The sequence below is a fragment of the Marinobacterium sp. xm-d-564 genome, from assembly GCF_013283345.1.
In the GTDB taxonomy this organism is placed as follows: Bacteria; Pseudomonadota; Gammaproteobacteria; order Pseudomonadales; family Balneatricaceae; genus Marinobacterium_E.
The window spans coordinates 114861-211158 of record NZ_WBYO01000004.1 but is presented as its reverse complement, the minus strand read 5'-3'; the positions used below and the strand labels follow the sequence as shown (position 1 = coordinate 211158).

Below are 96298 nucleotides of genomic sequence, written 5' to 3'. Positions count from 1 at the left end.
GGCGAGATCATTACAATAAAGTAAGACCACATAGTGCACTTGGCTATGTGCCACCAGAGGAATTCGCTAAGCGTGCTGCTTAGCAAAATCTCATCGAAGAAGTGGTACTAACTAAGGGGAAAGGTCACATGGTGACTAATATGGATTTGATTTGTTTGTCAGTAAATGCCCCAAAACGTGACTCTTTCACTGTGACTTTTAAGCCTTGCGCTGGAGATTCAACTAAAACTTTCATCTCCTCACACAAATATGAAGTAAAGAGCATCACCAAAAGCTTTAAGTGCTCTTTAACAGTCTTATCAGAAACATAGTCTTCAACAGGAACATTTTTGAGATGTAGAACCTCTTCGAGCTGCATGCTTCTGTATGGAAACTTATTACGGACTGGAAGAGTCGCTATTCTTTTCAGACAATCCTGAAGATCTCTAACTGAATACTGATTGACCGGCTTATTACCCAGATAGAATTCAATATTTCTGAACATTTGGTTCGCAGTTGAAAGTCGTTTTTCTTTCCAATTCTTACTTTTTAATAATGAATACCAGCTGTCCTTAAGTAATGGGTATGAACTATCAGGCGAGGTTCTAGCCGAATATCGCAATCGTTCTAATTCAGAGACTAATTTCTTATAGTGAACTGTGACTTGATCAGGTGCCAAAGAGGACTTAACTGCTTCGACACACCGCCACAATGGAGCAACCCTTTCAATGGCAAGGGTGTATGAAGAAGTGTGTAGGGAAAGTTTGAATTGTTTTGGTGCGCCAAGAATCAAATTTCTATGTGCTTTCGGGACAACATATCGAAAATAATATGTGCCCCGAAATTGATAGATATAACGAACACCTACATTTTTAAAAGTTGAGGTGTTTAGATCGGACTTTTGTACCAGCTTTTGTACCATATAAAATCTCACACATTAAAATCACATGCGAAGGATCAATAGATACAAGCTTTCAAGCCAATCACTGAAATTGGGTGAGTCTTTCGATAAGCCGGGTTCTGTCGTGGACAGTCATTCATCTAGGATTAGGATCACTCCTAACCTCCAGCGACCTACCCGGACCTAGCGTGGGCCACGCCTAACAGGTCCCTATTTGGTCTTGCTCCGAGTGGGGTTTACCATCGCCGTGGAGTGTTGCCACCCACGCGGTGCGCTCTTACCGCACCTTTTCAACCTTACCGGCGCCGAAGCGCTTAGGCGGTATACTTTCTGCTGCACTTTCCGTCGGCTCACGCCGCCCAGACGTTATCTGGCACTTTGCCCTATGGAGCCCGGACTTTCCTCCCCTCTGCAAGCAGAGCGGCGACTGTCTAAAAGACTCAGAGTGAAGCATAGCACGCTTCGAAACGGCCCCCTAGGAAATTAGCTGCTGATAGAGCTCTTTTTTTCCAACACCCGTGATCTCAGAAGTGATGGCAGCGGCCTTTTTGGGAGGCAGTTCAGCAGCCAATAAATTGAGTACGCGAAGAGTCTCTTCATTCAAAGAGCCCTCCTCTTTGACAGCCCCTTCAACCATCACAACGAACTCACCACGTTGCTGGTTAGCGTCAGCCAACATCCACTCAATCAGCTCTGCAATGGGTGCTGAGTGGATAGTCTCAAACGTCTTTGTGATCTCTCGAGCTACGCCCACCATTCGCTGATCACCAAAGACGCTCTGCATATCTTTTAGGGAGTCGACGATGCGGTGGGTCGATTCATAAAAAATCAGCGTCTCTTCACGATCAGACAACTGCTCTAACGCTTTGACTCGAGCACCCGTTTTAGCTGGTAGAAAGCCGATAAATGAGAAGCGATCAGAAGGCATGCCAGAGGCACTTAAAGCGGCAACAAAGGCACAACACCCAGGAATCGGTGAGACGGCATAACCAGCCTCCTTAACGGCCCGCACCAGAACAAAGCCGGGATCCGAAATGAGCGGAGTTCCCGCATCAGACACTAGAGCAACACTCTTTCCAGCCGCCAACTGATCAATAATCAATCCCGCGCGTTGGCGCTCATTGTGATCATGTACTGATATCAAGTTCGCTTTAATGTTAAAGTGCTGCAGAAGCTTTCCTGTATGGCGAGTATCCTCAGCCGCAACAAGGTCGACATCGGTTAACACTTGCTGCGCACGAGGCGTAAAGTCCGCAAGATTTCCAATGGGCGTTGCCACAACATACAGGGTAGGCAAAGACATATGATATCCATCCGATTTGAGTTACAGGGTGTGGACTATAACATGAGCAACGCATTGAAGTTGTTAGGAAGAAGCGCAATATTAGCTTTACTAGTGGCAGGCTGTACTCCGCAACTAGAAAAACCAACCGTCGTCGATAAAACACCGGATTCGCCAAAGCAGGCAAGCACGGCCGCAGACATTTTGCTACAAGCGATCAATGCTCGTGGTGATCAAGCAGCGGTACTTCGCCTTAAAGCCGCTAACCTGCTATTTGATCAGCAACGTTACAAAGAGGCGGCGAACAGTCTGTCAGTCATCAACCTAGCAGGCATCAACAGTAATAACGCCTTCAACGTCGTTCAATTAGAGGCAAAAGCCTACCTTAAGCTGGGTGATAGTGGGTCAGCGCTGAACCGCTTAACGGATCAAAACCTTCCTACACTTAACAGCGAACAGCGTGTTGAGATCGCACTGCTCAAAGCAGACATTTTCGAACAGCAAAACAACCCGCTCAGTGCCGTTTTATCTCTGAGTGAACTTAACGAGCTTTCGCTCGATCAACAGCAGAGTATCAACGACCAAATCTGGGCACTGATTAACCAAGTCGATAATGAAACCTTGGTTGCGGCCAACTTCTCAAACTATGGATTTGTTACCCAAGGGTGGATTGAACTCGCACTGCAGCTTGCTCCAATAAACGATTTAACAGCCCAACGTGAAGTCGCCTCACAATGGCGAACACTCTGGGACAAGCACCCAGCAAGTAATACGCCACCCGCAGCTCTCGCGTCTCTTCTCGATGGTGATGTTATCTCTGCCAAACGTATCCTAATTGCCCTACCCTTCAGCGGCCCCTTGGCTGAGCCGGCTCGAATCATTTCAGAGGGCGTTATTGCTGCGCTTAAATCGCGCTCACAACGTGGGTTTGAGGCGCCTGAGTTAGTGAGCCTTGATACAGAGGGTGCCAGTGCTGAGAGCATCATCGCCTATACAATAGAGCAGCAAGCCGACCTAGTGATTGGGCCATTGCGCGGTAAATTGATTGATGAACTGGGAAATAACGGCAAGCTTCCAGTCCCTTTTATCACCTTTAACCGAACTGACCGTTTGACTGAGAACCTATTTCAACTCGATTTAGGTTCGGACCAAGAGATCAAACAGGTTGTCACCAGAGCCACTCTAGAAGGACACAAACGCTTTGCACTGATCACCCCAGCCGCGGCATGGGGCGCTCGTTTAGCGGATGATTTCAGACAGAACCTAGAATCTAGCGGCGCAGAAGCCGTTGCCGAATTGAGTTATGAGCTGAATGGCGATCTATCCAGTCAGGTCAGCCAACTGCTCAATACGGATCAAAGTACTGAGCGATACAACGCGATTAAAAAACTGTTAGGCGAGTCGCTGGAGTTTGATGAGCGTCCAAGACGCGATATTGATGCCATTCTGCTGGCCGCTCAACCACAGGATGCACGTCAACTGACTCCCATGCTCGCATTCCATTTTGCTGGTGATTACCCCATTTATGCGACTTCCCACCACTTTGAAGGCAACTTCAATGAGACAAGGGACGTCGACCTTAATCGCATCCAATTCCCAGACCAACCCTGGTTACTTCAGCCAACGACAGCTTTGAACCTCTCATTAGCACTCGAGAGACCCGACAGCGCGAGTCGACTTGGACGCCTCTACGCACTGGGTTCAGACGCGGTCAAAGTCTACCCCTTCCTAAGTCAGCTAAAGAGTTCACCAGAGCTAACGGTGCAAGGGGAGACAGGCCGATTAAGCTTAGACCCATCAGGACGATTTAATCGTCAGCTACTCTGGGCACAATTTGATCAAGGTATACCTGTTTTATTGGGCGAACCACAGATACCTGAAACCAAGCCCTTAAAGAGTGACCCTTTGGAGGAGCCTCAGCCAGAGACTATCAACATGCAGACTCAAGAGGTTCAGCTAAACTAAGTTCATAACCACTCAAGGATGAGACTATGAACCGCAAAACCATCGGCAACCAGGGCGAACAGATCGCTGAGCAGTATCTTCGTAAACAGGGTCTAAAATATCTAAACCGAAACGTGAATTACCGTTTTGGGGAGATTGATCTAGTGATGCTGGACTCCGATACCATCGTTTTTGTTGAAGTAAGAGTCCGATCCAATCCCCATTATGGGTCGGGCGCCGAGAGCGTCACGGCCAGCAAACAGCGCAAACTGATTAAAGCCGCACATCTCTGGATCGGCCAAAATAGACGTTATGCAAACTACAACTTTAGATTTGATGTCATTTCTCTCACTACAGGGGGCGAGATAAGCAACTGTCTATGGTATAAAGATGCCTTTAGACCCGATAGCTAGTAGTCATATGGAACTCGAAGAGAGAATCGTCAATCAGTTACACACCGCCTTAGGCATTAGCGCTCAAACCATTGAGCACTACTCGCCGGTGATCGCTGACGCCTCTGAACAGCTGCTAGCCTGTTTAATGTCAGAGCACAAAATCATCTGCGCCGGTAATGGCGCGAGTCAATCGATCGCTAACTACTTCACAACGACGCTTATGCAGCGATTTCGTGAAGAGCGCCCGGGCCTGCCTGCTATCGCTCTTGGGGCTGACTCCGGTGTCACTACCGGTACCGCAGAAGAGTCTGGCTATGTTCAGACCTATGCGCGCCAAATCCAGGCATTGGGTCAACCCGGAGATGTTTTAGTATTAATCTCATCTTCAGGTAATGATCGTAACCTCATTCAAGCAATTCAAGCGGCACACGACCGTGAAATGCAGGTGATCGCGATCACGGGTCGTGACGGCGGAAATATTACCGCACTAATGGAGCCAACAGAGATTGAGATCTGCGTAGCAGCAGAGGATGATCCATCGATCCACCTGGCACAGATGCTGACCCTTCAATGCCTTCTCGATCTTATTGAATATCAACTTTTTGGAGCTTAACTTGCCATGAAAAAAGTCCTAGCCACTCTTGTGATGACAACGACTCTAGTAACGGGTTGTTCTACCATCGTAAGCTCATCACGTGAGGAGCCAATTCGCGAAGACATTGGAAATCGCACACTGGGTAACATCATCGAAGATGAAGCCATTGAGCTAAAAGTCATGGTCAACCTAAGTAAAGGATCGGCACCACTGGCTCAGTCTCACATCAATGTGAAAAGCTTTAACGGCCAGGTGTTATTAACGGGTCAGGTGCCTAATGAGAATGTTCGCCAAGAGGCTGAGCAGATCGTTGGACAGACACGAGAAGTCAAACGCATCCACAACGAACTTGAGATTGCAGGACCAAGCTCAACGATTGTACGCAGTAACGACATCTACCTAACCAGCCGCGTTAAACTGAAACTCCTAAGTGACAAGTCAATTGAGGGGCTACGCGTTAAGGTTGTCACCGAAAATGGCATTGTCTACTTGATGGGCTTGGTTAGCCAGCGCGAAGCCGATCAAGCCGTAGCGATTGTGCGTGAAGTACCCGGTGTGCAGCGCATTGTTAAAGTATTTGAGTACGTGCCACTGCCATAAGCAGCTAACAGGCACAAAAAAGGGAGCTAATTGCTCCCTTTTTATTATCTCATCGCCTATTTAACGACACGCAAGCCAGGCCTTTTGGCAGCATCAGGTTTAGCAGCTGAGGCTTCTGCCGTCACTGCTTCAGTACTACCCGGCTCTGCATGCGCCTTCTCTAGCACAAGATTAAGTGCTTCGGCACCCGGCTCCATACCAAACCCCATCCCGACGCCGTTCTCGCGGGCAAAAATAGCGATCAGCGCCGCCATCGGTACATAGACTTGTCGAGGCGTTCCTGAAAAGCGAGCGTTGAAGCTGAGCGCCTCATTGTCCATGTAGAGATCACGTACAGCGCCGGGCGCTATATTGAGTGTGATCTGCCCATCTTTGACAAATTCTTGAGGAACATCGGTGCCTGGCACCAGAGCATCAACAGCAATATGGGGCGTTAGATCCATATCTAAGAGCCACTCATTGAGGGCTCTTAGTAGGTAACCACGCGAGGGGGTTAGTTCAGACACAGATTACTCGCGAATCTCGCGCTCTGCTTCTGATAGTGACTCTTGGAAAGATTCACGATCAAATAGGCGATCCATGTAAGCGATCAGCGGCTTACACTGAGCTTCTGGAAGCTCAATACCCATCGCAGGCAGACGCCATAGAATGGGAGCAATGACACAATCGACCAAGCTAAACTCTTCACTCATGAAGTACGGCTTCTCTTGGAAGATCGGCGAGATTGCCACTAGACTGTCACGCAGCTCTTTGCGTGCAGCATCGATCTCTTCTTCGCTACCCTTCTTGTTAAGAATGGTATCAGCGTAGCGACACCAGTCGCGTTGAATACGGTAGATGTAGAGTCGGCTCTCTGCACGCGCTACAGGATATACCGGCAACAATGGAGGGTGTGGAAAACGCTCATCCAAATACTCCATCATCACATTCGATTCGAACAGAACCAATTCGCGATCAAGCAGTGTTGGTAAGCTGTTGTATGGGTTAAGAGCAGCAACATCTTCTGGCAACTCATCATCTTGGCAGTCGACAATATCAACCGCTACACCTTTTTCCGCCAGAACAATGCGAACTCGATGGCTGTAATGATCAGCTCCATCAGAGAAAAAGGTCATTGAAGAACGTTTAGCTACCACGCCCATCTACTACTCCAAAAATTAACAGATATTAGAAACAAAAAATCTACGCACCCCGATGGAATACGTAGATTTTATAATTTAACAGAAATCGAACGTTTAGTGTATGTCTTTCCAGTACTCTTTCTTCAATGCAAACGCGATAAAGAAGAAGAAGAACAAGAAGATCAATACGTTCGTACCGATACGGTGCGAATCTGCTTTAGACGGTTCCGCCATGTAAGCCATGTAGTTAACAAGGTCGTAGATCACCTTATCGAACTCAGCAGGCTCAAGTGAACCAGTGCCATTATCGACCGTTAGACAGCCCGGTTTAGCAACACCTGTTAGCGGATCGATTTCAGACTCTAAACCACGGTGCAGCAGCTCTTCCTGTGAACAACGAAGTGTCACTGTACCTTGAAGATCTTCCAACACATTAGGCATACCCACATCTTTAAAGACGGCGTTGTTAACGCCCCATGGTCGAGACTCATCTTTGTAGAAGCTCTTAAGGTAGGTGTATACCCAATCTGGACCACGTAGACGTGTCTCTAGCGTTAGATCTGGTGGTGGATTACCGAAGAATGTCGCCGAATCAGAAGACTTCATAGCGATCGTCATCTGCTCACCGATCTTCTTGTCTCCGAAGATGAGGTGCTCCTCAACCAGATTCGCAGGGATGTTTAGATCCGTCGCTGAACGCTCGTAACGCTGGTACTGAGCTGAGTGACAGCCAAGACAACGGTTAACAAACGTCGCCATACCACGCTGCAAAGAGGCTTCGTTGGTACGATCCAGTTCAATATGTTCCAGTGGCATTTTTGCACCACCAGCAGCCAAAGCTACTGATGGGATAAGGGCCACTACTAGAGTAAGTAGAAACTTTTTCATTAGCCTGTCACCCTCTCTGGTACTGGTTTAGTGCTTTCCATGCGTGTGTACCATGGCATTAGGATAAAGAATGCAAAGTACAAAGCAGTACAGATCTGAGCAAGCAGAGTACGCTCTGGCGTTGCTGGAATCGCACCTAAAACACCCAGAATGACAAAACAGATCGCAAATACGAGCAACCAGATTTTAGACAACCAGCCTTTGTAGCGGATCGACTTAACTGGGCTGCGATCTAGCCAAGGCAGTACGAACAGGATCGCAATTGCAGCACCCATTGCAACGACACCCCAGAACTTAGCATCCAAGCCAAACAGTGGGAAAGTAATCGCACGCAGGATTGCATAGAAAGGTGTGAAGTACCAAACCGGTGCAATATGCTCAGGCGTTTTCAGCGGGTTCGCAGGCTCAAAGTTTGGCTTCTCTAGGAAGTAACCGCCACCCTCAGGGAAGAAGAATACAACCGTACAGAAAACAAACAGGAAGACGACAACGCCGACAATGTCTTTAACTGTGTAGTAAGGGTGGAAAGGGATACCGTCTAGAGGTACACCATTCTCATCTTTCTTCTCTTTGATCTCTACACCGTCTGGGTTGTTAGAGCCCACTTCGTGTAGTGCGATGATGTGAAGTACTACAAGCGCTAGAATGACGATTGGCAGCGCAATAACGTGAAGCGCGAAGAAGCGGTTCAGAGTGATGCCTGAGATCAAGAAGTCACCACGAATCCACTGCTGCAGATCAGCACCTACGACAGGAATAGCACCGAATAGCGATACAATTACCTGTGCACCCCAGTAAGACATCTGTCCCCAAGGAAGTAGGTAACCCATGAACGCTTCAGCCATCAGCGCTAGGTAGATGGTCATACCAAACAGCCACACAAGCTCACGAGGCTTACGGTAAGAGCCGTACATCATGCCACGGAACATATGTAGATAGACAACTACGAAGAAGGCCGATGCACCGGTAGAGTGCAAGTAGCGCAGCAACCAACCGTATTCAACATCACGCATGATGTATTCAACAGAGGCAAAGGCACCTTCAGCACTTGGGTTGTAGCTCATTGTTAGCCAGATACCCGTTAGGATCTGGTTAACTAGAACCAATAGAGCAAGAGAGCCAAAGAAGTACCAAAAGTTAAAGTTTTTTGGTGCGTAGTATTTTGCTAGGTGATCATCCCAAAGTGCTGTCGCTGGGAAACGATCATCGATCCAGCCCATGAAGCCTGGATTACCCTTATTGCGTGAACCAGCCATTATGCAGTCTCCGTATCGACACCGATAACAAGCGTATTGTCATCAAGGTAAGAGTGAGGAGGAATGACCAGGTTAGTCGGTGCAGGAACACCCGCATAAACACGACCAGACAGGTCAAAACGAGAACCGTGACATGGACAGAAGAAACCGCCCAACCACTCAGGACCCATATCATCTGGAGCCACTTCAGGGCGGTAAGTTGGTGAACAGCCCAAGTGTGTACAGATACCAACCATTACCATGATCTCTGGGCGCAAAGAGCGAGCAGAGGTTCCTGGAATGTATTCTGGCTGCTGAGGTTTCTCTGAACTTGGATCAGCCAACTGGCCGTTCAGTTTTTCTAGGTTCGCCAATGCTTCTTCAGTGCGTCGTACAACCCATACAGGCTTACCACGCCACTCAACAATCATCTGCTGACCTGGCTCTAGCTTGCTGATATCCGCCTTAACAGGTGCACCAGCGGCTTTCGCCTTGGCACTAGGATTCCAGGAAGCGACGAAAGGTACGGCTACTCCAATTGCGCCCACTGCACCCGCTGCAGATGTAGCACCAATTAGAAGTCGACGCCGGCCTTTATTTACGCCGTCATTGCTCATCAACTACTCTCCCTTAATTGGTCTAATCGAGGGATCACCTCAAATAGACGGAGCGAAACGAAAGATAAAATCCGTTTAACATGAGATCTCGAACTATCGGATTGAGACCTCTATCTGGCGCGAAATGGTAAAGAAAAGACCCTATTTTTTCAAGGTGACAGGTCAAGGAAAGGCCCGCCAATAGTCGTATTCAGGGGTGTTTAGAGAGACTAAATAATCATAAGGTTATAACGAAAAAAAACCCAAGCGATTGCTTGGGTTTTTTTGTGGCTGTAGAGCCGAAAACGAATTAACGTTTTGAGAACTGTGGTTTCTTACGTGCTTTACGTAGACCCACTTTCTTACGTTCAACTTCACGAGCGTCACGAGTAACGAAACCAGCTTGACGAAGTGTAGGACGTAGAGTCTCATCGTACTCCATAAGAGCGCGAGTGATACCGTGACGGATAGCACCAGCTTGGCCGAAACCGCCACCGCCAGTAACCGTTACGTATACGTCGAATTTCTCAGCAGTTTCAGTCAGTTGAAGTGGCTGCATCACGATCATACGTGCAGTTTCACGACCGAAGTACTGCTCAAGAGTACGGTTGTTGATAGAAACAGAACCAGTGCCTGGACGTAGGAAAACGCGGGCAGTGGAAGTTTTGCGACGGCCAGTGCCGTAGTACTGAGTAGTTGCCATTGTTCGTTTTCCCTTAGATGTTCAATTCTTTAGGCTGCTGAGCAGTGTGCGGATGTTCCGTACCTGCATATACTTTCAGCTTGCTGTACATCGCACGACCTAGAGGGCCTTTTGGCAGCATGCCTTTAACAGCAAGTTCAATCGTACGCTCAGGGAAAGTCTGGATCATCTTATTGAAGTTTGCTTCTTTAAGACCACCCGGGAAACCAGAGTGACGGTAGTACATTTTGTCGTTACGTTTGTTACCAGTAACGTGTACTTTTTCAGCGTTAACAACGACGATGTAATCGCCAGTATCAACGTGCGGAGTGTATTCCGCTTTATGCTTACCGCGTAGGCGGCGAGCGATTTCAGTTGCTAGACGACCAAGGGTTTTACCTTCTGCGTCAACAACGTACCAGTCGCGTTTTACTTCGGCTGGCTTAGCGCTAACAGTGTATGACATTGTATTTTCCTACTATAAGTCTCGAATCAAAATCGAGGATAGATCCCGACTTACCTTATAATTATTCGTTGTGTGGTAATCACAACCTTCCATTCCGCAATTACGCGGAGCGCGGATTATACAGGAATTTATGCTTATAAAACCAGTGTAAATTGAATTTTTTTTAGGTGGTTGGAAGCGTTGCTTTACGCTCTGGAAAACCGCCGATAGGGTCGTGTCAGGCTGAAGCCAGACACGGACAGGTTGTAGGTAGCACATTCGGTGACTGGCTTCAGCCTGTCACCCGCTTTCAACTTACGCTCTATGCTCTCTCGCCAGGTACTCATGCGACTGCATCTCAAGCAGTCGAGATTTGGTTCGTTCGATCTCAAACTCCAATCGACCCTCTGTGTAGATCTCATGAATGGGCTTTTCGGCTGAGATAATCAACTTCACACCGCTGTCATAAAACTCATCGACTAGGTTGATAAAGCGACGCGCTGCATCATCATTGGTACGCCCAAGCTGTGGAACATTACTTAGCAGTACAGCATGGTAGAGTTTCGCCAACTCAATGTAGTCGTTTTGTGAGCGCGCCCCTTCACACAGCGCACTGAAGTCAAACCAGATCACATCCTCACAAGCTTTACGAGCCGTTAACATGCGGTTGTTGATCTCAATCGACAGGTTCTCTTCTAACTCTTCAAGATCTGGTGCCAAACCATTAAAGCTCTTCTCAAGCGACTCATCAGCACCATCATCCAGTGGCCAGTGGTAGAGTTCAGCTTGCTCAAGTGTTCTTAAACGGTAATCGATGCCACTGTCGACGTTCACGACCTCGGTGTACTGATTAAGCAGCGCAATGGCTGGCATAAAGCGCGCACGTTGCAGACCATTCTCATAGAGACCATCAGGCACGATGTTGGAGGTCGCTACAAGAGAGACGCCGCGGGCAAATAGCTCTTCAAGCAAGCTACCCAGGATCATCGCGTCGGTGATATCAGAGACGAAAAACTCATCAAAACAGATAATCCGCGTCTCTCTCGAGTACTTTTCAGCGATGGTAACCAAAGGGTTTTTAGTGCCATCTAAAGCTTTCAGCTCAGCATGGACTCGCTGCATGAAACGGTGAAAGTGCGTACGCATCTTTCTCTCGAAGGGCAGCGTGTCATAGAAGGTATCCATCAAGTAGGTCTTACCACGACCCACACCACCCCAGAAATAGAGACCTTTAATCGGCTCCACCTTCTCTTTCACCACTTTTTGCTTAAGACGACCCAGAAGTCCTGGAGCCGGCGCATTCTCAGCTTCAATTAGCTGATCATGAAGTCGCTGCAAGTGTTCAACGGCCATCTCTTGAGTGGCGTCGTATGAAAAGTCGTCGCGCTGCAAATCCTTTTTGTAGCGCTCTAGTGGAGTACTCATTGGCAATAATGACCTATTAATCCTTCAATCTCGGCGCGAACTTTACTGCTGTTGCCTCTCTATTTCAAATTCAGCCGATAACAATTGGTAGTAGGAAGGCTGTTAATAGACCGGTCAATCCCATCGCCAAGCCAGCAAAAGCACCGGCTACTGCACCCACCTCCAACGCTACGGCCGTGCCAAAACCATGGGAGGTCAAACCCAATACGAAGCCTCGAACAGCCTGATCCTCAACTCGCATTCGCTTAAGAATGATCGGCACCAAAATACTACCCATCACCCCGGTCACTAACACCAAAGCAGCGGCCAAGGAGGGTAACCCTCCAATCTTCTCCGCAATACCCAAAGCGATAGGCGATGTAACTGACTTCGGTGCTACTGACATCATGGTTTCAGCTCGAGCATCAAATAGCCAAGCCACACCAACTGCAGAGAGTGAGGCCACCAGTGCACCCACTGCACTGGAGACTAATATCGGCAACCAGAGCCTACGAATCTCATCAAAATATTGGAACATCGGTACTGCCAGCGCCACCGTCGCAGGCCCGAGTAGGAAGTGAATAAACTGAGCACCTGAGAAATAGGTCTCATAAGGTGTTCCGGTCACCAACAACATAAGAATCAGGACAACCATGCTGATCAAGACAGGATGTAAGATGGGCGAACGATCTGCACGTTGATAGAGCAAATTCGCCAAGGTAAACACAGCCAAGGTCAACACAATCCATATCAGAGGTCGGGCAGCAAAGTAGACCCAAAAGTCGGTTCCTATAATCACTTCTCACCCCCTACCCGCTTCATTAACCACTGAAACAGAGCCGCCGTCACAATTGTCGCCAGAATGGTCGATATCAATAGAGCCAATAGAATGATCCACCACTCGCTGGCCAGTAGATCAAAGTGCAGCACCAATCCCACACCAGCAGGTATGAACAGAAGCGCTAAATTCGATAGCAATCCATCGCTGGTGATTTTAAGTGAATCTGGAATACGGCCGAGCCCTAACAGACCAAACAACAGCAGAACCAAACCGATGACAGGACCCGGTAGCGGCAACCCCAATACAACAACCAGCGACTCACCCAACAGCTGAAATGCCAGCAGTATTAAAAACCCTTGAATCATAATGCACCTCCAAATTTAAAGCGTATCACGATCGCTAATTCCGAATAACAAAATACATTTTACTTTGTAAAAATAGAGAGTTTGAAACAAAAAAACCCTGCAGTGCAGGGCTTTTATAAGTGAGTTCTCTTAACTTACAAAACCAAACGACGAATATCGCTTAGCAATCCGTTAAGATCTGTTAGGAATCGACCCGCATCGCCGCCGTTGATCGCACGGTGGTCATACGACAGGCAGAGTGGCAGCATCAAGCGAGGCTCAAACTCCTTACCATTCCAACGCGGCTTGATATCCGCTTTAGAGACACCCAGGATAGCTACTTCAGGCGCATTCACGATAGGGGTGAAACCTGTACCGCCGATACCACCAAGACTAGAGATTGTGAAACACGCTCCCTGCATCTCATTTGGCTTGAGCTTACGCTCCTTCGCTTTACCCGCCAGCTCAATCGCTTCATTAGAGAGCTCGTAGATACTCTTCTTGTCTGCATCCTTGATAACAGGAACCATCAGACCGTTAGGGGTATCAACCGCAATACCAATGTTTACAAACTTCTTGTAGACAATGTGCTCACCATCCGCATCCAGAGAAGCGTTAAACTTCTGATGACGCGTTAGGGCAATCGCAGCCGCTTTGATCAAGAAAGGAAGTGGTGTCAGTTTCACACCCTGCTTAGCCGCTTCATCCTTCATCTCCTTACGGAAGGCTTCAAGTTCGGTAATGTCAGCATCATCAAACTGAGTCACATGAGGGATGTTCAACCAGCAGCGAGACATATTGTCACGGGTGATCTTATCGATCTTGCTTAGCTTAACTTTCTCGATCTCACCAAACTTACTGTGATCTACCGCAGGAATTGCAGGTATACCACTTCCACCAGTCACCGCGGCAGCAGGAGCTGAATCCAACTTCTGTAGCGCACCTTTAACGTAGGCTTGAACATCCTGCTTAACAATACGACCCTTGCGGCCAGAACCCGTTACTTTGGAGAGATCCACACCATACTCACGCGCAATGGCGCGAACGGCAGGACCAGCATGAACTGAGCGATTACGCTTCTCTAGATCCACTAAATCCGTTGTTGATGCAACTGGAGCTGGTTTCTCAGGTGCTGCTGACTGCGCTGGAGCAGGCGCTGAAGCCGCTGGTGCAGGTGCAGGTGCAGAAACAGGAGCTGCTGCAGGAGCAGTGCCTACCACCTCAAGCTCTAATAGAAGATCACCTTCGTTAACTTTATCGCCTTCGCTGATCTTCATCGATTTAATGACACCAGCCGCTGGTGACGGAACTTCCATTGACGCTTTGTCGGTCTCAAGCGTAATCAGGCTATCGCCTTCAGCGACACTATCACCCTCTTTGACCAACACCTCGATCACATCGACATCCGATGCACCACTTAGATCTGGGATTAATACAGACTCAACGCCGCCTGTCGGTGCCGCTGCAACAGGCGCTGACACTTCAGCAGGTGCCGCAGCAGGTGAAGCTTCAACAGGTGCTGATACTGGCGCAGCTGCACCGGCTACTTCAAGCTCGATCAGTAGATCGCCTTCATTGACCTTGTCACCCTCGGCAATCGTTAGCGCTTTAACGACACCCGATGCTGGAGAGGGAACTTCCATAGAAGCCTTGTCTGTCTCTAGAGTGATTAGGCTATCACCTTCAGAGACCGTATCACCGACAGCGACCAACACCTCGATTACATCCACATCAGATGCACCGCTCAGGTCTGGAATTAGAACCTGTTCGATAGTCGACGCAGCCGCCACTGGAGCAGCCGACTCTACAGGCGCAGAGACTGGCTCAATCGATTCTGGCTCAGCAACGGCTGCTTCAGCCGGTGCAGACTCAGAAGAGGCAATCTCAATTTCCATTAACAGATCGCCCTCATTGACTGTGTCGCCTTCTGAAATTGCCATCGACACAATCTTACCTGCTTGCGGTGAAGGCACTTCCATAGAGGCTTTATCGGTCTCTAGTGTAATCAGGCTATCGCCCTCAGCGACCACATCCCCAGCAGCCACAAGTACTTCAATCACATCAACGTCAGTTGCGCCGCTGAGATCTGGAATGTTTACAGTAATAGTACTCACAGTTATCTCCTTACGAATTCTTCAAAGTTCTCAATCGACTTAAACCGTCCAAGGTGCTGGTTTATCCGGGTTGATGTTGAACTTCTGAATCGCGCTAGCGACAACTGAAGCTTCGATTTTGCCCTCTTCCTGAAGTGCTTTAAGCGCTGCTACAGCGACGTAGTAACGGTTAACTTCGAAGAAGCTACGCAGTTTGCTGCGTGTATCTGAACGACCGAAACCATCAGTACCCAGTACTTTGTAGCGACGTGGAATGTACTCACGCAGCTGATCAGCATACATACGCATGTAATCTGTAGAAGCGATAACAGGACCCTCGTGACCTTTCAAAGATTGCTCTAGGAAGGACTCACGTGGTTGCTCTTCTGGGTGAAGCATGTTCCAGCGATTCACTTCCATCGCATCGCGAGTCAGTTCGTTGATCGATGTTGTGCTCCAGACATCGGCCTCAACACCAAACTCCTCACGAAGGATGGTGGCACCTTCGCGCACTTCACGAAGGATTGAACCACAACCGAACAGCTGAACACGAAGATCAGCTTTCTTACCCTCTTCAAGCAGGTAGATACCCTTAACAATACCCTCTTCAGCTCCGACAGGCATCTCAGGATGCTGGTAGTTCTCATTAAGGGTAGTGATGTAGTAGAACTTATTCTCTTGCTCTTGATACAAACGACGCATGCCGTCTTGCACAATCACCGCAACTTCATAGCCGTAAGTTGGGTCGTAAGAGATACAGTTTGGAATCATCTGCGCCATCAGGTGTGAATGACCGTCCTGGTGTTGCAAACCTTCACCATTTAACGTCGTACGACCTGAGGTTGCACCAATCAAGAAACCGCGCGCTTGTGAGTCACCCGCCGCCCAAGTTAGATCCATAACACGTTGGAAACCGAACATTGAGTAGAAGATGTAGAACGGAATCAGCGTACAGTTACTATTCGAGTAAGCTGTTGCACAAGCCAGCCATGCAGAGAATGCACCCGACTCGTTGATACCCTCTTCAAGGATCTGACCTGACTTGCTCTCTTTGTAGAACATGATCTGGTCATGGTCATGCGGTACGTACTTCTGACCTTCAGAGGTGTAGATGCCCAACTGACGGAACATACCTTCCATACCAAAGGTACGTGCTTCATCAGGGACGATCGGCACGACTCGCTCACCAAGATTCTTATCTTTAACGATAGAACTTAGCACACGGTTAAATGCCATCTGTGTTGATAGCGAACGTTCGCCACTCGATTTAAGCTGACCTGCGAAGGTATCCAGAGCAGGCACTTCAAGCTGTTCAAACTCAGTACGACGAATTGGGTAGAAACCACCAAGTTTCTTACGCGCACCCAACATGTACTTCATCTCAGGTGAATCTGGACTTGGGCGGTAGTATGGCAGCTCTTTTAGCTGATCATCTTCAACTGGAATATTGAAGCGATCACGGAAATCTTTAAGATCATCCAGTGCCACTTTCTTCATCGAGTGAGTATCGTTTTTCGCTTCACCCGATTTACCAGTACCGTAACCTTTTACAGTTTGAGCCAAGATAACCGTTGGCTGACCTTTGTGCTCAACCGCAGCCTTGTAGGCAGCGTACACTTTGTATGGGTCATGACCGCCACGGTTAAGGTTCATGATATCGTCATCAGACATATCCTTAACCAGCTCAAGAAGCTCAGGGTATTTACCAAAGAAGTGCTCGCGTGTGTAAGCACCGCCGTTCGCCTTCATGTTCTGAAGTTCGCCGTCGACCACTTCGTCCATACGCTTCTGCAGTAGACCCGTCTTATCGCGCTCAAACAGCGGATCCCAGTGACGACCCCATAGACACTTGATGACGTTCCAACCCGCACCGCGGAAGACACTCTCTAGCTCTTGAACGATCTTACCGTTACCACGAACCGGACCATCCAAACGCTGCAAGTTACAGTTAACAACGAAGATAAGGTTCTCTAACTGCTCGCGACCAGCCAGTGAGATAGCACCCAAGGATTCTGGTTCATCACACTCACCATCACCTAGGAATGCCCAAACTTTACGATCACCACGTTTAACCAAATCACGTGCAGACATGTAACGCATCACGTGTGCCTGGTAAATGGCTTGGATTGGACCTAGACCCATAGAGACGGTTGGGAACTGCCAGAAATCAGGCATCAACCAAGGGTGTGGGTAAGACGATAGACCATTACCATCAACTTCACGACGGAAGTTGTCTAACTGCTCTTCAGTCAGACGGCCTTCAAGGTAAGCACGTGCATAGATGCCTGGTGAGATGTGGCCTTGGAAGAAGACCATATCAGCATCTTGCTCGCCTTCGTTACCACGGAAGAAGTGGTTAAAACCGATATCATAAAGTGTTGCTGAAGATGAAAATGAAGAGATGTGACCGCCAAGTCCCTCATCGTTGTCATTCGCTCGCATCACCATCGCCATCGCGTTCCAGCGGATGAAGGAACGGATGCGGCGCTCCATAAATAGATCACCAGGAAGAGGCGCTTCGTTCTGTGGCGCTATAGTGTTTTTATAGGGTGTGCTCAACTCTGAACAGTTTTCAACACCTAACTCAGCCGCTTTGGCACCCAATTTTCTAAGAAGGTAAGACGCTCGATCGCTGCCTTCATGTTGCGCAACTGACTCTAATGCCTGAAGCCACTCATCCGTTTCAATTGGGTCGATATCTTCAATGATTTCGTTCACAGTACTCTCCCTTTTGCGCCATTTCCGTTGACGCTTGGACCTTGTAAAAAAGGTACCTGGTTGATCGTTTGAAGCGCAGTCAATCTGCGTCTAGCTTTGATTTATGTAAAAACACTACACAGGCACTCGACTTTAGTCCAGAGATATTTCAGATTTTAGCGACAAGTGTAGCACTATTACGACAACACCCTCTTTTTGCTACGGATAATTGAAAGTTTTTACGCATATGCGAAATAAATAACCAATTTAATTCAATAGTAACGTTTTGTTATATGAAAAATTGAGTCTATTTGGAGTATCCTTTGCCATACTTATTTTTTTGATGTCAGGACTCTCAATGACAACCAGCGCCGATCTTTTATTACTGCTTGAGCGGGTCTTCTCAACCGTATTTCCAATCATTGCCATAGTCACTGCTGGCTACCTTTACGCAAGAAAGGCAAATCCCGACTTACAAGTCGCAAACCGCATCAACATGGATATCTTTTTGCCGGCGCTTATATTCAGTGTTATGGCTGGAAAGAGTTTTGATCTGTACGCACACTTAGATCTAGCGTTAGGGTCGATCGTCATGGTGCTAGGTGCAGGAATAGTGATGAAACCGGTTGCGAAGCTTCTGGGCATCTCTTCTAAAACCTTTGTTCCGCCAATGATGTTCAACAACTGTGGCAACCTAGGTCTGCCTCTAGCACTTCTGGCTTTTGGGGATGCCGGCCTTGCCGCTTTTGTGGTGATGTTCTTAGTGAGCAACCTGTTGCACTTCAGTCTGGGCATTCATATTGTTGATGAGAACGCCAAACTCACAGGGCTTTTTAAGAATCCGATTATCTTATCAACCTTTGCTGGATTAGCTTGGGCGCTATTCAAATTGCCATTGCCTACATGGCTGGCTACACCCATCGATATGTTGGGCCAGATATCGATTCCATTGATGCTGTTTGCATTAGGGGTAAGGATGATCAGTGTCGATCTAAGCCAGTGGAAGATCGGTGTCTATGGAGCCATTTTTTCACCATTAAGCAGCCTAGTATTCGCGATACCCTTTGCTTGGATTATGGGTCTCTCTAAAGAGTTCACCGCCTACATTGTGTTATTTAGCGTACTGCCACCGGCGGTTCTGAACTATATGTTTGCTGAGCGCTACAATCAGCAACCTGAGACGGTTGCTTCTATTGTACTGATCGGAAATTTAGCCAGCCTGGCATTCATTCCTCTCACACTCTTCTTCGTACTTTAATCAGGTTTAGGAGGCCCCTCTGGAGCCTCCTAAGCACTATTCGTTATTCACTCATAGGTTTAGCCGGTTCAAGAAGAATGTATTCCACATTTTTCTCAACGGTGGCGACACCTATTCCACGAACTGCTGTGAGCGCTTCAACAGAGTTAAACGGACCATTCGCATCACGGTAAGCAACAATCGCTTCAGCTTTAGATTGGCCAATCCCATCCAAAGCATCCGCCAGCTCAACGGCATCTGCTGAATTAATGTTAACCGGATAACCTGCCATCGCAGTCGATGAAAACAGTGTAAAGAAGAGTGGTGCTAGAACTCGTGTAGAGAGAGATTTGATGTTCATAGTGAACCTCCATGTCTTATTTGAAATGAGAGCAATCCTTACTCTCACTATTCACACTAGACCATGGATCAAAAAACACCAAAAAATATTTATATTTTTTCGCAGTAAGGTGTCTGGCTTCAGCCTGACACCACTTTAACAGCGGTTATCCAGTAATGAGTGTCATTTGAAAGAGGTGTCAGGCTAAAGGCCAGACACCTCAAAGTGTTTACCTTGAACCTAAAGCCAAATCTACTTCTGACTGCACCTCAATGGCCGCGGCTTTAGGATCTTCTGAACCGGTTATTGGACGCCCAACCACCAAATAGGTGCTACCTGCAGCGATTGCTTCAGCAGGTGTCATGATGCGACGCTGATCACCGACTACAGAACCCGCTGGGCGAATACCTGGAGTCACAAGCTGGAACTGATCGGAGGCTTGAGCTCTGATTGCAGCCGCCTCTTGTGCTGAACAGACCACGCCATCAAGTCCTGAACTCTCTGTCAATGTGGCTAAGCGCTTAACCTGATCAATGGGATCGATATCCAAACCCATCTCGGCCAGATCGCTGCGCTCCATACTCGTTAGCACGGTCACCGCAATCAAGGAGGTACGTTGCGGCCCCTGGCTACGCTTCTCAACCTCTTCACGAGCCGCTTCCATCATTCGACGGCCGCCACTGGCATGGACATTAACCATCCAGACCCCCAGCTCGGCTGCAACACCACAGGCTTTTGCAACGGTATTGGGGATGTCATGAAACTTAAGATCCAAGAAGACTTCAAAACCGAGAGCGTGCAGACGTTCAACCACATCAGGCCCACAACGAGTAAATAGCTCCTTACCCACTTTGACACGAGAGACCTCAGGATCTAACTGCTTAGCCATCGCAATGGCGCTATCAGCTTCTGGATAATCTAGGGCAACAATAACGCGTTTGTTATCTTCAATGGACACTCTATTCACCTTCTAAACCTTGGATTGGGCGGATACTACCCCATCGCTTACAACTTGGACACTGCCAAACTAAACTGCGTGCTGCATAACCACAATGACCACAGCGGTAGACCGGTTTTGACATCTCGAGCTGCTGCGTCAACGACCGCAAATTCAACAGACTCTCTCGTGCACTGGATGAGCCATGCTCAATATGCATATCAATTAGGCGGTTAAAACCTTTTACTGATGGGCGACTCTTCAACGCCTCAGTGATAAATAGGCCCGCAGCAAAAACCCCTTCCCTATCTCTTTTCAACTCAGCCAAGGCAAGCATCACGCTGGTTGAGGGGTACTGCTTCATTAAGTCATTTAGATACTGGCTCAAACCAAGCTCATCACCTAAAGCGTCAAAACATCGCCTGAGTGGATTGAGTGTTTCTGGTATAAACAGTGGGTCTTGATCGGCAATGCTTTGCAAGGCTCTAATCGCCGAACGCCATTGCGACTTCAACATGAATACTCGAGCTGAGATGAGATTGGCTCGAACACACTTTGCATCGGTAGACAACGCAAACTCTAACTCTTTAAGTGCAGGGTCTAATTCACCATTAGAGATGTGATTTTGGGCAAGCTCACAGTGATAGTGTGAGAGCTCATTAACAAGCTCTATACGGTTTTTCTTTGGCAAAATATCAGCACTTTGCAGCGCCCGATGCCACTCACCCTCTTGCTCATAGAGACGGATTAGCAGAACGATGGCGCGATATCTTAATTCTGGATAGTCGGTCTGTTTGGCTAGAGGTGCAGCAGCGTCTTCTGCACGATCTAGCAAGCCTAGAGCAAAAAAGTCTCGTGCTAAGGCCAATTTCACACGCTGACGATCATAAACTGAGAGATCTTTACGCTTTAACATGCGCTCATGAATTTGAACGGCACGATCGATATCGCCTTTACGCCTCAGCAGCTTGGCCAACGCAATGTGTGCCGGCAAATTGTCAGAATTAACCTCAAGGGCATGAATGAACGATTCGATCGCCTCTTCCGTTCGGTTATCAATGAGGTGATCAAGACCTGACAGATAGGCTGGTGGTAGTGCTTGATTGCGACGATCTTTTCTTTTCAGGCGTCGATTACCCAGGTACCAACCTATGGCAACGGCAATCAGTAGAAAGAGAAAAATTAGGTAGGGGGAGTTGGCACTCATTCTGCGCCTCGTTGAACCTCACGATTCAACGTCTCAATCTGTTGCTCAGCATTACGCAACTTACGAGCCGAATTGAGCAATTTAGCACGCAGTGTCAGCACTCGTGCACTGGTCAATAGAATACCGACTAACAGGCCGACAACCATTGAGATGATCAACCAGACCGATAGGCTTGCTTCGGGTAGCTTCACCCAGACCAAATCAATGACGACGGGTGTTGTATTATGAATGGTGAGAACAATGCCCGTTAAAAGAACCAACAGAGCAATCGCTGACGTGATAAGAAGTTTAATCGCTCTCAAACTTAATACTCATCTTTCAAGCTGGCATTCACTTGCTCGCGCAGCTCTTTGCCAGGCTTAAAGTGTGGTACATGCTTGGCCGGCAGAGAAACGGATTCACCCGTTTTTGGGTTGCGACCGACGCGGGGGGCACGATAGTGAAGTGAGAAGCTTCCGAATCCGCGAATCTCAATACGCTCGCCATCGGCTAAGGTATCAGCCATTTGAGTTAACATGATTTTCACTGCCAACTCGACATCTTTCACAGAGAGTTCCGGATGTTTGTCTATTAGGCGTTCGATCAGCTCAGACTTAGTCATACCCACTTCCTATCGATACTGAAAACAGGGTAATAAGCTCACCCTGTTTTCTATCACTCTTTCTTACCCATCTGCTCTTTGATGAGATCACCAATCGTCGTTGCGCCTACATCCATATCTTTTGGAGCAGACTGAACCGCTTTAAGTGCTTCTTGCTGCTCTTTGGCTTCAATCGCTTTAACTGACAAGAAGATAGAACGATTACGACGATCAACATTGATCACAATCGCTTCAACACTATCACCCACAGAGAGCTCTGCAGATAGATCTTCAGTTCGTTCACGGGCAAACTCAGCCACTTTCAAAATAGCGTTTAGACCTTCAGCCACTTCAATTTCAGCTTGACGAGCATCCACTGCTACAACCGTACCGGTAACTTTAGAGCCCTTACCGTTCGCTTCAGCAAAGCTGCTAAATGGATCAGAGGCAAGTGCTTTAATGCTCAGAGAGATACGTTCACGCTCTGCATCCACTTGCTGGATAACCGCTTCAACCGTATCGCCTTTATTGAAACGTTTAACGGCCTCTTCGCCAGACTCATCCCAAGAGATGTCAGACAGGTGAACTAGACCGTCTACACCACCATCTAAGCCGATGAAGATACCGAAGTCAGTGATTGAGCGGACAGTACCAGAAACTTTGTCACCCTTGTTCGTTGACGATGCAAAGGCATTCCAAGGATTTTCGCGGCACTGTTTAATACCTAGAGAGATACGGCGGCGCTGTTGGTCGATATCGAGAATCTGAACTTCAACCTCATCGCCAACCTGAACAACTTTAGATGGGTGGATATTGCGGTTAGTCCAATCCATCTCTGAGACGTGAACTAGACCCTCCACGCCCTCACCGATCTGTGCAAAACAGCCATAGTCAGCAAGCTTAGTCACCTTAGCAGTAACGCGCTGACCCACAGCATAGTTTTCGATAGCCGTAGTCCAAGGATCTGCAGCCAACTGCTTCATACCTAGGGATACGCGCTTACGCTCTTGATCGTAGCGAAGAACCTTAACGTCGATCTCATCACCAACATTAAGCATTTCACTTGGGTGTTTGATACGTTTCCAAGAGATATCGGTAATGTGAAGAAGACCATCGATACCGCCAAGGTCAATGAACGCGCCGTAATCAGTAAGGTTCTTAACAATACCTTTAAGCGTTGCGCCCTCTTCCATCTGCTCAAGCAGCTTCTCGCGCTCTTCGCTGTTGGCCTCTTCTAGAATCGCACGGCGTGACACAACAATGTTGTTGCTCTTCTCATCGAGTTTAACAATTTTAAGCTCTAGATCTTGATCATCAAGATGGCTGGTATCGCGCAGTGGGCGAGTATCTACCAAAGAACCCGGTAGGAAGGCGTTGATGCCGTTAACCATAACCGTTAGGCCGCCACGGACACGACCACTGATGCGACCAGTAACCGTCTCGCCAGCTTCATACGCTTTTGCAAGAACAGCCCATGCTTCTGCACGCTTGGCACGTTCACGCGAAAGTTTGGTTTCACCGAAGCCATCTTCTAGGGATTCAAGCGCCACTTGCACTTCATCACCAACAGCGACTTCAAGCTCACCTGCAGCGTTTTTAAACTGATCGATGGGAATAACCCCATCTGACTTAAGACCCGCTGTTACAACAACAAAGTCATTTTCAATACCTACTACGGTTCCAGTAATGATGGAACCTGGTGTCATATTGACCTGTTCAAGACTCTCTTCAAACAGATCTGCAAAGCTTTCGCTCATGGTCTAAGCCTCAGTTTACGGAGTGCTAACGCAACCCTTTGTGGCGTGCTTGTTCTAGCACAGTTTTCATAACTTCATCGATAGACATAGATGTACTATCGAGAATCACGGCATCATCGGCTGGGCGAAGTGGCGCAACCGAACGGTTCATGTCACGATCATCTCGCGCACGAATATCTTCTAATATAGTTTCAAGGCTAGCACTCAGCCCCTTATCTATCAACTGCTTATAACGACGATCCGCGCGAACCTCTGCGGAGGCATCCAAGTAGATCTTCAACGGTGCCTGAGGAAATACAACGGTTCCCATATCACGTCCATCGGCCACCAAGCCGGGGGATTGAGCAAAATCGCGTTGACGTTTCAACAGTGCAGAGCGCACTTCAGTAATAGCGGCCACTTTAGAGGCATCGTTACCTATCTGCTCCGCACGAATAGCATGAGTGACCTCTTCACCTTCAAGTAAAATAGTCACCTCATCGCCCTGTTCAGAGGCAACAAAGCGCACATCGAGATGCTCAGCCAACACCTGCAGTGCCTCTACATCACTAAGATCAACACCATGATGGTTCGCAGCCAAAGCCGTCAGGCGATACAAAGCCCCGCTATCCAACAAGCTCCAACCAAGCTCCTGCGACAGCAATCGACAGATCGTACCTTTACCTGAACCACTTGGCCCATCAACGGTAATGATAGGGCATGAATTTTCATTATTGAGTGGATCCATCCACTACTCCTCAATCAATTTAATACCGACCCTTCGCGCCTGATCAATCAGTTCAGGAAAGGCGGTACTGATTGCTCGACATCCGTTAATTCGGATGGAACGATCAAAACGTAAACTTAACATCAGTAGAGCGAGTGCAAGTGCTGGGTGATCTGCAGCTTCCAACTCACAGGGACGCCAATCTGAAACCGGCGAAATAGTGACATCAGTATGTGACATACTGATGTCGGCACCCGCTTTACTTAACTCATCCACTGTCGTCTTGAATAGGGCTCTCTGTCGTTCTGGAATTCGATCGATACCTAATATAGTCGAATCACTCTGAGCAGACGCCATCGCTAACAGCAGTAGAGGGAGATCATCCCCAACCGAGGCCAACTCAGATGAGAGGCACTCGATACCTGATAACAACGAGGCTTTTACCTCTAAATCAGCGACCGGCTCACCGCCCGCATGACGATTGTTATTCAGCGCAATGTGCGCACCCATGCGTTCAAGTAGACGCAAAGAGTGAAGTCGAGTGGGATTCGCACTGACATTTTCAATAACCAGACTCGACTCTTGTTGTAAAAGAGCACCCACCGCGAAGGCGAAGGCGAAACTCAGATCCGCTGGTACCTGAACCGAACAGGCTTTTAGCGAAACGCCCGACTCGATAAACAGTCGACGCCCCTCTCTCACCAATTGAACACCAAAGGCATCTAGGAGACGTTCAGTGTGATCACGCGTCGTATTCGGCTCATAAACCTCTAATTCAACACCCGCACTGATGGCCGCCAACAATAATGCACCTTTAATCTGAGCACTGGCATGACTTGGCGCATAAGTAATCGATTTAAAGCGCTGACCACCCTTAATAGTGATTGGCAGCGAGCCTGTATTACTGTCGATGGAGGCACCCATCTGTGTCAGTGGATCGATAATCTCTTGCAGCGAGATCTTGGATAACTGCTCACTGCCCGTTAACCTCACATCGAAGTCTTGAGCAGAGAGTAGACCTAACAACATTCTTAACGAGGTCATTGAGCTACCAAAATAGAGAGGCGCTGACGGCGCTTGCAGTCCATTTAGACCCACACCAAACACTCTTACTCTACCTTGGTGTGGACCTTCGATAACCACGCCCAGATCACGGAAGATCTGAATCGTTGCTAGAGTATCTTCACTCTCAATTAACCCCTCGATCTCGGAGACACCCTCGGCAATCGCTGCCAACATAATGGCGCGTTGCGAGATTGAACGATCGCCGGGCACTCGTAACTCACCGCTCAACTTAGCCGTGGGAGATGAGACCAGCGTATCAATGGCATCACCTCTGAGCTCAGCATAGCCAGCACGCTCTAATACCAAAGAGAAATGTTCACGGGAGGCTTTAGCACGGGTAAAAATGCCCAATAAGCGTTGACTGTCACCCTGATCAACAGCAGCTCTTAGATCTTGCACACCCGTCATAAAGCGATCTATCTGCTCTAGCAACTGCTCACGGTTGGCGAAACAGACGTCATGCCACATGGTCGGATCACTGGCTGCAATTCGGGTAAAGTCTCTAAAGCCACCGGCCGCATAACGAAAGATATCGGTACTCTCAGCTTCTGCTGCTAAGGTATCTGCGAGTGAAAAAGCTAAGAGATGAGGTAAATGGCTGGTCGCCGCTAAGACCTGATCATGACGCTTAGGCTCCATTTGAACCACTTCAGCACCAATTGCCTGCCAGACTCGGGCCAGAGTTAGCGTCGCTTCGCTAGAGGCCCCCTCAGGAGGCGTCAGAATCACTTTTTTATGATTGAAGAGATCCGTTTGCGATGCCGATACACCACTTTTCTCTGCGCCCGCTATCGGGTGGCCAGGTATAAATCCTGTTGGCAGACCCTCAGGCCAAATAGCTTTAGCCGCTTCAAGAATGTTCAGCTTTGTACTGCCAACGTCGGTTAAGATCGCCTCAGGCTTCAGCCAAGGAGCGATCTGCAGCATCACCTTCTCTATCGCTTTGACCGGAACAGCCAATAGAATGAGATCAGACTGTTTTACCGCTGTTTCAAGATCCGTTGCGATGCTATCAACCACATTGAGAGCCAACGCTAGGTCGCACTCCTCTTGATTGAGATCGAAACCGATCACATGCTGAACGCTAACCAACTCTTTTGCAGCACGCGCAAAAGAGCCGCCGATCAGACCCAGTCCAATGACTAATAGGCGTTCAGCTTTAAACGACATTAAGCAAGCGCCTCAGCTAGGGCTTTCAAGAAGCGAGCGTTTTCATGCTCAAGACCGATACTAACCCGAAGATGATTAGGCAGTCCGTAATTGCCAACTGGGCGCGTAATGACACCCTTCAATAACATGGATTGGTAGATCGGCATGGCAGGCTGCTGCAAATCGATCAAGACAAAGTTGCCCTGACTAGGAACATAGCTGACACCCAATTCATTGAGCCCTTCGGATATCTGTTTAAGGCCCTGCTGATTTACCTCTTGGCTTCTCTTCAGGTATTCAGAATCCGAAAGAACCGCTTGAGCTGCTGCCAATGCCGCAATACTGACATTAAATGGCTGACGAACACGGTTTAACAGATCGGTAACGGCGACTGAAGCATAAGCAAAACCACAACGAAGCCCTGCTAAGCCCCAGGCTTTGGAAAAGGTTCGAGTTACGATTAAATTATCGAACTCATCAGCCAGCAACAGTCCGTTCGGCATACGTTCGGCCGTTAAATATTCGGTGTAAGCCTCATCCAAAACCACTATAACCTGCTCAGACACACGAGCCATGAACGCGCGAAACTGGTCTTCAGAGAAGACCGTGCCGGTTGGGTTATTGGGGTTGGCTAAGAAGATAAGACGCGTCTTGTCAGTAATGGCATTAGCCATAGCGTCTAGATCGTGACCATACTCTTTGGCTGGGGTAACTACGGACACGGCACAGCAGGCCTGAGTCACCAGCGGATAGACAATGAAAGCGTATTCTGAGTAGATCACCTCATCGTCAGGACAAACAAACACCCTAGCGATCAGCTCTAGTAGATCATTGGATCCATTACCCAGGGTTAAACGATCCTCTGCTAGTCCATAATGAGCCTTCAAGGTGCGTTTTAGCTCTGTTCCCGACGCATCAGGGTAGAGCGTTGCATCTTGTAGACTATCAATAGCTGCTTTAAGTGCGATAGAGCTTGGGCCCAAAGGGTTTTCATTACTGGCCAGTTTGATCGACTCAGTAATCCCCAGCTCACGCTCAAGCTCTTCGATGGGCTTCCCTGGTTGGTAAGGTGTTAACTGTTGAACACCCGATACTGCTAAAGTTTTTTGATCTACAGACACGATTTTAGTTCCTAAAAAACCGCTTTGGGAAAAAGACCCAGGTAGTGAAAGTTAAGTTCTGGCCCCAACAAAGACTGAAGCTGTTCAATCGACCTAGCGCCATCAAGCTCCATGTAGGTTAGGGATCCATCGGTGATATTTCGCTTCGAATCAGTAACCACTGATTCGGCACTCTCAACAATCAATGCTGTTTTATCATCGCCCGATGCCGAAACCTCTTGATGCCCTAACACTAAAAAGGCCTCATCACCATGGAGAGTTACCTCACCAACAACGTTTAACTGATGAGTCACCAATAACGACAAGACCTCAGGCAATCTATTTACTGAAAGAACCGCGTAGTGCAACGCTCCCTGCGCTAAGCTCAGCAAGGTTTCCGATGCACTAGCGAATGCAATAGGCTCAACCGAGTGACCAAATTGTTTCAGAGCAGCTTGCTCAGTATCTAATTCAGAGGTTGAAACAAACCCAACATTCATACGGTGCTCATGCGCCAGACAGACCGACATCACCTCCCTGAACAGACGTGCAATCTCCTGATCAGGAAGTGGTCCCTGATTGCGCTGCATCGCTTTACGAAGCACCTGCGCTTCTCGCTCAGGTCGATAAAAAACCGGCGAATTCGCACCAAAGTTATGCTTAATATCAGCCACTCTTTGGGCACACTCAGCACGCTTGTTCAACAGAGCATGAATCTCTTGATCAATCTGATCGATCTCATCACGCACCTGTGTCAGCGCCTCATCTTGAGTCAGCCCCTGGTAGAGATTCTGCTGATCCATTGTTAGCCTCGGCGCTTTTCGAAATCAGCCATAAAATCGATCAGTGCATCAACCGCTGCTTCGGGCACAGCATTGTAGATGCTTGCACGCATACCACCGACAGAACGATGCCCCTTAAGATTCAACAACCCTGCCTCTTCAGATTCGGCCAGGAAGGCTTTATCCAGAGCAGAATCCGCCAGTGTGAACGGAACGTTCATGATCGAACGGTTTCGCACAGCAACTGGGTTGGCAAAAAAGTCACTTGCATCAATCGCAGCATAGAGTTTAGACGCTTTGCGATGATTCAATTCCGCCATTGCAGACAAACCACCCTGGCGCTTAATCCACTGAAATACTAAACCTGACAGATACCAGGCCAGTGTCGGCGGCGTATTGTGCATCGACCCTTCAGCAGCGTGAACCGCATAGTCGTACATAGTCGGCGCTGTACTTAAGGGATTGCCTAATAGATCTTTACGCGCGATCACAACCGTTAAGCCGGCAGGTCCGATATTCTTCTGAGCACCCGCATAGATCAAACCAAAGCGTGAGACATCAACAGGCGCAGAGAGTATGTCCGAAGACATATCAGCCACAAGCGGCACGTCACCCGCGTCTGGAATGTAATCAAACTGAACGCCGCCAATGGTTTCATTGGTGGTGTAGTGAAGGTAGTTAGCCGTCGAATCAATAGAGAGATCAGACTGCAGCGGCGCTTCACAAAAGTTTGATGACTCAGTTGAGGCAGCGATAGAGACATCTGCAAAACGCTTTGCCTCTTTGATCGCTTTTTTCGACCAAACACCCGTGTTGATGTACGAGACCTTGCCACCTTGTGACAGATTCATCGGCACCATACCAAACTGACTGGTCGCGCCCCCTTGAAGGAACATGACAGCGTAGTCGTCACTGATGTTCATCAGATCACGCAAATCCTGTTCAGCCCCTTCAGCAACGCTAACAAACTCAGCGCTACGGTGGCTCATCTCCATAATAGAGAGGCCTTTGCCATGCCAATCCAACATTTCAGATTGGGCGATTTCTAGTACTTCCGTTGGCAGCGCTGCAGGGCCAGCGCTGAAATTAAATAGACGATTCATTTAATAGGGGTTCCGAGCCTCAATTACTCTTCTTCGCTGCCGTCGGAATCATCAGACTCCTCTTGTGCAACTTGACTCTCTTCTGATGCATTAGTTTCTGTTGAGTTACCCTCTCCAGCTGCATCAGTCGCATCTTCATCCTCTTCCGGCTCTTCGATTCGAGCGATACCGATCAGAGTCTCATCATCCGCTACGCGAATGAGTCGGACACCCTGGGTATTTCGACCGAGTGAGGAGATCTCAGAAGTACGGGTACGAACCATGGTGCCAAGATCACTGATCAGCATGATGTCATCGCCATCAAATACCTGGACAGCACCGGCCAACGCACCGTTACGATCGGTGCACTGCATAGCAATGACACCCATACCGCCACGACCACGAATTGGGAACTCTGTGATCGCTGTCTTCTTACCATAGCCTTTCTCAGAAGCAGTCAGCACCTGACCACCCTCCTTAGGCACCATCAATGAGATCACTTTAGCGACATCATCCAACTTAACGCCACGCACACCGCGAGCGGTACGACCCATCTCACGAACATCTGTTTCATTGAAGCGAATCGCTTTACCCGCAGAGGTCACCAGCATCACATCGTCGCTACCGTTTGTCAGTGATGCACCGATTAGGCGGTCACCTTCAACGATATCCAATGCAATCAGACCTGTACTGCGTGGGCGAGAGAAGGCCGATAGACGGGTCTTCTTCACGGTACCATTGGCTGTCGCCATGAATACGCAACGCTCATCATCAAACTCTTTAACAGGAAGAATCGTGCTGATGCGCTCACCCTCTGCCAACGGCAGAATATTGACCATAGGTCGACCACGAGCGGTACGGCTTGCCTGAGGGATCTCAAACACGCGCAGCCAGTAGACCTTACCGAAGTTGGTGAAACACAGGATCGTATCGTGACTGTTAGTCACCAGCAGATGCTCGACAAAATCTTCATCTTTCATTGCTGTCGCAGACTTACCTTTACCGCCGCGACGTTGTGCTTGGTAGGCCTCAAGCGGCTGTGTCTTCGCATAACCACCGTGCGAGATAGTCACAACCATCTCCTCTTCGGTGATCAGATCAGCAATGGTTAGATCCTGCATAGACGCAGTGATCTCAGTGCGACGCTCATCTGCGTACTCTGCAACCAGCTCGTTCAACTCTTCAGTAATCACTTCCATCAAACGAACGTGTGAGCCAAGAATCTCTAAAAGCTCTGCAATACGCTCGATAAGATCGCGGTACTCTTCAATCAGCTTTTCGTGCTCTAGACCGGTTAGACGGTGTAGTCGCAATTCGAGAATCGCTTGCGCTTGAGCTGGCGATAGGTAGTAGCTGTTGTCACGCAGGCCGAACTGAGCTTCCAAACCTTCTGGACGACAGGCATCTTCACCTGCACGCTCTAGCATATCCAACACCTGACCAGGCGCCCAAGCGGTCGCAATCAGCGCCTCTTTTGCCTCCGCAGGGGTTGGGGATTTCTTAATCAGTTCAATGACAGGATCAATGTTTGCCAGTGCGATCGCCAAACCTTCCAAGATGTGGCCACGCTCTCGCGCTTTACGCAGTAGGTAAACCGTACGACGTGTGACAACTTCGCGACGGTGACGAACGAAACACTCAAGCGCCGTTTTCAGATCCAATAGACGCGGTTGACCATCAACCAACGCCACCATGTTAATACCAAACACGCTCTGCAGCTGTGTCTGCGCAAATAGGTTATTGATGATGACATCAGGCACTTCACCACGACGCAACTCAATAACGATACGCATACCATCTTTGTCTGACTCATCGCGAAGTTCGCTGATACCTTCGATCTTTTTCTCTTTGACCAGCTCAGCGATCTTTTCGATCAAGCGCGCTTTGTTGAGCTGGTAAGGAATCTCGGTGATAACCAGCATAGGACGACCGTTTTTCGGGTGCTCCTCAACGTGGTGTTTTGCACGAACATAGATACGGCCACGACCTGTTCGGTAGGCCTGCAAAATACCTGCACGGCCATTGATAATACCGCCCGTCGGGAAGTCTGGACCTGGGATAAACTCAAGCAGTTCATCGATAGTAATATCCGGGTTCTCGATCAGTGCCAAACAGCCTCGAACCACCTCACCTAAGTTGTGGGGCGGAATGTTCGTCGCCATACCTACCGCAATACCCGCTGAACCATTGACCAACAGGTTAGGCACACGAGTCGGAAGGACCGCTGGAATCTTTTCGGTACCGTCGTAGTTATCGACGTAATCGACCGTCTCTTTATCCAGATCCGAAAGAAGCTCGTGAGAGATCCTCTTCATTCGAATTTCGGTGTAACGCATTGCCGCAGCAGAGTCACCGTCCACCGAACCAAAGTTACCCTGACCGTCTACCAGCATGTAGCGCATAGAGAAGTCTTGCGCCATACGAACGATCGTATCGTAAACCGCACTGTCGCCGTGAGGGTGGTATTTACCGATTACATCACCAACCACACGAGCGGATTTTTTGTAGGGTTTATTCCAATCATTACCCAGCTCATTCATCGCAAACAGCACACGACGGTGAACCGGTTTTAGGCCGTCACGCGCATCAGGTAGTGCACGGCCGACGATCACGCTCATTGCGTAATCTAGGTAGGACTGCTTCAGTTCGTCTTCGATATTTACCGGAAGAACTTCTTTGGTTAGGTCACCCATTATCTGGCGTTCCTTTTAGTCTTCTGTTCGCACCGCCACCCGGTGCAAAAATAAAGTCCACATCATAACACAAACAATTGAATCAAATCAGCTTTTGGGCCTTATTCAAAGGGGTGATAAACTAGCGCCATTAACCGTTAATGAATTGCCACTTTGGTAGCCTAAATGACCGATCAAACAAACCTGAATATCGACCCACAAGAGATCTCTAAATTCGAAGAGCTTGCATCACGCTGGTGGGATAAAGAGAGTGAATTCAAACCCCTTCACGATATCAACCCACTGCGAGTTGGCTTCATTGATCGTCATGCTGATCTGGCCGGCAAAGAGGTATTAGATGTCGGCTGTGGCGGTGGCATTTTATCGGAAGCGATGGCGCACCGCTGCGCCTCAGTTAGCGGCATTGATATGGGTGAAGCGCCACTAAAAATCGCCAAACTGCACGGCCTAGAGTCTGGCGTTAAAGTCGATTACACCCGCACAACAGCGGAAGAGTTCGCTGAACAGAACCCAGAGCGCTTTGATGTCGTCACCTGCATGGAGATGCTAGAACACGTTCCAGACCCAGCTTCGGTCGTAAAAGCCTGTGCAGCCCTAACCAAACCAGGTGGACGCGTTTTTTTCTCGACTTTAAATCGCAACCCGAAAGCCTACCTGTTTGCCATTTTGGGTGCAGAGCGTCTGCTTAAACTGGTTCCCAACGGCACACACGACTTCAACAAGTTCATCCGCCCGGCTGAACTGGCCAACCACATGCGTGCTGCTGGACTGGAGGTGGATGACCTATGCGGTATGACCTACAACCCACTGACCAAAGTCTATGCACTGGATGCTAATGATGTCAGCGTGAACTATCTGGTTGCCGCGACCAAACCACTATGAGATCCGCACTCTTTGATCTAGACGGCACAATGCTGGATACAGCCCCGGACTTTTATCGCGTCATTTGCCAGCAGGCACAGAACCACGGCTACGCGGAGCCCGATTTTCAGCTAATTAGGGATAATGCATCGAACGGCGGAAAGCCAATGCTTAAGGCCGCTTTCCCAGAGCAGTTCATTGCCAATGAGACAGCACTTCACAATGAGTTTCTCTCTCTTTATAGAAGTAACCCGGTCGAGAGTGGCGGTCTATTTCCTGGCTTTAACGAAGCATTAACTTGGCTTGAGGAGCAGCAGATCGCCTGGGGCATTGTGACCAACAAACCTCGCGAATTGACGGATATCGTGCTTGAACAGCTGCAACTCACTGATCGCTGCAGTGTCTGCATCTGCCCAGAGGACGTTAGTCAATCAAAACCCGATCCAGAAGGGATTATCAAAGCGCTTAAAACGGTTGATGCAACAGCAGAGCACTCACTCTACTTTGGCGACCATATTCGCGACATTGTCGCTGGAAAAGCGGCAGGCACACCAACGGTAGCCTGCACCTTCGGTTACTTAGCGCAAGGCGAGGATTATAGGGAGTGGCAAGCAACTCATGCACTTCATCAGTCCGAGAACCTTCTCTCATTTCTTAGTGAACAATTTATTTAAAAGGTCTAAGCATGTTTACCTACGACGCTCCCGAGCAACTTCTTGAAGGACGCACTATTCTGGTCACTGGTGCCGGTGATGGAATAGGTAAAGCTTCAGCTATCGCCTACGCCAAAGCGGGCGCGACTGTCATACTAGCGGGCCGCACCGAGGAGAAGCTTGAAGCTGTCTACGATGAAATTGAAGCGCTAGGCTGTAAACAGCCTGCCATCGTGCCGATCGACTTCGACAAGGCAAGCGAACCCGACTACATTGAGCTGGCCAACTTGCTGGATGAGACCTTTGGCAAGCTAGATGGCATCCTGCACAACGCAGGCATACTTGGTCTAAGAACTTCGATTGAGAACTACGACCCGATCATCTGGGAACAGGTAATGCGCGTGAACGTCAACGCACCGTTCATCCTGACACAGACCCTAATGCCACTGCTTAGACAATCCGAAGACGCCTCAGTCATTTTTGTCACTTCGGGGGTTGCGACCAAGGGCCGTGCCTACTGGGGTGCCTACTGCGTCTCTAAATTCGCCACACTGGGACTGATGGAGACCTTAGCTGACGAGCTAGAGAATGACCCAAGCATCCGCATCAACGCCATCAATCCAGGCGGTACCGCCACTGCAATGCGTGCCTACGCATACCCTGCAGAGGACCCAAGCACCATTGCAACACCCGACGATATCCAACCTGCGTATCTATTCCTAATGGGACCTGATAGCAAAGGAGTCAACGGACAGAATATAGATGCACAAGGTGCAATGTCTGCTGCGGATTTTAGCTAGAGAGCGAATACCCAGCCTAAAGGCTGGCCATTACCAACGTTGGAGCGGTCTTAAAAAGGCCGCGATCTTAGTAGAGATGACTGGCCTTCAGCCTGTCATCCGCAGTTAGAATTTAATGCCTATCTGGAAAACACCGATAAAGCAGATGACAGGCTGAAGGCCCGTCACTATCAGCTAGAGAGAGGGATCAGACCGAAGGACAGCCCCCTCAATTGTCACCCTCGCTTGCCCACGACACGAACCTTACGCTTACGGCGATCCTGTCGTGCTGAATCACGGTTATGATCGGTGGTTTGACGTATCTTCTGGCGTTTGTATTCGCGCTCTTTACGATCAAGATCTTCGGGATTGATCGAAGGCACTTTACGACGCTCTAGCAGCAGCTCATCCGTTAGAATGTCGACCTCTTTCTGACCAAGCTCACGCCAAGTGCCTACCTTAACGTCACTGGGGAGGAATACCGGCCCGAAACGGACACGCTTTAGACGGTTAACTTGCAGCTCTTGCGACTCCCAAAGACGACGAACTTCACGGTTACGCCCCTCCATGACACAACAGTGGAACCATTTGTTGGCACCTTCACCATTGAAGTAACGAACGTCGGTAAACTTAGCCATGCCATCTTCAAGCAGAACACCGTCAGTTAGACGCTTGAGTACGGCATCACTGACATCACCTAGAACTCGAACCGCGTATTCACGGTCAATGTTGCTCGATGGGTGCATCATCTTGTTAGCAATTTCACCATCGGTAGTAAAAACCAAAAGACCCGATGTATTGATATCGAGACGACCGATCGCAACCCAACGCTCAGATTTAAGCTTCGGCAGATTATCAAAGACAGTTGGCCTGCCTTCAGGATCATGGCGAGTGCAGACTTCACCAATGGGTTTATTGTAGATAAGAACTCGAGCAGTTTGGCTACCCGCACTGTTCAGTTCAATAGATTTGCCATCGACCTTAATCTGGTCTTCAGCAGAAACACGATCACCAAGAGTCGCCAATTTGCCGTTTACTTCGACTCGACCCTCTTCGATCCAACGCTCCATCTCACGACGTGAGCCTACACCGGAGCGCGCCAACACTTTTTGCAGTTTTTCATCAGACATGCGGACGCAACCTCAAAACATAGAAACAAAAAGACCCTTCCGAGGAAGGGCCTTCACTCATAGAGCGATTATATATCAATCTATGGTTGGCAGTTGATCTTTTGTGATACCACGAGAAGCCATGTACTCTGCGAATACAGTTGGAGTGCGACCGCGACCTGTCCAGGCATGGGTTTGACCACTTGCATCGGTAATCTGGTACTTAGCTTTCACCTCTTTACGAGATTTAGGCGCCGATTCAGTGATACCAGTTAGCTCATCGAGCGCAATACCCGCTTCACGCATCTTCTGGCGAATCGCTTCAATCGCCTCCAGCTTTGCACGGTTCTGCTCTAGTAAAGCAGCTTCCTCAGCGCGACGCTCTTCAAGAATATCCGTTAGATCGGCAATCACTTTTTCGATCTCATCTGCACCAACCGATTGGCACTGTTTACGAAGAGAGTTTTTGCGCAAAAGAGTTTTAATAAAATCGCTCATCAAAAATTCCTAATACTATTAATAGTTGGCAAAGGGGATGCACAGTTTTAATTTAACGCCAACATAATATATAAAAATAAATAGTTTTCTCAATATAAAACTTTAAATAAATAAAAATATTTAAAAAACCTAAACCAAACAATTAAATTAAACCACGAATAAATCCATTTAAATAAATTTACAAAGTTCTAATTTTTAATAGCGACAGCGAATAAAAAGATGATTAGAATCACCTAGAAAATAACCATTCAAAGAAGCCATGTTTAAGTTTAGAGAATCGCCAAAACCGCTCATCTGGAGCTACACACTTATACTCGCGTTAGGCCTCGAGGCTGGGGCTTTAGTTTTTCAATACCTACTCGACTACGGTCCCTGTGCTCTCTGCGTACAGATTCGTGCCACACTCTTTGGCGCCCTTCTCTTGGCAGTATCCGGGAAGATCTTCTCAGCGCGTTCTATACAGACGCTGCTCGCCTTTTTACTTGTTCCACTGATGGCTTTTCTGCTTTACCAGAGCTACCAAGTTTTAGGGATCGAGCGCTACTGGTTTGAGAGCAGCTGCACATTGAGCGACCCTTTCCCAAACTGGTTTCCCCTTCACCTTTGGCTTCCGGCAATATTTGAACCTTGGGAGCTATGTGGCTACACGCCAGAGATCATTAAAGGGATCACTATGGCAGAGGTGCTTATTGTCACGGCAGCGGTCTCTTTAGCCTTATCAATTTGGCATTTAATCAATCAGCTAAAGAGTCAATAAGTTTGGAAGAGATTCTATTTCTTGCCGCTGCAGGTATTTTAGGTGGCATCGTAAACTCTCTTGCTGGCGGTGGAAGTTTTATCACATTCCCCGCTCTGATTGCTGTTGGGGTTCCCCCTGTCATCGCCAATGCCAGCAACACCTTTGCTGCAACAGCTGGCTATCTTTCGGGCACCTATGCGCTTCGACAAGAGATAAAAGATTCACCTAAAAAACTTCTGATCTTCTCTTTTATCTCTGCGATCGGCGGAATAATAGGTGCCTACCTGTTAACACAAACCTCTAACAGCGAATTTGAAAAAGCCGTGCCTTGGCTACTACTCTTCGCGACTCTGCTGTTTATTTTTGGCGGACAGTTTAATAAGACATTACAAAAGTGGAGCCAAAAACATCGCCATATCGATAAAGCACAAAACGGGTTATTTACCCTGCTTTTTATTGGCGTATCAATCTACGGTGGATTCTTTAATGCAGGACTGGGGATATTACTGCTGAGTTACTGCAGCTTAGCAGGCTATCGCTCTGTTAATGAGATGAATGCACTTAAACTGCTCTACTCATCGACCATTTCAGGTTGTGCCATTGTGCTATTCCTAATCAATGATCTGATTAGCTGGAACGAAACATTGATACTGCTGGTTGGCACACTGATTGGGGGCTATGCAGCAGGCATCATCTCCAAGAGGATTCCAAACAGCTGGGTTAGACTGGCCATCATTTTTGCCAGCACAGCCATCACCCTCTGGTTCTTTACCAGCATTTACCTACTGGACTAATTGACGGGAGTAACCAGGCTTCCTGATTCGATATAGGCTTTTACATTATCGACAACCAACTGGGCCATTGCCGTTCGGGTTTCAAACGTGGCACTACCAACGTGTGGCAATAGCAACACATTAGGCAGATCCATTAGCGCCTCTGGCACCTCTGGCTCTCTCTCAAAGACATCCAACGCCGCACCACCCAACTCACCGGACAGCAGAAGATCAACCAGTGCCTTTTGATCCACCACCGCACCGCGGGCGATATTGATCAGCGAACTTTGTGGTCCCAAGGCCTGTAACACCTCTCGATCGATCATCTGATAGGTCTCTGGCGTACTTGGACAGAGCAGAAGCAAGTAGTCGGACCATTTTGCCAGCTCAACAATCGACGCTTCATAAGCGTAGTCGACATCCTCCCGTGGATGACGATTGTGATAGCGAATCTGCATTGAAAACGCCTCGGCTCTCTTAGCAGTCTCCAATCCAATGCGTCCTAATCCGACAATACCCAGGCGCTTACCGCTGACTTTTTGCCCCATCGGTGGTGTTGGGTTGCTAAGCCATTCACCGCGACGAACAAAGCGTTCAGCCTCGCCCATACAGCGCGCTTGTGAGATCAGCATCCCAATCGCCATATCCGCCACACACTCGTTAAGCACGTCGGGTGTGTTGGTCACATACACATTGCGCGAAGTCGCAAACTCGACATCCACTTTGTCATAGCCAACGCCCCAGTTAAAGATCACTTTAAGATTGGGCAGCTGCTCCATCAATGCGTTTGCACAGCCTTTGCCGGCACTGGTGACCACCAATTCAAAATCGGCACCCTGATCCGCTAAAAACTGATTCGCATCACCCTGCTTATTTAGCGGAACCAGTTCAACCACCTCCGCCAACATACCTTTTAGCTCAGCACTAATGCCGGCAACAAGAAGCGCCTTGGGTTTATCCATTAGATGACCTTTTGTAGTCAGACAACCAACCCAAACCCTCTAAAGTCGTTGTTTTAGGTCGATATTCGCAACCAATGAATCCTTGATACCCTTTTTGATCGAGCCAGTTAAAGAGGTAGGAGTAGTTGATTTCGCCGCTGGATGGTTCATTGCGATCGGGCACGGATGCGATCTGCATATGATCAATCAGAGGCCAGTATCGCTCTAAACGGGTAATAAGATCCCCGCACATAATCTGAGCATGGTAGAGGTCAAACTGCATTTTTAAATTTGTGCGATTGGCCAACTCAATCACCTCTGCAGCTTGCTCAGGTGTCGTTAAAAAGTAGCCTGGCATATCACGACTGTTAATCGGCTCAATTAACACATTGATACCTGATAAGTTCAGTTGATCGGCCGCCCAGGTTAAATTATTCAGATAGGTTTCAAATGCCTTTGGATCGGAAAAATCGGCTAGCCCGGACATGATGTGCAGACGTCGATTGCCCAACACCTCGGCATAAGAGGCCGCCTGTTCAATCGAGGCTTTAAACTCAGATTCGCGACCGACCAGCGCCGCTAGCCCACGTTCACCCGCACCCCAATCACCGGCAGAGGCATTGAACAGCGCTTGCTCCAAACCAGACTCATTTAAAAGGTCTTTAATCTGTTCCGCAGGATAGTCGTACGGGAAAAGATACTCGACCGAATCAAAACCGGCTTTTTTTGCCGCAACGAAACGCTCTAAAAAGGGAAGGTCTGAAAATAGAAACGATAGGTTAGCAGCAAAATTTAACATCTATACTTCACTCTTAAACAGTTGCTCGACCTTGTTAAGTACCCGACGACAGAGTTCTGTCGCATCCTGTTCACTGTTCATCTCGACATAACAGCGCAGCTCTGGAGCATTACCAGAGGGACGAAGATGGACAATCGTATCAGTATCAAAGTCGACACGATAACCATCGGTCTGATCGACTGATCGAATACCACCCAAAGACCAAGGCATTAGCGATTCAAACTGCAGCTGCCCTTCATTCAGACGCTGTAACATCGATTGGCTCCACTCGGTCGCTATCCCTGGAATGCGATCCGATGCGGTGTATCGCTCTGGCAGCTCGGCCGACAGTTGACTGGCCTTAAGCTGATTCTGTTTGGCGAGGTAGATGACCGCCAGCATTGGCAGAACAGCATCACGCGTCGCCAACGTTGAAAGCGTTGACCCATTCAGTCCAACATCGCTACCTAACAAAAATCCACCGTTCGCTTCAAAACCGGCAACAACACCCTCTGCAACCGACTCCATTCCTGCAATCACATAGGGTGAGCCTATTCGTGTACGCAGCGTTTGATCAAACCAACCGCTTAATTCCAGTGCCGTATTACTGCTGACGGGAGTCACAACCGCTTCTGCACCGACCGCCTTTGCTGTGAGGACACCCAGAATATCACCGCGGAAAAAGGTCCCTGTCTCATCGGCGATGAGAGGACGGTCCGCATCACCATCGGTAGAGACCAAAAGATCAAATCCAACCTCAGACGCCCAACGCTTAGCCTGTTCAATATCCTCTGTACGCACCGCTTCAGTATCGATAGGCACAAACTGTTCTGTCCTGCCAAGGGCAATCACCTCTGCCCCCATCGCCTCGAACAGTTCACTTAACAGATCACGAGCAACACTTGAGTGCTGATAGATAGCGACCTTCAAGCCAGAACAAAGATCTTGACCGAAACAGTCAACATAGCGTGATAGGTAAGCCGACTTAGCACCAGCATCAATCGCAGGCAGTTCTGGACACTCAATAATTTGAGGCAGCACTACCTCGGCCGATGAGATCGACTCTTCATGTGCCTTATTGATCTCACCCTCGACGCTGTAAAACTTGATTCCGTTCCGATCGAACGGGATATGGCTGCCAGTCACCACAATCGCAGGCGCATGCATCTTAGACGCGTAGTAGGCGACGGCTGGTGTTGCCAATGCACCGACATAAATCACCTCGACACCTAAGTCTCTCATGGCCGCCATGCAGGCTCGGGTAATTTGCGGGCTGGAGGGTCGTAAGTCATGACCTATAACAACACGGGTCCCTTGACCTGCCGCTTGCCAAAACGCAGCAGCAAAGGCGTACGCGACCTCATTGGTTAGCTCACTGACCAAGCCTCGAACGCCACTGGTACCAAACTTAACGCCCGCTTCAGAAATTTTCATAATCAAATAGATCCTTTACTCATGGATGATTTGAGTGAAAGAATGCACAATTCATACCAACACTGACCCATATAAATATGAGTCCGATTGTCGCACAGATAAGCTTGCATCCATAGAGAGCAAAGGGAGGCTTTTGTTGTTTAGTCAGCCACTACTCGCTGCCGAGTTTCTAGGGACGGTTGTATTTGCTATCACCGGTGCCTTAGCCGCCACCGGTAAGCGCATCGACATCTTTGGCGTCATGGTATTAGCCGTCGTCACTGCGGTAGGTGGAGGGACTATTCGTGACCTAACCATCAACAACGGCCCCATCTTTTGGCTTGAAGAGACCTGGTATATATCAACGGCACTGATTGCGGGTCTCGTGACCTTTATCTTAGCGCGTTATCTTCGCTACCCGCGCCGACTGTTGCTGATATTCGATGCCGCCGGTATCTCACTTTTTGCAATCATCGGTGCGCAAAAGGCCCAGATGGCTGATCTATCGCCCCTACTGGTCGTCATGATGGCCTGTATCACAGCCGTTGCAGGCGGCCTTATCCGTGATGTGCTAACCAATGAAGACCCGATGATTCTTGGCGGTGGCGACGGCGAACTCTATGCCACCTGCACCATACTCGGTGCGATGGTATTTGTATCAGGTGAGGGTTACATCGATCCGATACTCCTCTCCTACTTGGCAATGTTAGTCATTTTTCTAACCCGACTGGCCGCCATATTTGGCAATTTGCGTCTGCCAAAATTTATTGATGCAGGCCATAGATTAGAGAGTCATGAAGAGGCCAGAAACCCCTCTAAGGATTCAGACCAGTGAGTGACACCCGGCTATTAAAACAGGGATTATTTGTTCGGTTCCTCACCAGCCAACTCACCTCCGGCATGGCGATTCAGATGATGCTGATCGGCTTGGGCTGGCAGGTCTACCTGATGACCGAAAGCGCTATGGCGCTTGGCTGGGTTGGTCTGGCGCGTTATGTACCTCAGATTCTGTTTACGCTGCACGCAGGCGACATGGCCGATCGATACGATCGTCATAAGGTGATGATTTGGAGTCGGGTGCTGCTGTTAATCACCATTGGTGCGCTCTCCTTAACCAGTTTCACTGAGACCATTACAGAAGGGATCATCTACATAGCCTGTTTCATGCTGGGCGTCTCTAGAACCTTCAGCATGCCTGCGGGGCAAGCGATGGTGCCGAATCTGGTGCCGCGCCAGCTTCTGACCCAAGCGATGACACTGACCGCTTCAGCTCGTGAGACCATTACAATTATTGGTCCGGCTTTAGGTGGCGTCATCTATATTTTTGGAGCCGGCACACTCTATGCCACTAGCATGCTGTTCGTCTTAATATCGATTGTGACGCTGTTTGGCATGAAAGATACAGCCATCAAACGGGACCGAAGCGAGCAGCGTCGCAAAGAGTTGTTTGAGGGCTTTGTCCACGTCTGGCGCAACAAACCGGTATGGGGATCGTTAATGCTCGATACGCTGGCGGTTCTAATCGGCAGCGTTACTGCTCTTCTACCGATGATTGCGCACGAAATATTACAGACCGATTCAGTCGGTTTAGGCCTGTTAAGAAGCGCACCAGCGGCGGGGGCCGTTGCGATGTCGTTCTTGCTTGCAAAATACCCGATTCAACGACACTCCGGGCGTTGGCTCTATGCGGCCGTCTGGGTCTTTGGCTTGGGCACTCTGGTCTTCGGTTTCTCTGAAGTGATGTGGGTATCGCTGACCGCTCTGTTTGTTCTTGGCGCCGCCGATATGATCAGTGTTGTGATTCGCTCAACACTGGTTCAGGTTGAAACACCCGATGAGATGCGCGGACGGGTCAGCGCGGTTAACTCACTCTTTATTGCAACCTCCAATCAACTGGGTGAATTTGAATCAGGTGCACTTGCCGCCTGGATTGGTGCGGTCCCCTCCATTCTATTTGGTGGCTTTGGCACCCTCGCCCTGGTAGCACTTTGGATTCCGCTCTACCCCACTCTTTGGAACCGAGATCATCTCGTCACACCCGAATCCGAAACTGAAAAATAGAAGCAGTGACAAATAAATAGGGGCCTAACAAGGCCCCTTTAATAGTGACTGCGATCTTATCGATCCAACAGTTCAATCCAGTGATTAACCGGTACCGGCGAAGCTGTCTCAATGTGTAACTGACACCCAATGTTCGCGGTAGCGATCTGTGTCGGTTTATCCCCTGTCAGTGCCTCAACCTTATTGGCTAGCAGCTTTTGACTGATCTTCGGCTGAAGAATCGAGTAGGTGCCCGCGGAACCACAACAGAGATGCTTATCCTTGGTCTTGGCCAGATCAAAGCCCACTTTCTCGAGTACTTTTTCTACGGAGCCGCTCTGTTTCATAGCGTGCTGCAAGGTACAAGGACAGTGGAACGCGATCTTTTCACCATCAGTATTGGGAGCAAGTGGTGACAGATCTTCAGCCAGCAGCACCTCACTGATATCTTTTGTCAGCTCACTCACACGCTTGGCCTTCTCCGCGTAGTCTGGGTCATCTCTTAATAGATGCCCGTACTCCTGAACCATGGCACCGCAACCAGACGCGGTCATCACAATGGCTTCACAACCCCCTTCAATCGCTGGCCACCAGGCGTCAATGTTCTTGCGCATCTCATTAAGACCCGCTTCGTGTGCCGACAGGTGGTAATTCACCGCTCCACAGCATCCAGCTTGTGGTGCTTCAACCAGAGTGATTCCTAGCTTATCCAGTACCCGAGCCGTTGCCGCATTGGTATTGGGTGCAGCACTGGGTTGAGCACAACCGGCAAGAGCCATCATAACTCGAGCATGACGTTTGGCTGGCCAAGGAGAGGCTTTACGTTTAGGCGGGACCTTCTTACCCAGAGCGCCAGGTAGAATCGGTTTAAACACCTGACCTACTTTTAGTAGCGGACCAAAGCGGTTAGCGTGAGGCAGAACCTGTTTCAATCCCCAGCGAACCACTTTTTCCGTAACAGGGCGATCCAATTTCTTCTCAACAATGCCACGACCTATATCAACTAGACGTCCATATTGAACGCCCGATGGACAGGTCGTCTCACATGAACGACAGGTCAGACAGCGATCTAGGTGTGTCCGAGTTTTTTCGGTCACCTCATCGGTCTCCAACAGCTGTTTGATCAGATAGATTCGACCACGCGGACCGTCTCGCTCATCATTCAACTCTTGGTAGGTTGGGCAAGTCGCTGTACAGAAACCACAGTGAACGCAGCTACGCAGAATCTCTTCCGCCTCTTGTCCTTCAGGCGTCGCTAGGAAGGTTTGAACTATATTCGTTTTCATTACACTGACTCCTACAACCAACCAAACGCACGGCCGGGATTGAACACCCCCTGCGGATCGACAGACGCTTTAATGCGTTGTTGCAGAGCCTGAATTGATGGATTAACCGGATGAAGTACCTCGTCAGTACGATCACCTCCGCGGTAGAGTGAAACCTGTCCACCAGCACTCTCTGCTAGCTCCACCATACGATCGAAACTGTGATCACCGGCATACCAGCGCTCAGCGCCACCCCAGTTGATTAATGAATCCCCTTCGATGGGTAGGACATCCGCACTGCCCTTAACGGAGAAGCGCCAGACTTTTTCCGCATTGAATAGGGTTGGTTTCTGATCTTGCAGATCCGCCCAAAGAGCCAAGGCAACCTCTGGAGCCAGTTCATCACCACCCCAAATTTTTGCAGTCGCATCAACTGCTGAGGCTGCACCTGCCAGACGAACAAACAATTCTCCGTTGTGCCAATAAGCCGCTGTAATCGGCTTTGGCTGACCTGACATGGAGTTCATGCGCTGTATCGCTTCGGCTTGATCCATTGAAAACTTCAACGTGCGGGTAGTCGCTGGTTTAGGCAGTACTTTTAGAGAGATCTCGGTCATTAGGCCTAATCCACCCATCGCACCCGCTTGCAGACGCGAAAGATCGTAACCGGCGACATTCTTCATCACCTGACCACCAAACCGAAGTTGTTCTGCTTCGCCATTGATCAACCTGACGCCTAGTACATGATCACGAATGGATCCGTACCAAGGGCGTCCCGGACCAGAAACGTTTGTTGCTAAAGTACCACCTAGGGTTGCTTTGCCACCGAAACGTGGCGGCTCACAAGCCAGCATCTGATTGTGTTCAGATAGGGCTGACTCAATCTCTGCAAGCGTGGTACCGGCACGTGCGGTCATAACGAGCTCAACCGGTTGGTAGCTAACAATGCCCGTGTGACCACTGACATCGATCTTACGATCCGTCTCGATCTGACGTCCCACAAAGGCTTTACTGCCACCCGCTGAAATAGCCAGCGTCTCTTTAGCTTCAACCGCATCACGGACTTGGCTAATCAATTCATTGGTTAAATCAGACACGGAACTCTCCTGCATCAGTATTGCTATTGGCGCTAACCTGAGCATTGGGCGTTAGATCAAGATCCAACGAACGGTACTCCTGACAACTTCTCAAGGTCGGTATACCTTTACCGGGATTAAGAAGCTCTTTGGCATCAAAGGCACGCTTCACTTTGTGGAACTGCTCGATCTCTGAATCACTGAACTGAGCCGGCATTTGACGGAGTTTTTCATAGCCTACACCGTGCTCGCCCGTGATACAGCCGCCCACCTCAACACAGAGTTCAAGAATCTTGCCACCGAACTCTTCGGTGCGCTCCAGCTCACCTGGTACGTTCGCATCAAAGAGAATCAGTGGGTGCAAGTTGCCATCGCCGGCATGGAAAACGTTGGCCACACGCAGACCGTAGTGCTCTGACATCTTCTGCATCTCGAGCAGCACATGCGTTAGCTGACCACGCGGAATGGTACCGTCCATGCAGTAGTAGTCTGGTGAAATACGTCCAACGGCTGGGAAGGCGGATTTTCGCCCAGCCCATAGACGCGCTCGCTCCTCTTCACTTTGAGATGTGCGAACCGAGGTGGCTCCCAGTTCACGAAACAGCGTTTCAACCGCTTCGATATGCTCAGCCACCTCTTCATCGGTGCCATCGACCTCACACAACAACAATGCTTGAGCATCGACTGGGTAGCCCGCTTTGGCAAAATCTTCAGCCGCTTTAATGGCAAAGCCATCCATCATCTCAAGACCGCCAGGGATGATACCCTTAGCAATGATCTCACCGACGGCATCACCCGCTTTGGGTACCGAGTCGAATCCTGCAACCACTACCTGAGCACGCTCAGGTTTTGGCAGCAGCTTCACTCGCACTTCGGTGACCACACCCAATAGCCCTTCTGAACCGGTGAACAACGCCATCAGATCCATACCACAGCTATCAAGACCTTCTGAGCCGATGGTTAGCAGCTCACCTTCCATCGTCAGGAACTGAACACTTAACAGGTTATGCACGGTCAAACCGTATTTAAGGCAGTGGACACCCCCTGAGTTTTCAGCCACGTTACCACCAATGGTGCAGGCTATTTGCGAGGAAGGGTCTGGGCCATAATAGAGGTTGTAGTCACCTGCCGCCTCACTAATCGCTAGGTTGCGAACACCCGGTTGAACGCGAGCCGCTCTAGCGTCAGTATCGATCTCGAGGATCTTATTGAACTTCGCCATCGATAAGACCACGCCATCACCATGAGGCATAGCACCGGCACACAAACCGGTACCTGCACCACGAGCTACCACAGGGATGTTCTCTTCGTGACAAATTTTAAGAACCTTCTGTGCCTGCTCTACCGTTGATGGCAAAACAACGATCAACGCCTCTTCGCAATAGGCTGAAAGGCCGTCACACTCATAAGGCTTTAACGTTTCGCTGTCACTGATGACGTAGTGCGAATCAATGAACTCATTAAATCGCTGAGCAATGCGTTGACGCTTAGCAACACGATCCGGGCTAGCCACTGCACTCTGCATACTGATCTCCGACCCCACTCTGGGTACTTTTTATTGTTGAGTCTGCTGTTGCCAGTACTCTATACCAGCTTGAGCACACTCCATATCCTGCATTGGTGTACCAGAACTCAATCCGATGCCACCAACTACTTGTCCATTTGACTCCACGGGATAACCGCCGCCCACAACACACAGACGTCCACCCATCGAGGTGTGAATACCAAACACCAACGAGCCGGGTGTACATGCAGCGTTGTACTCGTGCGTCGCTTTGCGAGCAGCCGCTGCGGTGTAGGCTTTGTCTTGAGCGATGGTTACACTGGTGGTTTTACCGCCATCCATACGTTCAAAAGCGATCAAATTCCCTGACTCATCTGTTATCGCGATACACATAGGTACACCAATCTCATTAGCTCGGTTTCGAGCCCCTTCGATTAACAGACGAGCATCTTCAATATCTAAGCGTTTCAGTTCGAGCATAAGTTCAACCTCTTAAATTGGAGTAGTAGACAGACCAATAGAGCGATGCTGTCACAAAAACTTACGCAGCTGTCTACTGGTATGACCACTTGAAATCAAACCACTGATTTGATGGTCACTCACTCGATGAAACGTTTATGCATTCAAACCCAGATGGGGCTTGCGTTTCAATTGATGGCGTGGAAAACTGGTCTGACCAATCCATACCGAGATGCGAAATAGATGAGCCAATCTGCAAGCAGCGCTGTTAATGAAGTCACTCAATATCTGCAAAAATTGATTGCTGATGGTGAGTTAGGACCGGAGAGCAAGATCCCGTCTGAACGATCCCTCTCTGCACGTCTAGGTGTGTCGCGTACCATTGTTCGAGAGGCACTGCATATACTCTCGGGTAAAGGGATCATTGAAACGCACCACGGTAGAGGATCATTTGTCTCCTGCGCGGTCACCAGTTCAGAAAACAAGTCCGCTCTGATCAATCTTTTTGGTCAGGATCCCAAGGCTGTACTGGAAATTCTTGAGGTCCGTGAACAGCTGGAGGGGCAAGCTTGCTTTCTAGCCGCACAACGAGCGACCGCTCGCGATCAGTATCGCATTCGTGAGGCGTTCAAGAAGATGGAGTCGGTAGCCCCCGATTGGGATGCTAACTTGGACCATGAGTTTCATAGACGCGTGATCGAGGCATCCCACAACTCGGTATTGATACACACCTTGTCAAGTTTGAAGGATCTGACGCTGATTAGCATTCAAGAGGCTGTTAGAAACTTCAACCAGAAAGGGGGCTTTAAGCAGGTGGTCGATAAACACCACAGCGAAATCTACCAGGCAGTAACCACAGGACAATCGGCCTGGGCTCGATCGGCTGCGATGGACCACGTTCGACATGTGCGAGAGGCCTTAAAAGTGCTGTTTGATGTCGAAATGAAGCGGCTAAACGATTTTCAAAACTCCACCTCTGGCAAGTAACGCCCAATATGCGCCTAATATTCATCTCTCTTCTGGCTCTATTCATGAGCCTGATGCTTGTAGCGTCTGGCAATGCCTATTTGATGTCGCTGATTGGCGTTCGTTTGGGTATGGCGAATACACCGCCAACCGAGATTGGTTGGATCATGACCTTCTACTCTATCGGGTTTGTGATTGGCTCAATCTTTGCTCAACGGCTGCTGATCAGAGTGGGACACATTCGGGCATTCTCGACACTGGCCAGTCTTGCCGCGATGGCCGCTCTGCTCTACCCCTTCGCTGAGGATTTTTGGGTTTGGAGTCTACTCAGGATTATCGGCGGGTTCAGCGTTGCTGGTCTATTCATTGCGATAGAGAGTTGGTTTAGCGCCGTGGCTAGCGACAACAACCGCGCTACCCTATTCTCTCTGTACACCATTGCAGCCTATTCAGCGGCAGCATCAGGGCAGGTCATTCTCGGCCACTCCTCTGGCCTGCAAATATCCACAGCCTTCATCATTGCGGGGCTTCTACTGATCGCAGCCGTCATCCCTCTCTCTGCGTCACGCCTTCAATCACCGCCCCTAGAGACTGCAGAGTTCATGTCACTGCAGCGACTCTGGCGTAAATCGGCGCTGGGGCTTTTTTCAGCATTTTGTGGCGGGCTGTTGATCGGTTCGTTCTACGCACTGGTTCCGCTCTATGCCACATTGAGCGACATTGCAACGGATCAAATTTCTACCTTGATGTCGATATCGGTTATGAGCGCGATGCTGTTCGCTTGGCCCATCGGTTGGCTGTGTGACCGAATCACACGAAGCAAAGTGTTAACGGCAACCGCCCTCGTCGCAGCTCTAGCAGCTCTGGGAGCATCACTGTTTGGTTCTGATCAGTTTGTGCTGCTGATTCTTTCGACCTCACTGTTCATGGCGATGATTGCGGCGATCTACTCAATAGCGGTAGCGATTACCAACGACTTGATTCGCAGTGAGGAGCGTGTTGCCGCCTCCTCGACACTGATGCTGAGCTATGGCCTTGGCAGTATTGCAGGGCCACTGTTAGGCTCAATGCTACTGGGCTCTTTTGCACCCGGTTCGTTGTTCTTGGGATTCGTGGTTATTCTGCTGATGCTGGTCGTGTTTACACTATTCAGACAGGTACAAAAACCACCCGTACCGATCGAAGAGCAGGAGCAGTTTATCCCTGCGATGCCAGAAACACAGGTCATTGCAGAGTTTGACCCTCGTACCGAGGATCTACCCGACACTGCGATTGAAGAGCTATTCCCAGACGAAGTGGTTGAGGCGGTACAAGGGGTTAATGAAACGGATCAGCCCGTTTACTCTATAGTTGAGAGCGACTCACTGACCGATGAAACTCTGGAGCCATTAGAGGGCTTGGCGGAACAGAAGTCTGAGCACAGTTTCGATATCCATGAAGAGGCTATTCAAGCACAGGCAGAGGAAGCCTCTTCACAGAAACCCTAGGGAGCCTGAGATGTCATGGACCTATTCGTAGGCTCCCTAAAATTAGCCTAGGTAGCTAAACCCACCTTGACGATAATAATCATGCAGATCGGTCATCGATTCAAAGGCATGATTCGCAATCGACAATTCAGATCTTGGTGGGAAACTCTCCGGCACAACAGCCACCGACATCGAAGCTGCTTTACCGGCAATCGTTCCATTGACAGAGTCTTCGATGATGAGCACTTGCCAAGGATCAGCACCGATCCGTTTCGCGGCTTGTAGGAACACCTCGGGATGAGGTTTAGATAGTCCAATCTCTGAGCCTGAGGCATAGACAGTGATCGGTAAGTTATGAGTCTTAATCACCGCTTCAATCAATCTAATCGCCGAACTGGAGGCAATCGCCATTGGAACGGCATCGGCTTGAAGCTGGTCGATGAATGCCATTACCCCTTTCATCAACGGCAGTGTCACCAACCGTTTTTCCATCTCCGAAATGACTTGGTCAACCATCTCTTCAACCACTAGGCCTTTCTCTGGGTAGAGACGGTTCATCTTGGTCATGAAATCAAAGGTCGTTGCGCCGGCGTGTTTTTTGAGCTCTTCGATCTCCATATGGATACCAAACTTAGCCAACACCTCCTGTTCCACAAGCTTCCACTGCGGTTCGGAATCGACCAACACGCCATCCATATCGAAAAGAACAAACATAAACACCTCAAATTTTTTCTTGATTATAACTATCAATTAGTCGACTTGGTCATGTATTTGTAGCGATAACCCTATATATTGTCGGAATACCAAAATTAATTGTGCATAAGGAGATATGCAGATGACACGTGAAGTAGTTGTTCTAAGCGCAATGCGTTCACCAATCGGTGCTTTTGGTGGCAGCCTAAGTTCTATGGAGCCAGCAGAGCTAGCGGGCACTGTTATGAAAGAGGCGGTTGCACGTTCTAAAGCGGATCCCGAGAAGATCCACTACGTGACGGTTGGTAACTGTATTCCAACAGAATCACGCTACCCCTACGTTGCACGTGTTGCCTCTATCCAGGCAGGTCTACCTATGAACTCAGTTGCGATGGCTGTTAACCGCCTATGTGCTTCAGGCCTTCAAGCGGTGGTATCCAGTGCTCAACAGATCGAGCTAGGTCAATGCGACTATGCTATTGGCGGTGGTGTCGAGGTGATGTCACGCGGTACTTATATGGCACCTGCTATGCGTACCGGTGCTCGCATGGGTGATACTGGCATGATTGACGCGATGGTGTCCGTTCTGACCGATCCATTTGGCGCTGGTCACATGGGGATCACGGCTGAAAACTTGGCTGAAAAATGGGACATCTCTCGTGAAGAGCAAGATGCGTTCGCGGCAGAGTCACAACGTCGTGCTGAAGTAGCGATTAATGAAGGTCGATTCAAAGATCAGATCGTTCCAATCACACTGAAGTCTCGCAAAGGCGAAACTGTGTTTGATACGGACGAACACCCTAAACCAGGTACGACCGCAGAAAAACTGAGCGGCATGCGTCCTGCATTTAAGAAAGACGGTACTGTTACAGCAGGTAATGCTTCAGGCATCAATGACGGTGCAGCCTTCCTTGTGCTTGCAGATGCTGAAACCGCTAAAGCAAACGGTGAGACACCTATCGCTAAGATCGTCTCTTACGCGGTTGCCGGTGTACCTAACCACATCATGGGTGAAGGCCCTATCCCATCATCAAAAGCCGCACTAGAGAGTGCCGGCCTAACCATTGATGATATGGATGTGATCGAATCTAACGAAGCCTTTGCCGCTCAAGCGATTGCAGTCTCTAAAGGTCTAGGTCTTCCTGCAGACAAAACCAATCCGAACGGTGGCGCTATTGCATTAGGCCACCCTGTTGGCTGTTCCGGTGCTTTCATCGCGACTAAGGCGATTCACGAGCTGCAACGTACTGGTGGCAAATACGCGCTAGTAACCATGTGTATCGGTGGTGGTCAGGGTATCGCTGTCATCTTCGAACGAATCTAATCGTTGGAACATTAAAAAAAACCGGCAGTAGCCGGTTTTTTTTGGGGCAATTTTTAAACTTTGTACTACTGTTAAGATATCTAAACCAAAAGGAAATCTTATGAGACTGTTACTTGCCCTGCTTCTACCTTGGCTGCAATTTTTTACCATCGGTCGCCCTATAGCGGGAATCTTCTGTTTAATACTTCAGCTTACATTGATTGGCTGGATCCCAGCTGCCATCTGGTCAGTCTACGCACTTAGCCAATATAAGAATGACAAAAAAATCAAACAGGCAATCACTGCCTCTGAGTAATTAAATCCAAGTGTCTGCCGCTAGCGTAATGAGTATACCTATAACTAAATCACTCTATATAATGAGGTAATAACATGGTTCAAATTACGCGACGCGGAGATATTTTGCATACCTATGGAGATGCTCCTGCTGCAGGGAGCGACTGTCCAGATTTTACACTCACGGCAGCCGACCTGTCTGAGTTCTCTCTATCTGATCTTGCAGGCAAAACGGTTGTATTGAACATCTTCCCGAGCATCGATACTCCAACCTGTGCTACCTCAGTCCGCACGTTCAATGAGCAGTTGGCGAGTCATGATGGCGTTGAGGTGATTAATGTCTCAGCAGACCTACCGTTTGCACAAGCACGTTTCTGTGGTGCCGAAGGTCTAGAGAGGGTCAGTAATGCATCCACCTTCCGTAACCCAGAGTTTGGTAAAAGCTTTGGCGTCGAAATCATCGATTCAGGTATGCGTGGGCTTCTGGCTAGAGCCATTGTGGTGATTCGTGATGGCAAAGTGTTACATTCAGAACTGGTTCCAGAGATTGCGCAACAGCCTAACTACGATGCCGCTCTAAACGCTGCAACAGCCTAACCTCAATAACGGTGCCAGAGTCCATTCTGGCACCGAATCGTTTTTCTTTTTTCGAATACCTAATTCCCCTTTTCGAGTTCACTCGTCCGCGCTAACTTGTTAATCTTCTGTACAAATTGACTCATTTTTAAGGATTTTTCATGAGCAAACTTGAGATGCTACGCAATAACCCAATCGGTTTGGGTTGTATGAACATGTCACACGCCTACAACACCCCGGTATCAGATGACGAGGCGATCAAAGGGTTTCGTGAAGCCTTTGAGATGGGCTACCGCCATTTTGATACGGCGACCTTATACGGTGGCGGCAAAAATGAGAAAGTTGTTGGCGAAGCGCTCAAGTCGGTCCGCGATGAGATCTTTTTGGCATCAAAATGTGTTCTCTACATCGACCCTGAAAAAGGTAAAGCACTAGACGGCCGCCCTGAAACCATCAAAGCACAGTGTGAAGCCAGCTTAAAACGCCTTCAAACAGATCAAATCGACCTCTACTACCTGCACCGTCGTGACTTTGACGTTCCAATTGAAGAGAGTGCAGGCGCCATGGCTGACCTTATCAAAGAGGGTAAAATTGCGAGCTACGGTCTTTCAGAAATGTCAGCTGACACCTTGCGAGCCGCCCATAAAGAGTGCCCCGTTGCCGCTATCCAAACTGAGTATTCACTTTGGACTCGCAACCCAGAGATCGCGGTTCTCGACGCCTGCCGTGAACTAGACGTTACCTTCGTCGCCTTCAGCCCACTGGCACGTGGCTTTTTAAGTCTCACAATCGACAACTTGGACGAACTGGCTGAAAAAGACATTCGCCGTGCCATGCCACGCTTCTACCCAGAGAACTTTGAACAGAACAGAGCGCTACTGAGTGACTATGTTGCCATTGCTGAGCGTGCTGGCTGTACCCCAGCGCAATTAGCGCTGGCCTGGATCCGTGCAAAGGATCCCTCGATTGTTTCGATTCCAGGCACTCGCTTTGTCGAGCACATGCGTGACAACCTAGGCGCAGCCGATGTCACACTGAGTAGCGACATTGTTAATGAGTTAGAACAACTCATTAACCGCGATACCGTGGCCGGTGAGCGCTATAGTGCCGGTCAACAAACTGAGATCGACACCGAAGAGTTTGCTTAATCATGCGTAGCATTACCTCGATAGAGGGGAATACACAGAAGCTGGATGGCGGTTCAATGTTTGGTAATGCGCCTCGCGCGTTATGGCAACGCTGGATAGAGCCTGATGAGCTTAACCGTATTCCCTTAGCCTGCCGCGCCATGCTGGTTCAGGAGAGCAGCCCAAAACGTAACATCTTGGTTGAGACTGGCGTTGGCGCATTCTTCAGCCCCGAGATGAAAGATCGCTATGGTATTCAAGAGCAAGAGCACTGCCTGATCAAAAATCTTCAGGCTGCAGGTGTCTCCCACGAAGAGATCGACATTGTTCTATTGACCCACCTCCATTTTGACCACGCAGGCGGGCTACTGTCTGAGTGGCAAGAGGGTGAGGATCCTTACCTGCTCTTCCCAAATGCGAAATACTTAGTCGGTGAAGTCCAATGGCAGCGCGCAAACGACCCTCATGCTCGTGATCGCGCCTCTTACATACCTATGTTGATCAAACTGCTGGAGGAGTCAGGTCGATTAGAGATCATTCCTGAGGGCCAACAGTCAGCAACACTGGGAGATGGCTGGACACTGCATGAGAGCTCAGGGCATACACCCGGCCAAATACTGCCAGAAGTCGAGATGCCAGAGGGACCGGTCGTTTACCCTGGGGATCTTATTCCCGGCAGCGCCTGGGTTCATCTCCCCATCACCATGGGCTATGACCGTTTTCCAGAGCAGTTGATTGATGAAAAACGACAACTGCTTGAAGGGCTTGAAAGTCGGGGTGGACGTTTACTCTTTGTACACGACCCGTTTGTAGCGATAGGCCGTGTGACCAAGGATGCTAAAGGCAAGTACTCGGTTGAACAGGCCAGTAAACAGGTTAGCGCTCTCAGTAACTGAGGGCCTAACTATTTAGAAGCTCGCCATTGATGCAGTTTCTGATAGCTCTGTATCAGTCGTTGATGGCGCTCTAATCCGGTCAATTCCATACCGACTGGCTCGAGACCATAGAAACGAATCGTTCCGTTCACCGAGCCAACCACAGCCTCAATCCGCTCTTTACCAAACAAGCGGGTAAAGTTGTTGAGATAGTGCTCAAGGGCCATATCTGAATCTAACTCCACCTCAATGACAGCATCCATTGCACGATAGAACAGCGCGCGATCTAGGGTGTTATCGTTGTACTGCAAGAAGGCCTCAACCAACTCTTTAGCCTGAGGTAACTGACCCAGTGCTAGGTGAATCAGCAGTTTTAGCTCAAGAATGGTGAGCTGTCCCCAGACGCTGTTCTCATCAAACTCAATGCCGATCAACGTGCGGATATCAGTGTAGTTATCCAGCTCGCTCTCTTCTAGACGAACCAGCAACTCCTCTAGGTCTTCATCACACAACTCGTGCAGACAGAGAATCGCCTCGCGAAACTCCAGTGATTTATTGGTGTTATCCCAAATCAGATCTTCAACGGGATAGACCTCAGAGTAATCTGGGACCAGAATTCGAACCGCCGGTACACCCAGGTCATCATAGTTCGCTTGATAGGACTCTTTACCCATCGACTCCAGAATACCAAACAGCCTGTCAGCCTCCTCTCTGTTGGTACCTGAGAAATCCCAATCCACAAATTCGTAATCAAAGGCGTCACTGAAGAAGCGCCAGCTCACAACACCACTGGAGTCGATGAAGTGCTCAACAAAGTTATTCGGTTCAGTCAGCTCATGTGAGTTAAAGGTCGGTGGTGGCAGGTCGTTTAACCCTTCAAAGCTGCGGCCCTGCAGCAATTCAGTCAGGCTTCTTTCAATAGCGACATGCAGACTGGGGTGGGCACCGAACGAGGCAAACACACCGCCCGTTTTAGGGTTCATTAGCGTGACACAGGCGACTGGGAACTGGCCGCCCAACGAGGCATCCTTAACCAAAACAGGAAAGCCCTGCTCTTCTAGCGCCTTGATGCCCTCCACAATACCCGGCCAGCGTTCAAGCACCTGCGAGGGCACATCGGGAAGCGCAATCTCCTGCTCAAGAATCTGACGTTTAACCGCACGTTCAAAGATCTCAGAAAGACACTGAACCTGAGCCTCTTCAAGGGTATTGCCGGCACTCATACCGTTACTCAAAAAGAGGTTTTCAATCAGGTTCGATGGGAAGTAGATCGTTTCACCATCCGATCGACGCTGGAATGGTAGAGCGCAGATCCCCCTATCCTCATTACCAGAGTTGGTATCGATTAAGTTAGAGCCACTTAAATCCTGATCAGGATCGTAGATCTCAAGCGAGTACTCATCCAATAACCCCTCTGGGATATCATCCTCTTCTGTCAGTTCAAACCAGCATTCATCTGGGCGGTGGACAAACTCTGCTTCAGCCAACTCTTGGCCAAAATACTGATCGTTGTAGAAAAAGTTACAGGAGAGACGCTCTAAAAACTCACCCAATGCAGAGGCCAGTGCTGCCTCTTTTGTGGCCCCTTTACCGTTGGTAAAACACATGGGAGAGGCCGCATCACGAATGTGCAGTGACCAGACATTGGGGACAATGTTGCGCCAGGAGGCTACCTCTATTTTCATCCCCAGATCAGCAAGAATTTGTGTCATCTTTGCGATGGTCTGTTCAAGTGGCGCGTCTTTACCTTCAATGAAGGTTTCACTGTCGGTAGCAATCGCTAGTAGAGCTTGGGCATCCTCATCAAGACTGTCGACGACCTCTATCTGGAACTCAGGACCCTCTTGCACGACTTTTTTCACGGTACAACGTTCAATGGAGCGAAGGATACCGGTGCGATCTTTATCACTGAGATCTTCTGGCAACTCAACACTGATTTTGAAGATCTGTTTGTAGCGGTTCTCAGGATCGACAATGTTGTTCTGAGCAAGACGGATATTATCGGTAGAGATGCCTCGCGCTTCGCAGTAGACCTTTACGAAATAGGCAGCACACAGCGCTGATGAAGCCAAAAAGTAGTCAAATGGACCGGGAGCTGAGCCATCGCCTTTGTAGCGAACGGGCTGATCGGCGATCACGGTGAAGTCGTCAAACTTCGCTTCTAGGCGTAAGTTATCGAGGTAGTTAACTTTAATTTCCATGATCGACCAATCCTTGTCGTTGAGTCTGTTTTAAAGGCCTTACTTTGCCGGTATCGAATAGGTTGCTGTAACGTGCGCCACCATCGAATCTTCATCACCCGAGTAGATGTAACACTAACCAACCCCGTTTCTTCGACCAACGCGAAGTACACGTGCACGTGCCAACATATCAACGGGCTTAGGCTTACTTAAGAAGTTGATGTTTAGGTTACCGGTCACGGTCATCGGCGATGGGCCAATCTTAGTTTGCAACGCAGACCAGATGGCCACATCCGCCATCCCCATCATGGTTGGACCTGAGACCGTACCACCTGGACGCAAATGACTATCTTCAACCGTTAATCGCATCAATACCCAACCATCTCCCGCCTCTTCAACGGCACCAAAGCCTTCACCTTGCGGAAAGTGGTTTGTTAAAAAATCATTCAGCTCTTGAACCGTTTGTAACACGTCTAAACCCTCTTACACTCTGGCTTTATCGTAGTAGTGTTGCAGAATCAGATAGAGTGAGTGTGCATCCTGACTGCCGCATAACTCACGAATTGAGTGCATACCAAATTGCGGGCAGCCGATATCCACAGTACGAATACCGACTTCCGATGCGGTAATCGGACCAATCGTGCTGCCACACCCCATATCAGATCGAACCACAAAGCTCTGTACTGGCACGTTTACATCCTGCGCAATGGCGCGGAAGGTTGCACTGGTTTCACTGTTGGTGGCGTAGCGCTGATTAGAGTTAATTTTGATGACCGGTCCTGCATTAATCAGCGGACCATGATTCTCGTCATGTTTATCGGCATAGTTAGGGTGCACAGCGTGGGCATTATCGGCGGAGATCATCATGGAGTGGCTAATCACACGGTTACGCTCTTCGTTGTTCGGTAAGAGTCGCTCTAGCCACTGGGCCAACATTGGGCCTTGAGCACCGCAGGCACTCGCACTGCCTACCTCTTCGTGGTCGGTACAGACCAAAACAGCGGCCTGCTGACCATCACTGTCGAGTAGAGACTGCAAACCGATGAAACAGCTCAACAGATTATCCAAGCGAGCTGAGGCGATAAACTCTCTGTTCAATCCCACCATTGCAGGCGTTTGAACATCGTAGAAAGAGAGTTCGTAATCTAGAACCTCCTGGACCTCTGTCACCCCCTGTTCAAGCAATTTAGATTTCAATAAGGCTCTGAAATCATGCTTCTGTTCCGCCTGGCCTAGCAGTACAGGGAGGTGAAGTTGTGGGTTAACCGTTCGATCTTTATTGGCCTCGCGGTCTAGGTGAATCGCAAGACTTGGAATCGTCGCGATCGCCTCTTTAAAATCGATTAGCGAGCTGTCTAAAGAGCCATCGGTTTGGCGATAGGTCACTCGACCAGCCAATGACAAGTCGCGATCAAACCAGGGGTTCAACAGCGCTCCGCCATAGACTTCAACGCCAAGCTGCAGATAGTTTTGTCGGTATAGCTCTGGCGTCGGCTTGACGCGAAGACAGGGTGAGTCGGTATGAGCGCCCACCATTCTAAATCCTGCATCAAAGTTGCCGGTATGACGCCAAGCGATGATCGATGAACCGTTACGACGAATAAAGTAACTCTCGCCAGTGACAGGATTCCAGGCTTCGTGTTCCAACAGCTCTTTGAAGCCAGCATGACTTAAGCGATCTGCCATCTGCTGCGTGGCATGAAAAGGGGTTGGACTATCTGCTAAAAAGGTCAGTAGATCTTGGTTAAAACGCTCTTGTTCCATTACTGTTTCTCCGCACCCTTCTCGAGTACTTCTATTAACCTAACATCAAATATCAAAGCTGAATTGGGTGGAATTTCACGACTGGGACTGCGCGCGCCGTAGGCCAAGTCAGCAGGAATGTAGAGCTCATACTGAGCCCCCTCTTTCATTAACCCCAAGCCTTCTCGCCAACCTTTAATCACCTGATTGAGCGGGAATTTGATCGGCTTTCCGGCTTCGGTCTTATCGAAGACACCGCCATCGACACGGCGACCTTCATATTCAACCAGTACAACACTGTCGTACTCTGGCTGCTTGCCCTGTCCTTCGGAAATGACACGGTACTGCAGTCCCGACTTACGAACAATCACACCCGGCTTTTGACGATTTTCAGCTAGGAAAGCCTCCCCTGCTTTGCGAGTATCGTCATTCAGTGCCTTCTCTATTAGCTCTTTTCGAAACGCCTCTTTATCTTCGATCTCGTCACGGTCAGAGGCGCTATCACAACCGGCCAACATCAAAGAAAAAATCGCTAAACCCGCAATTCGCAAAACCACCGCAACCACTCCCGCGTAGTAAAAGAAAGTTATTTTACATCATGAGGAGAGCTGGCCTAAACTGCTCTCTATTAGATTTTTACTTTTATTGCGATTTTGGAGTGTTGGGATGCGAGCTTTACAGCTCTTTTTGGTTTTATCATTATCGATAGCGACAGGAGCACAGGCCTCTCTTAAGCCTGAAGCCGTCCACTCGAATGCCATTCAGTCGCTGGTCGCGGGATTGGAATCTCACCACTACCGTGAACAGGCCGTCGACGATGAACTCTCTGAGAAGCTCTTCAACAACTTCTTTGAAACTATCGACCCAACAAGAAGCTACCTACTGCAGAGCGATATCGACTCTTTAGCTCACTTCAAGCGCACTCTGGACGACGACATGCGCTCCGGCAATCTAACCTTTGCATTTGCCGCCTACGAACGCTTTTTGACCCGTTTTCAGGAGCGCACAGAGCAGATGATCGACGCTCTAAAATCGGACCAAACATTTGATTTCACTCTAGACGACAGACTTCCGATCAGTCGTGAAGAGAAACCTTGGTTTCAATCGAAAGGCGAACAGGATCAATACTGGTCACTGCGTCTTAAAAGCGCCGTGTTAAATCTAAAACTTTCTGACAAGAGTGTTTCTGAAGCTAAAGAGACACTGATCAAACGTTACGAATCGCAACTTAATCGTGCACTGCAGACCAATAGCGAAGATATTTTTCAATCATATGCTAATGCCTTGGCACGTCTTTACGACCCGCATACCGCCTATTTTTCACCCGCGACCTCAGAGAACTTTGAGATCAACATGAGTCTATCACTTGAAGGGATCGGCGCTGTCCTGCAGAGCGAAGATGAATTCACCAAGATCGTAAGTCTTGTACCGGCGGGCCCGGCCGATAAGAGCGGCCAGCTGAAACCTGCCGACCTGATCGTGGGTGTCGGACAAGACATGGATGGTGAGATCGAAGATGTGGTGGGTATGCGCTTGGATGATGTCGTTGACAGGATCCGTGGACCTAAAGGATCCATCGTACGCTTAGAGATCATCCCATCCACTTCGGCTGACAAGAGCACACGCAAGATCGTCAAATTAGAGCGACAGCGTGTAAAGCTTGAAGAGCAAGCGGCCAAGTCTCGGATCATGGAGGTTGAGCGTGACGGCAACATCTATAAAGTTGGCATCATCGACATCCCAACCTTCTACATCGATTTTGCTGCCCTTAGAAAAGGGGACAAGGATTACCGCAGCACGACTCGTGATGTAGCGGTACTGATTGAAGACCTCAAGCAACAGGGCGTTGATGCTCTGGTTGTTGATCTACGCGAAAACGGAGGTGGCTCACTGCGAGAGGCCAATGAACTGGTGGGTCTATTTATTAGCCGTGGTCCAACCGTGCAGATTCGTGATCTTGAAGGTCGGGTCGATGTGCTGGGCGACTACAACCCAGAGACCACTTGGACTGGACCCTTGACCGTTGTGATTGATCGACTCAGTGCATCGGCTTCGGAGATCTTCGCCGGTGCCATACAAGATTACCGCCGAGGGCTGGTCGTTGGCAGTCGCACATTCGGTAAAGGGACTGTGCAGACTCTTCAACCACTGCGTCATGGGCAGCTAAAATTCACAACCGCAAAGTTCTATCGTATCTCTGGTGAGAGTACTCAGCACCAAGGGGTAGCTCCGGATATCGAGTTTCCATCGATGTTTGATCAGAGCGAAATCGGTGAAAGCGCTCTCGACTTTGCCCTACCTTGGGACAAAGTAAGGCCTGTTCGTTATGGCAGCTACTCATCACTCGATCGTTGGGTTCCTGAGCTGCAAAACCGCCATACTCAAAGAACGCAAACTGATCCTGATTTTCAGCACATGCGTGACACCATCGCCTTGATCAATGAGCAGAAATCGATGCAATGGCTACCGCTTAATGAGGAGCAGTTAAAAGCCCAACGCGATCAGATGGAGCAGGCTCAAGTCGATCTAGAGAATCAGCGTCGCATGGCAAAGGGTGAACAACCTATTAAGACGCTTGATGAGCTACTGACAGAGACAGCACCCGGTGAAGAGATCACTGATCCCGACAGTGAAGCCGTGCTTCGCGAAGCCAGTGAGCTGAGCATCGATATGATCGAGATGTTCTTTCAAGAGGATCAGTCTCGGCTAGCCGGCTGAGACTGCTCAAAAAAACACCAATTCCGCTTTGCACACCGCTGACACTCCTGTATAATTTCGCCCTCTTTATAACTCCGTCAGCTTGCATCCATCAGCTTAGCAAGTCATCGGAGATGACGATGAACCGACCCTATGAAGCTGATGTCATAGGCTAGTGTGCCATCCCCTGGCACCCAAAATAGGACACTTTCATGAGCGAAAGCTTTGCTGAACTGTTTGAAGAATCCCTCCAAGAACTTGCGATGACTCCAGGTACCCTAGTAACTGGTACTGTTGTTGATATCGATGCTGATTGGGTAACTGTTAACGCTGGTCTTAAGTCTGAAGCGGTTATTCCACGCTCTCAGTTCCTTAACGATGCGAACGAACTTGAAATCAACATTGGTGATGACGTTAAAGTTGCACTAGAAGCTGTAGAAGACGGTTTCGGTGAAACTAAACTTTCTCGCGAGAAAGCGAAACGTGCAGAAGCATGGGAAGTTCTTCAGACTAAGTTTGAAGCGGAAGAGATCGTAAAAGGTTACATCTCTGGCAAAGTTAAAGGTGGTTTCACTGTAAACGTCAACAACATCCAAGGCTTCCTACCAGGTTCATTGGTAGACGTTCGCCCAGTACGTGACGTTGATCACCTAGAAGGCAAAGAACTTGAATTCAAACTGATCAAACTTGATCAGAAGCGTAACAACGTTGTTGTTTCTCGCCGCGCAGTTCTTCAAGAAGCTAACAGCGCACAGCGTGATGAGATCCTTGCTGATCTTGAAGAAGGCCAAGCAGTTAAAGGTTACGTTAAGAACCTTACTAACTACGGTGCGTTCATCGACCTTGGCGGCGTTGACGGTCTTCTACACATCACTGACATGGCGTGGAAACGTATCTCTCACCCAAGCGAAATGCTAACTCCAGGTGATGAGATCGACGTTAAGATCATCAAATTCGACAAAGAGAGCGGTCGTATCTCTCTAGGTCTTAAGCAGCTATCTGAAGATCCATGGGAAGCGATCAAGAACCGTTACCCAGCAGGTACTCGTGTATCAGGTAAGGTTACTAACCTAACTGATTACGGCTGTTTCGCATCTCTAGAAGATGGCGTAGAAGGTCTAGTACACGTTTCTGAAATGTCTTGGACTAACAAAAACATCCACCCATCTAAAATCGTTCAGGTTGGTGATGCTGTAGAAGTTATGGTTCTAGACGTTGATGAAGAGCGTCGTCGTATCTCATTGGGTATCAAACAGTGTACAACTAACCCATGGGCTGCATTCTCTGAGCAGTACGCTGCTGGCGATAAAGTATCTGGCACAATCAAGACGATCACTGACTTCGGTATCTTCGTTGGTCTAGACAACGATCTAGACGGCCTAGTACACATGTCAGACATCACTTGGGAAGCTGATGCTGAAGCTGCACTTCGCGACTACAAGAAAGGCGACGAAGTTGAAGCAGTTATCCTGTCTATTGACGCAGAGAAAGAGCGTATCTCTCTTGGCGTTAAACAGCTAGAAAGCGATCCATTCTCTGAGTTCCTAGCGGGCCACGAGAAAGGCGCAATCGTTACTGGTACTGTTACAGCAGTTGAGCCACGTGCTGCTACTGTTGAACTTGCTGAAGGTATCGAAGCTGTTCTTAAAGCATCTGACATCGCTGCAGAGCGCATCGAAGACGCTACAACTGCTCTAAACGTTGGCGACAGCGTTGAAGGTAAGATTGTAGGTGTTGATCGTCGCAACCGCGTTATCACCTTCTCTATCCGTGCGAAAGATCAAGCTGAAGAGAAAGCTGCTCTTAAAGCCGTACAGAACGCTGAAGTTGAAACTGCTGGTCCAACGACTATCGGTGACCTTATCAAGCAGCAGATGGGTCAGTAATCCTAAGATTACCGACACACTGAGAAAGAGCGCTTCGGCGCTCTTTTTTTTGGCTATTTGATTGCTATATTGAACCTCAAATTGACAATCTTTAGACTGGTAAAAAATTTAAAAATCGGGGCTCTAGATTGAAACGAATCAAAACTCTTCATTCCGATCTAACATTTAGCGAACTGGCTTATGGTGTCTGGAGACTCGTAGAGTCCAAGCCAACCACTTCAAGTACCGAAGCCAAAATCCAAGCCTGTTTGGATCAGGGAATAACGACCTTTGACCATGCAGATATCTATGGTGACTATCAGTGTGAGCAACTCTTTGGCGACGTGCTGAAAGCCAATCCATCCCTAAGAGGCCAGATGGAGCTGATTAGCAAATGTGGTATAGCACTAATCTCTGATCACTACCCAGAGCGACGAGTTAAATATTACGACACCTCGCGTGAATACCTATTTCAGCAGGTTAAGCAAAGTCTGAAGAACTTACATACCGACTACCTAGACACCCTCTTAATTCATAGACCCGATCCTTTGATGGATGCCGAAGAGACCGGAGAGGCACTGGACGATCTCATTAAAGAAGGCTTGGTCAGAACCGTAGGGGTCTCTAACTTTTCAGTGTGGCAGTGGAAACTACTGCAGTCGAAAATGACGAATCGACTGATCACCAATCAAATTGAGATCAATCTCTTTGAACAGAGTTCACTCTGGGATGGAACGCTGGAAGCGATGCAACTCGATCAGCTACTGCCGATGGCCTGGTCACCACTGGCTGGCGGCCAACTGTTTAACCAACCACTAAATTCAGAGCTTGAGGGCTTACTAAACAGAATCGAGCAGAGCCAACAGTGCCAGCGTGAACATATCGCACTGGCCTGGTTAAGAGTGCACCCTGCCAATATTCTTCCTGTTGTTGGCACAAACAATCTAGATCGAATAAAGGCGCTGCATCAGGTCAATCATGTTGAGCTTGATCGAGAGACCTGGTTTGAGCTTCTGACCGCAGCAAAAGGATCTGAAGTGCCATAAAAAAAACCGGCGTTAGATACACCGGCAAGACTAATTGGCTAAAAAGAGCTTGTGTCTTTAAAGGAACATCAGAAGTTATCAGGTTTGATGAGAAGTCTTGCAACCGAGTCACGCCAACCAGCATAACGCTCATTGGCATCATCAACGGTCATAAGCGGCTCAAAATGGTGATTCAGTGCCCAGGTTTTTGCAAAACCCTCTTGGTCAGGATAAAAACCAACATGCATACCTGCCAGCCAAGCGGCACCTAACGCCGTTGTCTCAATAATTTCGGGTCGATCGACAGGAGCTTGCAAAATATCCGAAAGGGATTGAGCCATCCAGTCGTTAGCAACCATCCCCCCGTCGATTCGCAAAACTGACTCAACATTTGTTCCACCAGAACTTAGCCAGTCTGATCGCATGGCGTCGGATAGGTCGCGAGTTTGGTAGGCAACCGATCGAAGCGCGGCTCTAGCCAGATCAGCAAAGCCAGTATCACGAGTAAGACCAAAAATGGCGCCACGACACTCCGTATCCCAATACGGTGCTCCAAGCCCCGTAAAAGCAGGAACAAGATAGACACGATTCTCTGGCTTAGCCTCGCTTGCAAGTGCTTCAGTATCTTTAGCATCGCGAATGATCTTCAAACCATCGCGCAACCACTGGACGACTGCACCAGCAATGAATATAGAGCCCTCTAGAGCATAGGTTGGCTTTCCATCAAGCTGATAAGCAATAGTACTGAGAAGACGGTGTTCGGACTTAACACAATGCTCCCCTGTATTAAGGAGAGCAAAACATCCGGTGCCATAGGTAGATTTAAGCATACCTGGTTTAAAACACGCTTGGCCTATCGCTGCAGCTTGTTGATCACCCGCAACGCCACAAATCGGAATGGCGTTTCCACCAAACAGATCTTCGCGCGTTTTACCAAAATCATCTGCACAGTTTTTAACCTCTGGCAGCATGCATGAAGGTATATTTAGAAGAGACAATAGCTCTTCATCCCAAATGCCTTGATGGATATTGTAGATCAATGTTCTGGACGCATTAGTAGCGTCAGTGGCATGAACTACACCACCCGTTAGCCGCCAAATGAGATAACAATCCACTGTACCAAACAACAATTCACCGGATTCCGCCGAGGCGCGAGCACCCTCAACATTATCCAATATCCAAGCGAGTTTTGTGCCAGAAAAATAGGGATCAAGTAATAGCCCTGTTTTCTCTATAAAAGTCTGCTCATAGCCTTTTGACTTCAACTCGTTGCAAAAATCACCCGTTCTTCTATCTTGCCAAACAATCGCGTTATAGATTGCTTTGCCTGTCTGTTTATTCCAAACAACGACTGTTTCACGCTGATTTGTTATGCCAATCGCTCTTATACTGGAGCTATCTATACCACCCATCTCAATGGCTTGACGACACACTCCGGCAGTCGTGGACCATATCTCTTCAGGATCATGCTCTACCCACCCTGATTTAGGGAAATACTGAGTAAATTCCTGCTGACCAGTAGAAACAATTTTAAGATCTTTATTAAATAAAATTGCTCTTGAGGATGTGGTTCCTTGGTCTATTGAGAGAACGTAATTTTCCACTAGACTTTCCTAAAAACGAATACAGCCCATATTATTGATAGAGTTAAACCACCCCACAAAGGTGTACCCATCAATCCCAACCAACCAAGCATAATAAACACTGTACCCAAGATCGAGATAAACAGACGGTCACCTCGGGTGGTTGTAATGCCAAATACACCTGTGCGCTCAGCTCCCCCAGGATATTTCACTTCTAGGAATGCCAGAACACCAATGCAAGAGAAGATAAAAACAAATACCAGAGCCGTTGGTAACGTCCAAGCCATCCAACTAAACATTACACCCTCCCCATAGCGAAACCTTTCGCTATATGATTTCTAACGAAGTAGACCACAATCGCCCCTGGGATAATGGTCAAACACCCAGCTGCCGCCAACAGACCTAGCTCATATCCAGCACTCGATGCAGTTTTGGTCATTGTTGCTGCGATCGGCTTAGCATCGATAGAGGTTAACGTTTTTGCTAACAACAGTTCGACCCAAGAAAACATGAAACAGAAGAAGGCTGCTACTCCAATACCTGCTTTGATATTTGGCATGAAAATTGTCACAAAGAATCGCGGGAAAGAGTATCCATCAACATAAGCAGTTTCATCTAGCTCTTTAGGGATACTTTTCATGAAACCCTCCAAGATCCACACAGCAAGCGGGATATTGAAAAGACAGTGGGCTAAAGCCACAGCAATATGAGTATCAAATAAACCAACGGCTGAGTACAACTGAAAGAATGGCAAGGCAAATACTGCCGGCGGTGCCATTCGGTTAGTCAGCAACCAAAAGAATAGATGCTTATCACCCATAAAACGGTAGCGACTGAATGCGTATGCCGCCGGAAGGGCTACACACAAAGAGATAACCGTATTGATCAGCACGTAGGTAGTAGAGTTTATGTAACCCCAATACCATGTCGGATCATTAAAGATGACAGCGTAGTTTTCAAGCGTCCACTCTTGTGGAAAAAAAGAGAAACCACTCAAAATCTCATTAGTTGTTTTAAAACTCATTGAAAGCAACCAATAGATAGGAAGCATCAAAAAGATTATGTACAAAATCGGCGCTAAGCTTTTTAGTTTCATATCGCCCCCTTATTCCTTCACATCTTTATTCATTATTGTGTAGAACACCCAACTCACCAGTAGAGTGATCGCGAAGTATATGAGTGACATAGCCGCTGCTGGTCCTAAGTCAAACTGACCAAGCGCTACTTTAACTAGGTCGATAGACAACAGAGTTGTGGAATTACCAGGGCCTCCACCGGTCAATACAAAGGGTTCTGTATAGATCATGAAGCTATCCATAAACCGTAACAGTATCGCAATCATCAAAACCTGCTTCATCTTGGGCAATTGAATGTATCTAAACACAGACCATTTGGAGGCCCCATCAATCTCAGCTGCTTGATAGTAAGCATCAGGAATGGAGACAAGACCTGCATAAGAGAGCAGAACAACCAACGAAGTCCAATGCCAAACATCCATAACTATCAGCGTGACCCAAGCAGCCAATGGGCTCTGTGTCATGTTGTAATCAATACCAAGCCAGTTTAATCCGTAGCCCATTAGACCAATATCTGGAAGAGTAAATATGTTCCACATTGCGCCAACAACATTCCATGGAATAAGGAGTGGCAGAGACATTAAGATCAAGCAAATAGGAACCCATATTCCCTTTCTAGGCATCGCCAAGGCTATTGCAACACCGAGAGGAATTTCGACCGCGAGGATAATACCTGTGAAGAGGAACTGTCTCCCCAAGGCATCATGGAAGCGTTCTGAATGCAGAACCTGTTCAAACCAATCTACGCCCTGCCAAAAAAAGACATTATTACCAAACGTCTCTTGAACGGAGTAATTCACTACTGTCATCAGTGGTATTAGTGCGTTAAAAGCCACCAATAAAATAACAGGTAAAACGAGGAGCCAAGCTCTAGGGTTTTCGGTTTTCATTGTTATAAAACCTCGTACTCATAGGTTAGATCTACCAACCACCCATCTTTGTAAAGACGAGTTTGCGGCTTATCGAAAGTAAGGTAAGTGCTCCCTTCAGGAACAGGCTGATCCTCATTTAAAACTGCGAAGACCTTTTGTGAGCCTACTAACGTTTGTAAGACCTTATGACGCCCAACATCCATAACATTGACTACCGTTGCTGGTATGCCTTGCTCGGCGATTCGCACAAACTCGGGACGCACACCTATCTCTAAAGATTTACCTTCAGCTTCAACAATAGGACTGCTTACTTCAAGGAAGTGGCCACCAAGGGATACTTGACCGTCAACTATTTCAACAGGCAATACATTCATACCTGGCGAACCAATAAAATGACCAACAAAGGTATGTTCAGGTCTTTCAAAAAGCGCATCTGGAGTGCCAACCTGCAGTACCTGACCGAAGTTCATCACTACAACCTGATCCGCAAATGTGAGCGCCTCTGTCTGATCATGCGTCACATAGATCATTGTTGTTTTGACCTTCTGGTGCAGCTCTTTCAGCTTCGAGCGAAGCTTCCACTTCAAATGTGGATCAATAACGGTCAACGGTTCATCAAACATGATCACGTTAACATCCTCTCGCACCAGACCTCGACCTAGGGAGATTTTTTGCTTGTTATCTGGGGAAAGCCCTGCCGCTTTAGTTTGTAAAAGATCATCGATCTCCAACATGGATGAGATCTCTCTGACTTTTACATCAATCCTAGCTTCATCGACCCCACGATTTCTCAATGGAAAAGCCAGGTTATCGTAAACCGTCATCGTGTCGTAGATCACGGGAAACTGAAACACTTGAGCAATATTACGCTCCGATGGAGAGAGGCTCGTAACTTCATTATCATCAAAAAGCAACTTGCCGTGGCTTGGTTCTAAAAGACCCGAAATGATATTTAGCAAGGTCGTTTTACCACACCCAGAGGGGCCCAGCAGCGCGTAGGCACCGCCATCATCCCAATCAAAGTGAACCCGTTTCAAGGCAAAATCATCATCAGACGATGGATTGGGGTAGTAGGAGTGTCTTATATTATCGAGTTTTATTTTAGCCATTGTTACTACCTAACCGCTTGTCCGTGGGAATCAAAGTAGAAGCATTTACTGCTATCAAGATAAAAATGGTGGTGTTCTCCCACCTTAAATGGGTGCAGTCCATTCGCTTGCGAGACCCAAGTGCCACCCCCCATGGAAAAATGAGCGACGCTTTCTGAACCGGATAGCTCAGTTACCTGAATACGACCGTTTAACTCAATTGCACTATCTCCATGTCCAGTCGGCTTAACAAAATGAGGACGAACACCCAGTGTATAGTTTCCATCAGGCATATGTTGAGCGGGGCCCTCTGCTGGCCAACTCAAAGTTTCACTCAAATGAATGCAACCATCATACTTTTTAACACTGATTGTATTTAAAGGAGGATCGGAAAATACTTCTGCAGCAGTCAGATTGACTGGCGTACGATAAACATCAGAGGTGGCACCAAACTGCGCAATATGACCTTCATTAAGAGCGGCAGTATGACCACCTAACATCAAAGCTTCAGCAGGTTCAGAAGTTGCGTAAACAACAATTGAACCACGATCAGCAAAAATACTGGGCAACTCTGCACGCAACTCTTCGCGCAACTTATAATCTAAGTTAGCAAGTGGTTCATCAAGAAATACAGCTGTAGAGTCTTTAATAAGGGCTCTAGCCAACGCACAACGTTGCTGTTGGCCACCTGAAAGCTCATGAGGCTTCCGATCTAACATAGGTCCTAAACGAAGCAGATCAACGGTAGCTTCCAGTCGTTTATTAATCTCCGCATCAGACATTTTTGATAATTTAAGCGGCGAAATAATGTTATCTCTTACACTTAAATGGGGATAATTAATAAAGAACTGATGCACAAAACTGATGCTTCTCTTCTGAGGTGGTGTTTTCGTAACATCTACACCGCCGTACAAAACCGAACCAGCCGTTGGCGAATCCAGTCCTGCCATCAGTTTCATAAGGGTTGTTTTACCGGCATTTGTCGCACCAAGTAAAACATTAAACTCACCAGGTTCAAGAACGAGATTTGTCTCGTGTATATGCATTTCGGCGCCGACGCGCTTTGCAACATCTTTTAATTCTAAATTCATGGAAATCTCTCTGGGAAAGAAATCGAGAGGGCCTAAGGCCCCCCCGTTTTAACCGTTAGTTAGTCCAGCTTTTCACTAGCTCATCATAATTAACGGTTTGACCCTGAGGCTTCTCATTAGCAAGTTTAGCCTTAGGACCACCTTCACGACCCAACCAGTAAGATGGATCCTTCTCTTCGTTCAGACGAGGACCACAACCGCCGTAAACGTTTGCACCTTTGTCTGCACGCTCCATGCGAGCCATGGTGATGTCCATCTCTTGAGCTAGACGATCCATAGCTTCTTGAGGTGTGAATGCGCCTGAGTTCACGTCACCAATCTGCTGCCACCAAATTTGAGCAAGCTTAGGATAGTCAGGAACGTTGACACCGGTTGGAGACCACATATTACGATCTGGCGAACGATAGAACTCAACTAGACCACCCAGTTTTGGAGCTCGCTCTGTGAATGATTCGTGATTAATAGAAGAGTCACGAATGAAGGTAAGACCTACGTGAGACTTTTTCACATCAACTGTTTTTGAAGTCACAAACTGAGCGTACAACCAAGCCGCTTTAGCACGATCTTCAGGTGTCGATTTTAGGATGGTCCAAGAACCAACATCTTGGTAACCGACCTTCTGACCTTCTTGCCAGTATGGGCCATGGGGGCTTGGAGCCATACGCCACAATGGTGTTCCTTCAGCATCAACCGTATTATTGCCCTCGGCTTGAGATTTAACCATGTCAGCCGTAAACGCGCTGTACCAGAAAATCTGTTGAGCAACATTACCTTGGCTCAGTGCAGGAAGTGATTGGTAGAAGTCATAAGATGCGGCACCTGGAGGAGCATATTTACGTAGCCATTCATCCCACTTACGAATAGCGTAAACTGCAGCTGGACCGTTTGCGGCACCACCACGAGAAACACTAGCACCAGCTGGATTACAACTACCCTCTTCCATACGGATACCCCATTCATCAATAGGACGCCCGTTTGGTTGACCAGCAGAACCTGCACCTGCCATAGATAACCAGGCATCCGTCATACGCCAACCAAGGTCGGGGGCACGTTTACCGTAATCCATATGGCCGTAGATTGGAGTTCCATCGATCTCTTTGACGTGAACGGAGAAGAACTCAGCAATGTCCTCATAAGCGGACCAGTTAACAGGCACACCTAGATCATAGCCATAGATATCTTTGAACTGTTTTTGGAGATCTTCGCGGTCAAACCAGTCTTTACGGAACCAGTAAAGGTTAACAAACTGCTGACTTGGCAGTTGGTATACTTCGCCATCTGCACCAGTCGTAAACTCAAGACCCATGAAATCGTCTAGATCAAGATTAGGGTTAGTGATGTCTTTGGCGGGACCGTTCATGAAATCAGTCAAGCTATGAGCTAACTGAAGACGAGAGTGAGTACCAATTAAATCTGAGTCGTTCACATAGGCATCGTAAAGATTGCGCTTAGTCTGCATTTGAGTCTGAACGGCCTGAACAACCTCCCCTTCACCCAGTAATTGGTGATTTACCTTAATACCCGTAATCTCTTCAAAGGCTTTTGCGAGAACCGTAGACTCGTAGGTATGTGTAGGGATAGTTTCTGAGAGCACATTGATTTCCATTCCAGCGAATGGTTTCGCAGCATTAATGAACCACTGCATCTCTTCGATTTGTTGCTCTTTAGTGAGTGCGGAGGGTTGAAACTCACTATCAACCCACTTCTTAGCAGCGTTGATGTCTGCATAAGCAGCGCTTGTGATTGTTGCCGAAGCAAACGCGACAGCCAAGGCTAGCTTTTTCTTCATGGTCTTTCTCCATCTTCATTATTTTTATCAACGAAGTGATCTAGAAATCATTCGTTAGAGTCGATACTCGCAAACGAAAGCAAACGAAGTCAAGAGAAAATTTTTATTGACTTAAATTTTCTTTTTGTTAGCTTTCACCTAATACGAATATAAACGAACGAAGAAAACAACACAAATGAACGAAATACAACATAATGATGTAAAAGACCTGGTTATTATAGGTGGTGGCATAAACGGTTGTGGCATAGCACGTGATGCAGCTGGTAGAGGATTAACTGTCTCTCTTTTCGAGATGGGTGATCTTGCTCAAGCAACCTCCTCAGGCTCAACTAAGTTGTTTCATGGCGGATTACGCTACCTTGAATATTATGAGTTCAGACTGGTTCGCGAGGCACTTATCGAAAGAGAGCGTTTACTAAAAGCCATGCCGCACATAAGCTGGCCACTTCGCTTCGTTTTACCGCACCACAAAGGGCTTCGTCCAAGTTGGCTATTAAGAGTAGGACTGTTTATCTATGATCATCTAGGGGGCAGAAAAATTTTACCTGCCACTAAAACTCTTAATTTTGCAGAAGACAAAACAGGTATCCCTCTTAAAAAGTCACTTAAGAAAGGGTTTGAGTATTCCGATTGCTGGGTTGATGACGCTCGTCTAGTAGTCCTCAATGCAAGAGACGCAGAGGATCGTGGCGCCAAAATTCACACTAGGACACGTGTTGAGTCCGCAGAAAGAGTGGATGGTTTATGGCGGGTAACCGTCAGAGATTTAATCACCAATGAAGAAATGAAAGTTCAGGCGAAAACGGTTATCAACTGCGCTGGTCCTTGGGTAGCAGATGTCCTTAATAACAGTCTTCACCTGAACTCAAAACATGGCGTCAGGCTAGTTCGCGGAAGTCATATCGTTGTGAAGAAACTTTATGATCACGATCGCGCCTATATCTTCCAACAGAGTGATAACCGGATCATTTTTGCTATCCCCTATGAAGATGACTTCACTTTAATTGGCACAACTGATGTGGATCACGAAGGTCCAGCCGAAAAAGCTTACTGTACTCCAGAAGAACAAGAATATCTTTTGAAAGCTGCCTCTGAGTACTTTGAGAAACCACTAAAAGATTCTGATGTTGTCTGGACCTACTCTGGCGTTCGTCCCCTTTACGATGACAATGCCTCCTCAGCCACTGAGGCAACTAGGGACTATGTTCTAAAGGTAGATTCTGTCAACGGACGAGCAGCAGCACTCAATGTGTTTGGTGGAAAGATTACCACTTATCGAAAACTTGCCGAGTCCGCTTTGAGAGAGATTGAAAAATTTCATCCCCAAATGGGTAGAGCATGGACAGCGGGTATCCCTCTTCCTGGTGGAGACTATGAACTAACAGATAGTGACAATCTGCTTAGTAAGATTCAGATGAAATACCCATTCCTAGACAACCGTTGGGCAAAACGAATGCTAAGAACCTATGGAACAGACACTTTCAATATACTTGGTAAGACAACAAATATTGAAGAGCTGGGGCAGCATTTTGGCTATAACCTTTATGAATTAGAGGTTAACTGGTTACAGGATAATGAATGGGCAAAAACTGTTGAAGATATCCTTTGGCGAAGAACGAAGCTTGGCTTAAGAATCGATACAGAGAACAAAGCCAAACTTAATGCTTACCTTGCAGCAGATGGAGTGTAAAAAAGCCCAATAGCTATAAGTCTGATATATGACTATGATAATAAAAAAGTTAATTACGGAATGTTAGATGCGCCAACATCGCAGGTTTGAATTCATACTCGATAAGATCGCTGAAAGTGGTTTTGTGACTATAGATGAACTCACTTCATCACTTGAAGTGACGCCCCAAACTATAAGACGTGATGTCACTCAATTGGAAACGGAGGGGCGCGTAAAACGTTATCATGGTGGTGTTGGTGCGGTTGAAAACAGCACAACAAACAGCTCTTATAAAACTCGTAAAAGTGTTAATTCGGACGCTAAACAAACTATTGCAAAACTCGTTGCTGATTATATCCCCGATGGCGCATCCCTATTTATCAATATCGGCACCACAACAGAGGCAGTCGCCGAAGCCCTGTTGAGCAAACAAAATCTGACCGTAGTGACCAACAACTTGAATGTCGCTGTTACCTTATCCTCTAAGAGTGACTTCACAGTCATTGTTGCAGGTGGCGAAGTTCGAAACAGTGATGGTGGCATTGTCGGCTCTCCAGCGACAGACCTCATAAACACCTTTCAGATGGAGTACGCAATCATAGGCATCAGCGGTATTCAACCAGATGGCACCCTGCTTGATTACGACCTCAGGGAGGTCAGAGTGTCACAAGCCATTATAGCAAATGCCTCAGAGGTACTCCTTTGTAGCGATAACTCCAAATTTGGCAGAACACCCATGGTGAAACTAGGGCACATTAAGGACATATCAAGACTGTTTACGAATGACTGCCCCGATGATCAGTTCGCCAATCTTTTAATTCAAAATGATGTAGTCATTCACTGTCCAGGAAACAATCCAGTCTCTAATCGCCAACTATCAGAGTAAAAGCCACAAAAGCCAAGCTGTAAGCCAAAACACCATACCCCACAAACAGACCGGCCGGCAGCGACCAGCTACCGCTCTCCCTGCGCAACGTTGCTAGTGTTGAGACACACTGCGCAGCAATGGCGAAAAAGACAAACAGAGCGACTCCAGAAGCCAAAGAGATGCCCGAATCCTGAATCTGTTGAGCCAAGGATGTAAACTCCTCCTCAGCACCTTCAATACCATAGAGAGTACCCAGTGTGCCGACAAAGACCTCACGCGCTAGGAACGACGCGATAATGGCAACACCGTACTTCCAATCAAGGCCGATGGGTTCAAAGATAGGCGCTATGAATTTACCAATAGCCCCCAACCAGGATTCACCCAAATTAGCTCCCTGATTAGGGAAGTAGCCTAACACCCAGACCACAACACTGACCCAGAAGATCACGGGGCCTGCACGTTTCACAAAATCACCACTGCGTGACCAGGCCAACTGGCCTAAGGTTTTAGCACCCGGTAGACGATAGGGAGGCATCTCGAGAACAAATGGGAGATCACTCCCCTTACCTGCCTTTACTCTAGAGAGTAACGACACGATCAACAAGGCCATAACGATTCCGAATAGATAGATCGCCAACATGGCCAGACCTTGCAACCCTACTGCACCACCTAGAAGTGACTCATTGGGAATAAACGCGACAATAAGAAGCCCATAGACAGGTAGTCGAGCCGAACAAGGCATAAGCGGAATGGCAAAGTAGGTTAACCAGCGACGTCTTGGTGACTCTATGGTTCGTGCTGCATAGATGCCTGGGATAGCACAGGCGACACCCGATAACATTGGGACAAAACTTTTACCAGTTAGACCAAAAGCGCGAAGCGGTCTGTGACAGATGACAGCGGCCCTAGCAAGGTACCCTGAATCTTCCATAAAACCGACGATCAACGTCAGAATAAAAATCTGAGGTACAAACACCAAAAAAGCACCCAGCCCGCCAAATAGAGCATCTTTAACAAAGTCATGCAGCATACCGCTTGGTATCAGAGGCAACACAGAGTCTGCCGTGAGTCCAATCAGTGACTCTACGCCATCCATCAAAGGAGCGGCCCAACTGAATATCGCTTGGAAGAGTAAAAACATGATCAACAGAAAACTCAGACCACCCGTCAGGGTACTGAGGAAGAATTGATCCGCTCGGTTATGAACCAGAAGCAGGTAGTCCCCTTTGGGACCAAACTCATTCGCCAACGATTCCGCTAGATTTCGGAACACAGATGCGTCAAACGCAATCAGATCCTCTTTTAGCTCGCTCTTTGGAACCTCTATCCCCTGCCCTGAGCGTGTAATGATTTGATCGACGCCTACACCGCTCTTTGCAGAGATCGGAATGACCGGCATATCCAAGCGTTGCGACAGCCCTTCAGCATCAACGCTCTGATTATGACGCTCAAGAACATCATGCATATTGGTCACAATCATCACTGGATGACCAGCACGTCGACAGGCCTCCCTAACCTGCAACGCAAATACCAGACCTTTTTCCATGCGGGTCGCATCGACAACACAGACAACGGCTTCTATGTGACCGACAGGAACGTCCAACAATTTATAGAAGGCATCTACAGCAACTTGCTCTTCGCCCGAAAGAGGGGTTAAAGAGTAAGCGCCAGGAAAATCGACTACTAATAAGTCTGATCGACCGACCGCTGGCCCTGTTGAGGTATCGACTGTAATTCCAGGAAAGTTTGCCACACGCTGATTCATACCGGTAAGACGATTGAACAGCATCGATTTTCCCGAGTTGGGGCTTCCGACCAGTAGTAGTTGTTTCATTATTCAGACGTGACCGGATGTGCAATCACACACTCTGCGATTGTCTTTTCAAGTGAGTAGACTGCGTTACCCACTTTATACAATTTAGGAGCGCCCAAACGAGGTGCTTGAGTACATAAAACGCGAGCGCCTTGATGGAACCCCAGCTCCTCCAAACGCGCTTTCACAGCAGCATCCAAAGCGGGGGTAAACCCTTCAATAACACTTTGAATACCCCGTTGCATCTGCCAGAGATTGGCACATTGAATTTGAGACACAATGAATATCCTTAAACCTATATAACAATTCTAAATGAGAATCATAATCATTTAAACCAAAATTTAAGGATTTATTGATCATGCAAAAGAAGATTATTCAGGCTCAATCACGTAATCGATGAACTCATCTTCTGTGATTTCGTTATCTTTGACTTCGTAGTAGCTCAAGACAGAAGCGTTAGCTTCGATGACACTGCGCTGATCACCGCTGACCAACGGATGCCATTGTGGAAGCTCATGCCCCTCATAGATCAGGCGGTAGGCACAACTTTGCGGAAGCCAGTGGAACTCTTCGACATCTTTTGGATGCAATTTGACACAACTGGGCTGGCGAGTGGATCGGTTAGGATAATCCGTGCACTGGCAGTTATCGGTATTCAGAAGGTGACAGACGACGGTGGTGTAGTAGACCTCTTCTGTATCCTCATCCTCTAGTTTGTGCAGACAACAGAGGGCACAGCCGTCACAGAGAGACTCCCACTCGTCGTGGGTCATCTGTTCCAGTGATTTACTGCGCCAAAACACCTCTGACATTAGCGGACGCCTGTCTCTGGACGATCCATGTGGATATCGAGCATATAGCCCTCTTTAGGAGGCGGCATCTGCAGGTAAAAACCTTGGTCACGGATGCTTTCAAGCACTTTTGCGGTATCGGCGCGCGCCAATTTACGTTCGGCAGTTAATGGCATATCCATAGAGTGAACAGGAGTACCAAAGATCTCGATAAGGGCATCCGGAACACGCTCTAAGCCTTCACGCTTATCAACGTAGAGATACATCTCATCTTTTTTTGAGCTTTTATAAATAGAACAAATTAACATCAGTTTGACTCGTTTAATTCTGCTAGCTGATCAAGCAGAGCCTGACCAATCAAAGGTTTACGCCATCCACATAGGCTATCTGGCAATTCATAATGACCCGTCTCAACACCTGTGCGAATCAACGCTTCAATATCTCGTTTTCTCAGCATCAGCTCCGGCGCCACATTGTGTTGCTCCGCCGCTTTGGCACCAACTGCACGCAAGGCTTTAAGGTGAGCATGAAACTTGAACTTCAGCGGCTGCTCAATCGGCTCTGGCGGGTTATCTTGGGCTGACTTATCGGCATTTTTCAGGCAGCGAATAATATCGTTACCAAAATCCCAGACGTTGCCTGAACGCAACCCTTCAATTTTTCTCAAATCGTCGCGCTTATTGGGCCACTGCTGAATCACATCGATAATCTGATGGTTAGACAAGATGCGATTGCGGGCTTTATCCCTCAAACGGCTGGTGCGTTCACGCCAAATGGTCAGGTCTCGCAGAGCCGCTAACTTACGCGTCGGAATATTCCAGAGCTGTGAGAAACGTCGATAGTAGTCATCAATATTCGCTTCGTTAGCAATGACACTGGCAACTAGCTCTTCGCACTCCTCTTTGACCCACTCGGTGCGCCCCAACTTCTCAAGCTCTTTAAACTGCATCTGAACGATTTCGGCTAGGTAGCAGACATCCAGTGCCGCATAGAGTGTCTGATTATCAGTTAGCGGGCGTTGTAGCCAGTCGGACTTGGTTTCACCCTTATCCAGATCGATATCCAGCGCATGTTTAACAAGACGCTGAAGTCCCATACTGAAACCCCAACCACAAAAAGCGGCCGCGACTTGGGTATCAAACATCGGTGAGGGTGCCGCTTTATAGCGATGTTTAAACAACTCAACATCTTCTCCACAAGCGTGCAGAACCTTTAAGACCTGAGGCGCTTCTAGCAGCTCTCTGAATGGGCGCCAGCGTTTTATAGGCAGTGGATCAATCAGATAAACACTGTGCTGATCAGCGACTTGAATCAGGCCTGGCTTTGCGTAGAAGGTGGAGGTACGAATGAACTCAGTATCCAAGGTAATCAACGGCACCTCTAACCACTGCTGACAGTAGTGAGCCAACTGCTCTTCGGTATCGATCCAGATTGGGTTTTTGGCCGCTTGTCTCAGCTTGGCAAAGTCGTGACCGCTAAAATCTATCAACTTATCGCTCCATCTGGCGGCGACCGGCCAGCGCATGCGCCAGAGTACCGCCATCTACGTACTCAAGCTCGCCACCTACAGGCACCCCGTGAGCAATACGACTGATACTGACATCAACATCGCGAAGCTGTTCGGCAATGTAGTGAGCGGTCGCTTCACCCTCTACCGTTGGATTGGTGGCCAACACCAGTTCGTTAATCTCGCCCTGGTAGACTCGATCCAAAAGCTGATCGATTTTCAAATCTTCCGGCCCTACTCCATCGATCGGCGACAGGTGCCCGCCCAATACAAAATAGAGGCCTGCGTAGCCCCCCGTCTGCTCGATCGCCATCAGATCAATCGGTGATTCCAAAACACACAAGGTTTTACGATCACGCGCTGCATTACTGCAGATATCGCAGACGGCCTGCTCAGAGAGCGAGTGGCATTGTTCACACTCACCAATATTCTGAGCAGCATCAGCCAGCGCACCACTGATCTGGATGGCAGCATCGCGATCACGCTCTAACAGGTGCAACGCCATACGCTGAGCCGTCTTAGGGCCCACTCCCGGTAGGCGACGCAGTGCGCTGATTAGCGATTCTAGCTTAGGGGTTAACGACATAATTAAAACGGCATCTTAAAGCCAGGTGGCATACCCATACCTTGGGTGATTTTCGACATCTGCTCTTGGCTGGTGGTTTCAACCTTACGCACCGCATCATTAACCGCTGCAGCGATAAGATCTTCTAGAATCTCTTTATCCTCTTCCATCAAAGAGTCATCGATGCTGACACGTTTTACGTCGTGACGACCGTTCATAACGATGCTGACAAGACCTGCACCCGCTTCACCCGTCACTTCAGCGCGAGCGATCTCCTCTTGCGCTTTCTGCATGTCCTCTTGCATCTTTTGGGCCTGCTTCATTAGGTTGCCCATTCCACCTTTCATCATAACTATGACCTCACTCTATCTCTAAAGGCTCAACGGAGAGTTCATCTAACTGTCCATCGAACATCTCAATTAATCGTTCCACATTGGGATCTTGTTTCAAATGCCTTACCGCCGCTATGCGTCGCTCTTCAGCACGGCGAATACGGTAGTTCACCGGCGTTTCACGAGTCTGTTCAGCCAGCTGAAAATCAACCGACATCGGCTCTTGGAAAAAGGCGGTAATCGCATCAGCAATACGTTGTTTGTGCTGATCATTGAAGAGCGCTTCCTGCTCAGCCGTATAGTGCAACACCATACGGTTCCCCTGAAGTGTCTCAAGGGACATCGCCTTAGCCAAGCTCTCGGTCATACCGGTTAGATCCAGTTGGGCAATCAAATGCACCCAATCTTCAAGCGCAAAATTGGAGAGCGTAATTGATTTTTCTAGCGTTTTTTTAGCCTGTTCTTTCTGCTCAACCGGCTCAACTGCCTCTACTGGCTTAACCTCTTCAACTACTGGTTGCTCATCCGGCTTATCGTAAGTGGCTAGTGGCGTCTCTTCGCCAAACAGATCAATCGCACTGTCGTTAGATTCAACAGGGTCAATAGCCGGCTCATCCATGAGTTTATCCATGGGCTCAGCTGGCTTAAATGGTTCAGATGGCTCAACCCTAGCGGACTCCAACGGAGCCGATACGGCCTCCATCGAGTCCGCTTCAAACTTTTTTGCCGTTGGCTCCTGATCTGCATAGGCCTCAGCGGGAATATCCTCCCATGGCGGGGGATCATTCACTGGAGCAGACTCTGGCTGCGCTAGCGTCGCTTGAGTCTCTAGCGGCTTTTCAACAACTGGCGTTTCGATCGCTGGCTGTGGTTCCGGCTCACTGACAGCAGGCTCATTTTCAACAGGCCTAGAGATCTCAGACGGCTTAACGGGTGGCGCATCGATAGGACGCTGATCGACAGGACGGAAGGCCAACATACGTAACAAGCACATCTCTAATGCTTCACGAGGGTTCGGTGACATCGGCAGATCACGACGGCCTGTTAATGCGATTTGGTAGTAGAGCTGTATCTCTTCTGCACGCACCTTGCCAGCAAGCGCTTGAATCTGAGCCTGATCCCCTAAGCTATTATCGATCGCAGCAGGCACCACTTGAGCCAAGGCTACTCGATGCAGAATCGAGATCATCTCAGCTAATACACCAGCAAAATCGGGCGAAAACTCAGCCATGGCTGCTACTCGATCGATCGTTGCTTTACCGTCACCGGCCACAATCGCATCCAGTAGATCAAACACCAAGCGATGATCAATGGTACCCAACATAGCACGCACATCACCTTCACGCAGCGCACCAGAGCCAAACGCAATGGCCTGATCGGTCAACGACAGCGCATCACGCATAGACCCATCCGCAGAACGCGCAATCAGCCAGAGTGAAGCGTCATCAAAGGGGATGGACTCTTCGCCCAGTACAAACTGAAGGTGAGAGACGATCTTCTCTGGCGCCATGTTCTTCAGGTTGAACTGAAGACAACGACTCAAAATGGTCACTGGCAGTTTCTGTGGATCGGTTGTCGCCAGTAGGAATTTAACGTGCGGTGGTGGCTCTTCCAACGTCTTCAACAAGGCATTGAATGACGAGGTCGACAACATGTGTACCTCGTCTATTAGGTAGACTTTGTAGCGACCTTGAGTTGGTGCATATTGCACGTTCTCTAACAGCTCACGGGTATCTTCCACTTTGGTACGTGAAGCCGCATCGACCTCGATAAGATCAACAAATCGACCTTCAGCAATTTCGATACAGGAGCTACAACGACCACATGGCTCCGAGCTGACGCCCTCTTGGCAGTTCAGCGCTTTAGCAAACAGACGTGCAATGGAGGTTTTACCCACACCTCGCGTGCCGGTAAACAGATAGGCGTGGTGCAACCGGTTCTCGTCGAGCGCATTCACAAGCGCTTTTAGAACGTGCTCCTGCCCTACCGTTTCAACGAAACGACGGGGACGCCATTTACGGGCTAAAACCTGATAACTCATCCTATCCTCAGTGGTCGGAAAATTTTAACCCGATACTAACATTTATCGTTGGTGAGGGAGAGTCAAACAGCGGGAATTTTTACCAGAAATGGAGATGGCCCCACCAGCCACATCCCGGCACATGAGTCGACCGCTGTGGCTGCTCCCTTCCGGGCCTGACCAGGTTCACGGTTTATCATTGCGGGAGGACCAATGGAGCCACCACAAAAACACCTCGAATGAGGAGCGCGAAGTATAAGCACCCCGCTAGGCTATTGCAAATGAAGTTAAAGCAGACCTGACAGCATCACACCCGCCAGAAGCGTCAATGCCACCGCCATGCCTCGATTGATTCGCTGCTCGTGCTTTTCCAGTAGCGCCAAGCTTTTGCGTGTACTTAGCAGTAGCGAAACGATGATGTACCAGAGGGTATCAGTAACCCAGGGCGTTACGACCAGCAGCGTCTGCGTTTCAAAGGTTGATTCAGAGCCGACAAAAGGGGCAAAAATCGCAATAAAAAAGAGCATCAACTTAGGATTGAAGGTCGCAATAACGGCCCCATCACGAATCGCCTGCCAATAACTGGTTCGCGCGCGCTCTTCAGGCGCAATCTTCATCGATCCACCCTGCCAAGCGCCGCGTGCCATGTTCAGTAGATAAAGGGCGGCGATGACGGTTAAACCCACCTCTATCCAAGGCAAACGAGCCAGCAGCTGACTTAACCCTACGACCGTCAATAGAGCCCAACCACCGACCATTAAACCGTGCGAGATTGCAGTTAATAGACCATGAACACGGGATCCATTTAACGCCTGGTTTACAACAACCAAAAGGCTGGGACCGGGTGAAACTGCCCCCAAAGTACAGACCGCTAATAGGGTTAACCACTCAACTAAATTCACAAATACCTCAATGAAAAAGCTATGTTAAACTCCGCGCATTCTAGAACTTATGGAAACAGGTGTCATGGCGGGATCACTTCAGGACCAATTGTTAAAAGCGGGCCTTGCTAACAAACAACAGGCAAAAAAGGCGACGATTGAGAAGCGCAAAAAGAAAAAGCAGTCTCCTGATGAGGTCGCTGCAGAAAAAGCCAAACAGCAAGCGGATATCCAAGCCAAACGCGAGCAGAAAGCGGCACAAGATCGCGCCTTGAATGAGGCACGTGATGCCGAACAGGCCGAGAGAGCGATCGATGCTCAAGTGAAGCAGCTGATTGAACATCATCAAATTACAATATCAGAGCGCGCAGAGACTCGTTACCAGTTCGCTGATGGCAAGACCATCAAGCACATCTACATCGATGAATCGATGTTTCAGCCGCTTACTCGCGCCCAGATACGGGTCGCTAAACTCGGTGAAGGTTATGCTTTAGTACCGGCCGTTGTGGCAGAACGAATAGAACAGCGTCGTCCTGAACGAATCATTCCTCTGTCTAGCGATCAACAGGTGAGTGATGAGGATGATCCTTATGCGGATTACGCGATTCCTGATGATTTGATGTGGTAGGTTGGAGCGTAAATAGAAGGCGGATGACAGGCTAAAGCCAGTCACCGGTGCACGTAACGTATTACGGAGTCATGGTGACTGGCCTTCAGCCTGTCACCCGCTCTGACAGCGTTTTCCAGAGACTCACTCAGAATACCGCCTAGGAACACGCGCTGTTAGCCCCGCAAACAGCGTGTAGTCGATGGTATCGCAGCATTTAGCGACCCTATCCGCAAGTAACTGTTCATTGAACATGATCACCTCATCACCTACCGACACTGACGGCAAATCGGTCACATCAACGGTAATCATATCCATTGAGACACGACCGACGATCGGTGCTTCAACACCATTAACCAACACAGGTGTACCTTGCTTCGCTTGGCGCGGATAGCCATCGGCATACCCAATGGCGATCGTCGCAATTTTACGAGGTGATTCCGCGGTATAGGTTGCACCGTAACCCACCGACTCACCCGGTGAAATATCGCGCAACGCAATAATGGCTGTTTTCAGCGTCATAGCAGGCTGCAAACCTTGCAAACCCAGCTCACTCGGCGTTCCACCATAAAGCCCAATGCCTAGCCTCTGCCAACTATCAGCAGGCGTTGCTTGGGTAAAAATTCCGGCAGAGTTAGCAAAACTACTGAGGTTAGTTTTGACTGGATTAAACCGCGACTGTGCAACCTCATTACGAGGATGGGCAGGCTGATCGGCGCAGGCAAAGTGACTCATCATAACCGGTGTAGGCAGTCCCTCTATAGAGGAGAACTGCTCCATTACACCCGCTACGGCATCTGCATCAAAACCGAGGCGATGCATACCAGAGTCCACTTTTAACCAGATCTGTGGTCGCCAATCGGTCGTCGACAGATAGCGAATTAGCCACTCAATTTGATAGTCACTGTGACAGACCACCCAAAAGTTTTGACGCTCACAAGAGGCTAACTCCTCCTCTGAAAAGCAACCTTCAAGCAGCAGAACAGGCGCTTTAAGGCCACCCTCACGCAGCTCTAGCGCTTCCTCGATAGAGGCAACACCAAAGGCATCGGCATCAGACTCTAAGGCTAGCGCCACCTTAACAGCGCCATGACCATAAGCATTCGCTTTAACCACGGCCAGAGTTTTGGCCTGCAGATTTTGCTGCTTGGCCAGTGCCAAATTATGTTTGAGGGCAGCTAAATCGATCTCAGCAACAAGAGGACGAGGCATGATTAGTCGGCTGTCACCATGATGGCATCGATCTCGATATCGACTGACTTAGGCAACTCTTTCACAGCAAACGCAGCACGCGCTGGATAGGGCTCGTCGAAGTAACGCGCCATCACCTCATTGACCTTGGCAAAGTGCGACATATCACTCAAAAGAATAGTCAATTTCACTGCTTCGTTGAGCGAGCCACCTGCCGCTTCAGCAATCGCTTTTAAATTTTCAAACACCTGAACGGCCTGCGCTTCGAAGCTTTCAGTCACCAGCTCCATCGATTCTGGAATCAAAGGAATCTGACCTGAGATGTAGACCGTGTTACCCACTTTGACAGCTTGTGAATAGGTACCAATGGCAGCCGGTGCATTGGGTGTAGAGATGGTGCTGCGATTAGACATGAAGCGCTCCTGATCAAGAATATTAAACTCAGGCCATTATCGCAGAGATCCTGGTTCTGACAAGTAGTAGAACTTTGTTTACTATTAGCCAACTAATTTGGGAGCCAAGATGAAACGCGCTGATCAACTACTGCTGGATAAAGGTCTGTGTGATAGTCGCACGCAAGCACAACGTACCATTAAAGAGGGGCGCGTTAGCTACCTTGATAAAGCCTGGCGCATCTTAAGCAAACCCGGCATCAAGCTTCCCGAGTCGACTGAGTTTCAGGTGACTCTGTCTGAAGTCGACCAGTACGTTTCGCGTGGTGCACTGAAACTGAAAGGCGCCGTTGAGATCTGCCAAATTGATCTTAACGATGTTCATGCCATCGATGTTGGACAATCAACCGGTGGCTTTACCGATTACCTCGTTCAACAGGGTGCCGCCTCTGTACTAGGTATTGAAGTGGGACATGACCAGCTGGCACAGAAGCTGAGATCCAACCCAAAGGTGACCTGCCTTGAAGGCTATAACGCGCGTGAACTCAAGCCTGAGCTAAAAGCACACAGCCCCACTGGACAGTTTGATCTAGCCGTTATGGATGTCTCATTCATTTCGCAAACCCTTATTTTGCCGGGACTTTGCCAACTACTGGACAGAGGGAGCTACCTAGTCACACTGGTGAAACCTCAGTTTGAGTTAGGAAAGGAGCACATAGGCAAGGGGGGAATCGTCAAATCGACGGATCTCTATAAAGAGCTGGAGGAGCGTTTTAAAACGCTGATGTCCGAGTTAGAGATGAGAGTAGTGACCTACATCGACAGCCCTATTAAAGGGGGTGATGGGAATCACGAGTTTCTGCTCGTCGCAGTAAAAGACCCGCTCACCCAATAATGGGGAGCGGGAAACCTGGACGGTTTAAAACTTAATTAATCGGCCTGACGACGCAGGAAGGCTGGGATATCCAAGAACTCCATATCATCAGTACCGGTTTTCTGTTGTACTGGCTCTTCCATCTCAACCGCCTGCTCGGCTTGTTGAGCCTGACGATTACGGATTACTGTTGGCAACTCAAGCTGGCTGAAATCAGAGGCCGTAGGTGGCGCCGTTTTCACCTCTACTTGAGTTGGACCACCGGTTGTCACATCACTGTTTACAACACGGGCACCCGCCTGTTGAGCCTGAGCTAAACCAGTCGCTACTACCGTGACTTTGAGCTCTTCACTCATATCTGGATCGATAACGGTACCGACCACAATGGTCGCATTGTCTGACGCGTACTCTTCAACAATTTCACCCACTTCAGCGAACTCACCCAGGCTAAGGTCCATACCCGCTGTGATGTTCACCAAAATGCCACTTGCGCCTTTCAGATCAACATCTTCAAGCAGTGGACTCTTAATCGCCGCTTCCGTCGCTTCTGCTGCACGCTCATCACCACGCGAATGACCGGTACCCATCATGGCCATGCCCATTTCAGACATCACCGTGCGAACGTCTGCAAAGTCGACGTTGATCATGCCCGGACGGATAATGAGGTCAGCAATGCCTTGAACGGCGCCCTTAAGTACATCGTTGGCTTCACCAAAGGCTTTGATCAAGCTGGTGTTTTTACCTAGCACAGGAAGCAGTTTCTCGTTAGGGATAATAATCAGAGAGTCGACCTGCTCCTGCAGCTCACGAATACCCTCTTCCGCAATCTTCATGCGTTTTTTGCCTTCAAATGGGAAGGGTTTAGTGACGACCGCCACCGTCAGAATTCCCATCTCTTTAGCCACTTCGGCAACGATCGGTGCAGCACCCGTACCGGTACCACCACCCATGCCAGCAGTGATGAAGACCATGTCGGCACCACGCAGAGAGTCGGCAATCTGTTCACGGTCAGAGACCGCTGCCTGACGACCAACATCCGGGTTAGCGCCCGCACCCAAGCCTTTCGTCATATCACCACCGATATGAAGGGCTGTACTAGCGGCCATTTTTCCAAGTGCCTGAGCATCGGTATTGGCACAGATAAAATCTACACCCTCTACATCCGACGCGACCATGTGGTTGACTGCGTTACCGCCTCCACCACCGACACCGACAACTTTGATTACTGCGTTCTCGTTTGTATCTTCTACTAACTCAAACATATCTTCCTCCAGGTTTTATGTAAGGCAGGCCCGATCTTTGCCGGTTACTGCCAACTAAGCTCTGATTAAAAGTTACCTTTTAACCAAGATTTTGTTTTAGAGACCCACCCTTCTGATGGCTCTTTTTTAACTCGTTTTTTCTCAGGCTGATGCTCAGCAATATCGTCCGGCATCAAACCAAAATCGGTCATTGTTTCGGCATCCACATGCTGATCAAGGTCGTTATCCGCCGAGTAGAGCAACAGACCAATCGCCGTTGCGTAGATAGGGTTACTCAACAGATCATCAACACCGCCTACACCCGTTGGCTTAGCCAAACGAACAGGCATGTGGAATATCTCTTCAGCGAGCTCAACCGCGCCTTCCATCTTCGAAGTACCGCCGGTCAGGACGATGCCGGCTGCCGCTAGATCTTCAAACCCACTGCGGCGAAGCTCTTGCTGAACTAGGGTAAACAGCTCTTCATAACGCGGCTCCACCACTTCAGCCAGAGCTTGGCGTGATAGATCTCGCGCAGGACGATCACCGACGCTTGGAACTTTGATCGTCTCATCAGCACGCGCTAACTGCGCCAATGCACAGGCGTACTTCATTTTGATCTGATCGGCATGCTGCATTGGGGTGCGCAATGCCATGGCAATATCATTGCTGACTTGATCGCCCGCAACAGGAATCACAGCTGTGTGACGAATTGAACCTTGAGTAAAGATCGCGATATCGGTGGTACCACCGCCGATATCAACCATGCAGACACCCAGATCCTTCTCATCATCAGTCAACACCGCGTAACCCGATGCCAACTGCTCAAGAACTACGGCATCGATCTCAAGACCACAGCGGCGAACACACTTCTCAATATTCTGAATGGCGTTAGTCGCACCGGTAATCAGATGAACCTTAGCTTCCAAACGCACACCGGACATGCCAAGCGGCTCTTTGATGCCCTCTTGGTTATCAATCAAATACTCTTGCGGAAGGATGTGCAGAATGCGCTGATCCGCCGGAATCGCGACCGCTTGAGCAGCCTCAATGACACGCTCTACGTCTGATTGAGTCACCTCTTTACTCTGCAGAGCAACAATACCGTGTGAGTTTTGACTCGCAATATGGCTACCAGATACGCCCACACTGACTGAGTGAATTTTGACTCCCGCCATCAACTCAGCCGCTTCAACCGCTCGCTGGATCGACTGCACAGTAGATTCGATGTTAACGACCACACCGCGTTTTAAACCGCGTGATGGGTGAGAGCCGACGCCCACGACCTCAATATCACCGTCCGTACCGATCTCGGCCACCATACAGACGACCTTAGAGGTACCGATATCAAGAGCTACAATCATTTTTGAATCCACGATTCACACCCAATTTTCATTACGTTTAACCATTGTTATGCGCTCTCCGGCGCGTACTCCAAGTGATTGACGATTTCGCGTAAAGCAAACGACGTCTGCATACGTGAAACATGCGGTAAATCACTCAAAACCTTTCGGCGCAACCGTTCAAAGTCACGCAAATCTCTTGCTGCTACCTTTAATAGATAATCCGCATCGCCGCTCATTAGGTAACAGGATCTGACACTCGGGACCTTAGCAACCGCACGCTCAAACTCTGATTGAGCCGCATCAGACTGGCTATCGAGCGTAATTTCAACCATGACGGTGGCGGTATAACCAACCTTATCGGGATCTACGAGTGCGGTGTAACCAGAAATGATGCCGTCTTTTTCTAGACGTGCGATACGGCGAGACACGGCCGAGCCTGAGAGACGAACGCTATCCGCGATCTCATTCGTGGTGCGACGTCCATCTTGCTGGAGCGCACGAATTATCTCCCAATCTTTTGCATCCACAGATTACAAATCCTAAAGCCAGTGATGACGATTAAATCGTCCATTGCTCAAAATATACACAACCCAACCAAGCATTCCAACACTTAACGCAAAATATTTGCGTTTATCTTTAATTTAATGAGAAATTTTTGCAAAAACTACCAATGCAACCCATATAAATCATATAAATAACAATATTTTCTAATTTACGCACAAATTTTGCGTCATTATTGATAAATAGACAGTAACTTAATTATATTTACAAAAAATTAACGAAACTAATGCAAATTATAGATATTAAACAACAATACTAACACACAAATAAAACGCCAATAATTTTTAATTTATGCAAAATATTTGCATTAAAATTAGATTGTAAGCACAAAATCAAAATATACTATTGATAACCGGCAAAAAACACTCTCTTAGGTTTACATTAGATTTACACATAACATCGCAACATTTTTGCGTCTTAAGAACTAAAAACAAAAAACGCAGCCGAGGCTGCGTTTTTAGGTAGGACAAATTAACGATTAGGGCCAGTAGATATAGAGCACCGCAATAGAGGCCAAGGTAGCAGGAACTGTTAAGAATAGTGCCTTGGTAGCACCGATCAATTTGACCACCAATAACTGATGCACGATCGGGAAGGTGATGAACATTGAGCTCAATGGAATCGACCAGTGCAAGGTCTGAAATCCATAGGCCAGAGAACCCACCAGCGTTAGCGCAGCAAGATTACCGAGCACCACCATCATGACCATATTCTGCTTCACCGCAAACCATGCAGGACGATCAGATTCTGGCATTTTGTTGATGGCACCTACACTCAGCGCAGCCGACATTGAGAAGACGCCGGTTAACAGAAAGATGTATAGCGATTCGTTCATAGTTATAATCTCCTTTTAGCGATATTGTACGGACCTGCACAGAGATTAAAATGAAAGTTAGACAAATAATTTTAGGATCGCTCGCTGCACTTGCACTCACTCCAACCGCCAACGCTCTTAGCGATGAAGGAAAGCACTGGGTGTGCGAAACCGAGTCTCTCTATCGCTCGCTGTTGAGCGCACGTCTGTATGGAGTGGGCAAGGAGCCAGAACAGGGCTGCCAAACCCTACCTACCGGTGTCGCAATCAGCCAGCAAAGCTGCATTGAGTCTGATATTAAACTTTGCCAATACCTTTGGACCGAAGATGGAAAGAGCGTCACCATGTGGGGCAGCGCCATCATCTCCACCCTTAATCAATAACTGAGTATCCCATGCCTGACTTTCTCGTCGACGAACAGGTCGAAGACTATGCCTTTATCTCTACTTCAGCAGAGCCCGAACTCCTGCAGGAGTTGATCGACCAAACCAACCAAAATATGGGATGGCCACAAAAGCTATCTGGCCGCCTGGTCGGCCGAACACTTAAGATGCTCTCTGCGATTGCTCAGCCGAAACGCGCCCTTGAAATTGGTATGTTCACAGGCTATTCAGCGCTATCCATTGCGGAAGGCATGCCGGATAATGGCAAGCTTATCTGCTGTGAAACCAACCCACGCGCGATCGACTTCGCAAAAACCTTTTATGAGCGAAGCGAACACGGCAAAAAGATTGACGTGATCTTTGGTCCTGCCATCGACACCCTTGAAACTCTTGCAGATCAACTTGATGGCCCATTGGATTTCACCTTTATCGATGCCGACAAACGCAACTACCTAAACTACTACTTAAAGGTTAAAGAGCTGACTCGCCCAGGTGGCTTAATCGTACTTGATAACGTGCTCTGGTCTGGCAAGGTCATTCAACCAGAATCCGATATCGATGATGTGTTAGTTGAAACAAACCGACTGATTGCAGAGGACCCCGAGGTGGAAAACGTCTTTCTGACTCTGCGCGACGGTGTCAACGTCGTTCGAAAGCTCTAAATTGAACGTCATGCATATCTTAAGAAAAAAATTTCATGGGATATGCAATTTTCATGAAATCCACTCACGTTTATACTAAGCCACACTTAAAAGAAGCAATTGGAATAGAGATGAGCTGCTCACTTCAGGACAAATTAATCGGTACGGACCAAGGGGTTTATGTCATCGGTACTACCCCACCCAAAATGGGCACCGAAGATGAAGTGATGTCAGGCATTGCTGACAAGCTGCTGGAACGACTCGACCGTATCGCGTTCGATGGCATTATCGTTTATGACATTCAGGACGAGAGCACTCGCATCGACACACCTCGCCCATTCCCCTTTGCTCAAACACGTGACCCGCGCCACTACGCTAAATTGCTTCACGAAAAGAGCGGCTGCGGAACCATCACCTACAACAGTGTTGCTCAAGGTAGTCGACAAGAGTTTGAAGAGTGGGTAGAAGAGACGACTGAGACCTACCACCAGAACAATATCGTCCTGGTTGGCGCCCCCTCCTCGGAAGGTGACTACAAGTTCAGTTTGAATGATGCCTACCAATCACTGGAAGAGTCTCATAAAACAATTGCCCTTGGCGGTGTCTGTATCGCAGAGCGCCATCAGAAAAAAGGCGATGAACACGAGCGCATGGTGACCAAGCAGAAAGAGGGCTGTCACTTCTTCATCTCGCAAGCGGTTTATAACGCACAAGCGACCATCGACATGCTGACCTCCTATGCTCGTCGCTGCAAACAGCTCGATATGGAGCCGGCACGAATCATTTTGACTTTCACACCTTGTGGCAGTGAGAAGACCCTTGAGTTTATGAAGTGGTTGGGTATTTCGGTACCAGAGGCGACCAGCTACCGAATTTTGGATGCCGATCAGCCACTTAAAGAGTCTATTAAGATCTGTTACACCAACTTGCAGATGATTTTGGAATCTTGCGCCGAATTGGATCTACCGCTGGGCTTAAATATCGAGAGTCTTACGAACCGCAAAGAGGAGATTGATGCGGCAATACAGCTTTACTCTTTGCTGCGCGCCCGAATGGAACTGGCACTCTCGGAGCGAGCAATCGGCCTCTAACCGCCCGCTAACTTAACGGTAAAACCCTCTTTCTCTAAGAGGGTTTTAAGTTTGTCGCGGTGATCACCTTGAATCTCAATAATTCCCTCTTTGACAGCACCGCCTGAACCACACCCCTGCTTCAACTTTTTCAGAAGCGTCTTTAATTCAGACTCAACTCTTGGCACACCGGAAATGGTAGTGACGGCTTTGCCTTTTCGCCCAGAGGTTTCACGACGAATGCGAACTACCCCATCCATTGCGGCAATGCGCGTCTGCTCTGCCTGCTCTGAACAGATACAAGCGGTTAACGCTTCGCCACAATCAGGACAGAGGTTACCTTTTTCCGTGCTGTAGACGAGTCGACTAAGCTGATCTTGAAGTGATGCCATATTAAACCTTTATTCCTCCACCGATCTGTCGAGCAAGGTAGCTTGCATAGGAGTCGGTCATACCGCTAATAAAGTCCAAGGCACGCATGTAGCCTTGATAGAGCGACTCACCCGAAGAGGGGGCATGAATCCCCATCAGACCGATAATCTTTTCACTGCGATAACAGAGATCTTCTCCCTGCTTTTGGTGCTGCTCCCAGACCGCCTCGATAAAAGCCTCAACCAACACACCTAGAATAGTATAGGCACCCACCTCTAGCTCTGCTTTTCGATTGTCTGGAAAGACCCGCTCTTGGGCGATACGTTTCGCTGCAGCCAACCCATCTCTAACCATGGGATCGCCATCACTGAGAAGCTCACCCTGATATTGACCTGACAAGATCTCTGGCAGCTGATCGGCAAACACCTGCACCGCTGAGTCGACCATGTTCTCCATCGCTCGACCACGAAGTGCCGAAATCTTACGTCGTGCAGAGGCCTGGGTCGCGAAGATCTCATCATCAAACTCCAGGTCGCCGCAGAGCGTTAACAAGATAGGTTTAACCTCATCGAAACTAAGCAGGTTCAACTCAATAGCATCTTCAAGATCCAATATGGCGTAACAGATATCATCCGCCGCCTCCATTAGGAAGTTCAGAGGGTGACGCGCCCAGCGATCCTCTTCAAGCTGAGGCAGACCAAGATCTTTGGCCAGTGATGCTACTAAAGGAAGTTCCGCTTGATAACAGCTGAACTTACCCTTCTTACCACCGTGACGAGCTGTCCAAGGGTATTTCAATAGTGTTCCTAGAGTTGGGTAGGTTAAGCGCAGACCACCATCAAAGAGATGGTTCTCGATCTTGGTGACGACCCTGAGCCCCTGCGCATTACCTTCAAAGGTTTTTAGATCTAAAAACTCGTCTTCAGAGAGCTGCGAGAAACGCTGATCCTCTTGACGCTGACGGAACCAATCACGAATGGCGTACTCGCCAGCATGACCAAAAGGGGGGTTACCAATATCGTGAGCCAGACAGGCCGACTGCACAATCATCCCCAAGTCATCAGGCGATATGCCCTTTGGCAGCTGATCAGCAATCAACTCGCCGGCACGAATGCCCAGACTACGCCCAAGACTGCCTACCTCAATGGAGTGAGTCAGACGAGTATGGATGTGATCGTTGAGGGACATAGGGTGCACTTGCGTCTTACGACCCAAGCGACGGAAAGCACTACTAAAGATGATTCGGTCATGATCTTTGTGGAAGTGGCTTCGACCCTGCTCCGCCGATTCTACTTCGTCGTGACCATAACGTTTGCGCGTTAGCAGCCTTTCCCAATCCATTTACACTCTCCCAAAAAACTTGGAAGGAAGTGTGCCAGATCCTAGCCCTCTTTATAAGCGTCCAACGCGCGTTTTCGCTCAAGAGAGTAATCAATGATCGGCGCGGGACGACCAAACGCCTGCCCTGCCCCCGGCTTATGACGCTCTTTAGGCGGTAGCGCGGCCAGCTCTGGCAACCACTTCACAAGAAATTCACCTTTGGCATCGAACTTCTCGCTTTGCGCAGTCGGGTTGAAGATTCGAAAATAGGGAGCGGCATCAGCACCCACTGAAGCAGACCACTGCCAACCACCGTTGTTGGATGGGAAATCAGCATCAATCAGATGCTCCATAAAGAACTTCTCACCGCGGCGCCAATCGATGCCAATTAATTTAGTTAAAAAGCTGGCCACGACCATACGCAGTCGATTGTGCATCCAACCTGTTGTTAACAGCTGTTTCATCGCTGCATCGACAATCGGAAACCCTGTCTCACCCTGACACCAAGCCTGCCACAGCGGCTCACGATCCAACCACTGAATCTTCTGCTCAGTTTCTGGTCTAAACGGCTCAAGTTTAGACAGCTCTGGAAACGCAACCGTCAGGTGACGATAGAACTCACGCCAGATGATCTCATTGAGCCAACTGCTCTCTAACCAGCCATCGTTCTCACGCTCCTGTCTTTGAACATGCATCAACTGTAGTGGTGACACAGCACCAATGGTCAAGTAAGGCGATAACTGGGAGGTCCCGTTGATTGCTGGAAAGTCACGATGCTCTTTGTAATCCAACTCCCGTTCACGGACAAACTCGTAGACACGTTCACGGATCGCTTCGGTCTCAACGGGCCACAACTCTTTATCATAGGACAGTGGGCGCCAGCCAAGATCGTCTGGGATGTCATCAGAGTGAAGTGCGGTCTCTGGGAAAGGGGTGTTCATCGCTTTAATTGAGTAGTCAAATCGAGGTAACGCTGCCCGCCATGCACGAGAGAATGGGGTATAGACTTTAAAGTCTGTACCCGTTTGAGTTTTAACCTCTCCGGGTGGAATGATCACCTCACCATGAAAACCCTGACAGCTCACATCAGGTTGAAGGGCTGCAACGACTGCATCATCGCGCAACTGCTCATTTAGTGGATACTCGTGATTGAAGAAAAAGTGAGTTGCTGACAACTCTGTTGCCAGGTTTCTAATGGCACTGGCACAGTGATCAAAGTGCCCTGCCTGAATCACTTTTAAGGGCACATTGAGAGATTCAAGCTCGCCTTTAACCTGCAGTAACCGATCTCGCCATAGCCCCATACGTTGAGGCGATTCGTTATGTTCCGACCAGCTCTCATGAGTCAGACAGACAAGGGCCACCGTGGCCAATCCATTACGTTGCGCAGCTTCCAATGCTGGGTTTGCGGCTACTCTAAGGTCATTGCGAAACCAGACGATATTCATGTTTTCCCCAAAAAAAAGACCGGCTTTAAAACCGGTCTTCTTATTTCAATAGTGATTACAGACCAATGAATGGCTGAGCCAGACGACCCATAATACCTGTAAATTTAAGTGGCGCTTCAGTTGCGATCAGACAGACGCACTCAGAACCGGTATCAACGATCGGCTGGTGTTTGATCTCTTCATCAAGATCTGCGACATCGCCCTGACAGAAACGCCCCACATCGTCACTGTACGAGCCACGAAGGATCATCGTCAGCTCATTACCCTTGTGGGTATGGTGCGGCACAGAGACGCCAGGCTGAATTCTAAGAAGACGACACGCTCCCTCTCCAGGGAAATTAAAATCGTAATGTTGCACACCCGGGCCAAGACGCTTCCACTCAATGGCATCCAGGTCAGATCCGACAATTTGCGCCAGAGGTTCTGGAACTTCTGCACTGCCTTTGACTTTGACAGCTCGTTCAGCAACCACCTCTTCGCTACCATCGAGCATACCCAAAATGGAGTCTAAAGAGCCTTCGCTCATCGCTTGCGGTTGGATGTCAGAAAGTAACTCACCGCCGATACACTCTGCTTCCCACGCTTTAGTTTGACAGGTCTTGCACCAGTGAAGATGACTATCAACCAACAGTGTCATACCATCAGACAGCGCGCCGGCGGCACGTGCCATAAGGGTAGCATCGTCAAGATGATGACTTATTTTCACTCTTCTTCTCCCCAATGAGCTTTGAGTTTGCTGAATGCCAATCTCAATCTCGATTTAACGCTGCCGAGCGGTATACCTAACTGCTCGGAAATTTCTGAATGACTCTTACCCTCATAATATGAGAGGTAGAGAACCTGTGCCTGAGCTTCAGGCAACTTGGCGATGGCTCCACTCATTCTCTCTTCAAGAACGGCATGCTCGCCGTAATGACGTTGATCGGGATCGATCTCTTCTTCAGGTAACTCGTATTCAACCGCTTTCTCTCTGCGAAGGCGATCGATGCATTGGTTTCTTGCCAATGTGAAAATCCAGGTACTGGCACTGGCTTTACTGCGCGTGTACAGGTGCGCTTTACGCCATACGGCCAGCATCGATTCCTGTGTCAGCTCTTCGGCTGCCGCTACCGGCATTCCAAAACGGATAATGTACGCTTTCACTCTGGGTGCAAAATGTTCGTATAAGCGGCTGAAATCCACTTTACTGCGGGTTTCAGAAAGCGACGCGAGCAGGTCTGACCATGCATCCCGCTCCTTCTTCTTTTTTTGCTCCGCTATTGCCACTGCTGCAGTCACATCAGTTTCCTCGGATCTGTTATCAGTCATCGCTTTCACTACGTTAGAGGGTTTATAAATGGATCACATTTTGAACAGTAAATAGTAAAAATTGACCGTTGGCCACTTTTTTGAAAATAACCGACATCTTTTGATCTATCAAGGTAGACTGTTCGTAACGAAATTCAAGCTTGTTTTTGCATGGACTCAATAATGAATGTAAGGCCTTTAAAACCATTGAATATCGCAGTTATCGGTTCTGGTATCTCCGGATTATCCGCCGCCTGGCTTTTAAGTAAACGCCATAACGTTTCACTTTTTGAAAAAGATGATCGCCTTGGCGGCCACTCAAATACCGTTGAGATCGACACTCCCGAAGGCAACGTTCCGGTGGATACAGGGTTTATTGTATTCAACCCCGTTAACTATCCCAATCTGGTCGAGTTCTTCAAATATCTCGAAGTAGACACTACCGATACCAATATGACCTTCGGCGTCTCACTAGAGAAAGGCAAAGTGGA

At 48.6% G+C, this 96298-nt stretch carries 98 protein-coding genes and 2 other RNA genes (1 of these 100 running past the window's edge); 31 read left to right on the top strand and 69 right to left on the bottom strand.

Features of this window, described 5'->3' with window-relative positions:
- On the top strand, positions 1 to 83 hold an 83-nt coding region (locus tag XMD564_RS11570), incomplete at its 5' end, for an integrase core domain-containing protein (protein ID WP_173489325.1).
- Between the two features lie 41 nt (positions 84 to 124).
- On the opposite strand, the gene XMD564_RS06655 is transcribed toward XMD564_RS11570, so the two are convergent.
- The 3 genes from XMD564_RS06655 to rsmI all read right to left on the bottom strand — a co-directional run bounded on the left by XMD564_RS06655 (position 125) and on the right by rsmI (position 2183).
- A complete protein-coding gene (locus XMD564_RS06655) occupies positions 125 to 901 on the bottom strand; it encodes a DUF6538 domain-containing protein (RefSeq protein ID WP_173508011.1) in 777 nt (258 codons plus the stop codon).
- Between the two features lie 71 nt (positions 902 to 972).
- An RNA gene (gene rnpB / locus XMD564_RS06650) (RNase P RNA component class A) lies at positions 973 to 1323 on the bottom strand.
- Positions 1324 to 1355: 32 nt separating this feature from the next.
- Positions 1356 to 2183 (bottom strand): 16S rRNA (cytidine(1402)-2'-O)-methyltransferase, encoded by an 828-nt coding sequence (gene rsmI, locus XMD564_RS06645; RefSeq protein WP_173483070.1) that lies wholly within the window; start codon positions 2181 to 2183, stop codon positions 1356 to 1358.
- Between the two features lie 42 nt (positions 2184 to 2225).
- On the opposite strand from rsmI, the gene XMD564_RS06640 reads away from it, so the two are divergent.
- The 4 genes from XMD564_RS06640 to XMD564_RS06625 are packed head-to-tail and all read left to right on the top strand — an operon-like array spanning position 2226 to position 5696.
- The gene (locus XMD564_RS06640) at positions 2226 to 4127 is read left to right on the top strand and encodes a penicillin-binding protein activator (RefSeq protein WP_173508010.1); all 1902 of its coding nucleotides are present in this window, start codon (positions 2226 to 2228) and stop codon (positions 4125 to 4127) included.
- 26 nt (positions 4128 to 4153) lie between these two features.
- On the top strand, positions 4154 to 4519 hold the full coding sequence (locus XMD564_RS06635) for a YraN family protein (protein WP_173483072.1): 366 nt from the start codon (positions 4154 to 4156) through the stop codon (positions 4517 to 4519).
- Positions 4497 to 5114, top strand: coding sequence for an SIS domain-containing protein (locus XMD564_RS06630; protein ID WP_254443870.1), 618 nt, complete (start codon positions 4497 to 4499; stop codon positions 5112 to 5114). The genes XMD564_RS06635 and XMD564_RS06630 overlap by 23 nt, the downstream gene beginning before the upstream one ends.
- A gap of 6 nt (positions 5115 to 5120) precedes the next feature.
- The gene (locus XMD564_RS06625) at positions 5121 to 5696 is read left to right on the top strand and encodes a BON domain-containing protein (RefSeq protein WP_173483073.1); all 576 of its coding nucleotides are present in this window, start codon (positions 5121 to 5123) and stop codon (positions 5694 to 5696) included.
- A 56-nt stretch (positions 5697 to 5752) separates the two neighbouring features.
- On the opposite strand, the gene XMD564_RS06620 is transcribed toward XMD564_RS06625, so the two are convergent.
- The 12 genes from XMD564_RS06620 to aceE all read right to left on the bottom strand — a co-directional run bounded on the left by XMD564_RS06620 (position 5753) and on the right by aceE (position 18003).
- Positions 5753 to 6202 (bottom strand): ClpXP protease specificity-enhancing factor, encoded by a 450-nt coding sequence (locus XMD564_RS06620; RefSeq protein ID WP_173483074.1) that lies wholly within the window; start codon positions 6200 to 6202, stop codon positions 5753 to 5755.
- A gap of 3 nt (positions 6203 to 6205) precedes the next feature.
- Complete coding sequence (sspA, locus tag XMD564_RS06615; RefSeq protein ID WP_173483075.1) at positions 6206 to 6838, bottom strand: stringent starvation protein SspA; 633 nt, start codon at positions 6836 to 6838, stop codon at positions 6206 to 6208.
- A 93-nt stretch (positions 6839 to 6931) separates the two neighbouring features.
- Positions 6932 to 7705, bottom strand: coding sequence for a cytochrome c1 (locus XMD564_RS06610; RefSeq protein ID WP_173481297.1), 774 nt, complete (start codon positions 7703 to 7705; stop codon positions 6932 to 6934).
- Positions 7705 to 8961, bottom strand: coding sequence for a cytochrome bc complex cytochrome b subunit (locus tag XMD564_RS06605; protein WP_173481298.1), 1257 nt, complete (start codon positions 8959 to 8961; stop codon positions 7705 to 7707). The genes XMD564_RS06610 and XMD564_RS06605 overlap by 1 nt, the downstream gene beginning before the upstream one ends.
- Positions 8961 to 9557, bottom strand: coding sequence for a ubiquinol-cytochrome c reductase iron-sulfur subunit (petA, locus tag XMD564_RS06600; RefSeq protein WP_173481299.1), 597 nt, complete (start codon positions 9555 to 9557; stop codon positions 8961 to 8963). Before petA ends, XMD564_RS06605 begins: the two co-directional genes overlap by 1 nt.
- 289 nt (positions 9558 to 9846) lie before the next feature.
- The gene (gene rpsI / locus XMD564_RS06595) at positions 9847 to 10239 is read right to left on the bottom strand and encodes a 30S ribosomal protein S9 (protein WP_173481300.1); all 393 of its coding nucleotides are present in this window, start codon (positions 10237 to 10239) and stop codon (positions 9847 to 9849) included.
- Between the two features lie 13 nt (positions 10240 to 10252).
- Positions 10253 to 10684 carry a 50S ribosomal protein L13 gene (gene rplM, locus XMD564_RS06590; RefSeq protein ID WP_173481301.1) on the bottom strand — a complete coding sequence of 144 codons (432 nt, stop codon included), beginning with the start codon at positions 10682 to 10684 and terminating at the stop codon, positions 10253 to 10255.
- 294 nt (positions 10685 to 10978) lie between these two features.
- The gene (gene zapE, locus XMD564_RS06585; RefSeq protein WP_173481302.1) at positions 10979 to 12088 is read right to left on the bottom strand and encodes a cell division protein ZapE; all 1110 of its coding nucleotides are present in this window, start codon (positions 12086 to 12088) and stop codon (positions 10979 to 10981) included.
- A gap of 70 nt (positions 12089 to 12158) precedes the next feature.
- Positions 12159 to 12866, bottom strand: coding sequence for an LrgB family protein (locus XMD564_RS06580; protein ID WP_173481303.1), 708 nt, complete (start codon positions 12864 to 12866; stop codon positions 12159 to 12161).
- Positions 12863 to 13213, bottom strand: a complete 351-nt coding sequence (locus XMD564_RS06575; protein WP_173481304.1) for a CidA/LrgA family protein — start codon at positions 13211 to 13213, stop codon at positions 12863 to 12865. Before XMD564_RS06575 ends, XMD564_RS06580 begins: the two co-directional genes overlap by 4 nt.
- 134 nt (positions 13214 to 13347) lie before the next feature.
- Positions 13348 to 15306 carry a dihydrolipoyllysine-residue acetyltransferase gene (aceF, locus tag XMD564_RS06570; RefSeq protein WP_173508009.1) on the bottom strand — a complete coding sequence of 653 codons (1959 nt, stop codon included), beginning with the start codon at positions 15304 to 15306 and terminating at the stop codon, positions 13348 to 13350.
- 39 nt (positions 15307 to 15345) lie between these two features.
- Positions 15346 to 18003, bottom strand: a complete 2658-nt coding sequence (aceE, locus tag XMD564_RS06565) for a pyruvate dehydrogenase (acetyl-transferring), homodimeric type (RefSeq protein WP_371731528.1) — start codon at positions 18001 to 18003, stop codon at positions 15346 to 15348.
- Between the two features lie 337 nt (positions 18004 to 18340).
- On the opposite strand from aceE, the gene XMD564_RS06560 reads away from it, so the two are divergent.
- Positions 18341 to 19240 (top strand): AEC family transporter, encoded by a 900-nt coding sequence (locus XMD564_RS06560; protein WP_173483077.1) that lies wholly within the window; start codon positions 18341 to 18343, stop codon positions 19238 to 19240.
- Positions 19241 to 19283: 43 nt separating this feature from the next.
- Here XMD564_RS06560 and XMD564_RS06555 read toward each other — a convergent pair whose 3' ends face one another.
- The 12 genes from XMD564_RS06555 to gyrA form a co-directional block, all read right to left on the bottom strand.
- A complete protein-coding gene (locus XMD564_RS06555; protein WP_173481307.1) occupies positions 19284 to 19580 on the bottom strand; it encodes a ComEA family DNA-binding protein in 297 nt (98 codons plus the stop codon).
- Positions 19581 to 19788: 208 nt separating this feature from the next.
- Positions 19789 to 20517, bottom strand: a complete 729-nt coding sequence (pyrF, locus tag XMD564_RS06550; protein WP_173495297.1) for an orotidine-5'-phosphate decarboxylase — start codon at positions 20515 to 20517, stop codon at positions 19789 to 19791.
- A gap of 1 nt (position 20518) precedes the next feature.
- On the bottom strand, positions 20519 to 21703 hold the full coding sequence (lapB, locus tag XMD564_RS06545) for a lipopolysaccharide assembly protein LapB (protein WP_173481309.1): 1185 nt from the start codon (positions 21701 to 21703) through the stop codon (positions 20519 to 20521).
- Entirely contained in the window at positions 21700 to 22005 is a 306-nt protein-coding gene (locus XMD564_RS06540; RefSeq protein WP_173484327.1) for a LapA family protein, read from the bottom strand. Before XMD564_RS06540 ends, lapB begins: the two co-directional genes overlap by 4 nt.
- 2 nt (positions 22006 to 22007) lie before the next feature.
- On the bottom strand, positions 22008 to 22304 hold the full coding sequence (locus tag XMD564_RS06535) for an integration host factor subunit beta (protein WP_173481311.1): 297 nt from the start codon (positions 22302 to 22304) through the stop codon (positions 22008 to 22010).
- Between the two features lie 53 nt (positions 22305 to 22357).
- Positions 22358 to 24040 carry a 30S ribosomal protein S1 gene (rpsA, locus tag XMD564_RS06530; protein ID WP_173484326.1) on the bottom strand — a complete coding sequence of 561 codons (1683 nt, stop codon included), beginning with the start codon at positions 24038 to 24040 and terminating at the stop codon, positions 22358 to 22360.
- 25 nt (positions 24041 to 24065) lie between these two features.
- Positions 24066 to 24767 carry a (d)CMP kinase gene (cmk, locus tag XMD564_RS06525; protein ID WP_173481313.1) on the bottom strand — a complete coding sequence of 234 codons (702 nt, stop codon included), beginning with the start codon at positions 24765 to 24767 and terminating at the stop codon, positions 24066 to 24068.
- 3 nt (positions 24768 to 24770) lie between these two features.
- Positions 24771 to 26981 (bottom strand): prephenate dehydrogenase/arogenate dehydrogenase family protein, encoded by a 2211-nt coding sequence (locus XMD564_RS06520; protein WP_173495296.1) that lies wholly within the window; start codon positions 26979 to 26981, stop codon positions 24771 to 24773.
- Positions 26981 to 28081 carry a histidinol-phosphate transaminase gene (gene hisC / locus XMD564_RS06515; RefSeq protein ID WP_173495295.1) on the bottom strand — a complete coding sequence of 367 codons (1101 nt, stop codon included), beginning with the start codon at positions 28079 to 28081 and terminating at the stop codon, positions 26981 to 26983. Before hisC ends, XMD564_RS06520 begins: the two co-directional genes overlap by 1 nt.
- Positions 28082 to 28092: 11 nt before the next feature.
- On the bottom strand, positions 28093 to 28863 hold the full coding sequence (gene pheA, locus XMD564_RS06510) for a chorismate mutase (protein WP_173481316.1): 771 nt from the start codon (positions 28861 to 28863) through the stop codon (positions 28093 to 28095).
- 2 nt (positions 28864 to 28865) lie between these two features.
- On the bottom strand, positions 28866 to 29945 hold the full coding sequence (serC, locus tag XMD564_RS06505) for a 3-phosphoserine/phosphohydroxythreonine transaminase (RefSeq protein ID WP_173481317.1): 1080 nt from the start codon (positions 29943 to 29945) through the stop codon (positions 28866 to 28868).
- A 23-nt stretch (positions 29946 to 29968) separates the two neighbouring features.
- A complete protein-coding gene (gene gyrA, locus XMD564_RS06500; protein ID WP_173508008.1) occupies positions 29969 to 32617 on the bottom strand; it encodes a DNA gyrase subunit A in 2649 nt (882 codons plus the stop codon).
- A 165-nt stretch (positions 32618 to 32782) separates the two neighbouring features.
- On the opposite strand from gyrA, the gene ubiG reads away from it, so the two are divergent.
- The 3 genes from ubiG to XMD564_RS06485 are packed head-to-tail and all read left to right on the top strand — an operon-like array spanning position 32783 to position 34931.
- A complete protein-coding gene (ubiG, locus tag XMD564_RS06495; RefSeq protein ID WP_173508007.1) occupies positions 32783 to 33499 on the top strand; it encodes a bifunctional 2-polyprenyl-6-hydroxyphenol methylase/3-demethylubiquinol 3-O-methyltransferase UbiG in 717 nt (238 codons plus the stop codon).
- Positions 33496 to 34152, top strand: coding sequence for an HAD family hydrolase (locus XMD564_RS06490; protein ID WP_256415751.1), 657 nt, complete (start codon positions 33496 to 33498; stop codon positions 34150 to 34152). Before ubiG ends, XMD564_RS06490 begins: the two co-directional genes overlap by 4 nt.
- Before the next feature lie 11 nt (positions 34153 to 34163).
- Entirely contained in the window at positions 34164 to 34931 is a 768-nt protein-coding gene (locus XMD564_RS06485; RefSeq protein WP_173498395.1) for a YciK family oxidoreductase, read from the top strand.
- A gap of 215 nt (positions 34932 to 35146) precedes the next feature.
- On the opposite strand, the gene rluB is transcribed toward XMD564_RS06485, so the two are convergent.
- Together rluB and XMD564_RS06475 are read right to left on the bottom strand one after the other, a co-directional pair.
- Complete coding sequence (gene rluB, locus XMD564_RS06480) at positions 35147 to 36040, bottom strand: 23S rRNA pseudouridine(2605) synthase RluB (RefSeq protein ID WP_173481322.1); 894 nt, start codon at positions 36038 to 36040, stop codon at positions 35147 to 35149.
- A gap of 75 nt (positions 36041 to 36115) precedes the next feature.
- The gene (locus tag XMD564_RS06475; protein WP_173483084.1) at positions 36116 to 36517 is read right to left on the bottom strand and encodes an H-NS family nucleoid-associated regulatory protein; all 402 of its coding nucleotides are present in this window, start codon (positions 36515 to 36517) and stop codon (positions 36116 to 36118) included.
- A gap of 259 nt (positions 36518 to 36776) precedes the next feature.
- On the opposite strand from XMD564_RS06475, the gene XMD564_RS06470 reads away from it, so the two are divergent.
- Together XMD564_RS06470 and XMD564_RS06465 are read left to right on the top strand one after the other, a co-directional pair.
- On the top strand, positions 36777 to 37274 hold the full coding sequence (locus XMD564_RS06470) for a disulfide bond formation protein B (RefSeq protein WP_173481324.1): 498 nt from the start codon (positions 36777 to 36779) through the stop codon (positions 37272 to 37274).
- Between the two features lie 2 nt (positions 37275 to 37276).
- Positions 37277 to 38050 carry a sulfite exporter TauE/SafE family protein gene (locus XMD564_RS06465; RefSeq protein WP_217362073.1) on the top strand — a complete coding sequence of 258 codons (774 nt, stop codon included), beginning with the start codon at positions 37277 to 37279 and terminating at the stop codon, positions 38048 to 38050.
- On the opposite strand, the gene XMD564_RS06460 is transcribed toward XMD564_RS06465, so the two are convergent.
- From XMD564_RS06460 to XMD564_RS06450, 3 genes are read right to left on the bottom strand one after another with little or no spacing between them, the layout of a single operon-like run.
- On the bottom strand, positions 38047 to 38991 hold the full coding sequence (locus tag XMD564_RS06460; protein WP_173483085.1) for a 2-hydroxyacid dehydrogenase: 945 nt from the start codon (positions 38989 to 38991) through the stop codon (positions 38047 to 38049). The two genes, XMD564_RS06465 and XMD564_RS06460, sit on opposite strands and share 4 nt — an antisense overlap.
- Positions 38984 to 39769, bottom strand: a complete 786-nt coding sequence (gene otnI, locus XMD564_RS06455; protein ID WP_173481326.1) for a 2-oxo-tetronate isomerase — start codon at positions 39767 to 39769, stop codon at positions 38984 to 38986. The genes XMD564_RS06460 and otnI overlap by 8 nt, the downstream gene beginning before the upstream one ends.
- On the bottom strand, positions 39770 to 41182 hold the full coding sequence (locus XMD564_RS06450; RefSeq protein ID WP_173481327.1) for a phosphomannomutase: 1413 nt from the start codon (positions 41180 to 41182) through the stop codon (positions 39770 to 39772).
- Between the two features lie 34 nt (positions 41183 to 41216).
- On the opposite strand from XMD564_RS06450, the gene XMD564_RS06445 reads away from it, so the two are divergent.
- Together XMD564_RS06445 and XMD564_RS06440 are read left to right on the top strand one after the other, a co-directional pair.
- A complete protein-coding gene (locus tag XMD564_RS06445) occupies positions 41217 to 41996 on the top strand; it encodes a trimeric intracellular cation channel family protein (protein WP_371740255.1) in 780 nt (259 codons plus the stop codon).
- Positions 41993 to 43222, top strand: coding sequence for an MFS transporter (locus XMD564_RS06440; RefSeq protein ID WP_173508005.1), 1230 nt, complete (start codon positions 41993 to 41995; stop codon positions 43220 to 43222). Before XMD564_RS06445 ends, XMD564_RS06440 begins: the two co-directional genes overlap by 4 nt.
- 56 nt (positions 43223 to 43278) lie before the next feature.
- On the opposite strand, the gene glcF is transcribed toward XMD564_RS06440, so the two are convergent.
- Genes glcF through XMD564_RS06420 form a run of 4 tightly spaced genes read right to left on the bottom strand, consistent with a single transcriptional unit; the run spans position 43279 to position 47526 of the window.
- Positions 43279 to 44487: a glycolate oxidase subunit GlcF gene (glcF, locus tag XMD564_RS06435; protein ID WP_173484634.1), complete on the bottom strand. Its 1209-nt coding sequence runs from the start codon at positions 44485 to 44487 to the stop codon at positions 43279 to 43281.
- 11 nt (positions 44488 to 44498) lie between these two features.
- The gene (gene glcE, locus XMD564_RS06430) at positions 44499 to 45563 is read right to left on the bottom strand and encodes a glycolate oxidase subunit GlcE (protein ID WP_173483088.1); all 1065 of its coding nucleotides are present in this window, start codon (positions 45561 to 45563) and stop codon (positions 44499 to 44501) included.
- Entirely contained in the window at positions 45556 to 47067 is a 1512-nt protein-coding gene (locus XMD564_RS06425; protein ID WP_173481331.1) for an FAD-linked oxidase C-terminal domain-containing protein, read from the bottom strand. The genes glcE and XMD564_RS06425 overlap by 8 nt, the downstream gene beginning before the upstream one ends.
- A 30-nt stretch (positions 47068 to 47097) precedes the next feature.
- Complete coding sequence (locus XMD564_RS06420) at positions 47098 to 47526, bottom strand: heme-binding protein (protein ID WP_173481332.1); 429 nt, start codon at positions 47524 to 47526, stop codon at positions 47098 to 47100.
- A gap of 222 nt (positions 47527 to 47748) precedes the next feature.
- Here XMD564_RS06420 and XMD564_RS06415 point away from each other — a divergent pair, with 222 nt between their 5' ends.
- Positions 47749 to 48492: a FadR/GntR family transcriptional regulator gene (locus tag XMD564_RS06415; protein ID WP_173481333.1), complete on the top strand. Its 744-nt coding sequence runs from the start codon at positions 47749 to 47751 to the stop codon at positions 48490 to 48492.
- Positions 48493 to 48536: 44 nt separating this feature from the next.
- On the top strand, positions 48537 to 49958 hold the full coding sequence (locus XMD564_RS06410; protein WP_173508004.1) for an MFS transporter: 1422 nt from the start codon (positions 48537 to 48539) through the stop codon (positions 49956 to 49958).
- A 42-nt stretch (positions 49959 to 50000) separates the two neighbouring features.
- Here the strand turns inward: XMD564_RS06410 and XMD564_RS06405 are convergent, their stop codons facing one another.
- Complete coding sequence (locus tag XMD564_RS06405) at positions 50001 to 50651, bottom strand: HAD family phosphatase (protein WP_173481335.1); 651 nt, start codon at positions 50649 to 50651, stop codon at positions 50001 to 50003.
- A 121-nt stretch (positions 50652 to 50772) separates the two neighbouring features.
- Here XMD564_RS06405 and XMD564_RS06400 point away from each other — a divergent pair, with 121 nt between their 5' ends.
- The 5 genes from XMD564_RS06400 to XMD564_RS06380 all read left to right on the top strand — a co-directional run bounded on the left by XMD564_RS06400 (position 50773) and on the right by XMD564_RS06380 (position 54826).
- Positions 50773 to 51954, top strand: coding sequence for an acetyl-CoA C-acyltransferase family protein (locus tag XMD564_RS06400; RefSeq protein WP_173484632.1), 1182 nt, complete (start codon positions 50773 to 50775; stop codon positions 51952 to 51954).
- 100 nt (positions 51955 to 52054) lie between these two features.
- Positions 52055 to 52249: a YqaE/Pmp3 family membrane protein gene (locus tag XMD564_RS06395; protein ID WP_173508003.1), complete on the top strand. Its 195-nt coding sequence runs from the start codon at positions 52055 to 52057 to the stop codon at positions 52247 to 52249.
- 74 nt (positions 52250 to 52323) lie between these two features.
- Positions 52324 to 52824, top strand: coding sequence for a thiol peroxidase (tpx, locus tag XMD564_RS06390; protein WP_173508002.1), 501 nt, complete (start codon positions 52324 to 52326; stop codon positions 52822 to 52824).
- Between the two features lie 140 nt (positions 52825 to 52964).
- The gene (locus XMD564_RS06385; RefSeq protein WP_173481339.1) at positions 52965 to 53951 is read left to right on the top strand and encodes an aldo/keto reductase; all 987 of its coding nucleotides are present in this window, start codon (positions 52965 to 52967) and stop codon (positions 53949 to 53951) included.
- A 2-nt stretch (positions 53952 to 53953) separates the two neighbouring features.
- Positions 53954 to 54826, top strand: coding sequence for an MBL fold metallo-hydrolase (locus XMD564_RS06380; protein WP_173484629.1), 873 nt, complete (start codon positions 53954 to 53956; stop codon positions 54824 to 54826).
- A gap of 8 nt (positions 54827 to 54834) precedes the next feature.
- Here XMD564_RS06380 and XMD564_RS06375 read toward each other — a convergent pair whose 3' ends face one another.
- The 4 genes from XMD564_RS06375 to XMD564_RS06360 all read right to left on the bottom strand — a co-directional run bounded on the left by XMD564_RS06375 (position 54835) and on the right by XMD564_RS06360 (position 59285).
- Positions 54835 to 57006 (bottom strand): OsmC domain/YcaO domain-containing protein, encoded by a 2172-nt coding sequence (locus tag XMD564_RS06375; protein ID WP_173508001.1) that lies wholly within the window; start codon positions 57004 to 57006, stop codon positions 54835 to 54837.
- A gap of 114 nt (positions 57007 to 57120) precedes the next feature.
- Complete coding sequence (locus XMD564_RS11395) at positions 57121 to 57456, bottom strand: PaaI family thioesterase (RefSeq protein ID WP_371740254.1); 336 nt, start codon at positions 57454 to 57456, stop codon at positions 57121 to 57123.
- 12 nt (positions 57457 to 57468) lie between these two features.
- Positions 57469 to 58749 (bottom strand): M18 family aminopeptidase, encoded by a 1281-nt coding sequence (locus XMD564_RS06365; protein WP_173508000.1) that lies wholly within the window; start codon positions 58747 to 58749, stop codon positions 57469 to 57471.
- Entirely contained in the window at positions 58749 to 59285 is a 537-nt protein-coding gene (locus tag XMD564_RS06360; protein WP_371731459.1) for an FKBP-type peptidyl-prolyl cis-trans isomerase, read from the bottom strand. The genes XMD564_RS06365 and XMD564_RS06360 overlap by 1 nt, the downstream gene beginning before the upstream one ends.
- Positions 59286 to 59394: 109 nt before the next feature.
- On the opposite strand from XMD564_RS06360, the gene XMD564_RS06355 reads away from it, so the two are divergent.
- The 3 genes from XMD564_RS06355 (at position 59395) to XMD564_RS06345 (ending at position 64336) form a co-directional block, all read left to right on the top strand.
- On the top strand, positions 59395 to 61446 hold the full coding sequence (locus XMD564_RS06355) for a carboxy terminal-processing peptidase (protein ID WP_173507999.1): 2052 nt from the start codon (positions 59395 to 59397) through the stop codon (positions 61444 to 61446).
- Positions 61447 to 61637: 191 nt separating this feature from the next.
- On the top strand, positions 61638 to 63311 hold the full coding sequence (gene rpsA, locus XMD564_RS06350; protein ID WP_173481345.1) for a 30S ribosomal protein S1: 1674 nt from the start codon (positions 61638 to 61640) through the stop codon (positions 63309 to 63311).
- Positions 63312 to 63439: 128 nt separating this feature from the next.
- Positions 63440 to 64336 (top strand): aldo/keto reductase family oxidoreductase, encoded by an 897-nt coding sequence (locus XMD564_RS06345; protein WP_173507998.1) that lies wholly within the window; start codon positions 63440 to 63442, stop codon positions 64334 to 64336.
- 68 nt (positions 64337 to 64404) lie between these two features.
- Here the strand turns inward: XMD564_RS06345 and glpK are convergent, their stop codons facing one another.
- The 7 genes from glpK to XMD564_RS06310 are packed head-to-tail and all read right to left on the bottom strand — an operon-like array spanning position 64405 to position 71814.
- Complete coding sequence (glpK, locus tag XMD564_RS06340; protein WP_173481347.1) at positions 64405 to 65919, bottom strand: glycerol kinase GlpK; 1515 nt, start codon at positions 65917 to 65919, stop codon at positions 64405 to 64407.
- A complete protein-coding gene (locus XMD564_RS06335) occupies positions 65919 to 66197 on the bottom strand; it encodes a DUF2160 domain-containing protein (RefSeq protein ID WP_173481348.1) in 279 nt (92 codons plus the stop codon). Before XMD564_RS06335 ends, glpK begins: the two co-directional genes overlap by 1 nt.
- Positions 66197 to 66994: a carbohydrate ABC transporter permease gene (locus tag XMD564_RS06330; RefSeq protein WP_173484624.1), complete on the bottom strand. Its 798-nt coding sequence runs from the start codon at positions 66992 to 66994 to the stop codon at positions 66197 to 66199. The genes XMD564_RS06335 and XMD564_RS06330 overlap by 1 nt, the downstream gene beginning before the upstream one ends.
- 9 nt (positions 66995 to 67003) lie before the next feature.
- Positions 67004 to 67864, bottom strand: a complete 861-nt coding sequence (locus XMD564_RS06325) for a carbohydrate ABC transporter permease (RefSeq protein WP_173484623.1) — start codon at positions 67862 to 67864, stop codon at positions 67004 to 67006.
- Between the two features lie 2 nt (positions 67865 to 67866).
- Positions 67867 to 68955: an ABC transporter ATP-binding protein gene (locus XMD564_RS06320; RefSeq protein ID WP_173481351.1), complete on the bottom strand. Its 1089-nt coding sequence runs from the start codon at positions 68953 to 68955 to the stop codon at positions 67867 to 67869.
- 5 nt (positions 68956 to 68960) lie between these two features.
- On the bottom strand, positions 68961 to 70025 hold the full coding sequence (locus XMD564_RS06315) for an ABC transporter ATP-binding protein (protein ID WP_173481352.1): 1065 nt from the start codon (positions 70023 to 70025) through the stop codon (positions 68961 to 68963).
- 55 nt (positions 70026 to 70080) lie between these two features.
- Positions 70081 to 71814 carry an ABC transporter substrate-binding protein gene (locus XMD564_RS06310; protein ID WP_173481353.1) on the bottom strand — a complete coding sequence of 578 codons (1734 nt, stop codon included), beginning with the start codon at positions 71812 to 71814 and terminating at the stop codon, positions 70081 to 70083.
- Positions 71815 to 71989: 175 nt separating this feature from the next.
- Here XMD564_RS06310 and glpD point away from each other — a divergent pair, with 175 nt between their 5' ends.
- Both glpD and XMD564_RS06300 read left to right on the top strand, forming a co-directional pair.
- Positions 71990 to 73504 (top strand): glycerol-3-phosphate dehydrogenase, encoded by a 1515-nt coding sequence (gene glpD, locus XMD564_RS06305; protein ID WP_173506323.1) that lies wholly within the window; start codon positions 71990 to 71992, stop codon positions 73502 to 73504.
- A 67-nt stretch (positions 73505 to 73571) separates the two neighbouring features.
- Complete coding sequence (locus XMD564_RS06300) at positions 73572 to 74369, top strand: DeoR/GlpR family DNA-binding transcription regulator (protein WP_173484619.1); 798 nt, start codon at positions 73572 to 73574, stop codon at positions 74367 to 74369.
- On the opposite strand, the gene XMD564_RS06295 is transcribed toward XMD564_RS06300, so the two are convergent.
- The 10 genes from XMD564_RS06295 to XMD564_RS06250 form a co-directional block, all read right to left on the bottom strand.
- Complete coding sequence (locus XMD564_RS06295) at positions 74347 to 76185, bottom strand: ferrous iron transporter B (protein ID WP_173488725.1); 1839 nt, start codon at positions 76183 to 76185, stop codon at positions 74347 to 74349. The two genes, XMD564_RS06300 and XMD564_RS06295, sit on opposite strands and share 23 nt — an antisense overlap.
- Entirely contained in the window at positions 76185 to 76442 is a 258-nt protein-coding gene (locus XMD564_RS06290) for a FeoA family protein (protein ID WP_217364281.1), read from the bottom strand. Before XMD564_RS06290 ends, XMD564_RS06295 begins: the two co-directional genes overlap by 1 nt.
- 93 nt (positions 76443 to 76535) lie before the next feature.
- Positions 76536 to 76976, bottom strand: a complete 441-nt coding sequence (locus tag XMD564_RS06285; protein WP_173483100.1) for a YcgN family cysteine cluster protein — start codon at positions 76974 to 76976, stop codon at positions 76536 to 76538.
- On the bottom strand, positions 76976 to 77263 hold the full coding sequence (locus tag XMD564_RS06280; protein ID WP_173507997.1) for a YcgL domain-containing protein: 288 nt from the start codon (positions 77261 to 77263) through the stop codon (positions 76976 to 76978). Before XMD564_RS06280 ends, XMD564_RS06285 begins: the two co-directional genes overlap by 1 nt.
- Complete coding sequence (gene rnd / locus XMD564_RS06275; protein WP_254445593.1) at positions 77263 to 78498, bottom strand: ribonuclease D; 1236 nt, start codon at positions 78496 to 78498, stop codon at positions 77263 to 77265. Before rnd ends, XMD564_RS06280 begins: the two co-directional genes overlap by 1 nt.
- Positions 78446 to 79048: a recombination mediator RecR gene (gene recR, locus XMD564_RS06270; RefSeq protein ID WP_173481359.1), complete on the bottom strand. Its 603-nt coding sequence runs from the start codon at positions 79046 to 79048 to the stop codon at positions 78446 to 78448. Before recR ends, rnd begins: the two co-directional genes overlap by 53 nt.
- 2 nt (positions 79049 to 79050) lie before the next feature.
- A complete protein-coding gene (locus tag XMD564_RS06265) occupies positions 79051 to 79377 on the bottom strand; it encodes a YbaB/EbfC family nucleoid-associated protein (RefSeq protein ID WP_173481360.1) in 327 nt (108 codons plus the stop codon).
- Between the two features lie 10 nt (positions 79378 to 79387).
- On the bottom strand, positions 79388 to 81400 hold the full coding sequence (gene dnaX, locus XMD564_RS06260; RefSeq protein ID WP_173481361.1) for a DNA polymerase III subunit gamma/tau: 2013 nt from the start codon (positions 81398 to 81400) through the stop codon (positions 79388 to 79390).
- Positions 81401 to 81498: 98 nt separating this feature from the next.
- Positions 81499 to 81595: signal recognition particle sRNA small type (ffs, locus tag XMD564_RS06255), an RNA gene on the bottom strand.
- A gap of 71 nt (positions 81596 to 81666) precedes the next feature.
- A complete protein-coding gene (locus XMD564_RS06250) occupies positions 81667 to 82281 on the bottom strand; it encodes a LysE family translocator (protein WP_173481362.1) in 615 nt (204 codons plus the stop codon).
- Between the two features lie 64 nt (positions 82282 to 82345).
- Between XMD564_RS06250 and XMD564_RS06245 the strand changes: the two genes are divergently transcribed.
- On the top strand, positions 82346 to 82888 hold the full coding sequence (locus XMD564_RS06245) for a DUF2058 domain-containing protein (protein ID WP_173481363.1): 543 nt from the start codon (positions 82346 to 82348) through the stop codon (positions 82886 to 82888).
- 123 nt (positions 82889 to 83011) lie between these two features.
- On the opposite strand, the gene alr is transcribed toward XMD564_RS06245, so the two are convergent.
- On the bottom strand, positions 83012 to 84079 hold the full coding sequence (gene alr / locus XMD564_RS06240) for an alanine racemase (RefSeq protein ID WP_173507996.1): 1068 nt from the start codon (positions 84077 to 84079) through the stop codon (positions 83012 to 83014).
- Between the two features lie 2 nt (positions 84080 to 84081).
- Positions 84082 to 84471, bottom strand: coding sequence for a RidA family protein (locus tag XMD564_RS06235; protein WP_173481365.1), 390 nt, complete (start codon positions 84469 to 84471; stop codon positions 84082 to 84084).
- A gap of 109 nt (positions 84472 to 84580) precedes the next feature.
- On the opposite strand from XMD564_RS06235, the gene XMD564_RS06230 reads away from it, so the two are divergent.
- Positions 84581 to 85345 (top strand): TlyA family RNA methyltransferase, encoded by a 765-nt coding sequence (locus XMD564_RS06230; RefSeq protein WP_173484613.1) that lies wholly within the window; start codon positions 84581 to 84583, stop codon positions 85343 to 85345.
- A 35-nt stretch (positions 85346 to 85380) separates the two neighbouring features.
- On the opposite strand, the gene ftsZ is transcribed toward XMD564_RS06230, so the two are convergent.
- The 4 genes from ftsZ to XMD564_RS06210 form a co-directional block, all read right to left on the bottom strand.
- The gene (gene ftsZ, locus XMD564_RS06225; RefSeq protein ID WP_173481367.1) at positions 85381 to 86586 is read right to left on the bottom strand and encodes a cell division protein FtsZ; all 1206 of its coding nucleotides are present in this window, start codon (positions 86584 to 86586) and stop codon (positions 85381 to 85383) included.
- Between the two features lie 65 nt (positions 86587 to 86651).
- Complete coding sequence (ftsA, locus tag XMD564_RS06220) at positions 86652 to 87929, bottom strand: cell division protein FtsA (RefSeq protein WP_173481368.1); 1278 nt, start codon at positions 87927 to 87929, stop codon at positions 86652 to 86654.
- Between the two features lie 47 nt (positions 87930 to 87976).
- On the bottom strand, positions 87977 to 88438 hold the full coding sequence (locus XMD564_RS11565) for an Lrp/AsnC family transcriptional regulator (RefSeq protein ID WP_173481369.1): 462 nt from the start codon (positions 88436 to 88438) through the stop codon (positions 87977 to 87979).
- Between the two features lie 512 nt (positions 88439 to 88950).
- Positions 88951 to 89307: a hypothetical protein gene (locus XMD564_RS06210; protein ID WP_173481370.1), complete on the bottom strand. Its 357-nt coding sequence runs from the start codon at positions 89305 to 89307 to the stop codon at positions 88951 to 88953.
- Between the two features lie 50 nt (positions 89308 to 89357).
- On the opposite strand from XMD564_RS06210, the gene XMD564_RS06205 reads away from it, so the two are divergent.
- From XMD564_RS06205 to XMD564_RS06195, 3 genes are all read left to right on the top strand, one after another.
- Positions 89358 to 89669, top strand: coding sequence for a hypothetical protein (locus XMD564_RS06205; protein ID WP_173484612.1), 312 nt, complete (start codon positions 89358 to 89360; stop codon positions 89667 to 89669).
- Between the two features lie 11 nt (positions 89670 to 89680).
- Positions 89681 to 90331 carry an O-methyltransferase gene (locus tag XMD564_RS06200; RefSeq protein ID WP_173481372.1) on the top strand — a complete coding sequence of 217 codons (651 nt, stop codon included), beginning with the start codon at positions 89681 to 89683 and terminating at the stop codon, positions 90329 to 90331.
- A 110-nt stretch (positions 90332 to 90441) separates the two neighbouring features.
- Entirely contained in the window at positions 90442 to 91401 is a 960-nt protein-coding gene (locus tag XMD564_RS06195; RefSeq protein WP_173481373.1) for a hypothetical protein, read from the top strand.
- Here the strand turns inward: XMD564_RS06195 and XMD564_RS06190 are convergent.
- The 5 genes from XMD564_RS06190 to XMD564_RS06170 are packed head-to-tail and all read right to left on the bottom strand — an operon-like array spanning position 91398 to position 95828.
- Positions 91398 to 91772, bottom strand: coding sequence for a translation initiation factor Sui1 (locus tag XMD564_RS06190; protein WP_173481374.1), 375 nt, complete (start codon positions 91770 to 91772; stop codon positions 91398 to 91400). The genes XMD564_RS06195 and XMD564_RS06190 overlap by 4 nt on opposite strands.
- A gap of 1 nt (position 91773) precedes the next feature.
- Positions 91774 to 93093, bottom strand: coding sequence for a deoxyguanosinetriphosphate triphosphohydrolase (locus tag XMD564_RS06185; RefSeq protein ID WP_173481375.1), 1320 nt, complete (start codon positions 93091 to 93093; stop codon positions 91774 to 91776).
- 41 nt (positions 93094 to 93134) lie between these two features.
- Positions 93135 to 94520 (bottom strand): deoxyribodipyrimidine photo-lyase, encoded by a 1386-nt coding sequence (locus XMD564_RS06180; RefSeq protein WP_173488729.1) that lies wholly within the window; start codon positions 94518 to 94520, stop codon positions 93135 to 93137.
- A gap of 55 nt (positions 94521 to 94575) precedes the next feature.
- Positions 94576 to 95226, bottom strand: a complete 651-nt coding sequence (locus XMD564_RS06175; RefSeq protein ID WP_173507995.1) for a ChrR family anti-sigma-E factor — start codon at positions 95224 to 95226, stop codon at positions 94576 to 94578.
- Positions 95223 to 95828 carry a sigma-70 family RNA polymerase sigma factor gene (locus tag XMD564_RS06170; protein ID WP_173481378.1) on the bottom strand — a complete coding sequence of 202 codons (606 nt, stop codon included), beginning with the start codon at positions 95826 to 95828 and terminating at the stop codon, positions 95223 to 95225. Before XMD564_RS06170 ends, XMD564_RS06175 begins: the two co-directional genes overlap by 4 nt.
- A 162-nt stretch (positions 95829 to 95990) precedes the next feature.
- Here XMD564_RS06170 and XMD564_RS06165 point away from each other — a divergent pair, with 162 nt between their 5' ends.
- Positions 95991 to 96298 carry the start of an NAD(P)/FAD-dependent oxidoreductase gene (locus XMD564_RS06165; protein ID WP_173484610.1) on the top strand. Its footprint extends 1051 nt past the window's final position, so the window shows 308 of its 1359 coding nt (coding positions 1–308); its start codon is at positions 95991 to 95993; its stop codon lies off the right edge, out of view.

Bases quoted from the DNA above. Each gene is read 5' to 3' on its own strand.
- XMD564_RS06655 (WP_173508011.1), bottom strand. From the start codon at position 901: ATGGTACAAAAGCTGGTACAAAAGTCCGATCTAAACACCTCAACTTTT.
- rsmI (WP_173483070.1), bottom strand. From the start codon at position 2,183: ATGTCTTTGCCTACCCTGTATGTTGTGGCAACGCCCATTGGAAATCTT.
- XMD564_RS06640 (WP_173508010.1), top strand. From the start codon at position 2,226: ATGAGCAACGCATTGAAGTTGTTAGGAAGAAGCGCAATATTAGCTTTA.
- XMD564_RS06635 (WP_173483072.1), top strand. From the start codon at position 4,154: ATGAACCGCAAAACCATCGGCAACCAGGGCGAACAGATCGCTGAGCAG.
- XMD564_RS06630 (WP_254443870.1), top strand. From the start codon at position 4,497: ATGCCTTTAGACCCGATAGCTAGTAGTCATATGGAACTCGAAGAGAGA.
- XMD564_RS06625 (WP_173483073.1), top strand. From the start codon at position 5,121: ATGAAAAAAGTCCTAGCCACTCTTGTGATGACAACGACTCTAGTAACG.
- sspA (WP_173483075.1), bottom strand. From the start codon at position 6,838: ATGGGCGTGGTAGCTAAACGTTCTTCAATGACCTTTTTCTCTGATGGA.
- XMD564_RS06610 (WP_173481297.1), bottom strand. From the start codon at position 7,705: ATGAAAAAGTTTCTACTTACTCTAGTAGTGGCCCTTATCCCATCAGTA.
- XMD564_RS06605 (WP_173481298.1), bottom strand. From the start codon at position 8,961: ATGGCTGGTTCACGCAATAAGGGTAATCCAGGCTTCATGGGCTGGATC.
- petA (WP_173481299.1), bottom strand. From the start codon at position 9,557: ATGAGCAATGACGGCGTAAATAAAGGCCGGCGTCGACTTCTAATTGGT.
- rpsI (WP_173481300.1), bottom strand. From the start codon at position 10,239: ATGGCAACTACTCAGTACTACGGCACTGGCCGTCGCAAAACTTCCACT.
- rplM (WP_173481301.1), bottom strand. From the start codon at position 10,684: ATGTCATACACTGTTAGCGCTAAGCCAGCCGAAGTAAAACGCGACTGG.
- zapE (WP_173481302.1), bottom strand. From the start codon at position 12,088: ATGAGTACTCCACTAGAGCGCTACAAAAAGGATTTGCAGCGCGACGAC.
- XMD564_RS06575 (WP_173481304.1), bottom strand. From the start codon at position 13,213: ATGATTCAAGGGTTTTTAATACTGCTGGCATTTCAGCTGTTGGGTGAG.
- XMD564_RS06560 (WP_173483077.1), top strand. From the start codon at position 18,341: ATGACAACCAGCGCCGATCTTTTATTACTGCTTGAGCGGGTCTTCTCA.
- XMD564_RS06555 (WP_173481307.1), bottom strand. From the start codon at position 19,580: ATGAACATCAAATCTCTCTCTACACGAGTTCTAGCACCACTCTTCTTT.
- lapB (WP_173481309.1), bottom strand. From the start codon at position 21,703: ATGAGTGCCAACTCCCCCTACCTAATTTTTCTCTTTCTACTGATTGCC.
- XMD564_RS06535 (WP_173481311.1), bottom strand. From the start codon at position 22,304: ATGACTAAGTCTGAGCTGATCGAACGCCTAATAGACAAACATCCGGAA.
- rpsA (WP_173484326.1), bottom strand. From the start codon at position 24,040: ATGAGCGAAAGCTTTGCAGATCTGTTTGAAGAGAGTCTTGAACAGGTC.
- cmk (WP_173481313.1), bottom strand. From the start codon at position 24,767: ATGGATCCACTCAATAATGAAAATTCATGCCCTATCATTACCGTTGAT.
- XMD564_RS06520 (WP_173495296.1), bottom strand. From the start codon at position 26,981: ATGTCGTTTAAAGCTGAACGCCTATTAGTCATTGGACTGGGTCTGATC.
- pheA (WP_173481316.1), bottom strand. From the start codon at position 28,863: ATGGATCAGCAGAATCTCTACCAGGGGCTGACTCAAGATGAGGCGCTG.
- serC (WP_173481317.1), bottom strand. From the start codon at position 29,945: ATGAATCGTCTATTTAATTTCAGCGCTGGCCCTGCAGCGCTGCCAACG.
- gyrA (WP_173508008.1), bottom strand. From the start codon at position 32,617: ATGGGTGACCTAACCAAAGAAGTTCTTCCGGTAAATATCGAAGACGAA.
- ubiG (WP_173508007.1), top strand. From the start codon at position 32,783: ATGACCGATCAAACAAACCTGAATATCGACCCACAAGAGATCTCTAAA.
- XMD564_RS06490 (WP_256415751.1), top strand. From the start codon at position 33,496: ATGAGATCCGCACTCTTTGATCTAGACGGCACAATGCTGGATACAGCC.
- XMD564_RS06485 (WP_173498395.1), top strand. From the start codon at position 34,164: ATGTTTACCTACGACGCTCCCGAGCAACTTCTTGAAGGACGCACTATT.
- rluB (WP_173481322.1), bottom strand. From the start codon at position 36,040: ATGTCTGATGAAAAACTGCAAAAAGTGTTGGCGCGCTCCGGTGTAGGC.
- XMD564_RS06475 (WP_173483084.1), bottom strand. From the start codon at position 36,517: ATGAGCGATTTTATTAAAACTCTTTTGCGCAAAAACTCTCTTCGTAAA.
- XMD564_RS06470 (WP_173481324.1), top strand. From the start codon at position 36,777: ATGTTTAAGTTTAGAGAATCGCCAAAACCGCTCATCTGGAGCTACACA.
- XMD564_RS06460 (WP_173483085.1), bottom strand. From the start codon at position 38,991: ATGGATAAACCCAAGGCGCTTCTTGTTGCCGGCATTAGTGCTGAGCTA.
- otnI (WP_173481326.1), bottom strand. From the start codon at position 39,769: ATGTTAAATTTTGCTGCTAACCTATCGTTTCTATTTTCAGACCTTCCC.
- XMD564_RS06450 (WP_173481327.1), bottom strand. From the start codon at position 41,182: ATGAAAATTTCTGAAGCGGGCGTTAAGTTTGGTACCAGTGGCGTTCGA.
- glcF (WP_173484634.1), bottom strand. From the start codon at position 44,487: ATGAAAACGAATATAGTTCAAACCTTCCTAGCGACGCCTGAAGGACAA.
- XMD564_RS06425 (WP_173481331.1), bottom strand. From the start codon at position 47,067: ATGCAGAGTGCAGTGGCTAGCCCGGATCGTGTTGCTAAGCGTCAACGC.
- XMD564_RS06420 (WP_173481332.1), bottom strand. From the start codon at position 47,526: ATGCTCGAACTGAAACGCTTAGATATTGAAGATGCTCGTCTGTTAATC.
- XMD564_RS06415 (WP_173481333.1), top strand. From the start codon at position 47,749: ATGAGCCAATCTGCAAGCAGCGCTGTTAATGAAGTCACTCAATATCTG.
- XMD564_RS06410 (WP_173508004.1), top strand. From the start codon at position 48,537: ATGAGCCTGATGCTTGTAGCGTCTGGCAATGCCTATTTGATGTCGCTG.
- XMD564_RS06405 (WP_173481335.1), bottom strand. From the start codon at position 50,651: ATGTTTGTTCTTTTCGATATGGATGGCGTGTTGGTCGATTCCGAACCG.
- XMD564_RS06400 (WP_173484632.1), top strand. From the start codon at position 50,773: ATGACACGTGAAGTAGTTGTTCTAAGCGCAATGCGTTCACCAATCGGT.
- XMD564_RS06395 (WP_173508003.1), top strand. From the start codon at position 52,055: ATGAGACTGTTACTTGCCCTGCTTCTACCTTGGCTGCAATTTTTTACC.
- tpx (WP_173508002.1), top strand. From the start codon at position 52,324: ATGGTTCAAATTACGCGACGCGGAGATATTTTGCATACCTATGGAGAT.
- XMD564_RS06385 (WP_173481339.1), top strand. From the start codon at position 52,965: ATGAGCAAACTTGAGATGCTACGCAATAACCCAATCGGTTTGGGTTGT.
- XMD564_RS06380 (WP_173484629.1), top strand. From the start codon at position 53,954: ATGCGTAGCATTACCTCGATAGAGGGGAATACACAGAAGCTGGATGGC.
- XMD564_RS06375 (WP_173508001.1), bottom strand. From the start codon at position 57,006: ATGGAAATTAAAGTTAACTACCTCGATAACTTACGCCTAGAAGCGAAG.
- XMD564_RS06365 (WP_173508000.1), bottom strand. From the start codon at position 58,749: ATGGAACAAGAGCGTTTTAACCAAGATCTACTGACCTTTTTAGCAGAT.
- XMD564_RS06355 (WP_173507999.1), top strand. From the start codon at position 59,395: ATGCGAGCTTTACAGCTCTTTTTGGTTTTATCATTATCGATAGCGACA.
- rpsA (WP_173481345.1), top strand. From the start codon at position 61,638: ATGAGCGAAAGCTTTGCTGAACTGTTTGAAGAATCCCTCCAAGAACTT.
- XMD564_RS06335 (WP_173481348.1), bottom strand. From the start codon at position 66,197: ATGTTTAGTTGGATGGCTTGGACGTTACCAACGGCTCTGGTATTTGTT.
- XMD564_RS06330 (WP_173484624.1), bottom strand. From the start codon at position 66,994: ATGAAACTAAAAAGCTTAGCGCCGATTTTGTACATAATCTTTTTGATG.
- XMD564_RS06325 (WP_173484623.1), bottom strand. From the start codon at position 67,864: ATGAAAACCGAAAACCCTAGAGCTTGGCTCCTCGTTTTACCTGTTATT.
- XMD564_RS06320 (WP_173481351.1), bottom strand. From the start codon at position 68,955: ATGGCTAAAATAAAACTCGATAATATAAGACACTCCTACTACCCCAAT.
- XMD564_RS06315 (WP_173481352.1), bottom strand. From the start codon at position 70,025: ATGAATTTAGAATTAAAAGATGTTGCAAAGCGCGTCGGCGCCGAAATG.
- XMD564_RS06310 (WP_173481353.1), bottom strand. From the start codon at position 71,814: ATGAAGAAAAAGCTAGCCTTGGCTGTCGCGTTTGCTTCGGCAACAATC.
- glpD (WP_173506323.1), top strand. From the start codon at position 71,990: ATGAACGAAATACAACATAATGATGTAAAAGACCTGGTTATTATAGGT.
- XMD564_RS06300 (WP_173484619.1), top strand. From the start codon at position 73,572: ATGCGCCAACATCGCAGGTTTGAATTCATACTCGATAAGATCGCTGAA.
- XMD564_RS06295 (WP_173488725.1), bottom strand. From the start codon at position 76,185: ATGAAACAACTACTACTGGTCGGAAGCCCCAACTCGGGAAAATCGATG.
- XMD564_RS06285 (WP_173483100.1), bottom strand. From the start codon at position 76,976: ATGTCAGAGGTGTTTTGGCGCAGTAAATCACTGGAACAGATGACCCAC.
- XMD564_RS06280 (WP_173507997.1), bottom strand. From the start codon at position 77,263: ATGTTAATTTGTTCTATTTATAAAAGCTCAAAAAAAGATGAGATGTAT.
- rnd (WP_254445593.1), bottom strand. From the start codon at position 78,498: ATGGCGGTACTCTGGCGCATGCGCTGGCCGGTCGCCGCCAGATGGAGC.
- recR (WP_173481359.1), bottom strand. From the start codon at position 79,048: ATGTCGTTAACCCCTAAGCTAGAATCGCTAATCAGCGCACTGCGTCGC.
- XMD564_RS06265 (WP_173481360.1), bottom strand. From the start codon at position 79,377: ATGATGAAAGGTGGAATGGGCAACCTAATGAAGCAGGCCCAAAAGATG.
- dnaX (WP_173481361.1), bottom strand. From the start codon at position 81,400: ATGAGTTATCAGGTTTTAGCCCGTAAATGGCGTCCCCGTCGTTTCGTT.
- XMD564_RS06245 (WP_173481363.1), top strand. From the start codon at position 82,346: ATGGCGGGATCACTTCAGGACCAATTGTTAAAAGCGGGCCTTGCTAAC.
- alr (WP_173507996.1), bottom strand. From the start codon at position 84,079: ATGCCTCGTCCTCTTGTTGCTGAGATCGATTTAGCTGCCCTCAAACAT.
- XMD564_RS06235 (WP_173481365.1), bottom strand. From the start codon at position 84,471: ATGTCTAATCGCAGCACCATCTCTACACCCAATGCACCGGCTGCCATT.
- XMD564_RS06230 (WP_173484613.1), top strand. From the start codon at position 84,581: ATGAAACGCGCTGATCAACTACTGCTGGATAAAGGTCTGTGTGATAGT.
- ftsZ (WP_173481367.1), bottom strand. From the start codon at position 86,586: ATGTTTGAGTTAGTAGAAGATACAAACGAGAACGCAGTAATCAAAGTT.
- ftsA (WP_173481368.1), bottom strand. From the start codon at position 87,929: ATGATTGTAGCTCTTGATATCGGTACCTCTAAGGTCGTCTGTATGGTG.
- XMD564_RS06210 (WP_173481370.1), bottom strand. From the start codon at position 89,307: ATGAACGAATCGCTATACATCTTTCTGTTAACCGGCGTCTTCTCAATG.
- XMD564_RS06205 (WP_173484612.1), top strand. From the start codon at position 89,358: ATGAAAGTTAGACAAATAATTTTAGGATCGCTCGCTGCACTTGCACTC.
- XMD564_RS06200 (WP_173481372.1), top strand. From the start codon at position 89,681: ATGCCTGACTTTCTCGTCGACGAACAGGTCGAAGACTATGCCTTTATC.
- XMD564_RS06195 (WP_173481373.1), top strand. From the start codon at position 90,442: ATGAGCTGCTCACTTCAGGACAAATTAATCGGTACGGACCAAGGGGTT.
- XMD564_RS06190 (WP_173481374.1), bottom strand. From the start codon at position 91,772: ATGGCATCACTTCAAGATCAGCTTAGTCGACTCGTCTACAGCACGGAA.
- XMD564_RS06185 (WP_173481375.1), bottom strand. From the start codon at position 93,093: ATGGATTGGGAAAGGCTGCTAACGCGCAAACGTTATGGTCACGACGAA.
- XMD564_RS06180 (WP_173488729.1), bottom strand. From the start codon at position 94,520: ATGAATATCGTCTGGTTTCGCAATGACCTTAGAGTAGCCGCAAACCCA.
- XMD564_RS06170 (WP_173481378.1), bottom strand. From the start codon at position 95,828: ATGACTGATAACAGATCCGAGGAAACTGATGTGACTGCAGCAGTGGCA.